Origin of the sequence: Erysipelatoclostridium sp. An173, from assembly GCF_002160495.1 — a bacterium.
GTDB classification, from domain to species: domain Bacteria; phylum Bacillota_I; class Bacilli_A; order Erysipelotrichales; family Coprobacillaceae; genus Thomasclavelia; species Thomasclavelia merdavium.
Window position 1 is genome coordinate 1 of sequence record NZ_NFKR01000002.1, and the last position, 115,343, is coordinate 115,343.

112 protein-coding genes, 1 pseudogene and 1 other annotated feature (1 of these 114 running past the window's edge) are annotated in these 115,343 nt (G+C 29.5%); of the genes and pseudogenes, 79 read left to right on the plus strand and 34 right to left on the minus strand.

The window, feature by feature from the left end:
- Together B5F09_RS14810 and B5F09_RS00945 are read left to right on the plus strand one after the other, a co-directional pair.
- Positions 1-437 (plus strand): hypothetical protein (locus tag B5F09_RS14810; RefSeq protein WP_204215159.1); only part of this gene is annotated, 437 nt, incomplete at its 5' end.
- A gap of 262 nt (positions 438-699) precedes the next feature.
- Positions 700-1,134 carry a DUF1810 domain-containing protein gene (locus B5F09_RS00945; protein WP_087370645.1) on the plus strand — a complete coding sequence of 145 codons (435 nt, stop codon included), beginning with the start codon at positions 700-702 and terminating at the stop codon, positions 1,132-1,134.
- Positions 1,135-1,148: 14 nt separating this feature from the next.
- On the opposite strand, the gene B5F09_RS00950 is transcribed toward B5F09_RS00945, so the two are convergent.
- From B5F09_RS00950 to B5F09_RS00980, 7 genes are all read right to left on the minus strand, one after another.
- Positions 1,149-1,670 (minus strand): DUF6431 domain-containing protein, encoded by a 522-nt coding sequence (locus B5F09_RS00950; protein ID WP_087303404.1) that lies wholly within the window; start codon positions 1,668-1,670, stop codon positions 1,149-1,151.
- A 274-nt stretch (positions 1,671-1,944) separates the two neighbouring features.
- On the minus strand, positions 1,945-3,585 hold the full coding sequence (treC, locus tag B5F09_RS00955; RefSeq protein WP_087370648.1) for an alpha,alpha-phosphotrehalase: 1,641 nt from the start codon (positions 3,583-3,585) through the stop codon (positions 1,945-1,947).
- Positions 3,586-3,592: 7 nt separating this feature from the next.
- Entirely contained in the window at positions 3,593-5,425 is a 1,833-nt protein-coding gene (gene treB / locus B5F09_RS00960) for a PTS trehalose transporter subunit IIBC (protein WP_087370652.1), read from the minus strand.
- Positions 5,426-5,563: 138 nt separating this feature from the next.
- Complete coding sequence (gene rbr, locus B5F09_RS00965) at positions 5,564-6,148, minus strand: rubrerythrin (RefSeq protein ID WP_087301319.1); 585 nt, start codon at positions 6,146-6,148, stop codon at positions 5,564-5,566.
- 21 nt (positions 6,149-6,169) lie between these two features.
- Positions 6,170-6,559 (minus strand): transcriptional repressor, encoded by a 390-nt coding sequence (locus B5F09_RS00970; RefSeq protein ID WP_087301317.1) that lies wholly within the window; start codon positions 6,557-6,559, stop codon positions 6,170-6,172.
- 317 nt (positions 6,560-6,876) lie between these two features.
- Positions 6,877-7,734: a Cof-type HAD-IIB family hydrolase gene (locus B5F09_RS00975; protein ID WP_087301315.1), complete on the minus strand. Its 858-nt coding sequence runs from the start codon at positions 7,732-7,734 to the stop codon at positions 6,877-6,879.
- Positions 7,735-7,853: 119 nt separating this feature from the next.
- The gene (locus B5F09_RS00980) at positions 7,854-8,762 is read right to left on the minus strand and encodes a nucleoside recognition domain-containing protein (protein ID WP_087301313.1); all 909 of its coding nucleotides are present in this window, start codon (positions 8,760-8,762) and stop codon (positions 7,854-7,856) included.
- A gap of 49 nt (positions 8,763-8,811) precedes the next feature.
- Here B5F09_RS00980 and hflX point away from each other — a divergent pair, with 49 nt between their 5' ends.
- The 3 genes from hflX (at position 8,812) to argF (ending at position 11,290) form a co-directional block, all read left to right on the plus strand.
- The gene (gene hflX / locus B5F09_RS00985; protein ID WP_204215161.1) at positions 8,812-10,038 is read left to right on the plus strand and encodes a GTPase HflX; all 1,227 of its coding nucleotides are present in this window, start codon (positions 8,812-8,814) and stop codon (positions 10,036-10,038) included.
- A 13-nt stretch (positions 10,039-10,051) separates the two neighbouring features.
- On the plus strand, positions 10,052-10,240 hold the full coding sequence (locus B5F09_RS00990; protein ID WP_087301309.1) for a hypothetical protein: 189 nt from the start codon (positions 10,052-10,054) through the stop codon (positions 10,238-10,240).
- Between the two features lie 63 nt (positions 10,241-10,303).
- On the plus strand, positions 10,304-11,290 hold the full coding sequence (gene argF, locus B5F09_RS00995; protein ID WP_087370658.1) for an ornithine carbamoyltransferase: 987 nt from the start codon (positions 10,304-10,306) through the stop codon (positions 11,288-11,290).
- An 86-nt stretch (positions 11,291-11,376) separates the two neighbouring features.
- Here argF and B5F09_RS01000 read toward each other — a convergent pair whose 3' ends face one another.
- Positions 11,377-12,000, minus strand: coding sequence for a hypothetical protein (locus B5F09_RS01000; RefSeq protein ID WP_087370661.1), 624 nt, complete (start codon positions 11,998-12,000; stop codon positions 11,377-11,379).
- Positions 12,001-12,161: 161 nt separating this feature from the next.
- Between B5F09_RS01000 and B5F09_RS01005 the strand changes: the two genes are divergently transcribed.
- Positions 12,162-12,935 (plus strand): metallophosphoesterase, encoded by a 774-nt coding sequence (locus B5F09_RS01005; RefSeq protein ID WP_087301303.1) that lies wholly within the window; start codon positions 12,162-12,164, stop codon positions 12,933-12,935.
- The gene (locus B5F09_RS01010) at positions 12,913-13,737 is read left to right on the plus strand and encodes a MurR/RpiR family transcriptional regulator (RefSeq protein WP_239404202.1); all 825 of its coding nucleotides are present in this window, start codon (positions 12,913-12,915) and stop codon (positions 13,735-13,737) included. Before B5F09_RS01005 ends, B5F09_RS01010 begins: the two co-directional genes overlap by 23 nt.
- 65 nt (positions 13,738-13,802) lie before the next feature.
- Here B5F09_RS01010 and B5F09_RS01015 read toward each other — a convergent pair whose 3' ends face one another.
- The 4 genes from B5F09_RS01015 to vanR all read right to left on the minus strand — a co-directional run bounded on the left by B5F09_RS01015 (position 13,803) and on the right by vanR (position 17,016).
- Positions 13,803-14,519: a C39 family peptidase gene (locus B5F09_RS01015; RefSeq protein WP_087301301.1), complete on the minus strand. Its 717-nt coding sequence runs from the start codon at positions 14,517-14,519 to the stop codon at positions 13,803-13,805.
- Between the two features lie 113 nt (positions 14,520-14,632).
- Complete coding sequence (locus B5F09_RS01020; protein ID WP_087370664.1) at positions 14,633-15,145, minus strand: VanZ family protein; 513 nt, start codon at positions 15,143-15,145, stop codon at positions 14,633-14,635.
- 88 nt (positions 15,146-15,233) lie between these two features.
- On the minus strand, positions 15,234-16,331 hold the full coding sequence (locus B5F09_RS01025; RefSeq protein WP_087370667.1) for a cell wall metabolism sensor histidine kinase WalK: 1,098 nt from the start codon (positions 16,329-16,331) through the stop codon (positions 15,234-15,236).
- A complete protein-coding gene (vanR, locus tag B5F09_RS01030) occupies positions 16,324-17,016 on the minus strand; it encodes a VanR-ABDEGLN family response regulator transcription factor (protein ID WP_087301295.1) in 693 nt (230 codons plus the stop codon). The genes B5F09_RS01025 and vanR overlap by 8 nt, the downstream gene beginning before the upstream one ends.
- A 156-nt stretch (positions 17,017-17,172) precedes the next feature.
- On the opposite strand from vanR, the gene B5F09_RS01035 reads away from it, so the two are divergent.
- From B5F09_RS01035 to B5F09_RS01065, 7 genes are all read left to right on the plus strand, one after another.
- A complete protein-coding gene (locus B5F09_RS01035) occupies positions 17,173-17,946 on the plus strand; it encodes a MerR family transcriptional regulator (RefSeq protein WP_158095793.1) in 774 nt (257 codons plus the stop codon).
- 108 nt (positions 17,947-18,054) lie between these two features.
- A complete protein-coding gene (locus B5F09_RS01040) occupies positions 18,055-18,678 on the plus strand; it encodes a hypothetical protein (RefSeq protein ID WP_087370673.1) in 624 nt (207 codons plus the stop codon).
- Positions 18,672-19,292: a LytTR family DNA-binding domain-containing protein gene (locus tag B5F09_RS01045; protein ID WP_087370676.1), complete on the plus strand. Its 621-nt coding sequence runs from the start codon at positions 18,672-18,674 to the stop codon at positions 19,290-19,292. The genes B5F09_RS01040 and B5F09_RS01045 overlap by 7 nt, the downstream gene beginning before the upstream one ends.
- Before the next feature lie 316 nt (positions 19,293-19,608).
- A complete protein-coding gene (locus B5F09_RS01050) occupies positions 19,609-22,419 on the plus strand; it encodes a cation-transporting P-type ATPase (RefSeq protein WP_087370679.1) in 2,811 nt (936 codons plus the stop codon).
- An 11-nt stretch (positions 22,420-22,430) separates the two neighbouring features.
- Positions 22,431-23,078: a TrkA family potassium uptake protein gene (locus B5F09_RS01055; RefSeq protein ID WP_087301286.1), complete on the plus strand. Its 648-nt coding sequence runs from the start codon at positions 22,431-22,433 to the stop codon at positions 23,076-23,078.
- 14 nt (positions 23,079-23,092) lie between these two features.
- Positions 23,093-23,755, plus strand: a complete 663-nt coding sequence (locus tag B5F09_RS01060; protein ID WP_087370682.1) for a TrkA family potassium uptake protein — start codon at positions 23,093-23,095, stop codon at positions 23,753-23,755.
- 57 nt (positions 23,756-23,812) lie between these two features.
- Positions 23,813-24,661 carry a S66 peptidase family protein gene (locus B5F09_RS01065; RefSeq protein ID WP_087370686.1) on the plus strand — a complete coding sequence of 283 codons (849 nt, stop codon included), beginning with the start codon at positions 23,813-23,815 and terminating at the stop codon, positions 24,659-24,661.
- A gap of 20 nt (positions 24,662-24,681) precedes the next feature.
- Here B5F09_RS01065 and argH read toward each other — a convergent pair whose 3' ends face one another.
- Positions 24,682-26,067 carry an argininosuccinate lyase gene (gene argH, locus B5F09_RS01070; RefSeq protein WP_087370689.1) on the minus strand — a complete coding sequence of 462 codons (1,386 nt, stop codon included), beginning with the start codon at positions 26,065-26,067 and terminating at the stop codon, positions 24,682-24,684.
- A gap of 37 nt (positions 26,068-26,104) precedes the next feature.
- Entirely contained in the window at positions 26,105-27,316 is a 1,212-nt protein-coding gene (locus B5F09_RS01075) for an argininosuccinate synthase (protein ID WP_087301278.1), read from the minus strand.
- Between the two features lie 155 nt (positions 27,317-27,471).
- Between B5F09_RS01075 and B5F09_RS01080 the strand changes: the two genes are divergently transcribed.
- The 6 genes from B5F09_RS01080 to argB all read left to right on the plus strand — a co-directional run bounded on the left by B5F09_RS01080 (position 27,472) and on the right by argB (position 34,552).
- Positions 27,472-28,623: an AI-2E family transporter gene (locus B5F09_RS01080; RefSeq protein ID WP_087370692.1), complete on the plus strand. Its 1,152-nt coding sequence runs from the start codon at positions 27,472-27,474 to the stop codon at positions 28,621-28,623.
- A gap of 131 nt (positions 28,624-28,754) precedes the next feature.
- Entirely contained in the window at positions 28,755-29,468 is a 714-nt protein-coding gene (locus B5F09_RS01085; protein WP_087301274.1) for an ABC transporter ATP-binding protein, read from the plus strand.
- Positions 29,461-31,071 carry a hypothetical protein gene (locus B5F09_RS01090; RefSeq protein WP_087370695.1) on the plus strand — a complete coding sequence of 537 codons (1,611 nt, stop codon included), beginning with the start codon at positions 29,461-29,463 and terminating at the stop codon, positions 31,069-31,071. Before B5F09_RS01085 ends, B5F09_RS01090 begins: the two co-directional genes overlap by 8 nt.
- 62 nt (positions 31,072-31,133) lie before the next feature.
- Positions 31,134-31,346: a binding site (T-box leader), on the plus strand.
- A gap of 48 nt (positions 31,347-31,394) precedes the next feature.
- Positions 31,395-32,432: an N-acetyl-gamma-glutamyl-phosphate reductase gene (gene argC, locus B5F09_RS01095; protein WP_087301271.1), complete on the plus strand. Its 1,038-nt coding sequence runs from the start codon at positions 31,395-31,397 to the stop codon at positions 32,430-32,432.
- 11 nt (positions 32,433-32,443) lie between these two features.
- A complete protein-coding gene (gene argJ, locus B5F09_RS01100; protein WP_087370698.1) occupies positions 32,444-33,661 on the plus strand; it encodes a bifunctional glutamate N-acetyltransferase/amino-acid acetyltransferase ArgJ in 1,218 nt (405 codons plus the stop codon).
- An 18-nt stretch (positions 33,662-33,679) separates the two neighbouring features.
- Positions 33,680-34,552 carry an acetylglutamate kinase gene (gene argB, locus B5F09_RS01105; protein WP_087301267.1) on the plus strand — a complete coding sequence of 291 codons (873 nt, stop codon included), beginning with the start codon at positions 33,680-33,682 and terminating at the stop codon, positions 34,550-34,552.
- 22 nt (positions 34,553-34,574) lie between these two features.
- Here argB and B5F09_RS01110 read toward each other — a convergent pair whose 3' ends face one another.
- The 3 genes from B5F09_RS01110 to B5F09_RS01120 form a co-directional block, all read right to left on the minus strand.
- The gene (locus B5F09_RS01110; protein ID WP_087301265.1) at positions 34,575-35,393 is read right to left on the minus strand and encodes a metallophosphoesterase; all 819 of its coding nucleotides are present in this window, start codon (positions 35,391-35,393) and stop codon (positions 34,575-34,577) included.
- On the minus strand, positions 35,393-37,153 hold the full coding sequence (gene rnjA, locus B5F09_RS01115) for a ribonuclease J1 (RefSeq protein WP_087370701.1): 1,761 nt from the start codon (positions 37,151-37,153) through the stop codon (positions 35,393-35,395). The genes B5F09_RS01110 and rnjA overlap by 1 nt, the downstream gene beginning before the upstream one ends.
- Positions 37,154-37,234: 81 nt before the next feature.
- Positions 37,235-38,101 (minus strand): DegV family protein, encoded by an 867-nt coding sequence (locus B5F09_RS01120; RefSeq protein ID WP_087370704.1) that lies wholly within the window; start codon positions 38,099-38,101, stop codon positions 37,235-37,237.
- A gap of 178 nt (positions 38,102-38,279) precedes the next feature.
- On the opposite strand from B5F09_RS01120, the gene B5F09_RS01125 reads away from it, so the two are divergent.
- The 6 genes from B5F09_RS01125 to B5F09_RS01150 all read left to right on the plus strand — a co-directional run bounded on the left by B5F09_RS01125 (position 38,280) and on the right by B5F09_RS01150 (position 44,162).
- On the plus strand, positions 38,280-38,642 hold the full coding sequence (locus tag B5F09_RS01125; RefSeq protein WP_087301259.1) for a GntR family transcriptional regulator: 363 nt from the start codon (positions 38,280-38,282) through the stop codon (positions 38,640-38,642).
- 2 nt (positions 38,643-38,644) lie between these two features.
- Complete coding sequence (locus B5F09_RS01130) at positions 38,645-39,547, plus strand: ABC transporter ATP-binding protein (RefSeq protein ID WP_087370708.1); 903 nt, start codon at positions 38,645-38,647, stop codon at positions 39,545-39,547.
- Positions 39,522-41,411, plus strand: coding sequence for a hypothetical protein (locus B5F09_RS01135; protein ID WP_087370710.1), 1,890 nt, complete (start codon positions 39,522-39,524; stop codon positions 41,409-41,411). Before B5F09_RS01130 ends, B5F09_RS01135 begins: the two co-directional genes overlap by 26 nt.
- Positions 41,404-42,966 (plus strand): hypothetical protein, encoded by a 1,563-nt coding sequence (locus tag B5F09_RS01140; protein ID WP_087370713.1) that lies wholly within the window; start codon positions 41,404-41,406, stop codon positions 42,964-42,966. Before B5F09_RS01135 ends, B5F09_RS01140 begins: the two co-directional genes overlap by 8 nt.
- A 47-nt stretch (positions 42,967-43,013) precedes the next feature.
- The gene (gene trxA / locus B5F09_RS01145) at positions 43,014-43,319 is read left to right on the plus strand and encodes a thioredoxin (protein ID WP_087301911.1); all 306 of its coding nucleotides are present in this window, start codon (positions 43,014-43,016) and stop codon (positions 43,317-43,319) included.
- Positions 43,320-43,544: 225 nt separating this feature from the next.
- On the plus strand, positions 43,545-44,162 hold the full coding sequence (locus B5F09_RS01150) for a hypothetical protein (RefSeq protein ID WP_087301909.1): 618 nt from the start codon (positions 43,545-43,547) through the stop codon (positions 44,160-44,162).
- A gap of 38 nt (positions 44,163-44,200) precedes the next feature.
- On the opposite strand, the gene B5F09_RS01155 is transcribed toward B5F09_RS01150, so the two are convergent.
- A complete protein-coding gene (locus B5F09_RS01155; protein WP_087370715.1) occupies positions 44,201-44,536 on the minus strand; it encodes a hypothetical protein in 336 nt (111 codons plus the stop codon).
- Between the two features lie 102 nt (positions 44,537-44,638).
- On the opposite strand from B5F09_RS01155, the gene B5F09_RS01160 reads away from it, so the two are divergent.
- The 13 genes and pseudogenes from B5F09_RS01160 to B5F09_RS01220 all read left to right on the plus strand — a co-directional run bounded on the left by B5F09_RS01160 (position 44,639) and on the right by B5F09_RS01220 (position 61,968).
- A complete protein-coding gene (locus tag B5F09_RS01160) occupies positions 44,639-45,820 on the plus strand; it encodes a PLP-dependent aminotransferase family protein (protein ID WP_087370719.1) in 1,182 nt (393 codons plus the stop codon).
- Positions 45,813-46,412: an HAD family phosphatase gene (locus B5F09_RS01165; protein ID WP_087370722.1), complete on the plus strand. Its 600-nt coding sequence runs from the start codon at positions 45,813-45,815 to the stop codon at positions 46,410-46,412. Before B5F09_RS01160 ends, B5F09_RS01165 begins: the two co-directional genes overlap by 8 nt.
- A gap of 170 nt (positions 46,413-46,582) precedes the next feature.
- Positions 46,583-46,790, plus strand: a pseudogene (locus B5F09_RS01170) (transposase); the annotation flags it as partial.
- Between the two features lie 404 nt (positions 46,791-47,194).
- The gene (locus tag B5F09_RS01175; protein WP_158095794.1) at positions 47,195-47,752 is read left to right on the plus strand and encodes an RDD family protein; all 558 of its coding nucleotides are present in this window, start codon (positions 47,195-47,197) and stop codon (positions 47,750-47,752) included.
- 39 nt (positions 47,753-47,791) lie between these two features.
- On the plus strand, positions 47,792-49,123 hold the full coding sequence (locus B5F09_RS01180; RefSeq protein ID WP_087370729.1) for a PTS sugar transporter subunit IIC: 1,332 nt from the start codon (positions 47,792-47,794) through the stop codon (positions 49,121-49,123).
- A gap of 785 nt (positions 49,124-49,908) precedes the next feature.
- The gene (locus B5F09_RS01185; RefSeq protein WP_087370732.1) at positions 49,909-52,926 is read left to right on the plus strand and encodes a glycoside hydrolase family 2 TIM barrel-domain containing protein; all 3,018 of its coding nucleotides are present in this window, start codon (positions 49,909-49,911) and stop codon (positions 52,924-52,926) included.
- An 849-nt stretch (positions 52,927-53,775) separates the two neighbouring features.
- Complete coding sequence (locus B5F09_RS01190) at positions 53,776-54,879, plus strand: 5-methyltetrahydropteroyltriglutamate--homocysteine S-methyltransferase (RefSeq protein WP_087370735.1); 1,104 nt, start codon at positions 53,776-53,778, stop codon at positions 54,877-54,879.
- A gap of 189 nt (positions 54,880-55,068) precedes the next feature.
- Complete coding sequence (locus B5F09_RS01195) at positions 55,069-55,983, plus strand: alpha/beta fold hydrolase (RefSeq protein ID WP_087370738.1); 915 nt, start codon at positions 55,069-55,071, stop codon at positions 55,981-55,983.
- Between the two features lie 144 nt (positions 55,984-56,127).
- On the plus strand, positions 56,128-57,501 hold the full coding sequence (locus B5F09_RS01200; RefSeq protein ID WP_087301895.1) for a glycine--tRNA ligase: 1,374 nt from the start codon (positions 56,128-56,130) through the stop codon (positions 57,499-57,501).
- Between the two features lie 15 nt (positions 57,502-57,516).
- A complete protein-coding gene (gene dnaG, locus B5F09_RS01205; protein WP_087301893.1) occupies positions 57,517-59,274 on the plus strand; it encodes a DNA primase in 1,758 nt (585 codons plus the stop codon).
- Between the two features lie 4 nt (positions 59,275-59,278).
- A complete protein-coding gene (rpoD, locus tag B5F09_RS01210; protein ID WP_087301891.1) occupies positions 59,279-60,535 on the plus strand; it encodes an RNA polymerase sigma factor RpoD in 1,257 nt (418 codons plus the stop codon).
- A gap of 1 nt (position 60,536) precedes the next feature.
- On the plus strand, positions 60,537-61,229 hold the full coding sequence (locus B5F09_RS01215) for a class I SAM-dependent methyltransferase (RefSeq protein WP_087370742.1): 693 nt from the start codon (positions 60,537-60,539) through the stop codon (positions 61,227-61,229).
- Positions 61,216-61,968 carry a Nif3-like dinuclear metal center hexameric protein gene (locus B5F09_RS01220; RefSeq protein WP_087301887.1) on the plus strand — a complete coding sequence of 251 codons (753 nt, stop codon included), beginning with the start codon at positions 61,216-61,218 and terminating at the stop codon, positions 61,966-61,968. The genes B5F09_RS01215 and B5F09_RS01220 overlap by 14 nt, the downstream gene beginning before the upstream one ends.
- A gap of 36 nt (positions 61,969-62,004) precedes the next feature.
- Here the strand turns inward: B5F09_RS01220 and B5F09_RS01225 are convergent, their stop codons facing one another.
- The 3 genes from B5F09_RS01225 to B5F09_RS01235 all read right to left on the minus strand — a co-directional run bounded on the left by B5F09_RS01225 (position 62,005) and on the right by B5F09_RS01235 (position 64,220).
- Positions 62,005-62,856, minus strand: coding sequence for a Cof-type HAD-IIB family hydrolase (locus B5F09_RS01225; RefSeq protein WP_087301885.1), 852 nt, complete (start codon positions 62,854-62,856; stop codon positions 62,005-62,007).
- Positions 62,857-62,937: 81 nt separating this feature from the next.
- Positions 62,938-63,849 carry a 4-hydroxy-3-methylbut-2-enyl diphosphate reductase gene (locus B5F09_RS01230; protein WP_087370746.1) on the minus strand — a complete coding sequence of 304 codons (912 nt, stop codon included), beginning with the start codon at positions 63,847-63,849 and terminating at the stop codon, positions 62,938-62,940.
- A gap of 17 nt (positions 63,850-63,866) precedes the next feature.
- Positions 63,867-64,220, minus strand: a complete 354-nt coding sequence (locus tag B5F09_RS01235) for a hypothetical protein (protein WP_087301881.1) — start codon at positions 64,218-64,220, stop codon at positions 63,867-63,869.
- Between the two features lie 136 nt (positions 64,221-64,356).
- On the opposite strand from B5F09_RS01235, the gene B5F09_RS01240 reads away from it, so the two are divergent.
- A complete protein-coding gene (locus B5F09_RS01240; protein ID WP_087370750.1) occupies positions 64,357-65,727 on the plus strand; it encodes a DEAD/DEAH box helicase in 1,371 nt (456 codons plus the stop codon).
- On the plus strand, positions 65,727-66,587 hold the full coding sequence (locus B5F09_RS01245) for a deoxyribonuclease IV (RefSeq protein ID WP_087301877.1): 861 nt from the start codon (positions 65,727-65,729) through the stop codon (positions 66,585-66,587). Before B5F09_RS01240 ends, B5F09_RS01245 begins: the two co-directional genes overlap by 1 nt.
- Here the strand turns inward: B5F09_RS01245 and B5F09_RS01250 are convergent.
- Together B5F09_RS01250 and ispG are read right to left on the minus strand one after the other, a co-directional pair.
- Positions 66,560-66,826 (minus strand): hypothetical protein, encoded by a 267-nt coding sequence (locus B5F09_RS01250; RefSeq protein ID WP_239404203.1) that lies wholly within the window; start codon positions 66,824-66,826, stop codon positions 66,560-66,562. The two genes, B5F09_RS01245 and B5F09_RS01250, sit on opposite strands and share 28 nt — an antisense overlap.
- Positions 66,827-66,885: 59 nt before the next feature.
- On the minus strand, positions 66,886-67,941 hold the full coding sequence (ispG, locus tag B5F09_RS01255; RefSeq protein WP_087370753.1) for a flavodoxin-dependent (E)-4-hydroxy-3-methylbut-2-enyl-diphosphate synthase: 1,056 nt from the start codon (positions 67,939-67,941) through the stop codon (positions 66,886-66,888).
- A 222-nt stretch (positions 67,942-68,163) separates the two neighbouring features.
- Between ispG and B5F09_RS01260 the strand changes: the two genes are divergently transcribed.
- The gene (locus B5F09_RS01260) at positions 68,164-69,585 is read left to right on the plus strand and encodes a uracil-xanthine permease family protein (protein ID WP_087370756.1); all 1,422 of its coding nucleotides are present in this window, start codon (positions 68,164-68,166) and stop codon (positions 69,583-69,585) included.
- 115 nt (positions 69,586-69,700) lie between these two features.
- On the opposite strand, the gene pepF is transcribed toward B5F09_RS01260, so the two are convergent.
- Complete coding sequence (gene pepF / locus B5F09_RS01265) at positions 69,701-71,473, minus strand: oligoendopeptidase F (protein WP_087301870.1); 1,773 nt, start codon at positions 71,471-71,473, stop codon at positions 69,701-69,703.
- Positions 71,474-71,512: 39 nt separating this feature from the next.
- A complete protein-coding gene (rpsT, locus tag B5F09_RS01270; RefSeq protein WP_087301868.1) occupies positions 71,513-71,773 on the minus strand; it encodes a 30S ribosomal protein S20 in 261 nt (86 codons plus the stop codon).
- 125 nt (positions 71,774-71,898) lie between these two features.
- On the opposite strand from rpsT, the gene gpr reads away from it, so the two are divergent.
- The 6 genes from gpr (at position 71,899) to B5F09_RS01300 (ending at position 76,286) form a co-directional block, all read left to right on the plus strand.
- Positions 71,899-72,858, plus strand: coding sequence for a GPR endopeptidase (gene gpr, locus B5F09_RS01275; protein WP_087301866.1), 960 nt, complete (start codon positions 71,899-71,901; stop codon positions 72,856-72,858).
- A 46-nt stretch (positions 72,859-72,904) separates the two neighbouring features.
- Positions 72,905-73,645, plus strand: a complete 741-nt coding sequence (locus tag B5F09_RS01280) for a stage II sporulation protein P (RefSeq protein WP_087370759.1) — start codon at positions 72,905-72,907, stop codon at positions 73,643-73,645.
- Complete coding sequence (locus B5F09_RS01285) at positions 73,642-73,926, plus strand: hypothetical protein (RefSeq protein ID WP_087301861.1); 285 nt, start codon at positions 73,642-73,644, stop codon at positions 73,924-73,926. The genes B5F09_RS01280 and B5F09_RS01285 overlap by 4 nt, the downstream gene beginning before the upstream one ends.
- An 87-nt stretch (positions 73,927-74,013) precedes the next feature.
- The gene (fmt, locus tag B5F09_RS01290; protein ID WP_087301859.1) at positions 74,014-74,967 is read left to right on the plus strand and encodes a methionyl-tRNA formyltransferase; all 954 of its coding nucleotides are present in this window, start codon (positions 74,014-74,016) and stop codon (positions 74,965-74,967) included.
- Positions 74,968-75,084: 117 nt separating this feature from the next.
- Complete coding sequence (locus B5F09_RS01295) at positions 75,085-75,924, plus strand: Cof-type HAD-IIB family hydrolase (protein ID WP_087301857.1); 840 nt, start codon at positions 75,085-75,087, stop codon at positions 75,922-75,924.
- Between the two features lie 23 nt (positions 75,925-75,947).
- Positions 75,948-76,286, plus strand: coding sequence for a helix-turn-helix domain-containing protein (locus B5F09_RS01300; protein WP_087370762.1), 339 nt, complete (start codon positions 75,948-75,950; stop codon positions 76,284-76,286).
- Between the two features lie 67 nt (positions 76,287-76,353).
- Here the strand turns inward: B5F09_RS01300 and B5F09_RS01305 are convergent, their stop codons facing one another.
- From B5F09_RS01305 to B5F09_RS01320, 4 genes are read right to left on the minus strand one after another with little or no spacing between them, the layout of a single operon-like run.
- On the minus strand, positions 76,354-77,313 hold the full coding sequence (locus tag B5F09_RS01305) for a hypothetical protein (protein ID WP_087370765.1): 960 nt from the start codon (positions 77,311-77,313) through the stop codon (positions 76,354-76,356).
- 2 nt (positions 77,314-77,315) lie between these two features.
- The gene (locus tag B5F09_RS01310; protein ID WP_087301851.1) at positions 77,316-78,041 is read right to left on the minus strand and encodes a CpsD/CapB family tyrosine-protein kinase; all 726 of its coding nucleotides are present in this window, start codon (positions 78,039-78,041) and stop codon (positions 77,316-77,318) included.
- On the minus strand, positions 78,042-78,812 hold the full coding sequence (locus B5F09_RS01315) for a tyrosine-protein phosphatase (protein ID WP_087370768.1): 771 nt from the start codon (positions 78,810-78,812) through the stop codon (positions 78,042-78,044).
- A 2-nt stretch (positions 78,813-78,814) separates the two neighbouring features.
- Complete coding sequence (locus B5F09_RS01320) at positions 78,815-79,498, minus strand: YveK family protein (protein WP_087370771.1); 684 nt, start codon at positions 79,496-79,498, stop codon at positions 78,815-78,817.
- Positions 79,499-79,900: 402 nt separating this feature from the next.
- Here B5F09_RS01320 and B5F09_RS01325 point away from each other — a divergent pair, with 402 nt between their 5' ends.
- Together B5F09_RS01325 and loaP are read left to right on the plus strand one after the other, a co-directional pair.
- The gene (locus B5F09_RS01325) at positions 79,901-81,805 is read left to right on the plus strand and encodes a nucleoside-diphosphate sugar epimerase/dehydratase (protein WP_087370773.1); all 1,905 of its coding nucleotides are present in this window, start codon (positions 79,901-79,903) and stop codon (positions 81,803-81,805) included.
- A 120-nt stretch (positions 81,806-81,925) separates the two neighbouring features.
- The gene (loaP, locus tag B5F09_RS01330; protein ID WP_087299353.1) at positions 81,926-82,444 is read left to right on the plus strand and encodes an antiterminator LoaP; all 519 of its coding nucleotides are present in this window, start codon (positions 81,926-81,928) and stop codon (positions 82,442-82,444) included.
- A gap of 59 nt (positions 82,445-82,503) precedes the next feature.
- On the opposite strand, the gene B5F09_RS01335 is transcribed toward loaP, so the two are convergent.
- Positions 82,504-82,764 carry a zf-TFIIB domain-containing protein gene (locus tag B5F09_RS01335; RefSeq protein ID WP_087299355.1) on the minus strand — a complete coding sequence of 87 codons (261 nt, stop codon included), beginning with the start codon at positions 82,762-82,764 and terminating at the stop codon, positions 82,504-82,506.
- A 113-nt stretch (positions 82,765-82,877) separates the two neighbouring features.
- Here B5F09_RS01335 and B5F09_RS01340 point away from each other — a divergent pair, with 113 nt between their 5' ends.
- Positions 82,878-83,780, plus strand: a complete 903-nt coding sequence (locus B5F09_RS01340) for an RluA family pseudouridine synthase (protein WP_087370776.1) — start codon at positions 82,878-82,880, stop codon at positions 83,778-83,780.
- Between the two features lie 101 nt (positions 83,781-83,881).
- Complete coding sequence (locus tag B5F09_RS01345) at positions 83,882-84,403, plus strand: hypothetical protein (RefSeq protein WP_087370779.1); 522 nt, start codon at positions 83,882-83,884, stop codon at positions 84,401-84,403.
- A gap of 43 nt (positions 84,404-84,446) precedes the next feature.
- Here B5F09_RS01345 and B5F09_RS01350 read toward each other — a convergent pair whose 3' ends face one another.
- The gene (locus tag B5F09_RS01350; RefSeq protein WP_087370781.1) at positions 84,447-85,586 is read right to left on the minus strand and encodes a D-alanyl-D-alanine carboxypeptidase family protein; all 1,140 of its coding nucleotides are present in this window, start codon (positions 85,584-85,586) and stop codon (positions 84,447-84,449) included.
- A 152-nt stretch (positions 85,587-85,738) separates the two neighbouring features.
- Here B5F09_RS01350 and B5F09_RS01355 point away from each other — a divergent pair, with 152 nt between their 5' ends.
- From B5F09_RS01355 to B5F09_RS01405, 11 genes are all read left to right on the plus strand, one after another.
- A complete protein-coding gene (locus tag B5F09_RS01355; protein WP_087299363.1) occupies positions 85,739-86,062 on the plus strand; it encodes an STAS domain-containing protein in 324 nt (107 codons plus the stop codon).
- Complete coding sequence (spoIIAB, locus tag B5F09_RS01360; protein ID WP_087299365.1) at positions 86,062-86,499, plus strand: anti-sigma F factor; 438 nt, start codon at positions 86,062-86,064, stop codon at positions 86,497-86,499. The genes B5F09_RS01355 and spoIIAB overlap by 1 nt, the downstream gene beginning before the upstream one ends.
- On the plus strand, positions 86,492-87,208 hold the full coding sequence (locus B5F09_RS01365; protein ID WP_087299367.1) for a SigB/SigF/SigG family RNA polymerase sigma factor: 717 nt from the start codon (positions 86,492-86,494) through the stop codon (positions 87,206-87,208). The genes spoIIAB and B5F09_RS01365 overlap by 8 nt, the downstream gene beginning before the upstream one ends.
- Before the next feature lie 32 nt (positions 87,209-87,240).
- Entirely contained in the window at positions 87,241-87,756 is a 516-nt protein-coding gene (gene lepB, locus B5F09_RS01370) for a signal peptidase I (protein ID WP_087299369.1), read from the plus strand.
- 148 nt (positions 87,757-87,904) lie between these two features.
- Positions 87,905-89,659 (plus strand): phosphoenolpyruvate carboxykinase, encoded by a 1,755-nt coding sequence (locus B5F09_RS01375; protein WP_087299504.1) that lies wholly within the window; start codon positions 87,905-87,907, stop codon positions 89,657-89,659.
- A gap of 74 nt (positions 89,660-89,733) precedes the next feature.
- The gene (locus B5F09_RS01380) at positions 89,734-91,131 is read left to right on the plus strand and encodes a polysaccharide deacetylase family protein (protein WP_239404204.1); all 1,398 of its coding nucleotides are present in this window, start codon (positions 89,734-89,736) and stop codon (positions 91,129-91,131) included.
- Between the two features lie 51 nt (positions 91,132-91,182).
- Complete coding sequence (locus tag B5F09_RS01385; RefSeq protein WP_087299373.1) at positions 91,183-92,187, plus strand: AI-2E family transporter; 1,005 nt, start codon at positions 91,183-91,185, stop codon at positions 92,185-92,187.
- A gap of 49 nt (positions 92,188-92,236) precedes the next feature.
- A complete protein-coding gene (locus B5F09_RS01390) occupies positions 92,237-93,793 on the plus strand; it encodes a DUF975 family protein (protein WP_087370786.1) in 1,557 nt (518 codons plus the stop codon).
- Positions 93,794-93,893: 100 nt separating this feature from the next.
- Entirely contained in the window at positions 93,894-94,796 is a 903-nt protein-coding gene (locus B5F09_RS01395; protein ID WP_087370789.1) for a LysR family transcriptional regulator, read from the plus strand.
- A gap of 113 nt (positions 94,797-94,909) precedes the next feature.
- Positions 94,910-95,728, plus strand: coding sequence for a hypothetical protein (locus tag B5F09_RS01400; RefSeq protein WP_087370793.1), 819 nt, complete (start codon positions 94,910-94,912; stop codon positions 95,726-95,728).
- 9 nt (positions 95,729-95,737) lie between these two features.
- On the plus strand, positions 95,738-96,454 hold the full coding sequence (locus B5F09_RS01405; protein WP_087299381.1) for a phosphatase: 717 nt from the start codon (positions 95,738-95,740) through the stop codon (positions 96,452-96,454).
- Between the two features lie 142 nt (positions 96,455-96,596).
- Here the strand turns inward: B5F09_RS01405 and B5F09_RS01410 are convergent, their stop codons facing one another.
- The gene (locus B5F09_RS01410; RefSeq protein WP_087299383.1) at positions 96,597-96,848 is read right to left on the minus strand and encodes a hypothetical protein; all 252 of its coding nucleotides are present in this window, start codon (positions 96,846-96,848) and stop codon (positions 96,597-96,599) included.
- A gap of 519 nt (positions 96,849-97,367) precedes the next feature.
- Between B5F09_RS01410 and B5F09_RS01415 the strand changes: the two genes are divergently transcribed.
- From B5F09_RS01415 to B5F09_RS01465, 11 genes are all read left to right on the plus strand, one after another.
- A complete protein-coding gene (locus B5F09_RS01415) occupies positions 97,368-98,825 on the plus strand; it encodes an anthranilate synthase component I family protein (protein ID WP_087370796.1) in 1,458 nt (485 codons plus the stop codon).
- A 1-nt stretch (position 98,826) separates the two neighbouring features.
- Positions 98,827-99,396 carry an aminodeoxychorismate/anthranilate synthase component II gene (locus B5F09_RS01420; protein ID WP_087370799.1) on the plus strand — a complete coding sequence of 190 codons (570 nt, stop codon included), beginning with the start codon at positions 98,827-98,829 and terminating at the stop codon, positions 99,394-99,396.
- The gene (gene trpD / locus B5F09_RS01425) at positions 99,393-100,400 is read left to right on the plus strand and encodes an anthranilate phosphoribosyltransferase (RefSeq protein ID WP_087370803.1); all 1,008 of its coding nucleotides are present in this window, start codon (positions 99,393-99,395) and stop codon (positions 100,398-100,400) included. Before B5F09_RS01420 ends, trpD begins: the two co-directional genes overlap by 4 nt.
- A gap of 13 nt (positions 100,401-100,413) precedes the next feature.
- Positions 100,414-101,211, plus strand: coding sequence for an indole-3-glycerol phosphate synthase TrpC (gene trpC / locus B5F09_RS01430; protein WP_087370807.1), 798 nt, complete (start codon positions 100,414-100,416; stop codon positions 101,209-101,211).
- Complete coding sequence (locus B5F09_RS01435; protein ID WP_087370810.1) at positions 101,201-101,797, plus strand: phosphoribosylanthranilate isomerase; 597 nt, start codon at positions 101,201-101,203, stop codon at positions 101,795-101,797. The genes trpC and B5F09_RS01435 overlap by 11 nt, the downstream gene beginning before the upstream one ends.
- Positions 101,784-102,968, plus strand: coding sequence for a tryptophan synthase subunit beta (trpB, locus tag B5F09_RS01440; protein WP_087299395.1), 1,185 nt, complete (start codon positions 101,784-101,786; stop codon positions 102,966-102,968). Before B5F09_RS01435 ends, trpB begins: the two co-directional genes overlap by 14 nt.
- On the plus strand, positions 102,961-103,728 hold the full coding sequence (gene trpA, locus B5F09_RS01445; RefSeq protein ID WP_087299397.1) for a tryptophan synthase subunit alpha: 768 nt from the start codon (positions 102,961-102,963) through the stop codon (positions 103,726-103,728). Before trpB ends, trpA begins: the two co-directional genes overlap by 8 nt.
- A 344-nt stretch (positions 103,729-104,072) precedes the next feature.
- On the plus strand, positions 104,073-105,392 hold the full coding sequence (locus tag B5F09_RS01450) for a TrkH family potassium uptake protein (RefSeq protein ID WP_239404205.1): 1,320 nt from the start codon (positions 104,073-104,075) through the stop codon (positions 105,390-105,392).
- Positions 105,393-105,404: 12 nt separating this feature from the next.
- A complete protein-coding gene (locus B5F09_RS01455; RefSeq protein WP_087370813.1) occupies positions 105,405-106,049 on the plus strand; it encodes a TrkA family potassium uptake protein in 645 nt (214 codons plus the stop codon).
- Positions 106,050-106,089: 40 nt separating this feature from the next.
- Complete coding sequence (locus B5F09_RS01460) at positions 106,090-108,009, plus strand: DUF4118 domain-containing protein (RefSeq protein ID WP_087370816.1); 1,920 nt, start codon at positions 106,090-106,092, stop codon at positions 108,007-108,009.
- Positions 108,002-108,700 carry a response regulator gene (locus tag B5F09_RS01465; protein WP_087299403.1) on the plus strand — a complete coding sequence of 233 codons (699 nt, stop codon included), beginning with the start codon at positions 108,002-108,004 and terminating at the stop codon, positions 108,698-108,700. The genes B5F09_RS01460 and B5F09_RS01465 overlap by 8 nt, the downstream gene beginning before the upstream one ends.
- A gap of 228 nt (positions 108,701-108,928) precedes the next feature.
- Here B5F09_RS01465 and B5F09_RS01470 read toward each other — a convergent pair whose 3' ends face one another.
- Positions 108,929-110,275, minus strand: a complete 1,347-nt coding sequence (locus B5F09_RS01470; RefSeq protein ID WP_087370819.1) for an ATP-binding protein — start codon at positions 110,273-110,275, stop codon at positions 108,929-108,931.
- 377 nt (positions 110,276-110,652) lie between these two features.
- Positions 110,653-110,910 (minus strand): hypothetical protein, encoded by a 258-nt coding sequence (locus tag B5F09_RS01475; RefSeq protein ID WP_087299407.1) that lies wholly within the window; start codon positions 110,908-110,910, stop codon positions 110,653-110,655.
- 93 nt (positions 110,911-111,003) lie between these two features.
- Here B5F09_RS01475 and B5F09_RS01480 point away from each other — a divergent pair, with 93 nt between their 5' ends.
- The 5 genes from B5F09_RS01480 to B5F09_RS01500 all read left to right on the plus strand — a co-directional run.
- Positions 111,004-111,483: a DNA-deoxyinosine glycosylase gene (locus tag B5F09_RS01480; protein ID WP_087299409.1), complete on the plus strand. Its 480-nt coding sequence runs from the start codon at positions 111,004-111,006 to the stop codon at positions 111,481-111,483.
- 47 nt (positions 111,484-111,530) lie between these two features.
- On the plus strand, positions 111,531-112,862 hold the full coding sequence (locus B5F09_RS01485) for an MATE family efflux transporter (protein ID WP_087370822.1): 1,332 nt from the start codon (positions 111,531-111,533) through the stop codon (positions 112,860-112,862).
- A 1-nt stretch (position 112,863) separates the two neighbouring features.
- Positions 112,864-114,354, plus strand: a complete 1,491-nt coding sequence (locus B5F09_RS01490; protein WP_087370824.1) for a carboxypeptidase M32 — start codon at positions 112,864-112,866, stop codon at positions 114,352-114,354.
- A 394-nt stretch (positions 114,355-114,748) separates the two neighbouring features.
- Positions 114,749-115,114: a PqqD family protein gene (locus B5F09_RS01495; RefSeq protein WP_087370827.1), complete on the plus strand. Its 366-nt coding sequence runs from the start codon at positions 114,749-114,751 to the stop codon at positions 115,112-115,114.
- A 1-nt stretch (position 115,115) separates the two neighbouring features.
- Positions 115,116-115,343, plus strand: the 5' portion of a protein-coding gene (locus tag B5F09_RS01500; protein WP_087370830.1) for a hypothetical protein. Its footprint extends 210 nt past the window's final position; the window shows 228 of its 438 coding nt (coding positions 1-228); its start codon is at positions 115,116-115,118; its stop codon lies off the right edge, out of view.

The following is a 115,343-nucleotide window of genomic DNA, read 5'->3' on the forward strand; positions in this document are numbered from 1 at the left end:
AGAATGATGAATTATTAAGAGTGGTGATGTTACTGTTTGGAATGAGTGGAAGAAGTGTTCAAGAGATAAGGGGAATTTTAGAAAAAGAATATGGTTTTAAAATGAGTGAAGAGTTAAAGAAAGGAGTTGAAAATATGTGTAACTTAGCGCAAGGATTAATAATTGAAAATCAAGCATTAGGACGACAAATAGGAAAAAAAGAAGGAATATTAGAAGGACGCGCTAAAGAAAAATATGAAATATTAATAAGTCTATTAGAACAAACAGATATTTCATTGAAAAAAGCAATGGAGATAGTTGGATTAGTAAAAAAAGATGAAATCAAGGAAACTATTGATAAACTGATTGAAGATTTAACTTTAAAAGAAGGCTATATAAATGGAAAACCAACTACTATAACAATAGAAAGAATAATTAATGAAGCAAAGAGGAATTAGTTTAATGTTATAACTAATTCCTCTTTGTTAATCTATATTAATAAGAAAAACAATTTATAAAATGTTTTCTTTTATCATAAATTTGTAAGAATATTATCATTAAATACAGTGATATAACTAGATATAATGCGCTAGAATTTTATCAGGAGGTGGCAATATGAAAAGAATTAAAGATTTTTTTGCTATTGTAGTATTTAGTTTTAAGCTCTATTTTAATAAATAAATTAAAATTTATGATATGATGAATATAGGTGGTGATTAAATGGCTGATTTACAACGTTTTATTGATGCTCAAAAAAATAGCTATGATCAAGCTTTAAAAGAAATAAAAAATGGCTGCAAGGTTAGTCATTGGATGTGGTATATTTTCCCACAGATTAAAGGATTGGGGCATAGTTCAACTGCAGTTTATTATGCTATTGATTCTTTAGATGAGGCTAAAGAATATCTCCAAAATCCTATTTTAAATAAAAGATTGTTCGAAATTAGTAATGCATTATTAGAATTAAAAAATAATAATCCAGTTATAATTTTAGGTTATCCTGATAATTTAAAGTTACAATCATCAATGACATTATTTTATGTGGCAAGTAAAAACAAAGTTTTTAAACAAGTTATTGATAAATTTTATGATGGGCAATTTGATAAAAATACGTTAAGAATTATTGGTATTGAAACTAATAGTGATCTGCAATAAAGCAAATCACTATTTTAATATTTGATGATATTAATATTTCTTTTCATTTGCATAAATTGACTATGATGATGATCAAGAAAATAATTTACAATATTAGATTCATTACTTTCTAAAGATAAATTTGCACTTTCTAAATAGATTTTCCATTTCTTTTCATAATTCTTGACTACATAATAGATATTTGATAAATCAATGGCACTATGCTGATCTAAAAAATCAACTAATGAATGATTATAATATGATTTCAATATTTCGATTTGTGTAGCTACTAAAAGCATTGAAGAAGGAACCATATTTTGAACAAGAACTGCATGAGTTCTACCGCAATGTTTACACATTACTCTTTGAATTTGAATACAGATTTTTCGATCGGGAATTTTATAATGACGAGGATATGTACCAATTTTAACTAAAGTGCCTTTTTGACCACAAGTACACCTTATCTTTTTAAAATTGATTAATTTAATTATTGAGTCGTATAATTCTTGGGTTATTTCAACATTAAAATATTCGCTATTATCGGTGATGGCAATCATATTATCCCTCCATTTATAACTAAAAATTTATCTAGATGTAATAGTTAAATTATTTAATTATAAAAAGGGTAATCGAAGATCAATAAAGTATAGTGGGTTATAATAGTTAATAGGTCGTTAGGGTAATACTGTATCTTCTATTATTATATCAGTTAAATTTGTTAATCGGTAGCAACAGTTTTGAATAATTATTAAAATTAAACTACTAATTTTAAATTATAATAAAAAAGAGATTTCTTATTTCACTAAAAAATCTCTTGATAATCGATATATATTATTTTTTGATTAAAACTAACGATTCATATGGTTTTAAAATTATTGTATCTTCTAATGTGTTTCTTTGAACATTAGAAAGTAAAATATCATATTGACTAGCATCAACAGTAATTGTTGATTGATTATCATCATAGAAATGATTATAGACAATTATTTCATCATTTTGATCAATTCGTTTATAAGCAAAAATAGTAGGATGATCAAGTAATAATGGCTCATACGCACCTTGTAGGATAACTGAATATTGTTTACGTAATTTAATAAGTTTTTGATAGTAATAGAACACTGAATCTAAATCTTTTAAATTGTTTTCAACATTTATATCATGGTAATTTTCATTGACAGCAATCCATGGTTCTACATTAGAAAATCCAGCGTAACGGTGATTATTCCATTGCATTGGTGTTCGTGCGTTATCTCTAGATTTACTTTGTAAGATTTGATAAATTTCATCTTCTGACATGCCATTTTGTTTTAAGATTTTAAAAGCATTTAAACTTTCAACATCTTGGTATTGTTCAATGTTATCAAAGTAGGCATTGGTCATTCCAATTTCTTCTCCTTGATAGATATAAGGAGTTCCTCTTAGTAAATGAATTGTTGTTGCAAGCATTTTAGCTGATTCTTTAGGGTAGTTTTTATCATCCCCAAATCGTGAAAGAACTCGGGGCTGATCATGACAGCACCAAAAAAGTGCGTTCCAGCCATGACCCTCTTGCATGCCTAGTTGCCAATCATTTAATAATTGTTTTAATTCTTGAAAATCAAAAGGCATTAAAGTCCATTTTTCTTTATTTTTATAGTCTACTTTTAGATGATGGAAGCTAAATACCATTGATAATTCATGATTATTAGGATTGGTATAACCAACGCAATTATCTATTGATGTTGCTGACATTTCCCCAACCGTAATAATATCATCATATTTTCCAAAAGAATTTTGAGCTAATTCTTGAAGATATGTATGAACTAAAGGACGATCTGTATAGAATCTTTTTCCAACTCCTTCATAATCATCTTCAAATGATTCTTTATCGATTAAATTAATGACATCAAATCGAAATCCTTTTATTCCTTTTTCAATCCAGAAATTAACGATATTAGCCATTTCTTTTCTAACTTCAGGATTTTTCCAGTTCAAATCTGCCTGAGTTTCATCAAATAAATGTAAGTAATATTCATCAAATTTTTCGACATATTTCCAGGCATTACCACCAAATTTAGATTGCCAGTTAGTTGGCGGATTACCATTTTTCCCTTTTTTGAAAATATAATAATCTTTGTATTTTTGTTCGCCATTTAATGCTTTTTTAAACCATTGATGATTAGTAGAAGTATGATTAAAGACCATATCGAACATTAAGTAGATATTATGTTTTTTAGCTTCACTGATCAACTTTTCTAAATCAGCCATTGTGCCATAGCTAGGATCAATAGCGTAATAATCTTCAATATCATAACCATTATCATTTTGCGGTGAAACAAAAATAGGATTTAACCAAATATAATCAACACCTAGTTTTTCTAAATAATCTAGATGTTTAATAATTCCATTAATGTCACCAAAACCATCATTATTACTATCTTGAAATGATTTGGGATAAATTTGATATACAACTTTATCTTGAAAATTTGCCATTTTATTATTATCCTTTCCATTTAAAAATATTTTCTTGTTTTAATTGTACAAATTGCTCATTACATTCAATATGCTCGCCACTAGTAAATACAACCGGAGAAACAACCGATTTTTTTTGTGATAAAACATATTCAAGATCTACTTTAGCGATAGTTTGTCCTTGTTTAATACAATCTCCTTGATTAACGAAAGATTCAAAACCCTTACCATTTAACTGGACGGTATCCATACCAATATGAATTAAAACTTCTAATCCATCATCACGTTTCAATCCATAAGCATGTTTGGTAGGAAAAGTCATTATCACTTCACCACTAAATGGTGCAATAATTTCACCGTTTTTTAATTCTACTGCAAAGCCATCACCCATTAAGCCTTGTGAAAATACCTGATCTTCTACTTTAGATAATGGTATTAGATTGCCAGCCATTGGGCAAATAAAATCTTTTTCTTTATTTGATTTTGCAGGGGTAGCTAATTTTTTTCTACCAGATACATAAGTTAAAATAAAGGGGATACCAATAGCAACAGCCACCGCTAATAAATAATAACCCCAGAATTCTGGTTTGATTGAAATAATTGCTGGTAGTCCACCAATTCCAATACTGAAAGCCTGGATACCAAACCCAACTGAGATTGCAGCTGCAATCGCTGAACCAATCATACCACTAATTAATGGAAAATGATGTTTAATATTTACATCGAATAAAGCTGGTTCACTAACACCTAAATAACAGGAAATACAGGCAGGGGCATTTATTTTACGAGCATTTTTGTCATTTCTTTGTAATACAAACATCGCTAATACACTAGAAGCCTGAGCTATATTAGACAAAGCAATCATTGGCCAAAGAATAGTACCACCAAAAGTAGTAGTTAAAATAGTATCAATGATGATTGTTAAATGATGCAATCCCGTCATGACAAAAGGAACATAAATAAAACTAATTATAGCAGCTATAATTATTGCCAGGTTTGAAGTAAAAGCGCTATTAACAACATTTGCGATAATACTTTCAATGATTAAACCAATAGGACCTAAAATTACATAAGTAACAAATACAGTCAATATTAAAGAACAAAAGGGAACAATAATCATTTTAATAGCATTTGGAATAATTTTATTAAATGATTTTTCTATAAATACCAGCATAAAACCTGCTAGCATAGCCGTAACGATTTGTCCTTGATAATCGGTTATTGAAATTTGAACAACTCCTAATTCCAAGCTAGAAATTGACTGTGGTATAACTAAAGTTAGACCTAATATAATTCCTAATATTTGTGTGGTTTCCATTTTTTTAGTTATTGACCAGACAATTCCTACTGGAAGTAATGGGAATATTGCTTCACTAATTAACCATAGAAAATGATCAAAGCTAGCTAAAAATGGATAAATATCTGTTAAGCTTTGAGTGCCATTATTAAAAAAATTAATTTCACTAATAATGTTTCTAAAACCTAAAATTAAACCACCACAAATTAAAGCCGGAATTAATGGGGCAAAGATTTCACCTAGTATCGCAACTATTCTTTGAACATGGTTTTGTTTAGAATCATTATTTTTTATTGTTTCTTGGTCATTTTTTTCAATATTACTTATTTTAATAAAATCATTATAGAAATTAGCTACTTCATTACCAATAATTACTTGAAATTGTCCAGATTGATTAAATGTCCCCTTAACAGATGGAATAGATTCAATTTTAGAGATATCAGCAACACTTGAATCAATCAAGACAAAACGCATCCTAGTTACACAATGGGTTACAGCACGAATATTTGCTGTTCCACCAATATATTTTAATAATTCTTGAGCGTCATTTTCAAACTTACTCATTTTTCCTCCTAATAAAAATGAATTTCTTCACTAATATTATACATAATTTTAGTAAAGAAAAAAGGTCCTGTAAAATAGGACAATCATTATTAATGATAGCTTATTTTACAAAGACCGTTTATTTAGCCATTATAGTTATTACCCTAAAAAGAAAGTATTAACTTCAAAATGTGCTTGAGGATGATCACAAGCTGGACATCTTTCAGGTGCTTCTAAACCTTCATAGATGAATCCACAGTTATTACATTTCCATACTACTGGTGCTTCACGTTTGAAAGTAGTACCATTTTCTAAAGCTTCTAATAATTTTAAATATCTAGCTTCATGATGTTTTTCAGCAATTGCAATACTATCTAAAACAGAAGCGATTTCTTCAAATCCTTCTTCACGAGCAGTTTTAGCAAAGCTTGGATACATTTCGCTATATTCTTCGTTTTCACCAGCAGCAGCTGCTTTTAAATTTTCAGCAGTGTTTCCAAGTAATACTGGGAAATTTCCTTCAGTATATACTGTTTCACCAGCTAAATCTTTATTTAAGAATTTCATTAATCTTTTAGCATGTTCTTTTTCTTGATTTGCTGTTTCTAAGAAGATATTTTGAATTTGTACATATCCTTCTTTTTTAGCGATTGAAGCATAGTAAGTGTAACGATTACGAGCTTGGCTTTCTCCTGCAAAAGCATGCATTAAATTATTTGCAGTTTTTGTTCCTTTAAGTGTCATAAGTAAATTTTCCTCCATATCCTAATTTTCTTTTTTTAAACAACATTCACATGTACCGCTGAAAACAATTTCTATTTTTTCAATTCGATGGTTTGTTTGTTGTTTTACAACATTACTAATTTTTTCATCCTGGTAATTAATATCAAAAACTTTTTTACAATTATTGCAGATAAAATGATAATGGTCACTTAAGTCCCCGTCGAAATGGACTATGTTTTGGCCAACATCAAGTTTTCTGATCATTTGGGCATCCGCTAAAAAGTTAAGGTTTCTATATACGGTACCTAAACTTAATTCAGGGTGATCCTTTTTTAAATCACTATAAATTGCTTCAGCAGTTGGGTGGTCATGTCTTGCAATTAAATTGTTGTAGATAAGTTCACGTTGCTTGGAATATCTAGTTTTTGGCATTGTTACCTCCTTTACATAAATAGTAATGGTTACTATTATAATATATTCTTTTGTTGGTTTAGTCAACTGTTTTGCATAAGTTAGAAACTTTAATCAATTTTAAAAAAGATATTAATATTAATGTTTATTTTATTAAATTTATAAATAACCCATTTGAAAAATAGTAATGTCTAAGAAAAGATACTTATTTTGCTCCTTTCGTTCGTTTATATTTTACATAAATAAGCATTATAATACAACTTTATGTATATAATAATGCTTTTAAAAATAAAAACAGATCAAAAACTATATCAAATAGTCTTTAATCCTGCTTTATTTTAATCATTTAATTCTGGGATAAATTTATATAATGCATCAGCAATACCATCTTCATCATTTGAACCAGTGATATATTGACTGATTTCTTTTAATTCATCAACAGCGTTAGCCATTGCAACACCTAAACCAGCATATTTAACCATAGAGGCATCGTTTTGACCATCACCAAAAGCAATCATTTCTTCTTGTTTATAACCCATTGGTTTTAAAACTGCATCTAATGCTTTAGCTTTATCAATTCCTTGAGCAGTAAATTCAAAATAGAAAGGACCAGTAAACATACAGCTTAGAGTATCTTTAAATGGCGCCATCATTTCTTGATAATTAGCTTGTAAATATTCAGGGTCGCTTGTAGTTAAAATTTTATTAATTTCAAAATCAGCGAACTTAGCTAAATCATCTACTTCACATAATTTATATTTACCACCACGTGATTCATATTCAAAAACATTGAATGGTTTACCATTAAAATTGATATAATTGTCATATACATTTGTTACATACATATATTCACCTTTATCAATCATTGGACGAACTCGATCAAATTTTTTCATATGTTCTAAGACTGCTTTACCTTCAGCAACTGATAATGGCTGATTAAACAATGTTTCCATTGTCTGACAATCAACGACCTTACTTCCGTTATAACAAACAAATAAACCATGATAACGATCCATTTCTAGTTCTTTTCCTAAATCAACTAATCCTGAAGTTGGCCGTCCTGAAGCCAAAATCAATTTAATTCCTTTTTCTTCTGCTTTAATTAATGCTTCTTTTGTTTTTGGCGTAACAATTTTTTCACTATTTGTTAAAGTGCCATCAACATCCATAATAATTACTTTATAACTATTTTCCATAATTCCACCTCGCTGTATCCATTATACTAAATTTCACAAATAAAATAATTGCTTTTATCAAAAATGAAAATATAAGTCAATTTTTCTGATATATAATAAAGTAATTTGATAAAATTATATCAAATACTCAAATATAAATAACAAAGTATAAACGAAAAAATACCATGGTATAAACGAGCTAGGAAATATTTTTTAAAACTATAATCGATTTCATCTAATAAATTATCAGTTTGCATCATTACACTTAACCCGCTAAATGATAAATTAAAACAAATCAAACTATAGACTAATGGCGTATGTTCAAACTGTAATAAACCAAGACTGCCGGAGCTAAATTCTAAAATTCCTAAAATAACAGCATTGATAAAGGAATCATTGATAAAGTGACTAATTGCATAACCTATAAATTGAAATACTAACATGTATCCTAAAATAAAAATAAATGCATAACATGATGATAAGATACTTTTTTTTAGGGCATCAACGAAATTTAAATGCGGTTGTTTTATTTTAGCGATTGCTTCTTGTAAACTTAAAAAAGAATAATGTTGACGATAGCATAGGGCTTTTATTATACTAGGTATTAAATGACAGATATAAATAACTAGTGGTATTTCTAAATTTAAAGATACAAAGATAAAAGAAATAGAGGCAAAAGAAGCAATGGATAATAAATGCTGCAGTTCTTGAAGGTTAATGTATTTTAGTTCATAGGCTTCTTTGATCATTTTTACATTGGTTGGATAACCACAAAAAAAAGAAATAAAGTATATTGAAGACATGATTGGTGATAATTTAAATAATGGTTTAAAAAACCATTGAATTATATAACTAAAGAAGTTCAATAAGCCAAGTAAAAGGCATAAGGAAATAAGAATCATAAATGGTAATAATGAAGGTAGTAGATTATTGATAACAATTTTAATTACGTTATTTGATAGTGCGACAATTTGAAACATATTAAAAAAAGAAAATAAAGTAATAAAAGCAACTAAAATCAAAGTAAAATAGTAATTAATTTTTTTCATAAGCTTTCCTTCTTGATTTTGATAATGTAAAATATAGTAGGGTGAAATAATGAAGGCATTAATTGTAGGTGTAAAATATTATAATATGAGCTATGATATCGATAAGTCTTTAGACGAGCTAGTCGAATTATGTAAAGCTTGTAATATCGAGGTAGCTAAAAAAGTTGTTCAAAATTTAGATAAAATTAATCCTTCTTTATATCTTGGAACTGGAAAAGTCCAAGAAATCAAAAATGATCTAGATGATATTGATATAGTTATTTTTGATGAGGAGCTTTCACCACTTCAAGTAAAAAATTTAACGGATATTTTAGATATTGAAGTAACTGATCGAACTGATTTGATTTTAAGGATCTTTGAAGTTCGGGCTCAAAGTAAAGAAGCTAAACTTCAAGTTGAAATTGCGAAAGGACAATATTTATTACCACGACTTGCGGGAATGAAAGAACATTTATATAGTCAACAAGGTGGTTTTGGATTTCGAGGTAGTGGTGAAAAGCAGATTGAATTAGATCGCCGTTTGATTGCCAATCAGATTACACAAGCTAAACGACAATTAGCTAAAATTGTCAAACAGCGTCAAACTCAAAGACGAAAAAGAAAAGATAATGAACTACCAGTAATTGCATTAGTTGGTTATACAAATAGTGGTAAAAGTACATTATTGAATGCTTTTTGTAATAATTCATCAAAACATGTTTTACAGAAAAATATGTTATTTGCAACTTTACAGACTGCTACTAGATATATTGAAATAAATAAATGTCCTTGTTTAATGAGTGATACAGTTGGTTTTATAAATCGTTTACCGCATCAATTGATTGATGCATTTCGTTCAACATTAGAAGAAGTATTAGAAGCTGATTTATTGATCCATGTTGTTGATGCTTCTAATGAAAATTATGACCAATGTATTGAAACTACTAATCAGGTATTAAAGGAATTAGGAATTAAGGATACGCCGATGATTTATGCTTATAATAAAATTGATTTAAATAAATATGGTTTAGTTATTCCTAAGGAGCCATACGTATTTATTTCGGCTAAGGAGCATATTGGATTAGATCAGCTAGAAAAAAACATCAGCGCTATCCTCTTTAAAGATTATGCTATTTATCAATTAAATATTCCATATCAAGATGGTGAAGTATTTAAGTATTTACATCAGCATTGTTTAGTGTTAGAATCTGAGTATTTAGAAAATAGTATTTATATGAAAATATCTGCTCATCCTGGTTTTATTGTTAGATATAAACAGTATTTATTAGAAAATTAAAGGAGGTCTTATCATGGATGATAAAAAACTCTTTCGTCTAGATTTATCAATTGCAGTGGAAGCTTCATCGGCTCAAGAAGCATTTGATATTCTAGTTACTGATGAAACATTGCATCAAATTAGAGAATTGGTAATTAAATCTAAAGATAACATTAAGGAAATGTTCGAAAAAGAAGAAGATAAACCGGCAATAATCAATTAGTTGATTATTGCTTATTTTTTTGCTAGAATTAAAAATATTATTAATGCCAAGGGAGGTTTTAAAGTGAATTTACACGGAAGAAGTTTTTTAACCTTAAAAGATTATAGTAAAGAAGAAATTAGATATTTACTAGACTTAGCTCATCAGCTAAAAAAAGAAAAAAAAGAAGGACGCTTAGGGGATCGTTTAAAAGGAAAAAATATTGTTTTATTGTTTGAAAAAACATCAACTAGAACAAGATGTGCCTTTGAAGTAGCTGGTCATGATGAAGGAGCTAATGTAACATTTTTAAGTAATTCACAAATGGGGAAAAAAGAATCAATTGAAGATACAGCTAAAGTATTAGGAAGAATGTATGATGGAATTGAATTTAGAGGTTTTGAACAAAGTACTGTTGAAGCTTTAGCTAAACATTCAAAGATTCCAGTATGGAATGGTTTAACTGATGTTGATCATCCAACACAGACATTAGCTGACTTTTTAACAATCGAAGAACATTTAGACAAACCATTAAATGAAGTAAAATTTGTTTTTACTGGTGATATTCGTAATAATGTATGTTATGGATTAATGTATGGTGCTGCTAAAATGGGAATGCATTTTGTGGCATTAGGTCCAAAAGAATTAGAAATGGATCCTGAAGTAGTAGCATATTGTCAAAATGAAGCTAAAAAATCAGGTGGATCTTTTACAGTTAGTGATAATGTCGATGAGGCTGTTAAAGATGCTGATGTTATTTATACAGATATTTGGGTATCAATGGGGGAACCTGAAGAATTATATCCAAAACGAGTTAAAATGTTAACGCCATATAAAGTAACTAGAGAAATGATGGCTAAGACAGGTAATCCTAATACTTTATTTATGCATTGTTTACCATCTTTCCATGATTTTGAAACAACATTAGCTAAAGAAAAATATGGACAAGGTATCGATATTCGTGAAGTTGAAGACGAAGTCTTTAGAAGTGAAAATTCGGTAGTATTTGATGAAGCTGAAAACCGGATGCATACTATCAAAGCAGTTATGGTAGCAACTTTAGGAAAATAAAAGCGGGACATTGAAATGAACCCTGTTATTTGGACATACAAATAATGGAGGTTTATTTCGTTCCGCTTTTTTAGAGGAGTCAATTATTATTTAGAGAAGTCTTCTTTTGTAATCATATCTAATAAACCACGATAATTATACGTTGCATAGATACTAGCTGAAATAGTGCGGACAGGAACTTTATTTTTGACAATATTCATTGCTTTAGGTTCTAAAAATGAAATCTGTGGTGCTAAATATAAGGCATCACAGTCTAAATAACTGCTGTCTAACTGATAGAAACCAATCGGAATGATTTCATAATTTAGATGTTTCAAGGAGATTAATTCAGCAAGTTTAGTTGCAAAGAATGTTGATGATAGACCACCAGAACAACAAAGAACAATTTTTACCGGAAATTGTTTTTGATGTTTTGTTAAGGCTTCATAGAAATCATAAAATAATTTTTGTCCTTGTGAGAGATTTACTAGTTGATAATGGAGATAAAATAACATATTTTCATCTTCATCGACTATTTGTTCTTCAACAATTCCGCTAGTCCAAATGACGATGGCACCTTTAATGTTATGGTAAATGAAATTAATTTTTTTACCACGATCATCAATATCAGTAGTAAAACATTCCATTTTCTGATCATATTTATTTTGATTACCAACTATCCATTGAAAAAACAATTCTAAATTGATATCTGAGTAAAATTCATCAACCATATTAACCCCTCCTTTAAAAATAAGTATAAACAAAAATTAAGAAAAAATGTGATTTTTTCCAAAATAGAAACCGCTTTCATTAAAAACCATAAACTAAAACCAATGACAGTTACTATAATTAGTTGTATAATTTTAAATATCAATTATAGTTAGGTGAGAAAATGTCAAAAAGAATCTATGTAGTAAGTGATATCCATGGATATTATGATTTATTTATTAAATTATTAGAAAAAATTAACTTTAATCAAGATGATTTATTATATATAATCGGTGATATTTGTGATCGTGGGCCAGATACATTAAAACTTATATTTTATATTCAAAAACATGATAATATAATTTTATTAAAAGGAAACCATGAATACATGATGCAAGAAGCTTTGTATTATGGTATTTATTATAATGATTTCGATTATCCTAGTAAAGCTTTAAAAATATGGATGGCAAATGGCGGTAATACGACAATGCAAAGTATTCGCAGCTATTTACAAAAAGATAAGTTAACCCACGATGATTATCGAGTAGTTAGAGATGCTTTTTTAAAACAGCTTTATGAATATTTAGTCAATTTACCAAATTATTTAGAAATAACGGTAAATAAAAAAAGATTTATTTTAGTACATGCCGGAATTAATCCACGTTATCCTCTAGAAAAACAGCGGGTTCAGGATTTATTATGGATTAGAAATGATTTCTATTATGCTCGTGGTGATTTAACCAAAGTATATATTTTTGGTCATACACCAACAGTTTTATTAAATGAAGATCGTAGTTTTAATATCTGGTTTGATACAGTTAATCAAAATAAAATCGGAATTGATGGTGGATTGGCTTGTGGCAGTATTTATGGCCAGTTAAATTGTTTATGTTTAAATGATGGTAAGATTACAGTTATTAAAAAGGAGGGAGCGAATGATGAGGGGAGCTTTTTATAATTTAATTAATTTTATAAATACAACTAATGTAAATGATGTTTATGCTAATGCAGCTAGAAAGATCTTACAAAATATTTATTTAATACCTGAATGTACAATTACAGATGTTGCGGATTTATGTTTTGTTTCAACTGCTACGATATCCAGGTTATGTCGAAAATTGAATTATGAGTCTTTTGCAGATTTTAAAATGGATGTTACGATGAATTTAAATTATTTTAATCGTGATACTTTAAGATTACAATTTGATCATCAGTTACCAAAAAGGGAATATTTACATAAAGGGAAAGAAGTTTTTAAAGCTCATTTTGATAATATTTTAGATAATCTACAAAAAACATATGATAGTGTTTCATATGATGACTTAGATTTTATTGTTGATAAAATTCATGAAGCTAATAATGTGTGTTTCGCTGGTAATTTTTTTACCCAATCAGTATCAATGCAGCTGCAAATTGAATTATCATATTTAGGAAAAGAATGTAGCGGAATGTATCCATTAGAACAGCAGGTTGTAATAATTGAAAGCTTAGATGAAAACGATGTTATTATTGTTTCTAGTATTGCCGGAGGATTTATGATTGATCATCCGGATGTTATGAGAGTTATTTCTAAAAGTCCAGCTTATAAAATTGTTATTTCACAATTAGATGATTTTGTCTATAGTGATAAAGTGGATATGATCTTAAAAGTAGGCACTGATCATCACTCATTGATTGGGAAGTTTTCAATAACTTATATTTTTGAAGTATTGGAAGCATTATATCATTTAAAATATGGAACTGAAGCAAAAGGAAAGTAAACTAAAATACAGCATTAATACATACCTTGTCAAGTAGATAAGATATGTATTACATGCTGTATTTTTTATAATAAAGAATAAGACCACATAGCTTTGATTTGCCATGATAATCGTTCATAACTCCATTGTCGCTGGCTGTTTTCACGACTATTTGGATCATTGACGATAAAATTATTATCTTTAACTTTAGTAATAACGATAAAATGACCAGTATCGGTAAAATCTCCCGGACGAACACTACAAATAATTGGGTGTCCCTGATTAAGTTCGTTGATCATAGCAGCTTTATTTAAAGTAACTGGAGTTGCTTTTAAACCAAAATCACGACAACCTTCCTGCATTAAAGACCATGATGTCTTACTGCCTTCAAGATAATTATTATTTTGTGCATAGTTAGCAATATAACGGGGATTATATTCGATGTTGCCAGTCAAACCAACACTAACCATAGCTAGACAAGTAGGTCCACATCCGGCAGTACCGATTATTTCATCACCATATTTGTTAAAAGCCCAGCGTGAATCCCATTGGATATATAAAGGAATTCCATCAGGACTTGCCAGTTCGATAGGTTCATTATTTTGTTTGGTAGTATAATTATCTTTTAATTCGCTAGCTTGTGGATTTTTAGCGACAAAATCTATTATGTATTGGGGACAATCAGTTGTTTGGGTTATATCATTATCATTTTGATAAAGTAGTGGTGGGATTATTTGAAGAAATAAATAGCCAATCAATAATATAGCGATAAACCCAATAAACGCTGGAATTTTTTTGATCATAGATTCATTGAGAAATATTTTGTGATAATTGAATAAATGATGATTGTCCCCAAAGCTAAAATAATTAGTAAGATATTTTTATAATTTGTTTTCTCTGTCATAATAAAGCTCCTTTACATCATGATAAAACGTGGATAATACGTGTAAACAGATAAGATACTCATTGTAGTAAAACTAGATAAAAATAAAGTTGTAACTAAATTAGAACTTTTTAATTTTTTAATTACTATATAAATCAAGATACCGATGATACAGCCAATAGCATTTAAAATAATATCATTGATATCAAAAATACCCCATCTAGTTGCTAACTGGATTAGTTCAAACGATAAACTAGTACATGTTCCAATAAAAATAATATGCCCATTACTTAAAAAACTAAAATAATATTTTAGAATAATACTTAAAGGGATAAATAGAACAATGTTACCTATAACATTAACAATTAAATTAAATGTCAATCCTAAATGCTGGTATTCACGAAGAAAAGAAAATAATTGTAAATTAATATTATTATGATAAATAGCTCCGTTTTTTAAAATTATAATTTTTATCAATAAAGCTAGATAAAGGATTGAACATAGAAATATAAGTATTTGATATAGTTTATTCTTTTTATTTTCCAAATTATTCCCTCCTAACAAAAAAACTATTCGACATGATTATAATATCAAAGTCGAATAGTTAATGTTTTTTTATTCTCTAAAGAAATTCTTACAAAAATCTTACAGTAGGCAATTTGATAGTAAAAGTAATTCTACCATCATCAATAGCAGCGCTTATAGTACCATGATGTAATTCAACAATTTTTTTTGTTATTGCTAAACCTAGTCCAGAACCACCAGTTTTACTATTACGAGACTCATCAAGCCGTACAAATGGTTCGAAAATGTGGTCAATGTTATAGGTTTTATTTTTATCAATTGCATTGGAAACAGTGATGATGATATCATCATTTTCCTGTCTAGCACTGATTATAATATCAGAATTTTCAATGCTATAATTTATGGCATTTCGAATTAGATTATCAAAAACTCGTTCAAATTGATTAATATCAATTTGGACTTTTAAATTTTCAGTAATTTGAGTAAGGCAATTCAAATTTTTTTCTTGATATAAAGGCATAAATTCATATGAAATCTGTGCCAACATAATTGATAAATTAACGGTTTCTGTTTCAATTACCGTATCACTAAGATTATATTTAGCGATTGAAAAGAATTCTTCAATTAATTCTTCTAAGCGAATTGCTTTATCATAAGCAATTTTAGTATAATCAGCTCGTTCTTTAGCTGATAACTCTGGTTGATTAACTAATAAGTTAAGATAACCAATGATTGATGTTAGTGGTGTTTTTAAATCATGGGCTAAATATAATAACAAATCATTTTTTTGTTGTTCAGCTTGTTTAATAGCGTGTTTGTTTTGTAAAGATTCGCGCTTGATTTGATTCATTTGATCTTCAATTTCTTTTAATTCATATGGTAGTTTGATCATAGTATCATTATCAGCAACTAATATTTTACCAGCTTCAAGCATTTTTTCAATATATTGCATTGATTCACGATAACGAAATGAAAAGATAATGATGGCATCAACAGCAATCATAGTAATAAAAATAGTGACTAAATTATCTTTAATTATTTGAGCTAATTGATAGACTAAATCATATTCCTGCCAAATATATAAGTGATATACTTCATAAGAATATAATAATAAAATAATAAAAGCGATGGATGTAATACTTACAGTAATAGCTATTTTTTTGATTAGACTAGTAGTTAAACTTTGTTTAAAATGAGAATTATTCAATTGTGTATCCAACACCCCATACAGTTTTTACAAACTTTGGTTTACGAGCATTCTCGTGCATTTTTTCGCGTAGTCTTGCAACATGAGCCATTACAGTATTATTGTTATCTAAATATTTCTCTTGCCAAACAGCTTCAAATAACTCTTCAGAACTTACTACAGTGCCACGTTTTGAACATAAATACCATAAAATAGAAAATTCAATTGGTGTTAAATTTAACGGTTGATCATAAAGGGTACATTTATGAGTATCATTATTGATCATCAACCCATTAAAATCATATACTTGCTGATTAGTAGATATATCATTTGTATTATAGCGCGTATAACGACGAATTTGAGTTTTGATACGGGCAACTAATTCTAATGGATTAAATGGTTTAGTTAGATAATCATCAGCACCTAATGTTAAACCGTTGATTTTATCCATATCATTACTCTTAGCCGTTAACATAATAACTGGGAAAAAATATTTTTGTCGTATTTCTTTTAATAAACTAAACCCATCTAAATCAGGCATCATCACATCAAGAATAGCTAAATCATAGTGATTTTTATCTAAACTATCTAATGCCTTTTTACCATGATAATATTTATACACCTGATAACCTTCGTTTTGTAAATATAATTCAATTAAGTCAGCAATAGACTGTTCATCATCAACAACTAAAATATTATAAGCCATAATACCACCTCGATTTCATCTTAGCTTAATTTACTAAAAAATACAAATAATTAAAAACTATTTAAGAAAATTGTAAGAAATAAAAAAATAACATGAAAAACTATTGACGATATAGTTACTATATAGTGTTAAATATGGTTAAAGGAGATGAATATTATGAAAGCACATGATGTAGAATTAATGGTAGGAATTCCTAAACAGACTTTATTGTATTATGAAAAAGAGGGATTTATTACAGTAGCAAGGGATGATAATAATTATCGTAATTATAGTCAAAATAATATTGAAATTTTAAAGTTAATTAAGCTGTTACGAGAAATGGAGATATCAATTGATGAAATAAAGTTAATATTGGATAACAAACTTTCAATTAGAGAGGCTTTAGAAAAGAAAAAAGAATTTATTGAACATAATAAAATAGAATTAGATAATATTGATCAAAAGATCAATGATTATATAAAAAGAAATCGGGTTAAAGTTAGTTTTAATAATCAATCAATTACTAATTGGGTTGATAAAGAAACATTATTTTGTAATCTACGTAGTATCGATTATAACGGTATAAAGATCATGATTGATGAAATAAAAGAAATTGATTTATCAATGTGTAGTGAATTAAGACCGTTAGATATTATTCGGGTTTATTTAAATTATTATGTTGATATTGATATTCGTACTAGTTATGATACCTATTCATTTCAAATATTGAATAATGATAGTATAGTTATGTTATTCAAATATTTTAAAAAGAATAATTTAAAAATAAATGATCCATTAGATTTAGTAACTCTTTATCAAAATAAAGATGCAGTAGCGTTAAATAAGTATTTAGATATTCATTTTAAAAAGTGGGCTAAAAAATATCATTTAGATAATCCAAGAAATACCGATTCTCTTTTTTCTAGGTTTAAAAAAGATGATGAAAATTAATGTATTTAATTTTTTATAACGTTGATGTCATCAAAATCGCCGTTTATGCCTAAGTCATTTTCTTTAGTTTTTTAATGAATATAATGAAGGTGTAAGGAGGGATTTAGGATGAAAGAAAAAGTTATTATTGGTGAAAGGATTGGAATCAAAACTATTTTAGCGGGATATGTAGAATGGAGCATATTTGGCTTGATGGGAGCTGTTGGATTTTATAATTTGGTTGGACGTTATTTCATTAGTGATTCTAGAGTTAATTTGTTAGTATCATTGATTATTTTTATAGTAGTTGTGTTATTAGTAACTCCACTTTTTGGAGCAAATGAGTATTTAGAGTTTTCTAATGAAAAGGTATGTCATTATCGAGCTGGTAGTTATTTACAAAAGTGGTATCGAGCTATTATGATAATAATGAAAAAACCTGATTTGTGTAATTTGGAAATAAAAACTAGTGAAATTTATAGTGTACAATTATCTTATGTACGTTTTACGATGCTTTATGGACAAGCTGGTTATCAGTTAAAAATGACATTTTTATTAAAAGATGGTAGTTTGTTTTCTGTTTTACCAGCAGGTATTGATGATATGAAAAAAGGAAGATTCGAACAGGCATTTTCATTATTAGAGGAAAATGGGGTAACAATTGTTGATAAATTTAATTTAAGAAGTGTTTTAAATGATAAAAACAGTTTCTATTTGCATATTAAAGAAATTGAGGATTTGGAAAAATGTTAAAGGTATTGTTAGTTTGTCAAAAGGAAAGTAATGAAATGTTGAAATCATTACTTAAAAATAGTTTAGAAACTGTTGAGTTTATCGATGAAGAAATGGTAGATAATAATTGTATTATAATAAAAGAAATAGATGATAATATTGATGGGATTTCTAATTTAGTTAATTATCAGGGGCTTGTTTTTATGGTTAGTGATGGTAAGTATATGTTTGAATTATTAGAATATAAACCACTAGCATTTATTCGTAAGGATCATTTGCAAGAAGATATTGATTTTATTAGAGGTCAGTTAGAATATTTTAAGCAAGGATTAGAGTCATATATTGATTTTAAATCAAGCTATCAAACGGTAAGAATGAAAATTAATAATATTGTATATATTGAATCTTTTGCTCATTATTTAATTATTCATAGTAAAAGTGCTAATGTGCGGGTAAGAGAAAAGCTCTCTACAACGTTAGATAAGTTAAAACCATATGGTTTTATTCAGGCTCATAAGTCATATATAGTTAATAAGCATTATTTAAAACAAAAAAATAATCGTGAATTGAAATTAGAAAATGGGATAACTATTCCTGTTGGGAAGAAATTTCAACAAGTAATTAAAGATCTTTAGTACTAACAAAATGTTAGTACTTTTTTAATATTAAAGTTTCAATCTTTATACATTCTTAATATCTTGCGTGCTAAGATATGGTTCGTTGAATAAGTGGTGGAGTCTGTCATAAAGCGATTGCTTTATTTATTCAATGTAAGATTACTTAAATAACGGTATTTAAAGTTACAGGTAAATTACTATTAGTAAAAGAATTTATGTTAAATCTTTTATCTTTGACAGACCTTGAAAGGGGGAAGAATTTTATTTAGTGGTAATTTAAGTTAGAAATTTTTAAATATTTATTTAGTTATTATAGTAATTAGGAGAGTTTTATATGGTTTTAAATAAAAAAGACGAATTAGTTGAAAGCCAAATTATTTACATGACACCGGTCGAAGCATACAAGTCAATGGAGACTAGTATGGAAGGATTGTCAGATATTCAAGTAAGTCAACGATTAGAAAAATATGGTAAAAACGTAATCACCAAGAAAAAGCAGGATTCATTATTTAAAAAGTTTATATCGAACTTTACAAGTTTGATGGCACTGCTTTTATGGTGTGGTGGAATCATTGCAATTATATCTGGTAGTGTTGAACTTGGGATATCTATTTTCTGTGTCAATTTAATAAACGGCTTTTTTTCATTTTTCCAAGAATTTAAAGCAGAAAAGGCTACTGGTGCTTTGCAAAAAATGATGCCTTCATATGCAAGGGTAGTTAGAAATAATCAAGAAGTAAAAATATTAGCGGAGGATATTGTCCCTGGCGATATTATGATTTTAGAAGAAGGGGATCGGATTAGTGGTGACGCTAGAATTTTACGTTGTAGTGATTTTAAAGTTGACCAATCAACTTTAACCGGTGAAAGTAATCCGATTCGAAAAAATTATGAAGCTTTAAAAGAAGAGACTAGTTATCTTGAAGCTGCAAATATGATTTTTACAGGGACGACTGTTTCTTCAGGAACTTGTCATTGTGTTGTAGTTAAAACTGGTATGGCAACTGAATTTGGTAAGATTGCCGATTTAACACAAAATACTAAAAAGACATTGTCCCCATTACAAAAAGAACTTAATATTTTAACTAAACAGATTGCTGCAATTGCTTTAAGTGTTGGGATTGCATTTATGTTGATTGCTGTTTTCATTATCCAAGATCCAATCATGGAATCATTTATTTTTGCTTTAGGAATGGTCGTAGCTTTTATTCCTGAAGGTCTTTTACCAGCGGTAACTTTATCACTAGCACTTTCAGTTCAAAGAATGGCTAAAGAAAATGCTTTAGTTAAAAAATTATCAGCAGTAGAAACTTTAGGTTGTACCAATGTGATTTGTTCAGATAAGACCGGTACTTTAACTCAAAATGAAATGACGGTTAATCATTTATGGACGTTTGAAAGCAAATTAGATGTTAGTGGTGAAGGATATAGTAGTGAAGGTAATATTCATGATGGTGATAATATCATCACAGTTAATAAAAGTAACACTTTAAGATTATTATTAAGTGGAGCTGCATTATGTTCAAATGCTAAGTTGGTACCACCAAGTAAAAACAGTGCTAATGCTCGTTATACTGTTTTAGGTGATCCTACAGAAGCATGTTTGGGTGTTGTCGCTAAAAAAGGTGGCATTGACTATAAAAAGTTAAATCAAGAGTATCCTCGAATTTTAGAGTTGCCATTTGAGTCAAATCGTAAGAGAATGACAACAATTCATCAATTAAAGGAACCATTTGAAGGAAGTAACCGGATTGCTTTTATTAAAGGGTCTCCAAAAGAAGTGATGGAACTTTGTAATAAATATTATAGTGGTGGTAAAGCTAATCAAATAAGTGAAGATGATCGTCAAAAAATTATGGCAGCTAATGATTTATACGCTAAACAAGGTTTAAGGGTATTAGCGGTTGCCTATCGATCTTTATCACACAATGATCCAAGTTTGCCAAGTGCAATTAGGGAATATACCCCAGAAAATATTGAACGTGATTTAACATTTCTTGGTTTAGTTGCGATGCAAGATCCACCTCGCAAAGAGGTTAAAGAAGCAGTTGCTTTATGCCGTAGCGCTGGAATCAAGATTATTATGATAACTGGTGACTATGGATTAACAGCAGAAAGTATTGCTCGTAAAATTGGGATTATTCAAAGTGAAGACGCTAAAATTATTTCTGGTGTTGAACTTGCAAAAATGGATGATGACCAGTTAAAAGAAGTATTAAAAGGTGAAGTTGTATTTGCACGTATGGCTCCAGATCAAAAATATCGAATTGTTTGTGCCTTACAGGAATTAGGAAATATTGTTGCGGTAACTGGTGATGGAGTTAACGATTCACCAGCATTAAAGAAAGCTGATATTGGTGTTGCAATGGGTATTTCTGGTACAGATGTAGCTAAAGAAGCAGCTGATATGATTTTAACAGATGATAACTTTGCTTCAATTGTTAGTGCTATTAAAGAAGGACGGACGGTATATAATAATATTAGAAAATTCTTACGTTATATTTTCGATAGTAACACGCCAGAAGCTGCTGCTCCTGCGTTATATCTATTTTCTGGTGGTTTAGTTCCTTTACCATTAACGATCATGCAGATTTTAACGATTGATATTGGTACTGACATGGTTCCTGCTTTAGGACTAGGTGCAGAGCATGGTGAAGATAATATCATGAATCAGCCACCACGTTCATTAGATGAGCGGTTATTAAATAAATCAGTAATTATTAGAGGATTTCTTTGGTATGGATTATTGCTTACTGTATTTGCTTTAGGTGGTTATTTCTTAGTCAATTACTTATATGGCTGGCCAAATGTTTCATTGGCTCCTGAAGGAACTTTTGTTTATCAAAAAGCAACGACAATGATGTTAGCAGGTGTTGTTTTTGGACAAATTGCAATGGCTTTAAACAATCGTACTGAAACAGAGTCAGTTTTAAAGCGTGGTATTTTTTCTAACCATTATATAAATCTTGGTTTTGTAGTTGAAATAGTAATTTTACTATTAATTGTTTATGTGCCTTTTTTTAATGGTGTTTTTGGTACAGCACCACTAGGAATTTATGAATGGTTATATTTAATCCCAATTCCATTTATTCTATTTGGAATTGAAGAATTAAGAAAGAAAATTGTGAAAAAAAGAAAAAAATAAAGGAGAAGAATATGAAAATAATAATTGTTGGCTGTGGGAATTTTGGAACCCGTTTAGCGAAATATTTAAATGGATTAAATCATGATGTTGTTATTATTGATAACCGTCAGGAAACGTTTAATAATTTAGATGATAACTTTACTGGGAAAACTATTTTAGGTATTGGTTATGACAAAGATATTTTAGAAAAAGCGGGTATTAAAACAGCAGATACTTTAGTTAGCTGTTCAAGCAGTGATGCAGTAAATGCAGTAGTAAGTCATATTGCTCATAATATTTATCATGTTCCTAATGTAATTGCCCGTATGTATGATAATAAAAAAGCTCGAATTTTTAGATCAATGGGAATCCACATTATTTCAGTAACAGGATTAGGTGTTGAAAGAATTATGGATTATATTGATACTAGTCGTTTGCAGGTAATTAAAAAAATCGGTGATGATAGTGAAATTAGAGTTGTAAAAATCAAAGCTGGTTTATCAATGATTGGTAAAACAGTTTTAGAAATTACTAGTCATGGCGAATTTGAAGTAATTGCTATTGAACGCTATGGAACAACTATGATTCCTTTAAAAGATACTAAAATTATGGAAAATGATGTTGTCTATTTTACTGTATTAGAAGAATCAATTAATGAATTTAAACAAGCTATTTTATAATTATGGAGGATAATATGAGAGTAATTATTATAGGTGGTGGCCAGGTAGGAACTTATATTGCTGGTTTGCTATATGAAAATCATGATGTTAAAGTAATTGAAAATCGTCCTAAATCAATTGAAAATTTTAAAAACTATAATCTACCAGAAGAATTACTAGTTATTGGTGATGGTACCGATGTTGATGTTTTAGAAAAAGCTGGTATTAGAGAATGTGATGCTTTGGTCTGTGTTACTGGTCTTGATGAAATAAACTTAACAGCAGCAATGGTTTCTAAATTTGAATACGATGTACCACGAGTAATTGGACGTGTTAATAATCCTAAAAATGTCTGGTTATTTAACTCAGGAATGGGAATTGATACTAAGATTAATCAAGCAGATATTATTGGTCATATGATTGCTGATGAAATGAATTATCAATCTTTAATGACTTTATTAAAATTATCAAAAGGTGATTATTCAATTGTACGTATTCGAGTAGATTATCATTCTAGTTATGTTGGAAAAACAGTATCTCAACTTGATATGCCTAATAACGCTTTATTGATCGCTATCTACCAAGACGATGAATTATTAATTCCTCATGGTGATACAGTAATTGAAGCGGGACAGAATATTTTAGCTTTTGGTGATGATCAGGCAATTGAAAAATTGAATCAGATTTTTACTAGCTAATATAATCTTAAAAATTAGTTTTTATGCTATAATAAAGGTTCAAGGCAGGTGGATAAAATGTTACAACAAGGTGATAAAATAAGTATAATTGCCTGTTCTAATGGCCTTTTAGATAGCCAAAGCAAGCAGATTGAAAACTTATATATGATTTTAAAAAAAGCTGGATTAATACCGGTGTTAAGTCCATATCTTTACCGGCAAGAATCAGTGTTTGCCACTGATGCTAAAAATCGTGCTAAAGTGCTTATGGATAGTTATAATGATAATGAAATCAAAGCGATATTTGATGTTTCTGGGGGAAATATTGCAAATGAAATACTGGATTTACTTGACTATGATTTGATTAAAAGAAACCCGAAACCATTCTGGGGTTATAGTGATTTGACAACTGTTATTAATGCTTTATATCATCAAACTGGTCAATGTGAATATTTGTATCAAATTAGAAATATTCTTTTAAAACAGCAATATGATGATTTTAATAATAGTGTATTTTTAAATCAAAATGATTTATATGATTTTTCATATTGCTTTATTCAACAGACCCAGATGTCAGGAGTTGTAATTGGTGGTAATATTCGCTGTTTTTTAAAGCTGGCTGGAACTAAGTATTTACCGGATTTTTCTAATCGAATTTTATTTTTAGAAAGTTATAGTGGAGATGTTGCGTTAATGACTACTTATTTAACCCAGCTAAAACAAATGGGAGTTTTTCAAAAAATTTCAGGATTGTTATTAGGAACCTTTACTGAGATGGAAAAGAATAATGAATATCCTGATATTGTAGCTTTAGCAACTAGAATTATTAATGATAAAAATCTAGCGATTGCTAAAACGGATGATATTGGACATAGTCGAAATTCAAAGTGTTTAATTATTGGTAAAGAATATCGATTAAAAAAATAGGTCAAGAAATATTTCTTGACCTATTTGCTTGCAAATTCAGCTAAAAATTGTTCATTTAAAGCAATTACTTTTTTCATAGCCTCAATTCCTGGGGCACCGATTGTATTTCGTTTATTAACACAAGTTTCAACACTTATTGCTTCATAAATATCTTCATCAAATACATCGCAAATAGCTTTAAATTCATCAATAGTTAAATCATCTAAATCTTTATTTTGTTCAATGGCATATAAAACTAATTTACCAATAATACCATGAGCATCTCTAAATGGAACGCCTTTATTAACTAAATAATCAGCGGCATCAGTAGCATTAGTGAAACCACCAGTAGCTGATTTACGCATTTTTGTTTTATTAAATGTAGTTGTTTTTAACATATCATTTAATAATTGTAAACATCCTTTAGTAGTTGTTAGGGCGTCGAAAAATAACTCTTTATCTTCTTGCATATCTTTATTATATGCAAGTGGTAGACCCTTCATTGTTGTAAGTAAGCTAGTTAAAGCACCATAAACACGTCCAGTTTTTCCTCTGATTAATTCAGCAATATCAGGATTTTTTTTCTGTGGCATGATTGAAGATCCAGTTGAAAAAGTATCATCTAGTTCAACAAATTGATATTCATTAGTATTCCAGATAATTATTTCTTCACTAATTCTTGACATGTGCATCATCATTGTCGCCATGGCACTTAATAATTCGATTAAATAATCACGATCACTTACGCCATCAATACTATTTAAACATGGACCGTCAAATCCTAATAATTCAGCAGTATATTCGCGATCTAGAGGATAAGTTGTTCCCGCTAAGGCTCCAGATCCTAATGGACAGACATTCATACGTTTATATATATCTTCTAAACGACTGCTATCACGTTTAAACATTTCAAAATATGCGCCCATATGATGAGCTAAAGTAATTGGCTGGGCTTTTTGTAAATGAGTAAAGCCAGGCATTATTGTATCGATATGTTCTTTCATGATGTCATTAATAGTAGTTAATAAATCATGAATTAAAGTATTTAACATCAAAATTTGATCGCGGGTATATAAACGCATATCCAAAGCAACCTGGTCGTTACGACTACGACCAGTATGTATTTTTTTACCAGTATCACCAATACGATCAATTAAAGTTGATTCTACAAAACTGTGAATATCTTCTTGAGTATTGTCGATTTTTAATGTGCCATTTTCAATATCAGCTAAAATCTGTTGTAATGCTGTTTCAATTTGTTGACCTTCTTCTTTAGTTAAAATCCCTTGTTTGGCAAGCATCTTAACATGAGCGATACTACCTTGAATATCTTGACGATAGAATGTTTGATCAAAACTGATTGATGCATTAAAGTCATAGACTAATTGATTGGTAGGTTTAGTAAAACGTCCACCCCATAGATTCATAAATTTCCTCCTTATAATAAAAGGGCATTAGCCCTTTTTATTTTTTATTATTTAATTTCATTGCTCTAACTTTAGTTGAAAGTCCATATAAAGTAATGAATCCTTCAGCATCATGATGATCATATAAATCACCAGTAGCAAAGCTTGCGATATCTTCATCATATAATGAATATGGTGAAGTAGTACCTTCTTTAATAATATTACCTTTATATAATCTAAATTTAGTTGTTCCGCTAACAACTTCTTGAGTTTTATCAACAAAAGCAGTTAAAGCTTCTCTAAGTGGTGAAAACCATTTAGCACCATAAACTAATTCTGCAAACTCTACAGATACCAAGCGTTTATATTTTAAAGTTTCACGATCAAGAACTAATTCTTCTAATTGGCGATGAGCTTCCATTAAAATAGTTCCCCCTGGAGTTTCATAAACACCACGAGATTTCATACCAACAACACGGTTTTCAACGATATCTACAATACCAATTCCATGTTTTCCACCTAATTCATTTAATTCTTCTAAAATAGCAGTTAGTGATTTAGCTTTACCGTTAATTTTAACTGGGACCCCTTTTTCCCATTCAAGTACGACATGTTCTGCTTCATCAGGTGCTTTTTCTGGTGAATTAGATAAAACTAATAAATGGTCATAATTTGGTGTATTTTCAGGATTTTCAAGTTCTAACCCTTCATGAGAAATATGCCAAATATTACGATCACGTGAATAACTTGAATCAGCTGAGAATGGTAAATCAATACCATGTTCTTTACAATATTCAATTTCAGATTCTCTAGAATCCATTGTCCATTTTGGATCACGCCAAGCAGCAATGATTTTTAAATCAGGTGCTAAGGCTTTAATACCAAGCTCAAAACGAATCTGGTCATTTCCTTTACCAGTAGCCCCATGACAAATTGCAGTAGCCCCTTCTTGTCTAGCTACATCTACTAATACTTTAGCAATTAAAGGTCTTGCAGTAGCAGTTCCTAATAAGTATTTATATTCGAAGACAGCATCAGCTTGAACAGTAGGCATAATATAGTCTTTAACATATTCATCAACTACATGTTTTACATATAATTTAGTTGCGCCACAAGCTTTTGCTCGTTCTTCAAGGCCGTCTAATTCATCGCCTTGTCCAACGTCGATACAACAGCAGATTACTTCATAGTCATAATTTTCTTTTAACCAAGGAATAATTGCAGTTGTGTCTAATCCGCCAGAGTAAGCAAGAATAACTTTTTCTTTCATCTAAAATTCCCCCTTAAAGTAACATTAAATTATCATTATAATAAACTAAAGTGTTTAAAATTGCAATGCTTTATCGTAATAATAACCATTTTATTAATTGTTCATATTATAGTAATAATGATAAAATAAAATTATCTAAAAATCGGGAGGGCTTTATGAATAAAATAGAAATAGATTATAAAAAAACATTAAAACTTGTCATAATTGCCATTATTGCATATTGGATTTTGAATCATTATCAAATAGTATTATCTTTGTTAAGTAAATTACTATCAGTTTTAATGCCATTTATTATTGGGTGCATGATTGCTTTTGTTTTAAATGTTTTAATGATAAGAATTGAAAAACAATTATCAAAAGTTATTGTAAATCCTAAGCTTAAAATCCTTAAGCGGGTTTTAAGTATTCTTGGTTCAATTGCTCTGGTTGTCGGAGTAGTGGCCATTATCATTATTTTAATTATTCCAGAACTTGTTAGCGCTATTAAAGTGATTGCTCTTTCTTTACCGGAAGTAATTGATAATTTACAAAACTGGACGGATAGTCATAGCATCTATTTACCACAACTAGAAAATCTGATTAATCAAATAGATGTTGAAAGTCTAGGAAATGAGTTATCAAAATTTGCTAAAACAGAATTTAGTGGTGTGCTTGATTCGACCATTGATATATTAGCTGTTATCGTAAATGGGATTGTAAATTTTGTTTTAGGACTAGTTTTTGCAATATATATCTTAATGTCTAAAGAAACATTAAAGGATCAGACTAAAAGATTAATTAATGCTTATCTACCAAGCAAAGTAGCTGATAATATATTTGAAGTAGCACGACTTTCTAGAACTACTTTTTCTAATTTTATTATTGGACAAACAGTAGAAGCTTTTATCTTAGGAGCGCTATGTACAATTGGAATGATTATTTTAGGATTGCCATATGCTCCAATGGTGGGTTCTTTAGTAGGAATTACAGCCTTTATTCCAATTATCGGTGCTTTTATTGGTGGGGCAATTGGAGCATTTATGATTTTTACGGTTGATTATATGCAAGCTTTTATCTTTATTATTTTCCTAGTTATTTTACAACAATTAGAAGGTGATTTGATTTATCCACGAGTAGTTGGGTCTACAATTGGCTTACCTTCAATTTGGGTTTTATTTGCAGTAACGGTTGGTGGTAGTTTATGGAGGATTACCGGAGTTTTATTAGGAGTACCAATAGTATCTGTAATTTATTCTTTAGTTAAAATACAAGTAAAAAATAGAGAGAAGCGACTGAAAGTTAAGGAGAATGTAGAGGTTATCGAATGATAACCTCATTTTTATTAAGATTCTATTAAAGTATATATTGGGGTGTTCTAAATGATATTTTAATGTGCTATAATCTATTTAGAAAATAATCTAAATAGATTTTTAGATTTGATAATTTGAGGGGGACTTATATGTTAAAAATTGAAAATTTAAGTAAGACTTTTGGTAGTAAAAAAGCAGTTGATAATTTATCACTGCATATAAAAAAGGGGCAAATATATGGTTTCATTGGTCATAATGGGGCTGGGAAAACTACAACATTAAAAGCAATTGCCGGAATACTACAATTTGATCAGGGTGATATTTTTATTGATGGTAAATCAATAAAAAACCAGCCGCTTGAATGTAAAAAAATCATGGCTTATATTCCTGATAATCCTGATTTATATGAGTATTTAACAGGGATTAAGTATTTAAATTTTATTGCGGATGTTTATGGTGTTAGCCAGCAAGATCGTCAAGAAAGAATAAAAAAATATAGTGAGATGTTTGAAATTGCTGATTCATTAAAAGAACCTATTAGTGCTTATTCACATGGGATGAAACAAAAATTAGCAGTTATTTCAGCATTGATTCATGATCCTAAATTGATTATTATGGATGAACCGTTTGTTGGTCTTGATCCTAAAGCTTCTCATTTGTTAAAAGAATTGATGCATGATTTATGTCAAGCAGGTGGCGCAATCTTTTTTTCAACCCATGTATTGGAAGTTGCTGAAAAACTATGTGATCAAATTGCAATCATAAAAAAGGGAAAATTAATTGTTTCTGGAAATACTCAAGAAGTCATTGGTGATGATTCGTTAGAAGAAGTATTTTTAGAGTTGGAGGATGACCATGCTTAAAACATTAGTGAAAATTCGTTTTCAGGGCTTGTTTTTAAAGTCAATGATGGGAAGTAAAAAGAAAAAACTTAGTATTGGAAAGATGATTTTATTTTCGTTGCTTTTTATCTATTTAGGAATTGTCCTGGTAGCTGTTTTTGGATATTTTTTTGATTTAATAATCGAACCATTTATTGCAAGTGGTTATGAGTGGTTGTATTTTGGATTAATGGCTTTGGTTGTTATTTTGTTTTGTTTTTTGGGGAGTATTTTTTATACTCAACAGGAAATATATGGGGCTAAAGATAATGATTTGTTGTTATCGATGCCAATTAAAACAAGAGATATTTTATTAAGTAGAATTTTAGTAGTTTTACTTTTGAATTATGTTTATGAAGCTTTAATTGCTTTACCGGCAATTATTGTTTATTATTTACATCAGCCTTTTAATGGTTTGCAAATGCTTATTTTTATAATTGTTTTTGTAACTTTGCCATTATTTGTTTTAGCATTAAGTTGTGTTTTTGGCTGGTTAATAACAATGATTTTAAAGAAGATACCTAGTAAAACTTTTATTACGATGGTTTTATCATTAGGAGTATTGGTAGCGTATTTTTATTTAGTAAATAAAATGCCTGAATATCTAGCTTCTTTAATAACAAATGGTGAAACGATCGGTGAAATTGTAGAAAGTAAATTATATCCAATTTATCACTTAGCTAAAGCTATTAGTGATATGAATTTATTTAGTCTGATTGTTTATTTATCAACGGCTTTAATACCGTTTGTACTTGTGATTTATTTATTGTCATTAAATTTTATTAAATTAACGACTTCAAAATCAGGAGTAAAGAAAGGAAAATTAAAACAAACAGATATTAAAACTAATGGTTTGAAAAAATCATTATTTATGCGTGAGTTAAGACATTTTACCTCTAATCCAATGGTAATGATGAATTCAGCTATTGGAATTGCTTTTACAATTTTTTTAGCTGGGGCTTTAATTGTAAAAAGCAATGATGTAAAAATTATTGTTCAATCAATATCTCCTTTATTGCAAGGAACATTAAGTGAGTGGCTCGTTGCTGGTTTGTGTTTAGTAATTATAGGGGTTAGTTCTTTTAACTATATTAGTGCTAGCTTGATTTCCTTAGAGGGAAATCGATTATGGATCATTAAATCATTACCACTTAAAACTAAAGATATATTAGATAGTAAATTGTTATTGCATATCGTACTTTGTATACCACCAGCTATTATCTTCTCTTTAGCGGGAATATATGTTTTTTCGCTTGATATTGTTGATGCATTAATAGTGATTTTGGTACCAGTGATCTTTATCGTTTTTGAAGCAATTTTTGGTTTATTGATAAATTTATGGAAACCAAAATTTGATTGGGTAAATGAGACAATTGTTGTTAAACAAAGTATGGCTGTAATGATTGCAATGCTTGGAACAATGGCTTTTGTTGTCTTGGTTGCCGGTGGTTATATTCTGTTATTTAATGAGTTTATTAGTGCTATTAATTATACGTATTTAATTGCAGTAATTCTAATTGTTTTGGATATCTTTGGCTATTATTTATTGAATACCTGGGGTGCTAAACAATTCGCTAAATTTTAAGCTTGTAAATAAGAAATGTTAAAATTTGTTTGACAAAATCATTTTCCGTATTATAATATTAGTCAAACTCGATGACTAAAAGAGTAGTCTTAATGATGGTTTTAGCGAGCTAGCGTTGGTGGAAGGTTAGTAATCTAGTTAAGATAAAGCGCATTTACGAGAGGAAAGTGGGAAATAATAGTATCACTTTCGGGTTATCGCCCTTATCGATGAAAGTGGTCATAAGGTCAACTTATGATAATTAGAGTGGTAACGCGGTTAATTTCGTCTCTTGGTTCAAGAGACGTTTTTTATTTATATTAAAGAAATGGGGGACTAACAAAATGATTAGAGTAGGTATAGTAGGGGCAACTGGATATGGTGGTTGTGAACTAGTACGATTTTTATTAACACATAAAGACGTTGAGATTAAATGGGTTTCATCAAGGACATACACTGATCAAGAGTATAGTTCTGTTTATTCAAGTTATTTTAAATTATTAGATCAAAAATGTGTTGATGAAAATATTGAAGATTATTTAGATGATGTTGATGTTGTATTTTTTGCAACACCACAAGGGGTATGTGCTAAAACAGTTAATGAAAATGTCTTGAATAAGGTCAAGGTGATTGACTTGAGTGCTGATTATCGTATCAAAGATGTTGCAACATATGAAGCCTGGTATGGAATTAAGCATGCTTCACCACAATTTATTGATGAGGCTGTTTATGGATTATGTGAGATTAATCGTGAAAAAATAAAAGCAGCTCGTTTAATTGCTAATCCAGGATGTTATCCAACTTGTTCAATTTTATCAATATATCCACTTGTAAAAGCAAATTTAATTGAAACAGATACGTTGATAATTGATGCTAAAAGCGGAGTTAGCGGTGCTGGTAGATCTGCTAAAGTTGCTAATTTATATTGTGAAGTTAATGAAAGTATCAAAGCTTATGGGGTAACAACACATCGCCATACACCAGAAATTGAAGAACAGCTAGGCTATGTAGCTAATAAAACTGTTTTATTGAATTTTACACCACATTTAGTACCGATGAATCGTGGCATTTTAGTAACGGCTTATGCTAAATTGAAACCAGGTGTTAGTAAAGAAGATGTTGAAAAAGCTTATCAATGTTATGATGATGAATATTTTGTTAGGGTATTAAAACCAGGAGTTGTTCCTGAAGTAAGAAGTGTTAAGGCAAGCAATTTTGTTGATGTAAATTATCAAATTGACCCACGTACTAATCGAGTTATTATGATGGGCGCTATGGATAATTTAGTTAAAGGTGCTGCTGGGCAGGCTATTCAAAATATGAATATTATGTTTGGTCTTGATGAAAAAGAAGGTTTAATGTTAGCACCAGCAATTTTATAGGGGGAATAGAAATGAAAATAATTGAAACAGGAACTGTTACTTCACCAAAAGGGTTTCTTGGTGTTGGTGAACATGTTGGTATAAAGAAAGAAAAGAAAGATTTAGCTTTAATCTATAGTACTGTAGCTGCTAAAGCTGTGGGGACATTTACTCAAAACGTTGTTAAAGCGGCACCAGTATTATGGGATAAAATGATCGTTGAAAATTATGACCATGCTCGAGTAATTGCAATCAATAGTGGGGTTGCTAATGCTTGTACTGGTCAAGAAGGAATCGAAAATAATGAAGAGTTTGCTAAAATAGTAGCTGATAATTTTTCAATTAATAAAGAAGAAGTATTAATTTGTTCGACAGGAGTAATTGGTAAACAATTACCAATGGAAGTTATTAAAAATGGGGTTGAACAAGTTAAACCGTTATTAAAAGAAGATGGTGGGATGGATGTAGCAACAGCTATTTTAACTACAGATACTAAAGCTAAACATCTTGCTGTGGAAATTGAATTAGGTGGTAAAACAGTAACTATTGGGGCTTGCTGTAAAGGTTCAGGAATGATTCATCCTAATATGGCAACAATGCTTGGTTTTATTACTACTGATTGTAATATCTCTAAAACTTTATTAAATAAGGCTTTAAAAGAAATTATTCCTGATACATTTAATATGATTTCAGTTGATAGAGATACTTCAACTAATGATACGGTATTATTATTAGCTAATGGATTGGCTAATAATCCAGAAATTAATGAAGAAAATACTGATTATCAAGTATTTAAAGAGGCTTTATATTATGTTAATGAATTTTTAGCTAAAGCAATTGCTGGTGATGGAGAAGGGGCTACTAAATTATTAGAAGTACAGGTACATGGCGCTAATAGTATTAATCAGGCTAAAGTGATTGCTAAAAGCGTTTGTACATCACCATTAGTTAAAACAGCAATCTATGGTAATGATGCCAATTGGGGAAGATTGCTATGTGCAATGGGTTATTCAGGGGAACAATTTGACCCATATAATGTTGATTTAAAAATTGCTAGTGAGTTTGGAATATTACAATTAGTAGCTAAGGGGATGGCAACTGATTATAGTGAAGAATTAGCAACAAAAATCTTGTCGAGCAGTGAAGTAAAAGCAATTATTGATATTCATAATGGAAATTATCAAGCGACAGCATGGGGTTGTGATTTAACATATGATTATGTAAAAATCAATGCTGATTATCGCTCATAGTTAATAAGGGGGAAATATATGGTACAAACAAGAACGATTGAACAAAGTAAAGCCCAAGTATTGGTTGATGCTTTAAGTTATATTCAAAAATTTAATGGGAACATTGTTGTTATCAAATATGGTGGCAGTGCCATGACTAATGAAGTAATAAAACATAGTGTTTTAAAAGATATCGCGGTATTAAAATCAGTAGGGATCAAACCGGTTATCGTTCATGGTGGTGGTAATGATATTAATAAATGGTTAACAAAAGTAGGAATTAAAAGTAATTTTAAAAATGGTTTACGGGTTACTGATAAAGAAACTTTAGAAGTTGCTGAAATGGTTTTATCAGGCAAAATTAATAAAGGGTTAGTTCAGCATATGGAACGAATTGGAACACATGCTGTTGGTTTGTCAGGGAAAGATGGTAATTTAATTACAGTAAAAAAAGCATTGCCTAAAGGTGAAGATATAGGTTATGTTGGTGAAATTATTAATGTTGATATTAATTTAATTGAAACATTATTAGAAAAAGATTATACGCCAATAATTTCAACTATAGGTTTAGATAGTAAATATAATGCTTATAATATTAATGCTGATGATGTAGCGACAGCTGTTGCTCGCGGCTTGAAAGCAAGTAAATTAGTATTTTTGACAGATATTGAAGGAGTTTTAAAAGATCCAAATGATCCAAGTACTTTGATATCGGTTATTGATACTAAGTCAGCTAAAGAGTTGTTTGAACAAGGGGTAATTACTGGGGGAATGATTCCTAAATTGAAGAATTGTCTAGATGCTGTTCAAGAAGATGTAAAAAAGGTTCATATTTTAGATGGTCGTCTTGAACATAGTTTATTGATAGAAATTTTTACAACTAATGGTGTTGGAACAGAAATTAAAAAATAACGAAGTGATTTTCATCATTTCGTTATTTTTTTAATGTAACAATATTAATTTGATTAGGACAAAATAAACGATATTCATAACCATTTTCCATTCCTAAACCATTAGAAATAATTAGTTCACTATCATCGATAGTATGTCGACCACTTACATAAGTAGATCCATTTGTTTTGGTAAACAAACCACCAATTATTGGTAATCGAATATAACCGCCCATAGTATGTCCTGATAGCTGCAATGCAATAGCGCTTTTAGCAGTTGTTGTAAAATAATCTGGTTCATGAACGACAGCTAGTTTATAGCTATCTTTGTTGTTATCGTTTAATAGACCACTAATATCACCATTGCTTTCTAAACCAAATAAGCTAATCGAAGCATTTTTGTAATAGATTGGTCGATATTCATTGTGAAGAACTTCAAAACCACCTTCATTTAATATGGCGGTAACATCAGTAGCAATTGTTAAATCTTTTTCACCTAAAACCGCAAATTTACCGAATTTAGAATTAATGTTTGATAAAGTACTGATTACTTTTTCAGTTTCAAAAGCACTACTTTGGAATAAATCACCACCAAATATCACCATATCAACATTTTGATCATTAAGCGAAGCCACAATTTCTCCTAATCGTTCAATATCACTACTATCTTCAAGATTAATATCACTTATAAAACCAATTTTAAAATTATTAAATTCTTCAGGTAAACTATCATTAGTAATAGTTGATTCTTGAATTTCATAGCCCTCTGGGGCAATAGAATGACTGTAATAATATGTAAATCCAGCCAAGAGAATAATAATTACTAAAATTAATACTTTAATTATTCTAATCTTTTTTTTCATCATACCTTTTTATTCATGATTACTGGAATAATCATTGGATTACGTTTGGTTTTACGATAAAAATAAGAAGATAAAATATCACGGGTAGTATTTTTAATTTCTCCAAAAGTAGTTTTGCCTTGTAATAATTTTGATAAATTGACTTCAACTAGGTGTTCAGCTTCCCTGATCATTTTAAAACTATCTTTCATATAAACAAAACCACGAGAAATAATAACTGGTCGACTTAATAATTTGCCACTACGAGAATCCATGCTAATCAAGATTGAAACCATACCATCTTCAGATAAAATCTGACGATCTCGTAATACAGCAGTTGATAAACCGCTAATATCATTACCATCAACATAAATATCTTCAACATGAATTCTTGGACCTAAACGTGCTGTTCCATTGTTTAATAATATAGTATCCCCGTTTGATAAAACAAAAGTATTTTCTGGTGGAATACCAACATCTTGTGATAATTCAGCATGAATTTTTAACATTCGATATTCACCATGAACTGGGAAAAAGTATTTTGGTTTTGTAAGTAGCATCATCAATTTCTGTTCTTCTTGTGAAGCATGCCCTGAAGTATGTAAATTATTAAAAGCCGTATTAGTTAAAACTCGAGCACCAGCTCTAAATAGTTTATTAACAACGACATTTACGCTATAGGCATTACCAGGGATCGGATTTGATGAAAATACTACAGTATCACCAGGTTTGATTTTAACAAATTTATGAGTTCCATTGGCAATTCGACTTAAGGCAGCCAAGGCTTCACCTTGGGAACCAGTACATAATATTAAAATTTCATTATCAGGTAATTTTTTAGCTTGATCATTTTTAATGAAAAAACGATCAGGACATTTAATGTATCCCATTGCTCTAGATACTTGAATATTATTTTCCATAGAACGTCCGTAAACTAAAATTTTACGATTAAATTTTACAGCTGCTTCAACAATTTGTTGAACTCGATGAACGTTAGAGGCAAAAGTTGCTACAATCAAACGCCCCTCAGTTTTTCTAAATTCTTCTTGAACACTGTTAGCAACTATTTTTTCACTGATCGAAAAAGTTGGTACTTCAGCATTTGTCGAATCACTCATTAATAAGGTTACACCTGTTTCTCCTAAAAATGACATTTTTTGATAATCAGCAGGATCACCTACAGGTGATAAGTCAAATTTAAAATCACCAGTTTCAATAATTCGTCCATTTGGTGTATTAATAATAATTCCTAATGATTCAGGAATTGAGTGATTGGTTTTGAAAAAACCAATATTAAAATAACGTGAATGAATTTGATATTCATCATCAATTTCAATTATCTTAGTTGCATTAGTTAAACGTCGTTCTTCAAGTTTTCTTTTTATCATTGCACTAGCTAAAGGAGTTGCATAGATAAATGGTATTTTTACTATTTGTAGTAAAAAAGGAATACCACCAATATGATCTTCGTGACCATGAGTTATTAATAAACCACGAATTTTCTTTTCATTTCTTTTTAAATAAGTGTAGTCAGGAATAACATAATCGATTCCTGGTAAGCCTTCTTCTGCAAATTTAACCCCAGCATCAACAATAAAAATTTCATTATCATGTTCAAAGCAGTAGGTGTTTTTTCCAATTTCATTTAAGCCACCTAACGCAAATACTTTAGTATCGATGTTATTATTTGTTTTTTGATTATTGCTTTTTTTAGAATAGTTCTTTTTTCTTATCTGTGATTTGCCAGTTTGTTTATTATATGTCTTTGGCCTTTCTTGCATAAATTTCCTCCTTGTTTTATTTTGTCTTCTTTATTAAATAATTATAACATAAAATAAAAGACAAGAAACAAAGTTTCTTGTCTAAATAATCTTTTTACATGCAGCAATTGCTAATGCATGTGGTCCAATGTGACATGAAACACTTAATGATAACGGATCGCAAAAAATTATTGAATCATGATAGAGAGCTTCTAATTCTTGTTTTAATTCTAATCCTTGTTGACGGTCAAAAGTATAAGCTACACATAAATGAACATTTTTACCATGACCTTCAGGATCGATTCGTTCTTCAATGTCTTTTTTAATAGCATCAATCATGATCTTAGTTGCTTTTGACATTGTTCTACTTTTTGAAAAAGTATCTAATTTTTCGCCTTGGATTTGAAGAATTGGTTTGATTTTCATCATTCCACCTAAAATTGCTACAGCAGGTGTAATTCGCCCACCTTTACGAAGATACTCTAATGTATTTACAGTAATATAAATAGAAGCATTAAATTTATTAGCTTCGAGAATTTCTTTAATTTCTTTGGCTGATTTACCATTTTTAGCCATTTCAATAGCATCTAAAACATCCCATTTTTGAGTTACAGATATTCTTTGAGAATCAACTACTTGAACCTTACCGTCATATTCATTAGCTAACATGATTGCTGTTTGACAAGAACCGCTTAAACCACTAGACATTGGAATATGAACAATTTCATCATATTCTTGTAGTACTTCATCCCATAGTTTACTAACATCACCAACTAATGGCTGACTTGTAAATACTTCAGCACCATTCATCAGCTTTTCATAAAATTCATCTTGGGTTAAGTTGATATCTTCATAATATGTTTTGCCATCAATAGTAAAGGGCATTGGTAAAACTTTAATGCCTAATTTTTTACCTTCATCTTGGCTTATTCCAGAATTACTATCGGTAATAATTGCAACTTTACTCATAAAAAGCCTCCTATCTATAAACCATATTTTACTTAAAATCATAAAAAATGCAAACTATTTAATAGATTTATGAAAATTAATAGACATATTATTGAATATGTCTATACTGTTCTATTTCTTGTAATACAGTTGTAACTTTGTTATACTACAATTAGAATCATAAAGAAAGGGGCTTTTTATGCAAATTGATCATAATAGTAATATTCCAATTTATGAACAGCTTTATCATCAATTATTAAAATATATTACAACTGGATTGTTACGCCCTGATGATAAGTTACCTTCTGTAAGAGAACTTTCATCATCATTACATATAAATCCTAATACTGTTGTTAAAGCATATCGTTTATTAGAAGAGCAGGGATTTATCCACTCTTTACCTGGTAAAGGGAGTTTTGTTAGTCGTAAGCAGACATTACAAACGGAGCTTTTTAAAAATCAGATTGATGAACTTATTAAGGAAATCGTTGTAAAAAGCAAATATGTTGATCTTTCTTTTGAACAATTATGTCAGCTTTTAGAGCGAGCATGGGAGGAATAGCAATGTTAGTTGTAAAAGAGTTATCGAAAAAAATTGGTCATAAACAAATTTTAAATAATATTAATTTAAATATACCTAAAGGTTCTATTTATGGCATTATTGGTGAAAATGGTGCTGGTAAGACTACTTTGATTCGTCACTTAGTAGGTGTTTATCAAGGTGATACTGGTTTTGTAGAATTAGATGGGATGCGTGTATATGAAAATCCAGAAGCTAAAGCTAGGATGGTATATATTCCTGATGAGTTTTTTGATGTCTTTGGAAGAAATATTAATGATATAAAAACTTTGTATCAAGGAATTTATCCTAATTTTGATGAAATTCGATATTTAACATTAATGAAGATGTTTAAGTATACAGGACGGGAAAATTTCAGTAAGTTTTCAAAAGGAATGAAAAAGCAAGTAATGTTTATTTTAGCACTATCTATTACTCCTGATTATTTGATTATGGATGAACCATTTGATGGTTTAGATCCTCACATTCGTAAAGTTATTTGGGATATATTGATAAAAGATGTTAGTGAACGTGAGATGACAATTTTTATTTCTTCACATCATTTAGATGAGTTAGATAGTATGTGTGATCATATTGCTTTAATAAGTAAAGGGAAAATAGTTTTTGGAGAATCATTGGAAAAATTAAAAGAAGGGTATCATAAATTACAGGTTGTTTTAGAAAATGGTGATGAAATGTATGCTTTGGAACAAGAATTAAATGTTTTGTCACATCAAATGATGGGAAGAGTTCATACATTGATCATAGTTGGAAATATTGAAAAAATTAATAAGACGGTCGCTAAATATCATCCAATTATTAGTGAAGTTTTACCTTTATCATTAGAATATATCTTCTTGTATACTTTAGGAGGAAAGTATGATGAACTTAAGGAAGTCATGGGTTAATGTTTCATTACTAAAACTAATCATCAAAAACAATCTTTTCCCAGCTAAAATATCATTAATTATTTTTACCGCTGTTTATTTATTATCGCTGTTAGTGATCAACAGTGATTTTAATGTGATTTGTTTAATAGTTTTTGCTTTTAGTGCTGTAATCTTGACATTTATCTACCCTTGCTATTTACAAAGCTATCTGGTCGATAAAAATAAATCAGCATTGATTGTTTCATTACCATTAGATACTAAAACAGTCTGGCTAACAAATTATTTAGCAGGTTATTTAATAGCTTTAGTTACCTTATTATTAGAAGGAATAATGTTAGTTATAATGATGTTTGTTTTAAAACTTGATTATATTCCTAATAATCTTTATTTACGTTTTTTACTAACAATAATTATTTTATTATTTATTTACTATACCATTACCTTTTTAGTTTGTTGTATGTCTGGAAAAAGATTAGGGCAGGTTGCTTTTAGTATTATGTTTTATTGTATGCCGTTAATTTTAATTGCTGGTTTTACTTATATTAGCCCTAGATTAGTACCGATGACTATCGAAAGTGTTGATTCCTGGTATTATTTTATGATGATACCTTTAGCTGCAGGAATTGGTTTTATTCAAAATGGCAGCCATTACCTTTTAATACATTTTTTAACAGCTGTTTTGTTATTAATACTTAGTTATTATGTTTATAAACATCGTGAAAATGAATATGTTGGTGAACCGCTAGTATTCTTTAAAATTAGTATCTTTTTAAAAATGGGATTGATTATTGTTGGAACGATATTGTTTTTTTGTTTGATTCTAATAGCGACTAAATTTGATCTTAACTATGGAATATCTGGAATATTGATGATGTTTTTAATCTATATGATTATTGGTATTCTAGTATCTTTAATAGTAGAGGTTATTTTTAAAGGAAATCATATTTATCGTAATTTAGCGATCTATATCCCGGTTATTGCAATGGTATTTGGATTAAATTACTTGATTGTTAATGAAAGATATCTTAATTTTTATAAAAATGAAGAAAATCTTTTAGGCAGTATTAATAATATTTATCTTAGCGATTATAATTACTCATTGGAATTAGATACTGAAATGGTTAGAGACGTTCAAGATTATTTAAGTAAACATCGTAATAAGGTATATGTTGATGAGTATTTTGAAAAACAAAAAGAACGAATGTATTTGCATATTTATAATGATAATGTAAGTTATGATCTATTTACTGATAGTGATTTAATCGTTGATTTTTTTGAAAATGAAGGAAACAAGTATTTTGATGAGCTTTTTGAATATGATGATCTTGTGGATGAAAAATATGTATCAACGTATATAAATTTTGATGAATATCATGGGATAAATTTTTATTTTAATCAAGATGATATCAATAAATTAATGGCTTCTATCAATAATCAAAAAATTGTACCAAAAGATTTAATAGAAAAAGACTTTATTGAATTTTATGGTAGTCATGATAAGTGGATTATTCCATTAGATGATCAGCTTTTTGATATTATTAAAGATGAGGCATTTTTAAAACGTAGTATTTTTGTCGGTGAAGCTAATACATATTTATACGATTTGACATCAGAAATTGCTAGTACTAGTTATGCTCCGCAGTTCCAAGCAGTTTTAGAAAATGTTGTTGGTGAAAAAATTAGTTTATATTATTTAAATACAGAAACTGAATATGATTTTGGTTTAGAGGAATTTTCTGATACTCAGGTAATTTATAGTAGTTTATACAACGTTGTTACTCGAAGTGATGAAGAACACTCTATAGTTGTAAAATATACAGCAGAAAAAAATGGAGATACCTTTGTCGTAACTTCAATCGAGGCAGGTGAATTGGGTGAATAACTTATATAAAAATGATTTGAAGCAATTAAAAAATGTCTTTATTATTTATAGTGGTTTTATTTTACTCGATTTGGTTTTATACTTTACTTCTTATCAAGACGATTTTCCAGTTACGATGTTAAAAGCAATAGTATTTATTGCTTCAATCATAGTTCCAGCTTTTAATTTACGTTATTTATTTGATTCAGGAAATTATTCACAGTATTTATCATTACCAATTACTAAAAAACAATCATTTATAATCAAATATCTTAGTGGATTAACCGTTCTTTTATTGCCACTTGTATTTTATAGTCTAATTGCTCTTATATTTGATTTACATAATTTTGGTAATGTTTTGATTATTTTACTTATGATTATTGGGATATATTATTCACTTGGTAATTTAACAGCTTATTTAACCACTTCAATAATCATGAATATTTGTCTCCAGGTCATTGTTTTTGTAGCACCAATTATTATCTTTATTTGTATCTTTGCGGTTTATCAAACATTTATCAGGGGCATTATTATTACAGCGTTACCAGATACGGTCTTGGATTTGTTGATTCCTATTTATTCATTGATGAAAGCTGGCATTGAAAGTGTGGCTATAAATGAAATATTGATCTGTATTTTCTATAGTCTTGCTTTTACTATTTGTGGTTTTCTTGCTTGTTTAAAAAGAAATTCGTTAACTAATTATCATGGTTTTACTAATAATGTAATTGCTCAAATTATTAAAATGGTAATAATTGTTGTTATTTCCTGGATGTTCACGGGATTAACAGATGTTCCCTCTATGTCGATAAGTGTGTTATTTGCAATTAGTATAATTGCTACTTTCATGACTGTCTTTTTAATACAATATATTTATACAAAGAAAATAAAATATAAAGCAAATATATTACAGGCTAGTATTATTTCTATTATAACTTTGGGATTATTTCTTGGGGGTAAAAGTTTTATTGAAGATTATATTCCAGGTAATATTGAATCGGTTACGATCAATCATGATATACAGTTTGCTTTAAGTAAGAATCTTTTAAATAAAAATGCTTATTTAAAAGATAAAAATATGATTGATACTGTCGTTGAAATTCATCAGGAAATTTTAGATACCAAATGCAGTTATGGTGATTATGAGATTGGAATTGTTTATCAGTTAAAAAATGGAAGACAAATAGTGCGTAATTATTGGCTTAATTATAATGATTACCAAGCAATCGTTGAAAAGTTTAATCAGGAAATGATTCGTGTCTGGTATTATGATTATTATCAATTAGTAGATATGCTTGATGTTATTTATCAAATTGATTTTGCTGATGAATCTGAAAATATTGATGAACAAATTATTAATAGTGAAGATATTGAGTTATTCAAAAATATTTTAATTCAACAGCTACAGGCTTTTGAAAATGACCATAGTTTATTAAATGAAGTAGAAAAGAGTAGTCCTAGTAGTATATATTTTGGATATGATCCTGAAGATAAGGCAATTGACTTGATTTCATACAGTTATAACGATCCATTAGATCGAACAATTCAGGAATATAATAAAATTAAAGCAAATTAGTTGTAATTATTTTATAAATAGGGATAATGTAAGTGAGGTGATAATAAATGAAAATATTAGAAAGTAATGAATTTGATAATGCAATTGCTAGTGGAGTTGTTCTAGTTGATTTTTATGCTGACTGGTGTGGACCATGTAAAATGTTAGCCCCTGTAATTGAAGGGTTAGCCGATAAAATGACAAATGTTTCTTTTTATAAGCTAAATGTTGATAATTCTAGTGATATTGCTAGAAGATATGGAGTGCAAGCTATTCCTAACTTAATTATTTTTAAAGATGGAAAAGCTGTTGATCAAATTACAGGTTTTGTTCCTGAAGGTGAAATTGTTAATCATCTAGAAAAAGTTTTATAATTTGAAAAATTTAAATATTTCAAGTAGATAAGGGGACATTACATGATGTTCCTTTTCTATTTTTTATAAAAAAGAAAAAGCATGTATACAGTTAATATTGTGCAATCGTAGTTTGTTTTAAAATATTAATTTTTTGAGTAAATATATTCTTTTTAATTATGACTAATTATTAAACAATAAGAAAAACGTCAATTATTATGTTATAATTTAATCGAGGTGAATGTCATGGCTAGAAAAACACTTAGATTAACAAAACGGGGCTTTTTTGCAATTGTAATAGCTGTTTTGGTTGTAGCTTTATTATTACTTGTTATTTTTAATCAAGATAGCAGTGAGAATACTATAAAAAAAGAAGAAACGAATGTTGAAATTAGTAATGTTGTAGCTGAAAATCAGGTTTTAAAAGTTGAACTGTTAGAACTGGTAAATGAAAGAAATTACCTAGAGAGTTATCAGGAAGTAATTATGAGAATTGAAAAGGGTGAAAAAGTTCTTGGTTATAAAATAGCAAGAAATCAAAGTTTCAATAAAGTAATGCAGTTATTGCCACCTGGTGAAGATGCTCCTTTACTTAATCATAGTAGTCAAAAGCCTAGTCATGAAGCATATATTTTAGTTTTAACAGGTGATATAGTTGAATATCAAAATCAAGATGGTAAAAAAACATATCAGATTGTAAATGGCCAATTGAGTTATTATCAACAATCTCTATTACTAGAAAGTGAATATAATAGTGTATATATTGCTTCTATTGACGGTAAAAAAGAAAAGATGGTAAATTTAGATGACTATCAAAAAGCTTTAGCTTCAACAGAAAGTTATATGACAATGTTACAGTGGTAAAAAAAGATTCGAATTATTCGAATCTTTTTTAAATAATATTATTTGCCATTTAAACCATCGACAAAAGTTAAATCGATGCCAAACATAATACCAGTATTTGGATTATTAATACCACCTAAAGTTTCATCGATAACTTTACGGGCTTTTTCGACATCTTTTTTATCTAAAATGAAAAAAAGAGTTTTGCTGCTTTCACGAGGATCTTCTAAAAAGATCCGTAAAGATTCAATAATAAAGCTATCATTACTTTTTAATGTGTTTAACATCCCTTTACTATCAATAATTGTTCCCCCGCTAATACCATTATCTTGTAGTACGCATAGTAAGTCATCAAGCTTTTCGACTTTATGAAGAACTAAAAAAAGTGCTTGCAAACAGATCCCCTCCTTTTTAAATATTATAAACTAATTTCTTGTTCTTTGCATTAACAAATATTTAGTTTATAATAAACAATATATTAAAGGGGGCCAAATTATATGAAGTTTGAATTTTCAAATCGAATCAGTGGGGTTAAAGCTTCGGCAGTAAGAGAAATACTAAAACTAATGAATGATCCAGAAATTATTAGTTTTGGTGGTGGTAATCCAGCTAGCGAAACTTTTCCGGTAAGTAAATTAAAAGAGATTAGTGATGATATTTTTGATAAACAGCCTAATTCAATTTTAGAGTACGGTATTACTGAAGGAAATCAAAGTTTTAAAGATGCTGCAATCAAGTTTTTGTCACGAAATGAAAAAATTGTTAATGACTATGATGAAGTTATGGTTACTTCTGGTTCACAACAAATTATGGATTTTGTGACAAAATGTTTGTGTAACGAAGGTGACTTAGTAGTTTGTGAAAATCCTAGTTTTTTAGGTGCTTTAAATTCTTTTAAAAGCAATGGTGCTAAATTAGTAGGAATTGAAATGGAAGATGATGGAATTAATCTTGAAAAATTAGAAGCAGTTTTAAGCGGTGAAAAGAAACCAAAATTAATTTATTTAATTCCTAATTTTCAAAACCCAACAGGAATTACTACTTCATTAGCTAAAAGAAAAGCTATTTATGCTTTAGCCAAAAAATATCAAGTAGCAATATTAGAAGATAATCCTTATGGTGATTTACGATTTAAAAATGAAGCGATTCCTTCAATTAAATCTTTAGATGATGAAGGATTAGTTATTTATGCAGCAAGTTTTTCTAAAATTATTTCACCAGGAATGCGTGTAGCTATCATGGTTGGACATAAAGATTTACTAGCTAAGTGTACTATCGCTAAACAGACTAATGATGTTCATACAAATGCCTGGGCGCAAAGTGTAATGGCACGCTTTTTACAAGAAACTGATATGGATGCCCATTTAAAACAATTACAAGCAGTGTATGATCGAAAATGTCATTTGATGCTCGATGAAATTGAAAAGCATTTTAGTAAGGATTGTAAATGGACTAAACCAGATGGTGGGATGTTTATTTGGGTTACTTTACCTGAAAGAATTGATATGCTTGAATTTGTTCAAAAAGCAATTGAACGTAAAGTAGCTGTTGTACCAGGTAATGCTTTTTATGATGATGATAGTAAACCATGTCAATCTTTTAGAATGAATTTTTCAATGCCAAGTGATGAAGATATTGTTAAAGGAGTGGCAATATTAGGAGAATTGATGCATGATTAAAAATGTTGTTTTTGATATGGGGAATGTAATATTGCGCTGGGATCCTCAATATATTGCTGAAAAACTAAGTAATAATGAAAAGGAAAAAGAAATTATTATTAATGAATTATTTGCTTCTAAACAATGGGCTTTACTTGATGAAGGTAAAATTAGTCTTGAAGAAACGGTTGCTAGTTTTAGCTCAAAGCATCGTGAATTATTAAAATATGCTTTATATCATTGGCATGATTACTTTGAACCATTTACAGAAATAATACCATTGATAAAAAGATTGAAGACTAACAATTATCGAATTTACTTGTTGTCTAACTGCAGTAAGCAGTTTGATGAATATAGTTATAAAGTTGAGGCTTTTAAATATTTTGATGGATTTTATATTTCAGCAAAACATCAATTAATGAAGCCAGATGTTAAAATTTATCAGGATTTTTTAAATGATTTTTATTTGCAGGCTGAAGAATCAATTTTTATTGATGATGTCATGGCTAATGTTGATGGTGCTAAACAAGCAGGAATGGCTGGATATTGTTACAATGGTAATGTTTGTAAACTAGAAAAGTATTTAATTGATGAAATAAAGTTAGATTTTTAATTATAATTGAGAAATCGTTTTCGATTTCTCTTTTTATATTACAATAAAAACCACAGATAGTCTGTAGGTCATAGAAAAGCTTTAGCGTAGTGATAATGTAAAAATCCACCTATATAATAGAGTTGCGGCCTGGAAAACTGCAAAACTAAAAAACAGTAGGAGAGAGTCAGATGAATGAAAAAAATCAAACAAATGACTTACATAGTCTATCACATACAAAGTGGAATTATAAATATCATGTAGTATTTACACCAAAATATTGTAGAATGGTATTTTATGGGAACATAAGTATGCAAAGATCATGTGCATATGTTGGTAGAAATACCGCTGAAAATAAGTGTATCAGGATTTATTGGATTTTCAAAAGAAAAGAGCAGCTAGATGATATATATGTTTAAAAATGTTTTGAGCGATGGTGAGAAAATCGACAATGATATAATAATGACAATAATAAATAGGAATCAAAGAAGGTATCTCAATGAGAAAATAATAGTTAGATTTATCATTTCGTATTTGATGGGGTATTTATTACAAATATAATCTAGTGAACTGTGTTTGATATCTAGATTTTTAAAAAGTCAGGTAGTAATTGCCTATTGAATTAAGTATGAAATTTTGGTCATTTTTTAAATAGTATAGATAAAATCATCTATTTATTTAGTGTAAACGGATTCATAATTGTACAAATAATAAATATATATTAAAGTGATAAAAAATTATTGACATGAATATTTTGCTGTATTAAGATAATGACATGCCAAGGATAAAAAGGGGTGAGTTTTTTGAATAAGTTAGTGAAATTAATTGGCAGACGTTTTATTGCCTATGTAATAGATTGGTATATCGGGGGAATATTTATAAATATACCAATCGTATTGATTTATGGGTGCGTTTTTAACCAAACACAGATGCAGACAAATTTACTGGAAATAAGTAAAGAAAGTTTATTAGTAGCTTATTTGGCTGGAATTGCAGGAGTTGTTTTTGGTATATTCTATTTTTTTATTATACCATTTTTCATTTGGCCAGGACAAACATTAGGAAAACGAATTTTAAAAATAAAAATTATTAATAATAATGGTCAAGATATTTCTTTTTTCAGCCTATTTTTAAGGCAAATTATAGGACTTACTGTATTAGAAGGTGTAATCATTTCTTTAACAGGAACAATAAGACAATTATTTGATTTACTTTTTCATACAAGTATTTTTACTTCAAGTAATCTGATGATATTTGCATATGTACTTTCATTTATTTCTTGTCTATTTGTGTTGATAAAAGGACGTGCTTTACATGATTTCATTGCATCGACAAGAATCGAGTATTTAAAATCATCATGATTATTTATCTTTGGTAAATTAATAAAAGGGGGAAATTATATGAATTTTATGGAGAAGTTTGAAGACAAGCTGTTACCTATTGCTGCGATGATCGGACAAAATAAATATCTTGTATCACTGCGTGATGGAATGACACTTGCGATGCCGTTATTAATTGTTGGTTCGTTTTTTACATTGATTACCAATTTTCCAATCACTGCCTGGACCGATTGGTTAGCAGCAACAACGATTAATGGTCAATCATTATCGTCTTTACTTTCTATTCCATCAACAGTTACTGTTTCTATTATGGCTATATTCATTATTTATGGAATCGGGATGAACTTTGCCAAACAGGAAGGAATCAGTCCATCTTCTGGTGGAATTACTGCTATTTTAACCTGGTTTATTTTAATGCCATTTACAACTTTGTTTACACCAGATGATAGTATTGTTTCTTTGTTACCAAAAGATAGTGTTCCTTTTTCTGTTTCTAGTATTCCGCTTGATTGGGTAGGAGCTAAAGGAATTTTTATTGGTATTATCTGTGCCTTTACATCTATTTTACTATATAAATATATTTTTAATAAAGGATGGGTAATCAAAATGCCAGATGGTGTTCCACCAACTGTCAGTCAGTCATTTTCCGATTTAATTCCTATTTCCATGGTTGTTATTATTTTTTTAATGGTCCGCGTCTTATTTGTATTGACACCTTGGAATGATCCTTTTACTTTTGTTTATACAATATTACAAACACCGCTTCAAAATGTTGGAGATTCTTTAGGAGCTATGATAATCGTCTATTTGGTTGCTCATGTATTATGGCTGTTCGGTATTCATGGAACAAATGTTACTGGATCTGTGTTTAATCCAATTTTGATTGTATTGTCTTCAGAAAACCAGGCTGCGGTAGCTGCTGGTCAAGCTCCTATACATATCATTAATCAGCAATTTCAGGATTTATTTGCCACATACGGTGGTGGCGGTTCAACTTTGTCATTACTGCTTGCAATGTTCTTTTTCTGTAAATCAAAAAGAATTAAGCAATTAGGGAAGTTAGCCATCTTACCTGGCTTTTTTGGTATTAATGAACCGGTAATTTTTGGATTGCCGATTGTTTTGAATCCAACATTAGCTATTCCGTTTATTTTGATACCATTAATTAATATAGTAATTAGTTATATAACGATGTTTATTGGGCTGGTTCCTATTACAAATGGTGTTATTTTACCTTGGACAACCCCACCTATCATCTCTGGTTTTTTAGCCAGTGGTTGGCAGGGTTCAATCTTACAAGTTGTATTGATTATTTTGGGTGTGTTTATTTATTTGCCATTTATTAAAGCAATTGATAAAGAGTATCTTTTAGAACAAGAAGAAAATGTATAATAGATATTCTTTAAAGCTTTTACGAAATAAATAGATTTTGATTGTTTCATTGGACAATTATAAAAATTAATATATACCTCTTGATTGCAAAATTATCTTTGGTAAATAGTTTATCTTGTCAAATTTGCTGTCGAGAGGTATTTTTGTCTATAGTTATACATGATGTAGAATCATTGTTAAGACTGATAATTTTTGAAATAGTAAGTTTTCATAGAATGTTGGGTACCTATAAATTGTAAAAATTAACAGGGATTTGCATACGATGTTGAAAGTGGTTCACTAACTATAGTTATCGACCAATTTGACTGCTTTTTAGATGGGATATTTATTCAGAAATCAAAAACAAAAATATTGAAAAAGATAAAGGTCATGTTGACTATTCAGATAAATCTATATCTTGCTTTAGAACACAAAACTCTCTGTGTTTCATAGTTGCTTTGAAGATGGAGAAAGTGTAAAATCAGTATTAGAGGAAACCGGTTACTTATAAACGAATATCTATCTTTGAAAAAGAAAATATGTTGATGAAAGTGAAACTGGGTGGATAGGTCAAAGAAATTGTATGTTAAGATGGCAATTCAATATTGAAAGGTCAGATCATGATTTAAAACCAATTGTATTTGTATCAAAAATTAAGGGACTGGCAAATAACATATTCGAAGAAACAATTAAAGATTAAGTTTAAATAATAGAGTTACTAATGATTTAGGATTTTTTCATTTTGAAATAAATCTGTAAAGATAGCCAGTAATCTTTATAAAATATATTATATAAGGAGGGTAAAAATGAAAGAAAAAAATATAATGCCTACGTTAGATTGGTTAGAAAATCCGGAAATATTTGCAGTAAATAGATTAGATGCAACAAGCAATCATAAATATTATCAAAATCTTGATGATGCTTTGAATAGTAAATCGATGGAATTAAAACAATCATTAAATGGAATATGGAAATTTAAATATGCAAAAAATTCTCAAGAAAGAGATGTAGATTTTTATAAAGAGGAAAGAGATTGTCGTGATTTTGATGAAATTACTGTTCCTGGTCATATTCAAATGCAGGGTTATGATCAAATGCAGTATATAAATACCTTATATCCATGGGATGGACACGAAGAACTTAGACCGCCATTTATTTCTAAAGAATATAATCCAGTAGGAAGCTATGTTCGTTATTTTGAACTGAATAGTGCACTTCAAAACAAAAAAGTTAATTTGGTTTTTGATGGTGTTGAAACAGCTTTTTATGTTTGGTTAAATGGAAAATTTGTTGGATATAGTGAAGATTCATTTACACCATCTGCTTTTGATGTTTCTGATGTATTAAAAGAAGGAAAAAATAAACTAGCCGTTGAAGTTTACAAACGTTCAAGCGCAAGTTGGTTAGAAGATCAAGATTTTTGGCGTTTTTCTGGTATTTTTAGAGATGTAAATTTGTATGCTTATGACGATTTACATATAAGAGATTTATTTATATATACTGATTTAAAAAATAATTATCAAAATGCTCAAGTTAGAGTAGAATATGATGTTGTTGGAGCGGAATATGGAAGTTTAAGCCTGGATATTTTAGATAGAGATAATCACACTGTTTATCAAATGAAGCAGGATAACTTTCAGAATCTTAATTTCGAATTAAATAATGTTCATTTATGGTCTGCTGAAGATCCATATTTATATACATTTGTATTTAGTTTATTTGATTCAAATAGTCGTTTAATTGAAGTAGTACCTCAAAAATTTGGTTTTAGAGAATTTCAAATGGACAATGGTATTATGAAAATAAATGGCAAAAGAATTGTTTTTAGAGGTATTAATCGCCATGAGTTTTCTGCGGATAGAGGAAGGGCTATTACTAAAGAGGACATGTTGTTTGATATCCAGTTTATGAAAAAGAATAACATTAATGCAGTACGTACATCACACTATCCAAATCAATCATTGTGGTATGATTTATGTGATGAGTATGGTATCTATTTAATTGATGAAACTAATTTAGAAACGCATGGATCATGGCAAAAACTAGGAAAATGTGATCCATCTTGGAATATTCCTGGAAATCTGCCGGAATGGAAAGATGTTGTTATTGATCGTGCTCAATCTATGTTTGAAAGAGATAAGAATCATCCGTCTATTCTTATTTGGTCATGTGGAAATGAATCATACGCTGGGACAAACATTGTAGCCATGGCGCAATTTTTTAGAGAACATGACCCGCGTCGACTAGTTCATTATGAAGGTTGTTTTTGGAATAGAGATTATAATGATGCTACTGATATGGAATCACGTATGTATGCAAAAGTTGCTGATATTGAAGAATATTTGGGAACAAATCCTGAAAAACCATATATTAGCTGTGAATATATGCATGCCATGGGAAATTCACTTGGTGGAATGAAGCATTATGTTGACTTAGAAGATCAGTATGACCAATATCAAGGTGGGTTTATTTGGGATTATATAGATCAGGCTGTTTATTATGTTAATGAGCAAGGAAATAAAGTTTTAGGGTATGGTGGTGATTTTAAAGATCGCTTTACTGATTATAATTTTTGTGGTGATGGTATCATTTTTGCTGATAGAACTCTTTCACCAAAGGTTCAGGAAGTTAAATATTTATATCAGGATATTGTCATTTCACCTACACAAAAGGGTGTGGTGATAAAAAATAAAATGTTATTTACCAATACAAATCAATATGATTTTGTTTACGTGTTAAAACAAGGTGATCATATTTTACAAAAAGGAACAGTAAAAACTGATATTGCACCTGGGCAGACAAAAGAAATTGAAATTCCTTGGTTAAGCGTCGAAAATCAAGAAGCTGTTAAAATTGTCAGTGCAATCTTAAAGAAAGATACTTTATGGGAAAAGGCCGGATATGAAGTTGCTTATGGGCAGTCGGTAGTTGGTTCATATCATAACCAAATTCATCATGAAGATGAGTTGAAAATTGTTGTTGGAGATGGCAATATTGGAGTGCGATGTGGAAAACTTAAGGCGCTATTTGCTAATAGTGAGGGCTTGATTTCATTAAAAAATGATGGGATTGAATATATCGCAAGAGCACCTAGACCAGTTTTCTGGCGTGCAACAACTGATAATGAGAAGGGTTATAAACATGATGTTCATTCTATTGCTTGGTATGGGGCTTCAATTGCTTTTGATTGTACGAAGTTTGAATATCAAATTGGTGAAGATGGAAAAAGTGTTTGTATTTTGTATCGTTATGAATTGCCAGTATTACCAAAGACAAAAGTCGATGTTATTTATACAGTAAGCGCTCATCAGTTTATTAAAGTAAATATGAAATATTATGGCCAAGAAGGACTACCTGAAATCCCATTAATTGGAATGCGTTTTAAATTGTATAAGACAACAGATTACTTTAAATATTACGGTTTAGGACCACAAGAAAATTATATTGACAGAAAGAATGGAACAAAACTAGATATATATAAACAGAACATTTTAGAAAATGTGACTCCATATCTTAAACCACAAGAATGCGGGAATAGATGTGGTGTTCGATATTTAGACTTGATTGATGATAATCAAAAAGGGATAAGGTTTGAAATGTTAAAGCAACCATTTGAAGCTACAGTATTACCTTATAGTTTTGAGGAACTTCAGCAGTCACTGCATCAAGAGGAGTTGAGTCCTTCTTATTATACATATGTTACCATTGCTTCTAAACAAATGGGAGTTGGTGGTGATGATAGTTGGGGAGCACCAATTTTACCACAATATTGTATAAGTGGAGCGGACTCTGACGAATATGAATTTATGATTTCTTTAATTTAATCATAATTTATATTATGAAGGATATGTATAAATTGGTATTTTATTATAGGAATTTTAAATTTAATGATGATTTTTAAAATATTATTGGTTATTTTATATAAAAGATTAGTTATGATTAATTTTTAGAAAATTAATCAAGGACAAGAAATATTTAAAAAGATTATCATGATAATATTGCTTTCTTTTTAAAATTATTTAGGATAAATAATCAATTCTTTTTAAAGATGGAAAAATTTTTTCAATAATTAATATATAAAGAACAGATGTTAGAAAATAACAGATGTTCTTTTTTTAATCGTTATATGAGGCAACTCTCCTCAAAATAAATGGTAAGCAAAATTAGTGAAAATGCATTGGAACAATCGTGAAATTTAAAAATTGTTCCTCATTCAAAGAATGTCTTGTGATTGATGGATTGAATGTTTGATTGTCATGCATCAATTTATGTAGTCGTTGCTACATGAATTATTTATAAAAATGATTAAATGGACAGATCATTGATAGGGCTAAATAATGATAATTACTTTGTTAACACAGAACTTGAAAATTTAAATGATTTAAAAATAGATTAACTATTTTTAATTAGATGTGTATTAACGCTTTTTTAGTTTATTTTTTGAGTAGTTTATTAGTTAGAAAAAAGGCTTATCCTTTTTTGTATATTTCCATGATATAAACAACGTTTAATATATCCTTGCATTACTGTTTTATTGAGTTTTAATGGTAATATATCGAAATTGATTTTAGAAAATGGCTATAGTTTAAAACTATAGCAAAGCTCATATTTTTAATATTTTACAATTTTCTAAAAAAACGATACCATTTTTTTAGAAAAAAGGTGGTAGAAAAATGTTAAAGATCAAATATGATATTGTTGGGTCTTTTTTAAGACCACAAGAGATAAAAGAAGCACGTAAAAAATACTTTGATGGTAAAATTAGTATTGAAGAGTTAAGAGAAGTTGAAGATCAAGAAATTGAAAAATTAGTAGCAAAAGAAGTAGAACATGGATTAAAAATCGTTACTGATGGTGAATTTAGACGTCGCTGGTGGCATTTAGACTGGTTAAAAGAATTTGATGGTTTTACGACTAAACATTTAGAAAAAGAGCGTAATGGTCAAGTAAATAAGATTGAATTAGGAATGGTTTGTGGAAAAATAAGTTATGATCGTAGTGCTAACCATCCAGAAATACAGGCGTGGGATTTTTTATATAATTTAGTTAAAAAATATCCTGGGGTTGAAGCTAAAAAATGTATCTCAGGTCCTAATATGATTTTAGTAGATCATTTTTTACAACTTGGGTTAAAAGAAATTCCTTATTATGGAACAGATTTAAATGCTTTGATCGATGATATTGCTCTTGCTTATCAAGAAGCGATCAAGGATTTCTATGATCATGGTTGTCGTTATTTACAAATTGATGATACATCATGGACTTATATGATCGATGCAGATTTTTGTAAAAAAGTTAGTGATTTAGGTTATCAAAAAGAAGAAGTTTTACAATGGTTTAAAACTGTTTCTACTAAAGCGTTAGAAAATAAACCTAAGGATATGATTATCGCTAATCATTTTTGTAAAGGTAATTTTAAGGGTTATCCATTGTTTGCCGGATTATATGATTCGATAGCACCAATTATTTGTCAAATCCCTTATGATGGCTTTTTTGTTGAATATGATGATGAACGTTCTGGCTCTTTTGAACCATGGTCAATATTAAAAGGTAGTGATAAAACATTTGTAGCTGGTTTAATATCTACTAAAAATCCTGTTTTAGAAAGCCATGATGAAATTAAAAAACGTTATTTACAAGCAAAAGAAGTAGTTGGTGATAATATTGCTTTATCGCCACAATGCGGTTTTGCTTCAGTAGAAGAGGGAAACTGTATTGATGAAGAAGTTCAATGGCAAAAAATAGATTTACTAGTTTCTTGTAAAGATTTTTTATAAAAAGCTTTTGGAAATCCAAGAGCTTTTTTGGTTTATAAATACTAAATTTGAAGGTTTATTAAAAAAATATGGTTAAATCATCATTTTTTAGCAGTTATTTTGTTAAGTTTTGTGGATTTTGTTTATTTTTTTACAAATTATGTATATAATATAACAATATAGTAAAATAAATGAGGGGGAAATATTGGCATGAAATCTACAGAACGATATTCTTCATCGACGGCAACACATGTAAAATTTGATGTTTATTTGCCAACTGTAATGATTCGCTATAAAGCTGTGGTCCAGATTCATCATGCCATGTCTGAGCATTCGGGACGATATGAGCGCTTTGCTGAATATTTGGCACATGAAGGTTTTGTGGTAGTTGTAAGTGATTTTCCAGGGCATGGAACTTCATTGTTTAATTATGAACAAGGTTATTTTGGAATTGGCGATGCTACCAAGACATTAGTAGAAGATATGCATCGGTTACGAAATATTATGGCAGCTAGATATCCGGATTTACCATATTTTATGATTGGTAATCAATTGGGATCGCTGGTTTTAAGACAATATCTAGCTAATTATGGGGATTTTGTTCAAGGGGCTATATTGTTAGGAACTTGTGGTAAACAGCATTTTATTAAATTAAAAAAATTGATTATTAAAGGTGATATATTATTTAAAGGACCAATGCATCGCTCAAAAACAGTTCGTAAAAATGTTATCAATAAGCTGTTTTCACATGATAAAGATAGTTATTATCAAACTGGGGATAACCGGGAAATGGCTCAGTATGTAGAAGATCCATTTACAGATTTTACATATACAAATAATGCTTATAATGAAGTGTTAGAATTGATACGTGAAGTATCACTTAATCAAAATATAAAAAAAATACCTAACTATGTTTCTATTTTAATTCTTTCTGGAGCTAAAGATCCTTTCGGTGATTTTGGGATTGGACCTAAATGGTTATATGATAATTTAAAGGCTCAAGGACAAAAAGATATAACTTTAAAACTTTATAATGATAGTCATAATGATTTGTTACATGATAAACAACGTCTAGAAATATACCAGGATATTTTAGACTGGTTGAATAATCGGACCTTCATTTAGAACCCTTATAGTTGGTTGACAAATAACCACTATAAGGGTATTTTATATGTGCACGAAAAAAAGATATTAAACAGCTTATTGCCTTTATTTGACTTGACTGTGTTCAAGTCATTCATTGTTTATATCAAGAAAAAGGAGTAATTTATGGCAGCTAAAGATATGGAAAAATTAGTAAATCACGCAAAAACAATGGGATTTGTTTACCAAGGTTCACAAATCTATGATGGTCTTGCAAATACTTGGGATTATGGTCCTGTTGGTGTGGAAATGAAAAACAATATTAAACAATTATGGTGGAAACGTTTTATTCAACAATCACCTTATAATGTTGGATTAGATTCTGCAATTTTTATGAACCCTAAAGTATGGGAAGCAAGTGGACATGTAAGCAGCTTTTCAGATCCTTTAATCGACTGTAAAGAATGTAAAACAAGACACCGTGCTGATAAATTAATTGAAGCTTATGATCCAAACGTTCATAGTGAAGGATGGACAAGTGAACAAACAGTTCAATATATTAAAGATCACAACATCGTTTGTCCTAATTGTGGTAAAAGTAATTTTACTGACGTTCGTCAATTTAAATTAATGTTTGAAACAAGAATGGGTGTTGTTGAAGATGATAAATCAGTAGTTTACTTAAGACCAGAAACTGCTCAAGGGATTTTTGTAAACTTCAAAAATATTCAAAGAACAACACGTAAAAAAGTTCCTTTTGGAATTGGACAAATTGGAAAAGCATTTAGAAATGAAATTACACCAGGTAACTTTATTTTTAGAACTCGTGAATTTGAACAAATGGAATTGGAATTTTTCTGTAAACCAGATACTGACTTAGAATGGTTTGAATATTGGAAAGAATATTGTCAAAAATTCTTATTTGATTTAGGATTAAAAGAAGAAAATTTACGTTTTAGAGATCATGAAAAGGAAGAATTATCTTTCTATTCAAAAGCAACTTGCGATGTTGAATATAATTTCCCATTTGGTTGGGGTGAATTATGGGGAATCGCTGATCGTACTGATTACGATTTAACACAACATCAAAATTATTCAAATAAATCAATGGAATATTTAGATCCAACAACAAATGAAAAATATGTTCCATATGTAATTGAACCTTCTGTTGGTGCTGATCGTTTATTCTTATCAGTACTTTGTGATAGTTATGAAGAAGAAGAGTTAGAAGGTGGCGATACAAGAACAGTAATGCATTTACATCCTTGTGTAGCACCATTTAAAGCAGCAATTTTACCACTGACTAAAAAACAAAGTGATAAAGCAACAGAAGTATATAATTTATTATCAAAATATTTTAATTGTGAATTTGATGTCGCTGGACAAATTGGAAAACGTTATCGTCGTCAAGACGCTATTGGTACACCTTATTGTATTACTGTTGACTTTGATTCAGTAAATGATAATACTGTAACAGTTCGTGATCGTGATACAATGGAACAAATTCGTTTACCAATTGATGAATTAGTTGATTATTTAAATAAAAAATTAATCTTTTAATAAGGAGCTGATTAGATGCCAAGACTATCACCGGAAAAGATCACGGAAATTAGACAAAGTGTTGATATAGTTGATGTGATTGGTACATATTTGCCACTGCAAAAAAAGGGGCGTAATTATCTTGCTTTATGTCCTTTTCATGATGATTCTAATCCTTCAATGTCAATTTCACCAGAACGTCAGATTTATAAGTGTTTTGTTTGTGATCATGCTGGTAATGTCTTTACTTTTTTAAAAGATTATCTAAAAATCCCCTACATTGAAGCTGTCAAGATGGTAGCTCAAATGGGTAATGTTGATATTAGTCAATATAACCTAGAAAATCGGGTTAAACATGTTGATGAAAAATTAGAACCATTATTTTTAATGCATGAAGAGGCCAATAAGATTTATCGTCACTATTTGACGACAAAACTTGCTTTAACAGCTAAAGAGTATTTAGATAAACGACAAATGGATGATGAAATAATTGAAACATTTGAAATTGGCTATGCACCTTCTAACCAGATTTTATTAAAAGCTTTTGAAAAAATGAATTTTGATAAAGTAAAAATGTATGAATCTGGTTTGATCATCGAAGCTGGTAATGGCTATGATCGCTTTGTTGATCGAATCATGTTCCCGCTTCACGATGCCCTTGGAAGAGTCGTTGGTTTTAGTGGGCGAATTTATCAGCCTAGTCAAAATGAATCTAAATATATGAATTCCCCAGAATCAGCCATATTTATTAAAGGGAATACTTTATATAATTATCACCGAGTAGGTGAAGCAACACGTCAGGCTGGATATGTAATTATTACTGAAGGGTTCATGGATGTTATTGCCTTTTATAAAGCTGGAATAAAAAATGTTTTAGCTATTATGGGGACTGCTTTAACTAATGGTCATATTCAGTTATTAAAACGATTGACACGAACTATCTATCTTTGTTTAGATGGCGATCGGGCTGGACGTAATGCAACAATAAAGAGTATGGAAATATTGTTACAAGCTGGTTTTAAAGTTAAGGTTATTGCTTTGCCAGATGGTTTGGATCCTGATGAGTTTTTAAATCAGCAAGGACAAGCAGCACTTCAAGTATTAGTAAATAATCCGTTATCAGCTTTAGATTTTAAAATGGATTATTATTATGAAATGACTAATATGAATAATTATGAAAATCGTAAACAGTATTTAGAGATGATTGCTCGAGATATTAGCAATCTTGATGATATTGTTGATCAAGATTATTATGTCCAGAAACTAGAGAAAAAATCCGGATTTTCTAAAAATATTATTGAACAATTAATTTATAAAAATACGATGCAGATAGTTAATCAGGTTAAACAGGTTAATTATCCAGTTAAAAAGCAATCGACAAAATTGCTTGATAAATATACTCAAGCTCAACAAGATTTATTATATTATATGATGCTTGATAAAAATGTCGCATTAAAGTATGAAGCGAAGATTGGATTTATGATTGAAGATAATTATCGAATTATCGCTTCATACATTGTTGATTATTATCGCCAAAATCCAGTTTTAGAAATTGCAGATTTTATTGATAGTATTGAAGATGAGAATTTAGTCCAAAATATTATTGAAATTTCGCAATTAGAATTACCAGAATTGAAGGATTATCAAGCAATTGATGATTATATAAAAGTAATTAAAGAAAAAACTGTAATTATGCGTAAAAAGGAATTAACAGATGCTTTGGCTAATACGTTTGATCCTAAACAAAAAGCCCAGATTTTAAAAGAAATCATAGCATTGAAAGATAAGGAGTAATTGTATGAAGAAAAAAAGTGTAACTGCACTATCGTTTGATGATTTGAAAAATATTGTTTTAAATGATGCCAAAAAAGGAAATGGTATTTTGACACAAGATCAAATAGATAATTATTTATCTACTTATGATCTAAGTGATGAAATGGCTGAAGATTTACTAGAATTCATCGGTCAAAATGATATTGTTATTTCTGACGATGGATTAGATGATTTAGATGTTGAAGATGATGTTTTATTAGCTGGTGTTCCTGATGATTTAGGATTAGATGATGATTTAGGTCTTGATGATGACTTAGGATTGGATGATGATACACCTGATTTAGATTTTGCTGGTGATTTTGATATGATGACTGGTGATACAATTCATATGTATCAAGTTGCTGAATCTGATGCTGAAATGGATCAAAATCAATTAGGAAGCAATGTTAAAATCAACGATCCAGTTAAAATGTATTTAAAAGAAATTGGACGTGTTGAACTGTTAACGCATGATGAAGAAATCTCTTTAGCAAAAAGAATTTTAGAAGGTGACGAGGAAGCTAAAAAACAATTAGCAGCTGCCAATTTACGTTTAGTTGTTTCTATTGCTAAAAGATATGTGGGACGTGGAATGTTATTTTTGGATTTGATTCAAGAAGGAAATATGGGGCTTATTAAAGCTGTTGAAAAATTTGATTATACTAAAGGATTCAAATTTTCAACTTATGCAACATGGTGGATTCGTCAGGCAATTACTAGAGCAATTGCTGATCAAGCTAGAACAATTCGTATTCCTGTTCATATGGTAGAAACAATTAATAAATTAACTAGAATTCAAAGACAATTAATTCAAGAGTTAGGTCGTGAACCAACAGCAGAAGAAATTGCTGAAAGAGTTGATGGTATGTCACCAGAAAAAGTTCGTGAAATTCAAAAGATTTCTTTAGAACCAGTATCATTAGAAACACCTATTGGTGAAGAAGATGATTCACATTTAGGCGATTTCATTGAAGATGAAGGGGCAATGTCTCCTGATGATTATGCAGCTAACGAACTTTTAAAAGATGAATTAAATGAAGTTTTATTAGAGTTAACTGATCGTGAAGAAAAAGTTTTACGATTAAGATTTGGTCTTGATGATGGTCGTACTAGAACATTAGAAGAAGTTGGAAAAGAATTCAGTGTTACTAGAGAAAGAATTCGTCAAATTGAAGCTAAAGCTTTAAGAAAATTAAAACATCCATCACGTTCAAAACGATTAAAGGATTTCTTAGATCGCTAAAATGAAACTATCAAAAAGATTACAGCTAATTGCTGATGTAATTAGTGAATATAAACAAGGAAGCACTTTAGCAGATATTGGCAGTGATCATGGTTATTTGCCTTGTTATTTAGTAAAAAATCAAATAATTACATGTGCTTATGCTTGTGATGTGGCTAAAGGGCCATTAGAGTCAGCTAAAGAAACGATTAAAATGCATGGTTTAGAAGATCAGGTCTTTGCCCTGTTAGGAAATGGGTTAGATCCACTTATTAATCGCCAGGTTGATATGATAAGTATTAGTGGCATGGGTTCTTATTTGATTAGTGAAATCTTAGATGCTCATCGTGAGTATTTAAGAGGAGTTAAAGTAATGTTTTTACAAGCTAATGCTAATAATGATCACTTACGCAAGTATCTCTTTGCCAATGACTGGATCATTGTTGATGAAAGAATGGTTAAAGATGCTGGACATATATATGAAGTGATGGTTGTTACTAGTCGAAAAAATAAAGCAATTACTTATACGCGAAAAGATGAAGAATTTGGACCGATTCTGATTAATAATCAAGGCTCTTTATTTAAAGAAAAATGGGAAAAACAATATCGTGTTTATCAAAAAATTCAAACTACTTTACCACACGATCATCCCCGTTATCATGAAATTAGTGATAAAATGAAAATGATAGAGGAGGTATTACATGAACGGAGCTAATATCATTGCCCATTTAGAAAAATATTTTCCTTTACATTTACAAATGTCCTGGGATAAATGTGGGGTTCAATGTGGTAATGTTGATAAAGAAATTAATAAAGTTATGGTAGCTTTAAATGCTGATATTATCAGTTTACAAAAAGCAATTGATAACGATTGTCAAATGTTAGTTACTCATCATCCATTCTGGTTAGAAGAAGTTAATAACTTAAATACTAATAATCATCATGGTAAGTTTATGGAATTAGCATTTAAAAATGATATCTTAGTTTATAGTTTACATACTTGTTTAGACCGTGGTCAAAATGGAATTTCAATGAATGACTGGTTAATTAATGCTTTGGATGTAACTGATGTTAAATGTTATGATGAACTTGAAGTTGGAAAAATGGCAACATTAAAACAACCATGTCTGACTAGTGAACTTGTTGATCGAGTTAAAAAAGTTTATAACGTGCCAGTACGTTTAGCGGGAAAAGAAAAGTTAATTAAAACAGTAGCTATTTGTGGTGGTAGTGGTAGTGATGATTTGCAACAATTAGTTAATCGTGTTGATGCCTATATTACTGGTGATAGTAAACATCGTCATGCCAAGTATGCTTTAGATCATGACATTGTATTAATTGATGTTCCTCATCATTTAGAAGTTATCATGGAAGATAAATTAGTTGAAATTTTAAACGAATTGGATATTGAAGCAATTAGTGCAAAAAGCCAGGATTATTTTAAATATTATTAAAACAGTGTTTAGTTAAATTCTAAACACTGTTTTTCATTAAATTAAATTATGGCGTTTCATGGCATTGTAGATACCATCATTAGTAATATCATCAGTTACTTCATCGGCAACCGCTTTTAAACCTTCTTTAGCGTTACCAACGGCAATACCAACATTTACATATTCAAGCATTTCTTTATCATTCATGCCATCACCAAAAGCATAAGTATTTTTACGATCAATTCCTAAATGATTAATTAAAGTTTCAATAGCATTAGCCTTATGAATATTAGGAACTGATAATTCACCACTGTCATCACCAAACATAGGTACTGTACAATGAATAACATTAAATTCATTTTTGAATTCATTAATAATATCATCAAAAGGAATATTTGGATTTTCTAAAAAACAAGCTTTATTAATATCATCACGGCGTAATTCTTCACCTTCAATCAAAGCATTAATAAAGTGATTTTCTTTACGTTGCCAGCGTTTTCTAGCTTCTAAATCATTTTCGATATCACCATAAATAATACGCTCCAATCTTTTTACAAGATTTTTACTAGCAAATAAACCACCATTACTTTCAACATAGTAATCAAAATTATTAGCTTCAAAATAATCAACCATATGATTTACAGCCTCTTTAGTAACTTTTTTGTGATAAAGCATGGTATCACCGATTTCAACATAACCGCCACCAGCACCAATAACACCATCAATACCACAATCAAGGATAAAATCATAGATTTCAGCTTTACTTCTACCAGTACATAAATATACTAGATTTCCTTTAGCTCTAGTTAAAGCAATTGCTTTTTTAGTTGATTCAGGGACATATTCAACCCCATCAACTCCGGCAACTAAAGTACCGTCAACATCAAAAAATATAATCTTTTTTTCCATATTCTTTCTCCATTATTTATTATTAACATCCTGCATTATATCATCGTTGTAATTAGAACATTATTATTTTCAAATTATGAATTAAATTATTTTGCTCATATCAAGTTCTGGTTTTTGATAAGTATTATGATCTTGATAATCAAATTGTTTTAAATATTCAATCACCTGATTAGTTAAATATGTTGGTGTTGAAGCCCCAGAACTAACAGCAGCGATTTTTTTGTTTTTAAGCAATTCAATATCAATATCATGAACACTTTCAATCATATATGTCTCTTTTAAAGATTTTTCTTTAGCTATATTAGCTAATTTTTTAGTGTTATTGGAATGAGGATCACCAACAATAAAGACAATATCAACTTCTTGAGGAATTTTTGCAATAGCTTCCTGACGAATAGTTGTCGCTTGACAGGTTTCTTTAGCGATTGTTAAATTAGGAAGTTTTTCTTTGGCGTAATTACAAATTTGATAAACATCATATAATGACATTGTAGTCTGGTTAGTAATTACATAATTTTTATTAGGATCTAATTTATCAATATCGAGATTTTGTTCGATTAAATGAATATGTTTAGGATCAATACCTAATGAACCTTCAGATTCAGGATGACCATTTTTACCAATATATAATACTTCATAATCTTTAGCTAAATATTCTTTAATTAAATCATGAGTTTTGATTACATCAAGACATGTTGCATCAATAACTTCTAGTTTTTTTTCTTTAGCTTTTTTTATTACTTTTTCATCAACACCATGAGCAGTGATGATTATCGTACCATGATCAACCTGGTCTAGTAATTCTAATCGTGATGCTCCTTTTTTATCGAGGGTTTTAATACCAAGATTTTTAAGGGCATCAACAATATACTGGTTATGGACGATCATACCTAAAATATAAACATCTTTTTTATTTGCTTGTTGCTTAGCTATTTGAATAGCTCTAACAACGCCTTTACAATAGCCTCTTGGACTAATTGGATATACTTTCATTTAAGTCACCTCGAAATTTATTGTATCATATTTTCAAAGGTGACGTCATTATTGTCCTGGTTATTTTCGGTTTTTTGTTTTTCAATCGGAGTAATACTGTTTTCTACTTCATCAAAATCAATATCATTAATATGACTAACTGCATTTATGACTCTAAAAGCGTTTTTAGTATTATTGATGATGGGACGAATTTGATATATTAATGGAATAATCTGGTTGATAGTATAGATTGTTCTAGTGGCATAGTGAATGGTTTTTCTTAGGTTTTCTTTATTCCTCATTTTTTTGTTGATTGGAAATTGTGGATTCATAGGATACATTTGAGGGTTAAAGTTATTGTAGTAATAATTTTCATCATAAAATGGATTCATTTTATCCCTCCTTCTATAATAAGTTATGCATGAGAAAATCTTTTGTGATTGATTTTATTAATAAGTAATTATAGTTGCTTTTTTATTTTGTTATGATAAAATTAATTGACTTTAAGAAAAGGAGGAATGTTTAAAAATGTGTACATTTAATCAGTTTAAATTAGCGGACTTTTGTAATCAAGTAATTAATGAACTTGGGTTTAAAAAGCCGACAGCAATTCAAGAAAAAGTAATTCCTTTGATTAAAAAGAATAAAGATGTCATTGGTATTTCACAAACAGGTACTGGAAAAACTCATGCGTTTTTATTACCGATTATGGATAAAATAGATCCTGAAAAAGATATGGTGCAAGCTGTTATTACTGCACCTACTAGAGAACTTGCACAACAAATTTTTGATAATGCTAGATTATTTGAAAAATATAATCCTAAATTACGAGTATCTTTAATTATAGGTGGTAACGATCGTCAAAAGACTATTCAAAAATTAACCACGCAACCACATGTTGTAATTGGAACACCAGGAAGAATTAAAGATTTATCATTAGATGAACAAGCATTAAAAATAACTACAGCAGATATTATGGTTATTGATGAAGCTGATATGACGTTTGAATTTGGTTATTTAGAAGATATTGATGCTGTTGCTTCTAAAATGAAAGAAGATTTACAAATGCTGGTCTTTTCAGCTACTATTCCACAAATTATGCGTCCGTTTTTAAAGAAATATTTAAAAGCACCGGTATTAGTAGAAATAGAAAACCAGACTATTACTAATCAAAATGTTGAAAATATTTTATTAGCAACTAAACATCATGACCGCTATGATGTTTTAAAGAAAATTATATCATTAATTGATCCTTATATTTGTTTGATTTTTGCAAATACTCGTGAAGAAGTTGCTGGTATTGCTAAAAGATTACGTGAAGATGGTTTAAAAGTTGGTGAGATTCATGGGGATTTAGAACCACGTGAAAGAAGACAAATGATGCGTCGAATCAATAATAACGAATTCCAATATATCGTGGCAACTGATATTGCTGCTAGAGGAATCGATATTGATGGGGCCTCACATGTAATTAATTATCAGTTACCTAAAGAACCGGATTTCTATATTCATCGTAGTGGTCGCTGTGGACGTGGTAAATATACTGGTATTTGTTATAGTTTATATGATTCTACTGATGAAAATAATTTAAAGATCTTAGAGCGTCGTGGTATTGAATTTAAAAATATGGGGATCAAAAATAACAAGTTTGTTGACCTTGGTGAACGTTTAAAAAGAACTAAACGTGTTAAACAACAAACAGAATTAGAAAAAGAAGTTCAAAAAATTATTCGTCGTCCTCAAAAAGTTAAACCAGGATATAAGAAAAAAAGAAAAAGAGAAATTGAAAAACTAGTTCGTAAACAAAAACGAGCAATTATTCAAAACGATATTCGTCGTCAGAAAAAAGAACGAGCTAGAGCTGCTCAAATCGCTAAAAGAAAGGAAGAAGAAATTTAATGTTAATTGGTAGCCATGTATCAATGTCTGGTAAAGAAATGTTATTAGGCTCAGTTAAAGAGGCTTTATCATATGGTGCTAATACTTTTATGTTTTATACTGGAGCACCACAAAATACAGTTAGAAAACCGATTGAACAGCTAAAAATTGCTGAGGCTAAAGCATTGATGGAAGAAAATAATATTGATATTAATAATATTGTTGTTCATGCGCCATATATTATTAATTTAGCTAATACTATTAAACCTGAAACTTATGAATTAGCGGTAACTTTCTTAAAAAAAGAAATCGAACGCTGTAAAGTAATTGGAGCTAAAATATTAGTTTTACATCCTGGTTCTCATGTTAAAGCGGGAGTAGAAGCTGGATTAAATCAAATTGTAAAAGGTCTAAATGAAGCTACTAAAGATTGTGGAGATGTTAAAATTGCTCTAGAAACAATGGCTGGTAAGGGTAGTGAATGTGGACGTACATTTGATGAATTAGAATATATTTTTAATCATGTAGAAGATAATTCATGTCTTGGTTTTTGCTTAGATACTTGTCATATTCATGATGCTGGATATGATTTAACAAAATTTGATGATATTTTAAGTGAATTGGATCAAAAAATTGGATTAAATAGATTATTGGTTGTTCATGTAAATGATTCTAAAAATGAACGTGGGGCTCATAAAGATCGTCATGAAAATATTGGTTATGGTAAAATTGGTTTTGAAACTTTAAATAAAATTGTTCATCATCCTAAATTAAAAAGTGTTCCTAAGATTTTAGAAACACCATATAATAATAAAATTGCACCATATAAAGAAGAAATAGAAATGTTTAAGACTCAAACATTTAATCCTAATTTAAAGTAAGCAGGACAGTTATCTAAAAAGTTTTTAATTTTAAGACAAGTCGCAGTACTTGTCTTTTCGCTTATATAATTATAAAGCACTTCATTATAATGACTATCAATTAAAGCATAACGGTTATTTTGAATTAAATTATAAATAATTAGTAGCTGATCTTCGTCAATATCAATATCCTGACTATAAACTAACTGTTTAAAATTTTTAAAATCTAATGCAAATAAATCACTATAACAATTATTCACCAATAGTTACCTCCTTTATATAATATATGCACCAAATAAAAAAGTAGTACTAAAAAGCACTACTTAATCATCAATAAAATTTCTTTTTTCAATTCTTCAACCATATCACTTTGTTTAACTTTACGAATAATTTCACCTTTTTTAATTAATAACCCTTCATTAACACCACCGGCAATACCAATATCAGCATGTTTAGCTTCACCAGGGCCATTTACAGCACAACCCATGATGGCTACTGTAATATCGGCATTGATAGTATTTAAAAAATCTTCAATTTCTTTAGCGACAGGAATTAAATCATATTGAATTCGGCCGCAAGTTGGACAAGATACTAAAGTAGGAACGTTTTTAATTAATCCTAATTCTTTTAAAAGTGTTTTTGCAACCTTGATTTCTTCAACTGGGCTATCACTTAAAGAAACTCTGATTGTATTACCAATTCCTTGATATAACAATGTTCCAATTCCTAAACTTGACTTAATTGTACCACTTAACTTTGTTCCAGCTTCAGTAACTCCTAAATGTAGTGGATAGTCAAATGTTTCGCTGGCAAGTTTATAGGCTTCGATAGTTAGTAAAGTGCTTGATGATTTTAATGAAATGCAAATATCGTGGAAATCAAGACTTTCTAAAATTTCAACGTGTTTTTTAGCGCTTTCAATCATTCCTTCGGCGGTTGGTTTACCGTATTTGGTTAAGATGTCTTTTTCTAAAGAACCGCCATTAACACCAATTCTAATGGGAATATGGTGTTCTTTACATGCGGTAACTACTTGTTTTACTTTATCGATTGAACCAATGTTACCAGGATTGATTCTAATTTTGTCGATACCTGATTCAATCGCTTGTAAGGCTAGACGATAATCAAAATGAATATCAGCAACTAGAGGGACATCGACTCTATTTTTAATATCTTTGATTGCCAGGGCATCACGTTGATCTAATACAGCTAGGCGGACTAATTGACAGCCAGCAGCTGTTAAATCCTGGATTTGTTTTACCGTTGCTTCTACATCGTGAGTTTTAGTATTGGTCATTGATTGAATGATGACATCATTATTACCACCGATTGTAAGATTACCAACTTTAATTGATCTTGTTTCTTCTCTTTTCATAATTCCTCCAATTTATATAAATCTAAATGATAATTTTTTACCGATTTAGCTTAATTTTTTTGATTTTGCTTAAATTTATTATATCATATCCTTTTAGGTTATAAAATATTTGTTTATTTAGTTAATTAAAGAAAAAAAGATAATGAAATTTTACAATAATTATGTTAAAATCTTTTCGTTTTATAAAAATTAAGTAAAAATATGGTTGAAAAGAGGTTCGAAATGGAAATTAATAAGGAAGAGAAAGTTACGTCTGTAAGTACAGAAAATATTTACAAACTAAATGGTCGAGTACCTTTAAAAAAGGCTATTCCTTTTGGGTTACAACACGTTCTAGCAATGTTTGTTGCTAATCTGGCACCAGTAATGATCGTTTGTGGTGCGGCCGTTGTAAGAGGAACTGGAGAGCATTTAACTTCAGCAGAGATTACTTCGCTATTACAATGTGCGATGTTTGCAGCCGGGATAGGAACTTGCATGCAATTATATCCAATTTGGAAAATTGGTTCTAAATTACCAATTGTTATGGGTGTTAGCTTCACGTTTTTAGGAAGTTTATTAGTAATTTGTACAAATCCACAACTTGGATATGAAGGTATGATTGGAGCTGTTATTTTAGGTGGTATCTTTGAAGGTTTAGTAGGGCTTAGTGCTAAGTACTGGAAACGCTTTTTAACACCGGTAGTATCAGCCTGCGTAGTAATTGCTATTGGGCTTTCATTATTATCTGTTGGTATGGATTCATGGGGTGGTGGAACAAACGCTCAGGATTTTGGGGCCTGGTATCATTTATTTGTAGGGGCTTTTACTTTAATTGTCTGTCTTGTTTCACGTTATTTATTAAAAGGTGTTTACAAAAACTTAAATATTCTAGTTGGATTGGTTTTTGGTTATTTATTATCAATTGTTTTTACAGTAGCTGATATTGCACCAATGGTTGATTTTTCAGGGATTTCCAAAACAATTCAGGAAGTAGGGTATTTTAGTATTCCTAAACTAGTTTTCTTTACAAGCCATCAGCCGGTTTTTGATTTAGGAGCATTTTTTACGATTGCTATTGTCTTTTTAGTATCAGCAGCAGAAACAACAGGGGCAACTACTGCTGTTTGTAAAGGGGCTTTAGATCGTGACATAAAGATGGAAGAATTACAAGGTTCACTTGCTGTTGATGGTTTTTCAAGTGCAATTTCTGGATGCTTTGGATGTTTACCATTAACATCTTTCAGTCAAAATGTTGGTTTGGTTACAATGACTAGAGTAATTAATCGTTTTACAATTTTTGTTGGGGCGGTAATTTTAATTCTAGCTTCATTATTCCCACCACTAGGAGCTTTCTTTAATTCGTTACCACAAGCTGTTCTAGGCGGGTGTACAGTAATGATGTTTGGTTCAATTATGTATGAAGGAATTAAGATGCTTAAAGATAACGAATTTGATGATCGTACGATGATCATAGTATCTTTATCTTTTTGTATCGGAGTTGGATTAACTCAAACTTCAGGAAATTTCTTTGCTGCTTTCCCATCAGTTGTTGGTGATATCTTTAATGGTAATGCTGTAGCAGGGGTATTTGTTGTATCATTGCTTTTAAGCTTATTTTTACCAAAAGAGAAAAAAGAAAAGCAAGAAAATAAAAAAGCTTAAAAATGATATGATCCCACTAAAGTAGATAATATCTATGATGGTGGGATTTTTTGATAAAATAGTTTAAAAATAATAAAATTAATCCCCAATTAGTATGATCTAATTGGGGAATTTTCTAAGCTTTTTTTAATGTTTCAAATTGATTTAATAAACTTTCAAAATAAGCAAAAGCATCTTCATAGATTTGATCATCTAGAGGATCAACACCAGCTGTTTTTAATAAGTCAACTGGAGCTTTGCTGCCACCTGATCTTAAGAAATTTAGATAGTCATCAACTTGCTTTTGATCACCGTTTAAAATTCTTTTAACGATTGCTAGAGCAACAGTCATTCCTAATGTATATTTATAAACGTAATAATCATAGTAGAAATGAGGAACATAATAACAAGACCAGCCTGTTAATTCATCTAATGTAACATCAGGACCGTAATATTCTTGATTTAATTTAGCATATAAATCAGTAATTACTTTTGAAGATAATGGTTCATTATTTTCAGCCATAGTATGAAGTTTATATTCAAAATCAGCGAACATTGGCTGTCTAAAGATTAAACCAACACAGTTTTCTAATTGCTCATAGATAAAATAAGCTTTTTCATCATCGGTTTTGGCATTATTGATCATATAATTGATCAATAAAGTTTCATTTACTGTTGATGCTACTTCAGCAACAAAGATGCGATAATTAGCATTTACAAACTCTTGATTATGGTTTGACAAATAACTATGAGCACTATGACCTAATTCATGAATTAAAGTTGAAAGTGAATTATAATCACCGATAAAATTCATTAAAATAAAAGGATTAGAATCATAGCAGCCACTAGAGTAAGCACCTATTCTTTTACCAGTTGTTGGATAGAAATCAATCCAGCGTTCTTGACGGGCTTTATCAATTATTTCTAAGTATTCTTTACCAAATGGTTTTAAACATTCCTTGATGATCGTAAAGCATTGATCAATAGTATATTTTTTATTGATTGAAGAAACTAAAGGAATATTTAAATCATAATTGTATATTGTATCCATCTGTAAGATTTCTTTTTTTAGACGATTATAACGATGGAATAGATGACGATATTTTACATTAGCACTTTCAAGTACTTTAAAGAATAAATCACTTGGAACATCATCATCAAAAACACTAGCTTCCAATGAATTAGCGAATTTTCTTACATCAGCATAAAAAGCATCTTTTTTCATAACGCCTGAAAGAGTTTGGGCAAAAACGTTTTCAAAGCGGCGATATTCTTTAAAGAAATTTGTATAAGCCTGCTTACGAACTTCAGGATTTTTACTTTTTAAAAATTTATTTAAAGTAGCATTATTTAATGTTTTCTTTTTACCGTTTTCTTCAACATCTTCAAATTCCAATCTTAAAGCATCGAAGACCTGACTTGAAGTATCTGAAATACTATCGACTTTAGCTAGTAGTTCTTCTTGTTCTTTTGGTAATATATGTTGTTTATATGAAAGTAAAGAATGAATCTTATAGCTATATTTTTGTAACTTTGGATCTTTTATATAGGTTAAGACTTTTTCTTCGTTTTCAATAATTTCATTATCGACAAAAGAAATTTGTACTGAAGAGGCTTCTAAAATACCCATAATACTAGCCATCATGGTTTGATAAGTTTGATTGTTTGGTTCAACATCACAGTTTAAATGAGCAAAACAGTATAATTTATTGATAATGCGTTCGACTTGATCTTTTAAAGTCATAAAATTATAAAAACTATCAATACTATTAGTGATTTTATTTTTGAAGCTAACAAGATCATTTATTAATGATTTAGCTTTTTCTAGATCTTGGTAAAAAGCTTGATCACTAGAATAGATGGTACTTAAATCCCAGGTATCTTTAATATCGATATCTTTTCGTTCCATTTAATTTTCTCCTTTTTTAATAAAATAAAAACCCTATCATTAGATAGAGTTTACCAGCTTAGCTAGTCTTGATTTTTGTCTTCTTGCATAATTCTTGTGATGAATTCCTTTAGATACAGAAGCATCTAATTTTGATGCAGCAACATTGTATGCAGCAACTGCACCTTCTTTATTTCCAGCTTCAACTTCTGCTAATACTTTTTTGATTGCAGTTTTTAAAGCTGATTTATATGAATGATTTTTTGCTCTTTTTAGATTATCGTTTTTATAACGTTTAATTTGTTGTTTCATATTTGCCATGATCTTTCACCTCGCTTTTTTTCTTGCCCATTCATTATATATAAATAATTGGATAAATGCAACTTTTTTTTGATTTTGAGCGATTAAAATTTAGTGATTAGGCAATATTTAAAACAGGTGATATGATGAGTTTTCAAAATATGCGTAGTGATTTAGCCACAGAATCGTTAGAACAGTTAGAAATAGACAATCATTACCAGCGTGAGGAGTATGTAAATAATGGTGTTCGAATCGAAAAAATTAATATTTTAAAAGAACATCATAGTATTAATCAAGGAATTGGCACTTATATTGAAATAAGTTTTCCTGATTATAAACAACAAGGAGTAATTGTTGAAGAGTTAACTAAAAATTTAAAACCACTGATTGATAAAATTGATTATCCTAAAATTTTAATGGTTGGATTAGGAAATCAGTTTTTAACCAACGATGCCATTGGACCGCGTACTTTAAGAGATTTAAGAATAACTCATTTTTTAGATGATGAAGAAAAATTAAGTAATCGTTTTTATGACATTTTAGGGATCGTACCAGGAGTTATGGTACAAACCGGTATGGAAAGTGCTGCAATCGTAAAAGCGTTAGTAGAAAAAGAAAATATCGATTTAGTAATCGTTGTAGATGCTTTATGTGCCCGTAATTATCATAAATTAGCTCATGTAATCCAAATTAATGATGTTGGGATCAATCCTGGTAGTGGAATTGGCAATTATCGTCAGGCTATTAATGAAAAGACAATTGGTGCTAAAGTAATTGCTATTGGGGTACCAACAGTAATATATGCAAGCAGTCTTGTTAGTGATGTTTTAAATTATACACTGGATTATTTTGGTGATAGTTTAAATCCAGTTAATAAGTTGAAAGTAGGCAAAAGGGATAAATACCAGGGAGATTTATCACCTAAACAAAAGGAGATGATGCTAGGGCAGATTGGTAAGTTAAATGATAGTGAATTGGAATTGTTGTTTAGTGAGGTATTAGATCCAATTGATTGTAATTTTGTCTTAAGTGATAAACAGATTGATGAACAATGTGAGATCATGGCAAAAATAATTAGTAAAAGTATTAATAGTTTAAGGTACTAAATAGTTATATTCGTGCATACAATTAATTGTATGGCGGGTGATGGAAATGAGGCTAAAAAACAGTATCTTGATTGTTGGTAAACTGACATTGATAGCAGGATTAATTGTATATTTACCGACAAAAGTAACTAATTATAATGCTCAAGTAATTAATGCGATTGATTCTACTGATAGTCAAACAGTAGCTCTTAATACTGATAATAGTGATTTTGTGGCAACTAAGGATAAAAAAATTCATATTTATAATACTCATCAAAGCGAAGAATATGATGGTTATGATGTGGTTTTGGGAGCTGGCTATTTAAAAGAGTGTTTAAATACAATGGGGTATCAATGCGATGTTGAAGCTAATGATTTTGAAAATTATAAGGCGGTTCATAATATTGCTTACAACAAGTCGTATACGGTATCTAAAATGTATTTAGAGGAGAGTTTGAAGCTAACGGGTGGTTATGATCTTGTAATTGATTTTCATCGTGATTCGATTTCTAAAGAGCTATCAACGATAACTCATGAAAATAAGAATTATGCCAAAATAATGTTTGTAGTAGGGAAAAGCAGTGGGAAGTTTGATGCTGTAAATCAATTGTCTCAAAGTTTATCAGATATTGCTAATGGCATGGTTCCTAAAATAAGTCGTGGTGTTTATGTTAAAAGTTCTCATTATAATCAAGGAACAACTGATAATATGGTATTAATTGAAGTAGGGGCTCAAAGTAATACAAAAGAAGAAGTACAAGCAACAGTTGATGTAATTGCAAGAACAATAGGAGAGTATTTAGGATGAAAAATTTTTTGATTGATTTATGTTTGGTGGGAATGTTGATTTTTATGATTAATGGTTTGTTTAATGATTATGGAATTCAAAAAGAAGTTTTTAACCAGAATCTTGAACAGTTTGAAGAGACGATTGAAAATAATCAAATAATCTCTAGTGATTATGGAGCTGTTAGTGATAATGAGGAAAATACATTATCGCTAGTAGTTAAAGAAATTAGTGATGGCTGTATTAAGGTAATTGAGACTTTTGTTTTAATTATTTCTAATATTATCAGTAGTTTGTTTTAAAATAAGTGCCTATGGGCACTTTTATGTTTAAATAAAAATTAAAACAAGGTATAATTGAGGCAAATAGAAGAAAGTGATGGTGTTTAAATGGAAAAAACAAAAATAGTATTCATGGGAACGGCAAGCTTTTCTAAAGAAGTTTTAGTTAACTTATTAGAAAATGATTATAATATTATCGGTGTTGTAACTCAGCCTGATCGTTATGTTGGTAGAAAGAAAGTATTAACGATGCCTGAAGTTAAAGAAGTAGCTTTAGAGTATAATATTCCTGTTTTTCAACCAGCAAATATTAAAAATGATTATCAGTCAATTATTGATTTACAGCCTGATTTGATCATTACGGCAGCATATGGTCAATTAGTACCAGCAGCTCTTTTAGAGGCGCCAAAACTAGGTTGTATCAATGTTCATGCCTCTTTGTTACCTAAATATCGAGGTGGGGCACCAGTTCATTATGCAATCATTAATGGTGAAACAACAACTGGTGTTACTATTATGTATATGGTTAAAAAGATGGATGCCGGTAATATTATTAGTCAGCAGGAAATTGCTATTGGTGATAAAGAAACAACTGGCCAGTTATATGATCGCTTAAGTGTTGCGGGAGCAAAATTACTTTTAGAAACATTACCAGATATTATTGCAGGTACTAATCAATCAATTGTTCAGGATGAAAGTCTAGTAACTTATGCTCCAACGATTTCAAGGGAAGAAGAGAAACTGGATTTTAACTTAAGTGCAAAACAGGTTTATAATAAAGTTCGAGGATTAAATCCATGGCCAGGAGCTTTTACAACTTATCAAGGTAAAAACGTTAAAATCTGGGCCGGTGATATTCATGATTGTCCAAACGCTAAAAAACATCATGAACATCAAGAAAATGGAACGATCGTAAAAATCTTTAAAGATGCCATTGGTGTTAAAACTGGTGATGGAATATACTTAATTACTGAATTACAAATTGCTGGTAAAAAACGAATGCTAGTTAAAGATTATTTAAATGGAAATAATATATTTGCCGTTGATAGCAAATTTGAATAGAAGCGCTATTGCTTCTATTTTTTACTAAATAAGAAAATATAAATCATTTTATGAAAAAATAATGTCAAATCAAAAAAATTAGGTATAATATTGCCATATCATAATGGAGGGTACAAAATGGGTAAATATTTATTTTTTGATATTGATGGAACTTTGATGGGACCTAGTAAACAGGTTACGCCAAAGACTGCTAATGGAATTAAGCAGGCACGTGAAAATGGACATAAGTGCTTTTTATGTACGGGACGAGCACCGGTGTCAATTATGAAATCAATTAGAAAAATTGGTTTTGATGGGATTATTTCTTCTGCTGGTGGTTTTGTAAACATTGGTGGGAAATACATATTTGAAAATTTTATTAATCAATATGTTTTATCTGAAGTAATGCTGTTATTTACTAATAAGAAAATTTTATTTAGTTTAGAGACAAAAGATGCTTTGTATCAAACTCCTGGTGTTAAGGATTTTTTTGATAAAAAGAATAGTAAAATTATGGAAAACAACTTAGAATTGGCTCGTTTTTTAGAGGAAAGAAAAAACGAGGAAGTTCGTTTACCAATTAGTGAATTTGATATTTTAAAACATAAAGTTACTAAGGTTTGCTTTATTTCTGAAGATAAAATTGCATTTTATGATTGTGTAAAATATTTAAGTGAATTTTTTAATATTGTTATCTTTTCTAAAGAAAGTGATGATTTTATTAATGGTGAAATTATTTTAAAGAATTGTACTAAAGGTGATGCTATTAAAAAGGCAGTTGATTATTTGGGTGGTAAGATTGAAGACACAATTGCTTTTGGTGATAGTATGAATGATTATGAAATGATAAAAGATGCGGGATATGGTGTTGTTTCTTATTTGGCTCCGGAAAAATTAAAAGCTATTGCTGATGATACTTTTGATGATCCTGATAATGATGGTATTTATAAGAGCATGAAAAAATTAGAGTTGATTTAATATATAATTTGTGGGGAATTATATTGCATATAGGACAGGTTTTAAAGTGGATCAGAAGGACCAGACAGGTTTCTCAAGATGAAATGGCTAAAGCGATCAAAGTTAGTAGAAGTAGTATTTATCGCTTTGAAAATGATGGTGATTTTAGTATTCAAAATTATTTAAATTATTGTAAATATTTGCAGATTGAAGCTTATCTACCGTTATTGATTTGTTGTAATGGAAGCTGTAAAAAGATGTTTAACAGGTTACAAAAAACAAATTTAGATTTTGAAGCTTTTGAAATGCTAGTGGCTAGAATTATGATTGAAGGAACTGTCAAAGAAACAGAAATGATGATAAAAATGTTTGATATAAATTAAAAAAACAGGTTTTGAAATGAAGTCGTTATTTTAGTGTTCAAATAACAACTTCATTTGTACCTGTTTTTTAGTTTATATAGCCTAATTCGTGCATTTTATTAATCAATTGATTAGCTAATAATTGATGATAATAATTATTACCGTTGATATCATCAATTAATAAACTTGAAGGAACACTATTGTTTGCAAGTGCCATTTGATCTTCACTAGTAGCAGTGATCTTAGCATCATTCAATCCATTAGTAAGTAAATAATTTTTAAAATCTAAGTAGTGTTCACCATATGTATTAGCTAGTAAATTATTTGTAGCATCATGATTATCCATCGTTAGTGATACGACGATGTATTTATCGGTATTGAAACTATCGATTATTTGTTTTTGATAATTTACTAAGCTGCCTTGAATGCTTTCTTCATAGGAACCAGTAAAAAGAATTAAAATATTGTCATTAAGAATTTCTGGTTTTGTAATTTCTATTTTAGTTAATGTAGTAATCATTGATGAATCACCAGCTTCTAAACGCTTAAATAATAATTGATTAGAGTTACTGTCATAACTAATAGTTCCAGCGATATTGTTGATAATACATGATTCAATACCGGTTTGACTATTGATAAGAGCATCGATAACTTCACCATTTTCATTTAATAATGTAATACTAACGGCATTAGTATCGCTTGGAATAGTGAAGTTGTTTACATATACGTCTTGATTACCAAGTTTTATAGCTAAGGCTTGAGAATTAATATGATTATCACCGATTATTTCGATATCATTTTTAAGACTTTCTTTTAAATAATCTGGGTAACTAGTAACATCATTAGTGCCAAGAGTTAGACTGTCACCGACACAATAAATCGTCGCTAAATCATTATTTGATGATACTTGTGTGGTTTGATTATTTGTATCGTTATATTTTTTTGCTAGCTGACTAGTCTGGTAACGATCATAAAATATCATCGCTAAAATTAAAATAATGCATATTGGAACAATAATTATAAAAAACTTATTATTATGCTTTTTCATCTTTAGTAATAGTGATAATAACCGTTTTTACTGTTATCTTGTTCAACTTGGGTTAATACTGTTCCAATAATATTGACATTGTTTTTCTTTAATATTTCAATTGATGCTTTAGCATCTTTACGATTTGTAATACTTGATGAGCAAACAAAGATAGTTCCATCAACAACATTACCAATTGGAATGGCATCACTAACTGACATGATTGGTGGACAATCAATAATAATAAAGTCATACAATTCTTTTAAATCATTAATAAAATCTTTAAAAACAGTACTACCGATTAATTCGGTAGGGTTAGGAACCTTAACACCAGAAGTTAAAACTGATAATTTTCCTACAAAAGAATCATCTTCATAAAATTGAAAATATTTAGAACTGATTTTTTTACTTTCATCATATTCCATTAAAGCATTAGTTAAACCACGTGAATTTGATAATTTAAGATAACGATGGATCGTTGATTTTCTTAAATCACAGTCAATCAATAAAACGTTATCATATTTAGTTGCATAAATCATAGCTAAATTAATTGAAGTAGTACTTTTTGATTCACCTGGAATTGATGAGGTCACATTTATCGCTTTTACATTTTGTCCGACCGTTGAATATTCAATTCCGGTTCTAATATGACGATATACTTCTTTAAAATCAATTTTACTATGCTTGTTTTCTGGTTGTGTGATTAAAAAAGTTTGTTTTTCTACACTGTTTCTTTTATTTTTTAACATTTACTTTCTCCTTTTAAACCATGGTATTTTCGATACTTTACGAATTTTTATTAATTCTATAGGTTGACCGTTGATAATCGCTAAGGGATTATCATACATTAACTTAATAATATCTTCACTATTAAATTTTTTAGTTAAAACATCATATGTCTCTTTTAAATTAGGGCTTCGTAATCCGCTGCTACGATGTACATCATTAGCAATAACATGAACCATTCCTAATTCTAATAATCTAATAGCAAAATCATGGCTAGTACCTTGATTTAAGATGCTTGAACTATTGATTTGAATAATATAGCCACGATCAATCCATTCTTTAATGATATTTTCGTTTAAGTGATGATGAAAATATCTTTCAACATGAGCTATTACCAGCTTGTTTTTCAAACTATATTCATAAAGACGTTCATCATAGTCTTCAGGTAATTTTTGAGTTACATTAAATTCTACAAGTAAATAAGGACCATTATTAATAGTCAAATAATGGTTGTTTTCTAGTAGTGTTAAATAATCGCTATTTAACATTACTTCACAACCTTCATATATTTCGATATCTAAACTTTTAGCTAATGTCTTTAATTTACCAATTTGCAGAATAATTTTATTAAATTCTTGGATGGTCGTTGTTCCTGGGGTGATGTGTGGTGTTGCAACAATCTTAGTAATATTTTGAGCTTTAGCAGCTTTTAAGGCCGCTAAGGCTTCATCAAGATCTTGAATGCCATCATCAACATGCCAGGTATAGTGACTATGGATATCAATAAATTCCATTGTTACTGTTCAAAATAAGGAATTGTTCCTAATAATGGTACTCCAAGAATTTGTTCAGCTTGTTCGCCGCTTTTGATTTTTGTATCTAATAAATATGTCAACAAAATGTATGCTAAAGAAATCACGATCCCAATGATGCCACCAATTAAAATATTTTTAGTCATGCTTGGTGAAACTGGGTTAGCGTTTATTTCTGGCTGATCGACAATTGTCAAGTTAGTAACATTAAGTTTTTCTTGAACTAATGTTGTAAATACTGTGATTGTTTCTTCGACGATATTTTTAGATAGTTCTGGATTAGTTGTTGTTGCACTAATTTCAATAATTTGTGTTTCAGCAGTATTGGTAACAGTTAAAGCTTTATTAACTTCATCACCAGTAATATTTAGATTACTAGCAACTTGATTTTGGATTGCATTTCCTTGTAATAATTCAATATAGTTATTTACCATCATGTTATTAGCGTTTAATTGTGATGAGTCGATTGAACCATCAACTACTTCTGCTTTTAATAAAATACTTCCTTGAGAAGCATATTTTTTATCAATAAAAAAGGTAGTTAAAGATACAGCAATGACTATCCCGACTAACGCTAGAATTATGATTAATTTGATATTTTTTTTGAATAATTTAAATAATTCTGATAAGTCAATTTCAACTTCATCATTTAATTCTGTTTTTTCCATATTTCCTCCCAACAATATACTTTTATTTTATATATTATTAACATAAATAAAATAACTATTCGCATAGTATTATCCTTTATAAGTTAAAAAAAAGCAATAATTTATTAGGAAAAATCTTAAAAAAATCATATTTAAATAACAAAAAAATTAGAAAATAATTAAAATGGTTATATTAGGTACAATTATTTGTTATTATTGCTTTATATCTAAATGTAATAAATGTTAAATTTTTTGTTATTTATTGTAAAAATAATTTATAAAGTGTATAAAGTATTTGAAATTACTTGACTTTTTAATCATTATTTAAAATAATATATTTTGTATATGATATTGACCAGAAATGTAAATTTATGAAATAAAATTGTGATTTATTTTTTTAGCATTTTAGGGGGAGGAAGAGATATGGGAGAAAAGACCAAATTAAATGCTCGAAGATTTCTGTTAGTAGGTTTAGATATCATTAGTATTTTAATTGCAGCATATGGATCATTGTTTTTAAGATTTAATGGACCGATTGATCCAATGTTTTTATCAAGACTTAACAATATAATCATTTTGCTAGTTTTAATTGATATTTCAATTTTTGTTTGTTTTCGTTTATATCATAGTTTGTGGCAGTTTGCTTCAATTACAGAATTAAAAAATATTATTATTGCCGCATTTACAAATTGCATAATAAATACAGTCGTTTGTGAATTGACTGGGAATGGGCAACCTAAAAGCTGTTATATAATCTTTTTTTTAATGTTAGTATTGATGGTCGGTGGGACTCGCTTTTTATATCGGTTTATAAGAATGTATAAACAACATGTAATAGCCGAAAAAGAAAGACGACCACTAGAAAAAGTTTTAATCGTTGGAGCTGGAGTAGCTGGTGAAAAAGTATTAAGAGAAATCAATAACTCTAATCATATCTATAAAGAAGTTGTCTGCTTTATCGATGATGAACCTAGCAAATGGAAAAGACAGATCCATGGTGTTGATATCTATGGCGGTCGTAACAAGATCATTGAAGCTGTTGAAAAATACGGTGTCAGTGAGATCCTCGTTGCGATGCCTTCAATCAGTAAAAAGGAATTAGCTAATATTTTAAATATCTGTAAGGAAACAAGATGCCAGATCAAAAGACTTCCTGGTATCTATCAGTTTATCAATGATGATATCCATATCAGTGATTTTAAGGATGTTGAAGTTCAGGATTTACTTGGCAGAGAACCGATTAAAGTCAATCTTGATGACATCATGGGTTATGTAACCGGTAAGGTAGTAATGGTTACTGGTGGCGGTGGTTCAATTGGAAGTGAATTATGCCGTCAGATTGCTGCCAATAAGCCAGAGACTTTGATAATCGTTGATATCTATGAAAACAATGCCTATGATATTCAGCTGGAATTAAGACGTAAATATCCTGATTTGCATCTGGAAACAATGATAGCATCAGTTAGAAATTCAGTAAAAGTAGATAAGCTGTTTGAAACATATCATCCGGATATTGTTTACCATGCAGCAGCACATAAGCATGTACCGTTGATGGAAGATAGTCCTAATGAAGCAGTAAAGAACAATGTTTTTGGAACACTGAATGTAGTAAAAGCAGCTGATAAATATAAAACAAAGAGATTCATATTGATATCAACAGATAAAGCAGTAAATCCAACGAACATCATGGGAGCAACGAAACGGTTATGTGAAATGATCGTACAGACATATAATAAAAAATCAAAAACGGAATATGTAGCAGTAAGATTTGGAAATGTCTTAGGATCAAATGGATCAGTAATTCCGTTATTTAAAAAACAGATCAAAGAAGGAGGACCGGTAACGGTAACGCATCCAGATATCATCAGATACTTTATGACGATACCTGAAGCAGTAAGTCTGGTACTGCAGGCCGGAGCATATGCCAAAGGTGGCGAGATCTTTGTATTAGACATGGGAGAACCAGTCAAGATAGCAGATATGGCAAGAAACCTGATCAAGCTATCAGGATATGAACCAGATGTAGATATTGATATAGTTTATACCGGATTAAGACCGGGAGAAAAGCTGTATGAAGAGCTATTGATGGAAGAAGAGGGATTACAGGATACCCCAAATCATATGATTCATATTGGAAAGCCAATTGAGTTGGATGAAGAGAGTTTTTTTGAAGATTTAAAAGAGTTAAAAGAAGAGGCCTATGAAGAAGTAGACGATATTCGCATATTAGTTAAAAAAATGGTTCCAACTTATCACTATAATGTTAAAACTAATAAAACACCAATAGTTAAAGAAGTTGAAAGGCCTAAAGAAACAGTAGAAGTATAAAACATAATTATTAAAGGTAATTGTCGCAAAGTCGCATTATTAAAGATAATTTGTAATAATGAAGCGTTAGTCGGCATGTATTTGCTGACTAATTGCGCATACCCAAATGGAGGAATGAGTATGTGTGAAAACTGGTATGTAATTCAGGTACGAAGTGGAAAAGAAGACGAGATAAAAAATACTTGCGAAAGATCGATTCCAAAGGATATTTTGCAAGAATGTTTTATTCCTCGTAGTGTTCGTTTACGCAAAAAACAGGGAACCTGGAGGGAAATAGAAGAGATATTGTTTAAGGGTTACGTTTTTATGATTACAGATCATATTGAAGAATTGTTCAATAAGTTAAAACTGGTACCCGATCTTACTAAAGTGTTGGGAAATGATGGCGAGTTTATTTGTCCAATTTTAAAAGAAGAAGCTAGGTTTTTAATGAAATTTGGTAAAGAAAATCACTTAGTAGAAATGTCTCAGGGCTATATTGTTGGTGATAAAGTTAATATAATTAGTGGTCCTTTAGTTGGATATGAAGGAAAAATAAAAAAGATTGATCGTCATAAGCGAATTGCTTATATTGAAGTTAGTTTATTCGATCAAGTGGTGGTAGTTCAAGTAGGTTTAGAAATAATTAGTAAAAGTTAGAAGACAGTTGAAAACAACTGTCTTTTTAGTGATAAAAAAAAGCGGTTAAACCGCTTTAATTACTCGCCTTCAAATATTTCTAAAATATCTGTAAGATTAAATCCTTTTTTCTTTTTGCGTTTATTGTCAGAAGAATCTTTGTGTGAATCATAATGATCAGAATCAGATTTTGATTTTTTATAACTACCTGAACGTTCAATAATTTTTTCTAATTCACCACGATCTAACCAAATACCACGACACTCGGGACAATAGTCAATTTCAACACCATGTTTTTCTGACATTAATAAAGTAACATCTTTACATACAGGACACTTCATATTCTTGGCCTCCTTTGAAACATTATATCATATTATTAAGTTGTATTACAATATCGATATTAATTGGTCTTTTGGGAAATTATGTTATAATACGCTTTGAAAGAGGGAACATTATGAAGTATCAAATTAAAGGTGATTATCTTATTATTGAAATTAATGATGATTTTGTAGGAATGTCGGTTGAACAATTTTTCAATTATTTTCATTTATCAAGAAAAACGATTCATTTATTAAAACAAAATAAACAATATGCTTTAAATAACAATTTTGTAACTAGTAATACTCTTTTAAAACAAGGTGATTCATTAAAGGTTTTAGCATTTGATCAGGGAATCGACTATCAGTTTCAATCATATCCTTTAACGGTTGTTTATGAAGATGATTTTATTTTAATCGTCAATAAACCAATAAATACTGCTATTTATCCAGAAGATAAAAATGGTTTAAATACGCTTTGTAATTACGTTGCTAATTATTATCTAGAAACTAATCAATATATTCCAGTTAGACATATTCATCGTTTAGATAAAGATACTACTGGTTTGGTTATGTTTTGTAAATGTGCCTTTTTACAGCCTAAGTTAGATATAATGATGGCAAATAAAGAAATTAAACGAACTTATTTAGCAATTGTTGATGGCATAGTAAAAAAGGATCTAATAATTAATAAACCAATTAGTCGAGATCGTCATCAAAATAGAATGCGTACTAGTAATAATGGTAAAAAAGCGGTGACTAAAGTTCATGTTTTAAAAAGAAGTTTTCCAAGTAATTATACGGTTGTAAAATGTGATCTACAAACTGGCCGTAAACACCAGATTAGAGTTCATTTAAGTTCTATTAATCATCCGCTTTTAAGTGATCCTTTATATGGAACTAACAGTAAATTGATTAATAGAGTAGCGTTGCATGGCTATAAATTAGAATTTAATCATCCTTTTTTTAATCAGAAAATAACTGTTTTTGCAGATATACCTGATGATATGAAATTTATTGGAAAAATCGATTTACAATAATATAACTAATTAATTCTTTACATTCTTTTTACTTATTTCTACTAGTTTCTATTACTAATATCAGTAATATTTAGTTAGGGTATAAAAGAAGGGTGATAAAAATGGATAGTAAAGCAATTAATCGGTTTTCGTTAGTTAAATTTTTTCAGTATTTTATTATTCCACAATTATTAATTGTTTTGATGTTAACGGTTGTGATATTTTTAATAGAAAAAGACAATCCAATCATTTATTTATTGTTTGTTGGGATCGTTTTTCTAGTTGTTTGTTTATGGCAAATAGTAATTATGCAGCCAACTTTTATTGATATTGAATCTGACAAGATGATCTATCGTCATAAAAATAATTTGATCAAGATCGTAGGCCAAAAATTAGGAATCTTTAATCGTGATGAACATAATTATAGTGATTATCAATTTAATAAAATTACAGATATTAGTTTTAGATTTAATTATTTGGTTATAAAAGGACAAATTGTAAAAAGAAGCTATACAGTTTATATGGATGATGATGAAGAGGTTGTTGAAAAACTATATCAGGAAATTAAGATTCCTCGTGTTTATTGTCATTTAGAACAACTGGTTGATAGTAATTTTTTATTGTCGCTTAATGCAGGATTATAAATCCTGTTTTTTTGTGAAACAACCTATAATTATTATAGGCTGTTTAAAATAAATATTTAAATGTTTTAATTGCCTTTGATAAAAAAGTAGCTTTGCTTACATCATTGCCACTATATAATTCATAATTAGCAATTGTTTTACCGTTAACGATAACTTCAAGATTACCCACCGGATCACCTTGCTTTACTGGTAATAAATCTTTTTGATAAGTTATTTTTGTTGTTGCTTTTTCATTGCTGTTTTTAGCCTTAGTATAAACAATATTCTGTTTACATTTTACATCAATACTAAGATTATCCATTTTATCAACTAGATGCTGTTCAATAACACTATCTTTTTTAAATAAAGTAATCTGTTGATAGTTATTAAAACCATAATCTAATAAATTACACATTTCTTCGTTTCGAGTTTTTGGTGCACTTTCATTCATTAACACCCCAATAATTCTTTGATCATCTCTTTTAGCAGTAGTTACTAAACAATAACCAGCTTCTTTAGTATATCCCGTTTTTAAACCATCAACACCATCATATAGTTTTAGTAGCTTATTAGTATTAACAAGCCAAAAGCTTTGTTTGGTGTCTTCACGAATATAACTGTCATATAGCGAAGTTACATTTAATAAATCTTCACCACCGATTTTAATTAAATAGGCTGCCATAATAGCTAAATCATATGCACATGTATAATGATCTGGGTCGTGAAGACCGGTAGCATTTTTAAAATGAGTATTTTTTAAGTTTAATTCTTTAGCTTTTTCATTCATCATAGTAACGAATTTTTCAATGCTTCCGGCAATATATTCCCCAACAGCAACACTGGCATCATTAGCACTGGCAATAGCAATTGATTTAAACATATCTTGAAGGCTCATTTTTTCGCCTACTTCTAAATAAACTTGAGAACCACCCATGCTGGCAGCATATTTAGAGGTTGTTATTTCATCATCGAAAGAGATTTTTTGATCATTTATAGCTTCAAACATTAAAATCATAGTCATAATTTTAGTTGTTGATGCCGGATACAGTTTTTCTTGAGCGTTTTTTTGATATAAGATTTGTTTAGAATTTGCTTCTATCAAGATGGCACTTTTAGCATTAGGAGTTATATCATCATCAACAGCATTGACTTTCTGGATTGGTAAGATACAAAAGATTAATAAAATAATTAAGATTTTTTTCATCAATTTTATCGCCTCAGTAAATAATATGTCCAAGTTTGATAAAAATACATCATTTAGTTATAAGACTTTTTTTGTTTACTTTCTTCTACTTTTGTCGAAAGCATTTAATCATGTTTTTAAAAGATGTAAGATAGGTTCGAGGAGATGAGATAATGGAAAATAAGATAGAATATAAGATTATCGATGATAAAATTGTAGTATATTTTTATGGTGAACTTAGCTGTAGTTACATAACTAAATATCGCAGTTTATTAAATAGTATTTTAGATAAAGTAAATGGTCCGGTCTATTTTGATTTTGGTAATACTAGCTTTATTGATAGTTCGGGGATCGGCTTGGTTTTAGGACGTTATAATCAATTAAAGTTAGATGATCGTAAATTATACTTAGCTAATTTATCTAAAACGGCGTATAAAGTGTTTGAATTATCAGGAATGTTTGAATTAATGGAGTATGTTGAGGAGGTAAAGGGGTAATGAATCAAATGGAATTAAGTTTTAGTGCTAAAATAGAAAATGAACCATTTGCAAGAACAAGTGTAGCTTCATTTATTACAGCATTAAATCCAACGATTGACGAACTGGTTGAAATAAAAACAATCATTAGCGAAGGGGTAAGTAATGCTATTATTCATGGTTATCAAAATAACGCTAAGTGTAATGTTGTTATTAAGGTTACAATCGAAAATAACCGCCAAATCAAAATCATTATTCAAGATTATGGTAAGGGGATCGAGGATATCGATCAAGCTAGAAAACCAATGTATTCTTCATTAAAAGAACTTGAACATGCAGGTATGGGGTTAACAATTATTGAAGCTCTTTGTGATGATTTAGAAATTCATTCAACTGTTGATTTAGGAACTAAACTAACAATTAAAAAGAATTTGAAAGATAATAATTTCAATGACTAATAATACAATTGAACTAATTAAACAGGCTCATGGCGGGGATGAACAAGCTAAAGAATTAGTTGTTTCTCAAAATTTAGGATTAGTCTGGTCAATTGTCCATCGATTTAAAAATAACTATTATGATAAAGAAGATTTATTTCAAATTGGCTGTATCGGTTTAATGAAAGCAATTAATAATTTTGATACTAGTTATGGAGTGCAATTTTCAACCTATGCAGTACCAATTATTATGGGTGAAATTAAACGATATTTTCGTGACGATGGGACTATTAAAGTAAGTCGTTCTTTAAAAGAACTGAATTTGAAAATAAACAAGGCTCGTGAACAGCTTACTAATCAAACTGGTCATGATCCAACGATTGAACAATTAGCTAACTATTTACAAGTTGATCAACAGGATATTGTTGAGGCAATTGATTCATCATATTATCCAACTTCATTAAGTGAACCGATTTATGAAAAAGATGGTTCTTCGATTTCAATGGAAGAAAGAATTGAAAACAAAAATAATAAAATGTGGTTTGAAAAAATTGCATTAGAGATGGAAATTGATAAGCTTGATGAAAAAGAAAAACTTATTTTATATATGCGCTATCATCTTGATTTTAATCAAGAACGGGTAGCTAGAAGGTTGAATATTTCGCAAGTTCAAGTATCGCGTTTGGAAAAGAAAATTATTGCAAAGCTTCGTAGTCACTTGAATGAATAGTAAAAAATGATATAATGTCCTCAGGTGATAATATGGAAGAAACAGTGAAGAGTAAAAAGAGAGTCTTATTAGAATATTTAAGGGTTATTGTTATTACTTTAATCGTTACTTATGGGGTTTTATATTTTGTTCAGATTTCTAGAGTGTATGGAACATCAATGGTACCAACTTTTCACGAAGGTAATATTGTTTTAGTTGATAAGGTTTTTTATAAACGTGGTGAACCTGAGCGTAATGATATTGTAGTTGTTGATTACCGTGATGCTAATCAAAATGAAACTTTTATTATTAAAAGGGTCGTTGCTGTTGGTGGTGATCATCTAGAAATCAAAGATAATCAGGTATATTTAAATGGTGAATTATTACAAGAGGATTATATTAATGGAACGATGACCAATAATGAAGATATGTCAATTGATATTCCTGAAGGCAAGGTTTTTGTAATGGGAGATAATCGAAATAATAGTCTTGATTCGAGAAGATTAGGTTATTTTGATTTTGAAGATGATGTTATTGGTAAGGTTTTCTTTACGGTTCCTTTCTTTTAAATTAATAAAGGTCTAAAGCGACCTTTTTTTGTTTGAAAAAATAATTTTTTTATAAATAAGTGTTGTATACAATGTACTTTTTATGTTAAAATGACACAAATCAATAAGTGGGGGTATGATGCTTATTGATAAAAGAAAGGGTGATAAAATGTCATATAAATTTAAAATCGTACGCGGAAATGCAATTTTAAACTTTTCTGAAGAATATTGTCAATCACGTTGTCAATTGATTGAAAGTGAATCTTTTGCACGAGTTTTACGTGGTTTTGTCAACGAAGGAAAGAGAAAAGAAAATACTACTTATACTTATTTAAGAGAAGTTAAAAGCGAAAGTATTGATATAGTAAATGATTTAAGAACGATTTTTAAATTGTTATTAGTAATGTCAGTTGAAGAAGTTTTATCTTCATATCCTCATTTTGAAGGATATTTTAGAGATCGTGATGAATTTGTTAAAGTAATTGAAGAAGTATATTTATTCTGGCGTAAATTACAACGTTACAGTGTAGTATATAACGAAACAACTAGTAGAGGGTATCAAAATGTACAATTTGCGGATGCTCAAGCAAAATTCGAAGAATTAGTATTATCAGTATATCGAACAATTGAAGAAACAGCATTAGGATATCGTCATCAAGTATATCGTCAAATTACAGCTGGTGTTAATGCTGGTTTAAGAGTAACAAATATGCGTTCTTTTTTACCATATGAATACCGTAATTTAGATGATATTCCTTTTATTGAAACAGTGATTATTCATCCACCATTTATTACTTATTCAAAACGTAATAAACGTGATGGAATTTTCCCTGAAATTAAACATAATCCAATTGAAGATTTAAAATTTGATTCTGAACAATGGTTCTGTTATCCAGCTAAAGTTGGTAACTTATTAGCATTTGTATATTTCAATGTTGCTTTCATGGCTCAAGGGGTTGCATTATGTAACTTATTTGAATTAGCTAGTGAAGAAGAATATCGTAATCGTAAACCAGATATTATCTATGTATATGGTTATGAAGATGGTGAAAAGAACCAGGCTTTCTATCAAGATGATGAAAATGATATGATGGTAGCTTTATTATCTGCAAGTGATGATTTCGATTACTTTGGATATATGAAGAAAATGATGTTAACTTTACACAATGTTCGTAAAATTAATCAACGTCAATTACCAATTCATGGGGCAATGGTTAAAGTTACATTACATTCTGGTGAAGTTAAAAATATCGTTGTTATGGGTGATAGTGGTGCTGGTAAATCGGAAACAATTGAACAAATTAAAGTATTTGGTGCCGCTTATATCCGTGATTTAGTAACTGTATATGATGATATGGGTGTTCTATACTTAGATGATAAAGGACAAATTAAATCATCAGGTACAGAAATTGGGGCTTTCGTGCGTTTAGATGATTTAGATGCTGGTTATAGTTTCAAAGAATTAGACCGCTCTGTATTTATGAATCCTGATAAAGTAAATGCTCGAATTGTAATTCCAATTACAGATTATAAAGATGTTGTTGCTCCTCATGAAGTTGATTTATTCTTATATGCAAACAACTATGAAGAAGGTGGCGAAGCATTAAGTTTCTTTGATGATGTTGATAGTGCTTTAAAAGTATTTAGAGCTGGAAATCGTATGTCAAAAGGAACAACTACTGAATATGGATTAGTTGGAAGTTTCTTTGCAAATCCATTTGGTCCAGTACAACGTCAAGAACAAACAGAAATCTTATTACATGATTATTTTAATCGTATGTTTAAACAAGGTATTAAAGTTGGTCAATTAAGAACTCGTTTGGGTATTAAAGGTTACGAACATCGCGGGCCACAAGAAGCAGCAACAGAAATTTTAAAATATATTACTGGTGAAACTGAATTAAAACAATTAGAAGAAGAATAATATTTTAAAAGAATCCATTTTATTATGGGTTCTTTTTTTATTTAGGATGAATATGTTTTGATGAGGGGATGAAAGTGAATAAAAGTTTAAAAATACTATTGATTATAATTGTTTTGATCTTTTCAATAGTTATTTTATTAATTTATCCAACTAACCCAATTGTTTTATATAGTTATCATCCAGTTGCAGAAATTTCACAAAAGTTTGATCCTTATGAAAACATAAAAAGAGTAATAGGTGGTAAAGTTAGTGATGTAAATGTTGATACTAGTAAAATAGATTTTACTAAGACTGGTAAATATCCGATTACTTATCGTTATAATAACATTGAAACTACAGTAACTTTAGAGTTACAAGATACAATTATTCCTGATCTTGAAGTTCAAGAGTTAACAATTGATTTAAATATGGAAGTTAAGGCTAGTGATTTGATTAAAAACTATTATGATAGTAAAAGAACTGAAGTATCTTTTAAAGAAGACTATCAATTTGATAAACCTGGAGATTATGAAGTTGCAATTCGGATTTGTCGTAATAATAATTGTGTAACCAAAAAAAGTGTTATTCATGTTTTGCCAGAAGATAATGTATCACCAGTAATTAATGGAGTACGTAATTTAACAGTTTTAAAAGATAGTGATATTGATTTATTATCAAGTGTTAGTGTTAGTGATAATCAAGATGATAATCCAATTTTAACAATCGATAGTTCTAATCTGGATATTTCTAAAATCGGTAATTATCAAATAACTTATTATGCTAAAGATCGTTCTTTAAATGTTACTAAAGAAACATGTATAGTTACAGTAGTTGAAAATAAAAAAATAGGAACAACAGTTCCTAGTGATGAAAAAGTAGTGTATTTAACTTTTGACGATGGACCTTCAGAAAATACGCAGCAGGTTTTAGATATCTTAGATGTTTATGATGTTAAAGCTACTTTTTTTGTAACCGGAACAAATAAGGAATATTTTGATTTGATAAAAACAGCTTATGAAGCTGGACATACAATTGGTTTGCATACTTATGTTCATGAATATGATCAGATTTATTGTTCTACATCTGCTTATTTTGCGGATTTAAAGAAAATCGAGGATTTGGTTTATAATCAAATAGGTAGCATCCCTAAATATATTCGCTTTCCTGGTGGGAGCAGTAATCAAATTTCTAAGCAGTATTGTAATAGGATAATGAGTAAGTTGACTAAAGAAGTATTAAATCGTGGTTATCAATATTATGATTGGAATGAAGATAGTGAAGATGGTTCTGGACAATTGTCGGTAAAACAGTTAATCAAAAATGCTACGGCAGCAGATGAAAATAATATTATTTTATTATTTCATGATGCTAATGGAAAAGAAAATACAATTAAAGCTTTAGGACCAGTTATTGAATATTATCAAAATAAAGGATATGTTTTTAAAGCTATTGATGATAGTTCTTATGTAGTCCACCATAGTGTAGTAAATTAACGATAATAGTCATTGTTTTTCTAGTAATTCATATAATTTAATGGTGATTGGATGAAAGATAAACTAATTAAGTATGCTTATTATTTGTTGCTTGTAATAATATTTGTTTTGCTTGCATATGCATTAGTTAACTGGCTAGTTCCTTTATTTTTTAGCTTTTTAATTGTTTTGGTTTTGCAGCCTTTATTAGCTAAAGAGATTGAACTACTTAAAATAAAGAATTCTTTTTTAACTAAGTTAGTTATTGTTTTGAATTATTTATTTTTTATTACAGTCATCATTGTTATTGTAGTTTTTACAGTAATTCAAATTTATAAAATACTAGAAATTATGCCTGAGTATTTAAATGATTTATATCAAAAATTAAGTAATAATCATTATATAATTGATGCTGGTAAGTATTTAGATATTATTTATAGTGGCTCAATGAGTTTAGTTGAAAATATTTCGACTAGTTTTATTACTAGTTTAATAACTTTTATAATGAAAATACCTAGTTTTCTTTTTGATTTAATGTTTGTGGTAATTACTTCTTTGTTTATCTTATTAGATTATGATTTAATTGAAAAATATGTTTTAAATAAATATCCGGTGACTTCTTTGGTAGTTGATACAGTAAAAAATGTTTTAAGTAATATTTTTAAAGCTTCTGTTATCATCATGATCGTAACATTTGTAGAATTATACTTAGGCTTTGTTTTAATTGGATTATCGCAAAGTGCCATGCTTGCTTGTATTATTGCAGTAATTGATTTTTTGCCTGTTTTAGGATTAGATATGATCATGGTGCCTTGGATCATAATTAATGCGTTAACTAATAATATTTATTTAGCGATAGCTTTACTGATAATTTATTTGATCGTTGTTGTTACTAAAAATATATTAGAGCCTCGACTATTAGCGAAAAACCTTGGTCTTAGTCCAATTGTTTCATTAATAGGAATGTATTTGGGGATGCAATGGTTTGGAATAATCGGTTTATTTATTGCCCCAACTTTAATTATGATCATTATTCAAGTTTTTAAAGTAAAACATCAGTTAAAAAATAATGAATAGTTAGTTAGAATCATGTATAATATAGGCGTTGAAGTAAAGAGGAGTATTTATGGAACGGAAAGATTTGAAATTATGGGCTCGTAAAGAAGCTAATAATCATCGTTGGCAAATTTGGAAATGTTTATTGATAATATTGTTAGTTACATTAGGATTAATTGTTTCTTTGATTCTTATTTTTAATTGGCTATTGAGTTTAAAGACAACATCTATTATTGGTGTATTGGATTTTGTAATTGTCTTAGCTATTTTACTGGCATATTTATTTAGTGCTGGTTTTTCAACACAGTTTTATTGTTATATCAAGGAAATTATTAATAATGGTAATAGTGATTTAAACTTACTAAAAACATCGTTTATAACGTATATTAGAAATGGTTTTATTTGCTGGTTAATCTTTTTTATCGATCTTTTAGGAATGTTTTTGTTTATATTACCTGGAATCTTTTTGTTGATAAAGTTTTTGCCAGTTCCGTATTTGCTTGCAAATCATCAGGAAATGAATGTTATTGATATTTTAAAAACAAGCTGGCAGATGATGTCTTTAAATAAAATGAAGGATTTGTTACTTTTAATTTTAAGTTTTGCTGGCTGGTTTATTTTAGGTATCTTTACATTTTTGATTGGTTTTATTTGGGCATTACCATATTTTTTATTAGCTCTTAGTAGATTTTTTATCATACTGGAAAATGAGTATTTTGGTTTAGAAGAAATACAAAATGAAGATAATAGTAAAGAAATCCAAGAATTTGCCTTATTAAATAATTTAGATGTTATGGGTAACAATATATACGGATTATTTAATGACTTTCCGGTTGTAATTAAGGTCTTACCAGAAAATACAATTATAAAAATTAGTATTGCTGGTAATAAACGTTCAAGAATTGATAATTACTTTGCTAAGTTAGAGCGCTTAGGATTTTTAAAAACAATAAATTATAGTAATGATATAATTACTATTTCTATAATAAGTCAAAACTTAAATAATGTTTATGAAACATTAAAGAATATAACAATGATCATTCGTAAGATTGGATATCAGCCAGCGTGCTGTCATTGCCATTGCAATAAGCCGGTTTCATTTTGTCTTTATCATGGTGAAATTGTTTATGTCTGTAAAGATTGTTTCAATGAATTAAAGAATAAACAATCAGTTCCTAAAGAAAAATATAGTATTGGTTTTTTAGGGGCTGTTTTAGGGGCACTGTTTGGTGGTTTGATCTGGATATTAATTTATCAATTTACAGCCTTTGGTCGTATAACTGGTTATATAATTGCTTTACTTGCAATTTTAGGCTATCAAAAATTTGCAGGACGATTATCTTTATCAGGACTAATAATTAGTGGGTTATGTAGTGTTGTTAGTTTATTAGTGGCTGAGTTCTTTGGCTTGAGCTTACAAATCTTTTTAGCGACAAGAATTGATAGTTTGATCCAGTCAATTATATTAACACCGAATTTTATCATGCATAGTGATATTATTTATCTAGTTGTAAAAGATATTTTATTTGGACTTTGTTTTATGGCGATTGCTTTTATACAGTATAGTTATTCTTTAATGCACACGGAAAAGAAACCAAATATAGTTAAATTAGACAAAACAGCTTAGGCTGTTTTTTTATAGTTAGAAGCTATATCAAATATTAGAATTAGATATTTTTCAAACTTGTTTTAGTATGTTACAATAGTAACATTGTGGAGGTGAGACTATGACATTGCAACAATTAAGATATGTTATTACCGTAGCTAAAAATGGTTCTATTTCCGAAGCAGCTAAAGAATTGTTTATCTCACAGCCAAGTTTATCTAACGCTATTAAAGAATTAGAAAAAGAAATGCAAATTGTTATTTTTTCACGGACTAATAAAGGGATAGTTGTAAGTGAAGAAGGACGTGAATTTTTAGGATATGCCCGCCAAGTCGTTGAACAGGCTGATTTGCTTAAAGAGCGTTACTTGGAAACAAAGACAGTAAAAAAACGTTTTAGTATTTCAACACAGCATTATTCTTTTGCGGTTGATGCTTTTGTTGATCTAGTAAAAAAATATCGTGATAGTGAATATGAATTTACGCTTAGAGAAACACGAACTTATGAGATAATTGAAGATGTTAAAACATTAAAAAGTGAAATTGGAATATTATATTTAAATGATTTTAATGAAAAAGTAATTACTAAATTATTAAAAGAAAATAATCTTGTTTTTAAGGAATTATTTCAGGCAAAACCCCATATATTTGTAAGTAATACTAATCCACTTGCTGTTAAGAAAATTGTGACTTTAGAAGATATTGAACCATATCCTTATTTGTGTTTTGAACAAGGAGAGTATAATTCATTTTATTTTTCAGAAGAAATTTTAAGTACTTTAACTCACCGTAAAATTATTAGAGTTAGTGATCGAGCTACTTTATTTAATTTATTGATAGGATTAAATGGTTATACAATATCTACCGGTATTATTAGTGAGGAATTAAATGGGAAAAACATAATTGCAATTCCTTTAGCTGTTGATGAAATAATTAAAGTTGGATATATTGTTCATAGAGATATTAACCGAAGTTTTTTAGGATCCTTGTTTATAGAATCGCTTCAAAATAATATTGAATTTTAGGTGCTTTTTTAGCATCTTTTTTTATTTAATAATCTTTTTTTGTCTATAAATGAACAATAATCAATGATATAATTATATAATATAAAGCAAATTTAAAGGAGGGGAGATGGGCTATGATTAATTATCTAATAGCTTTTGTTTCTGGAAGTCTTGGGACAATGATTGGTGGAACAGCTTCATTTGTCATTACTGGTTTAGTAGGTCTTATTGTAATTATCTTAGATGGGTTAGGAGCTAACACTCATCTATTAACAAATCAGGTCTTGAATTTATTATTTATGCCTTGTGTTTGTTTTAATGGTGCGGTAGCAGGATTGGCATATGCAGCTAATGTTAAACATTATGATATAAATGGTGCTGATGGGAATCGTTCATTATATTTTACTGGTGATCCTTTAGTTTTAATTATTGGTGGAATTTTTGGCTTATTAGGCTATGGATTATTTTCATTGTTTACATATTGGAATTTTCCTATTGATATTGGTGCACTAGTTGTACTATCACTAAATATGTTGATTAGAGTATTGTTTGGGACTAATAAATATATCCATCATCCCAGCCAACCGTTATTTAGCTATAAACAGGCTAATTACTGGTGTTTTCAAATAATATTTGCCGCAGTATTATCATTAATAACAGCTTATTTTGTAGGAATTACTGGTGTTGCTAGTCTAGGGTTTTCATTAAGTGCTTTAAGTCTGGTTTTTGCTTTTTCGACTCCGGATTTTCCAGCTACTCATCATACTACTTTAATTGCTGGTTATGCAATGGTAGCAACAAATTCATTAGCTATTAGTACAATTTTTGGGGTTTTAGCACAGTTATTTTTTATTGTTTTTAATACCTATTTTAATACTGATTTAGATAGTCATGTAGATGCCCCAGCTGCTTCAATCGCTCTATTTAGTTTGCTTATTTTTACATTATTTTAGGAGGTCTATATGGGAAAAATAGAATTAGATGTTCATACACATACTATTGCAAGCGGTCATAGTTATTCATCGATGAATGAAATGGTAAATGAGGCTAAAGCTAAAGGTTTGCAGTTATTAGGGATGGTTGAACATGATGTGGGAATACCAGGTACTTGTGATCCAATATATTTTAAAAATTATCATGTGATTCCAAGAGTTTTTAATGGTTTAAAAATAATTTTAGGAATTGAGGTTAATATTTTAGATTATGATGGTAAATTAAGTATTAGTGATGATCTTTACCAATGTGTTGATTATTGCATGGCTGGAATTCATTTTCATTGTTACAAACCGGGATCAATTGAACAAAATACAAATGCAGTAATTGAAACAATCAAAAATCCGCATATTAGCGTTATTGTTCATCCTGATGATGGTTATTGCCCGCTAGATTATGAAAAAGTTGTTTTGGCAGCTAAAAAATATCATACATTATTAGAAGTCAACAATAATGCCTTAAGAAGTTCATCACGATTAAATTCACGTGAAAATGTAATTGAAATGTTGCAGTTATGTAAAAAACATCAAGTGAAGATTATTTTAGGTAGTGATGCTCATATTCATTTTGACATCATGAATTTTGATCATATTGAAGGAATTTTAGAAGAAATTGATTTTCCTAAAGAACTGATTGTTAATTATGATGTGGATGAATTTTTAAAGTATATTGATAAGAAAGTTTAATAAGATTGATAAATTAAAAACCGTATGTTTTTAACATACGGCTTTATTATCAACTTTATAGAAATTTTTATGTGAAACCACATCTAATTTATATTCAAACTTTACAATCTATATTCTAAAACCACTCTATTTTGACTCAACCTTAGTGAGCCACTGATATAATTGGGGGTCTACGTTTCATATTTAGGCGATAGTCTTTTTTCCAATTAATTCTTAGACTCATTGAAGTGATCTTACTAGAAATGTATGCGATTAATTTTGGTTTGACAGATAAAATTGTTTCTCTATCTTCTACTAGACCAGTTCCAAATAGTTGATACGCTTGTAATAATACATCTACTAATACAATTAATGTATAAAGCATTAATACTGAAATAATATACATTTCGTTCATATTATCAACTCCTTTCGTCTAATCCTTTCCTCACCATTATAATAGCACATATCCGCTAAAAATGGAAGCCCTTTCATTGAAAAAATAATTTTTTTTTGCTGATTTAATCAATGTTTTTTTAATTTTATAATAATGATAAAAATTGTTTTTGGATAAAAACATTTATTAAAATGTAAATATTTTATTGACAGTTATAATTATCCAGTATATCATAATAAACAAGAAAACCGTTGAAGTGGAGATAAAAATAGATCGTGCACTTATAGAGAGCTTGGATGGTGGAAGCAAGCAGAACGCAGCCTATTAAATGGACCACGGAGGGCAAAGTGAAAAGCTGAGGCTGAGTATTCTTTGACGTAAGACTTACGTAAGTAGTCATAGATGTGATAGCATCTAGTAAGGGCACGAGTGTATCGTGAAGCAAGGTGGCACCGCGGAATAAGTGTAGTTTATTATCCGTCCTTGACAGAATTATTTTCTGTCGGGACGGTTTTTTATTTATCAAGGAGGAAAAATTTTATGTATTATCCAACATTAAAACAAGCTAAACAAATTATTGCTAATGGGGATTATGACATTGTTCCAGTTAGTAAAGAAATCTATGGAGATGGAATTACTCCAATTGAAGTAATGCGAATTTTAAAAAACTATAGTGAGCATTGCTTCATGTTAGAAAGTGTGGATGATACAAAACGATGGAGCCGCTATACCTTTTTGGGGTTTGAGCCCATAAGTGAAATTACCTGTTTAAATAATGTTGTAACAATAGATGGTCAGATTTATAAAACTAAGCATCCGCAAGATTATATTAAACAGATCTTAAAAAAATATAAAAGTCCTAAAATACCTAAGTTACCAGCATTTACTGGTGGTTTAGTAGGGTATTTTGCATATGATTATTTTAAATATAATGAATCGACATTAAATTTAATGGTAGAAAGTGATGGTTTTAATGATGTTGATTTAATGTTATTTGATCAAGTGATTTGTTTTGATAACTATCGTCAAAAGATAATTTTAATTGCAAATGCTAAGTGTAATGATCTAAAGACTGGTTATCAAAAAGCGGTTGATAAAATAGAGCGATTGGAAGAATTGATTTTTAATGGCAGCAAAGCTGAAATTGAACCATTGCGTTTAACAAGTGATTTTAAAGCGTTATTTACCAAAGAACAATATTGCAATATGGTAAAAAAAGCTAAAGATTACATTAAAGAAGGTGATATTTTTCAAGTAGTTCTAGCTAACAGATTGAAAGCTAAAGCTACCGGGAGTTTGTTTGATAGCTATCGAGTTTTAAGAACAACTAACCCATCGCCTTATATGTTTTACTTTTCAAGTCCAAGCCAGGAAATTGCAGGAGCTTCGCCAGAAACGTTAGTTAAAATGGAAGATGGGAATTTATATACTTATCCCTTAGCTGGAACACGAAGACGGGGACAAGATGAAAATGAAGATCAAAAACTAGAAAAAGAATTATTAGCTGATCCAAAAGAATTAGCAGAACACAATATGCTAGTAGATTTAGGGCGTAATGATTTAGGAAGGGTTGCTAAATTTAATAGTGTTAAAGTAGAAAAATATTTAGAAATCTTGAAGTTTTCTCATGTCATGCACATTGGTTCAACAGTAGTTGCTAAGGCATTAGAAAATAAAGATGCTATTGATGTAATTGGAGCAATGCTACCAGCTGGGACATTATCAGGAGCTCCTAAAATCAGGGCTTGTCAAATTATAAATGAGTTAGAAAAGTCTCGTCGTGGTATTTATGGTGGTGCAATTGGATATATTGATTTTACTGGTAATTTAGATACTTGTATTGCAATTAGAATTGCTTATAAAAAAGGTGAAGATGTTTATGTTTGCTCGGGGGCTGGAATTGTTCATGACAGTATTCCAGTTAATGAATATCGAGAGTGTTTAAATAAAGCTAAAGCAGTGATCAATGCCATTTATGAAGCTGATGGAGGAATTTAAGATGATTTTATTAATTGATAATTATGATAGTTTTGCTTATAACTTATACCAGTTAATTGGTTCAATCACTGATGATATTAAAGTTATTCGTAATGATGAATTGACAGTAGAACAAATTACTGCTTTAAATCCAGCAGCAATTGTAATTTCACCAGGACCAGGGCGACCTAAAGATGCTGGAGTAATTGAAGATGTGATTAGATATTTTTATGATAAAAAACCACTTTTAGGTATTTGTTTAGGTCATCAGGCTTTATGTGAGGTATTTAATGGTAAGATAACGTATGCTAAAAAGTTAATGCATGGTAAAAGTTCTTTGATAAAAACAGTTGATGATAAATTATTCAAGGGGATTATTCAACCATTTTCAGTAGCTCGTTATCATTCACTTGTAGTAGCAAAAGAAACGATAGCTAGTGAATTGAAAATTTTGGCTATTAGTGATGATGGTGAAATTATGGCTGTTAAACATCGTGATTATCCAGTATATGGATTACAGTTTCATCCTGAATCAATACTAACAAGTGATGGCAAAAAGATAATTGAAAATTTTTTGGGGGTAATAAAATGATTAAAGAAGCGATTTTAAAATTAGCTAAAAAACAGGATCTAACAGCTAGTGAGGCTAGAGCTTGTATGAATGAAATTATGGATGGTCAAGCTAGTGATGTGCAAATGAGCAGTTATTTAACAGCATTAAGTTTAAAAGGGGAAACAATAGAAGAAATAACTGGTAGTGCTGCGGGGATGAGAGAACATTGTATTAAATTATTAAACGATGAAGATGTTTTAGAAATCGTAGGAACAGGCGGTGATGGTTCAAATTCATTTAATATTTCGACGACTTCATCAATCGTAATAGCAGCTAGTGGCGTTAAAGTAGCTAAACATGGTAATCGTGCTGCAAGTTCTAAATGTGGGGCAGCTGATGTTTTAGAATCTTTAGGAATAAAAATTGATGTATCTCCTCAAAAAAGTGCTACAATATTAAACAAGATTAACATATGTTTCTTATTTGCTCAAAATTATCATATTGCTATGAAATATGTAGCACCGGTAAGGCGCGAGCTAGGAATTAGAACGGTCTTTAATATTTTAGGACCATTAACTAATCCTGCTGGTGCTAATATGCAGGTAATGGGCGTATATGAAGAAGCGTTAGTCGAACCATTAGCTGAGGTTTTATCAAATTTAGGGGTAAAAAGAGCAATGGTTGTCTATGGACAAGATGGTTTAGATGAGATTTCATTATCGGCACCAACTACTGTTTGTGAAGTAAAAGATGGCAGCTATATTAGCTATACAATAACACCAGAGCAATTTGGGATGACTCGCTGTCAAAAAGAAGATCTAATTGGCGGTAGTCCTGAGTTTAATGCTAAAATCACTCGTGATATTTTACGTGGTGTTAAAGGACCAAAACGTGATGCAGTATTATTGAATGCTGGAGCAGCGATTTATATTGCCGGAAGGACTGAAACAATGCAAGAGGGAATTGACTTGGCTACACAGTTAATTGATGAAGGGAAAGCTTTAACTAAACTAGAGGAGTTCATAAAGGAAACTAATATGTAGAAGGAGTTAAAGTATGATTATTGATGATATTATTGAAAAAACAAAAGAACGGGTAGAAGAAAATAAAAAGAGAAATTCAATTGATAAATTAGCAAAACTAGCTTTTGCAAAACCAATATATAATGACTTTCCATTTGAAAAAGCGTTAAGAAAACCAGGTTTATCTTATATTATGGAAGTTAAACGAGCATCACCATCAAAAGGGGTTATTACTCAAAACTTTGATTATAAAACGATTGCTAAAGAATATGAAGATATTGGAGCAGCAGCTATTTCTGTTGTTACGGAACCGGATTTCTTTAAAGGGGATGATGATTTCTTAGCAGAAATTAAAAAAATCGTAAAAATACCAGTCTTAAGAAAAGATTTTGTAATCGATGAATACATGATTTATGAAGCTAAATTATTAGGAGCTGATGCTGTTTTATTAATTTGTAGTGTATTAGATGAAATTACGTTAATGCGTTGTTTAAATCTAGCGGAACAATTAGGAATAAGTGGTTTAGTTGAAGCTCATAGTTCAATGCAAATTAAAAAAGCGCTTCGAGTTGGTGCTAAAATAATTGGGGTTAATAATCGTGATTTAAGAAATTTTGAAGTGGATTTAAATAACAGTGTTGAACTTCGTTCAATGGTACCTGAGGATGTAATTTTTGTTTCTGAAAGCGGCATTACAACTTATGATGATATTAAGTTAATGGAAGAAAATAAAGTTGATGCTGTTTTAGTTGGAGAAATATTGATGCGTTCTCATGATAAACGGAAGACTTTTGAAATTCTTCAAGGGCTTCGTCAGCCAAATGAAAATTAAGATCTGTGGTCTATTTCAAAATGGGGATATTGATTATGTAAATGAAACCTTACCTGATTATATTGGTTTTGTCTTTGCTAAAAGTAAACGACAAGTAAGTTATGATCAGGCTAAGGTAATGTCTAGTAAGTTAGATAAAAGAATTAAGACAGTTGGGGTATTTGTCGATGCTTCAATCGATGAAATCGTTAAATTAGTAAATGATCAAATTATTGATTTAGTACAATTACATGGTGATGAAGGTATTGATTATATTAAACAGTTGAAAGCTAAAATAAATGTACCAATAATTAAAGCTATTAAAATGACACCAGAAACGGATTTAAGAACAATTAGTTTTCCCGTAGATTATTATTTACTAGATAGCGTTATTAGTGGTAGTGGTAAAACTTTTGACTGGTCATTAATTAAAAAATTAGATAAACCGTTCTTTTTAGCAGGTGGAATTAATTCAGGTAATCTTGACGATGCCATTAAAATTAATGCTTATGCTATTGATGTTAGTTCTGGGGTAGAAACTAACGGTATTAAAGATCCAAACAAAATAAAAGAAATAGTAAGGAGAATCAAAAATGACAGCAGGTAGATATGGAATTCACGGGGGGCAATATATTCCAGAAACATTAATGAATGAAATTCATAATGTTGAAAAAGCATATGAATATTACAAAAACGACCCTGAATTTAATCAAGAATTAGATCGGTTATTAAAAGAATATGCTAATAGACCTTCATTATTATATTATGCTAAAAAAATGACCGAAGATTTAGGAGGGGCTAAGGTATATTTAAAAAGAGAAGATTTAAATCATACTGGTTCCCATAAAATAAACAATGTTTTAGGTCAAGTATTAATGGCTAAAAAAATGGGAAAAAAACGAGTAATAGCAGAAACAGGAGCAGGTCAGCATGGCGTAGCTACAGCAACTGCTGCTGCATTACTTGGGTTAGAATGTGAAATCTTTATGGGTAAAGAAGATACAGATCGACAAGCCTTAAATGTTTATCGAATGGAACTTTTAGGAGCTAAGGTTCATAGTGTTACTACTGGCACAATGACTTTAAAAGATGCTGTAAACGAAACTATGCGGGAATGGACTAAAAGAATCGATGATACTTTATATGTTTTAGGTTCAGTTATGGGACCACACCCATTTCCAATGATCGTTAGAGATTTTCAAAGTGTTATTTCTAAAGAAGCAAGAGAGCAGATTTTAGAATACGAAGGTAAACTGCCAACTGCAGTCATGGCTTGTGTTGGTGGTGGCAGCAATGCTATGGGGATGTTTTATAATTTTATAAATGATAAAGATGTTCAGTTAATTGGCTTAGAAGCAGCAGGTAAAGGTGTGGATACAGCTTTTAATGCAGCAACGATTGCAACAGGGACTTTAGGCGTATTCCATGGCATGAAATCATATTTTTGTCAGGATGAATATGGTCAGATTGCCCCAGTATATTCAATTTCAGCGGGACTTGATTATCCTGGTATTGGTCCAGAACATGCTTATCTTCATGATATTGGTCGGGCTCAATATATTCCAGTAACTGATGATGAAGCGGTAGCAGCATTTGAATATTTAGCTAAAACTGAAGGAATTATCTGTGCTATTGAAAGTGCTCATGCTGTTGCCTATGCTCGTAAATTAGTACCAACAATGAAAAAAGATGACGTTGTAATTATCTGTTTGTCAGGTCGTGGTGATAAAGATGTTGCTGCGATTGCTAGATACCGGGGGGTGGATCTTCATGAATAGAATTAAAAATGCTTTTAATAATAAAAAGGCTTTTATTCCTTTTATCACTGCAGGTGATCCAAGTAAAGAAGCGACGATAGAATATATTTTAGAAATGGAAAAAGCTGGGGCTTCGTTAATTGAAATTGGGATTCCTTTTAGTGATCCAATTGCTGAAGGTCCAGTCATTCAGGAAGCTAATATTCGTGCTTTATCTAAGAAAATGACAACTGATCAGGTTTTTGAAATTGTCTTAGAAGTTCGTAAAAGTTCTAATATTCCAATTTGTCTAATGACTTATTTAAATCCTGTTTTTCATTATGGTTATGAAAAATTCTTTAAAAAATGTCAGGAAGTCGGTGTTGATGGAATTATCATTCCTGATTGTCCTTTTGAAGAAAGTAAGGAAGTTACTGAAGTATGTTATAAATATGATGTTGATTTTATTTCCATGATTGCACCAACATCTAAAAAAAGAACGATCCAGATTGCCAGTCAGGCTAAAGGATTTATTTATCTGGTTTCTTCAATGGGAGTAACTGGTATGCGTAAAAGAATTGATGGTGATATTGCTGGAATTGTAGAAACTATTAAAACAGTAACCGATACGCCAATAGCACTGGGATTTGGAATAAATAATGTAGAACAAGTTGAATATTTTAGCCAGTTTGTTGATGGTATTATTGTTGGTAGTGCTATTGTTAATATTATTAAAGAAAATAAAAATCATGCCCATCAACCTTTGCATGATTATGTAAGTTCACTAACTAGTGTATTATAATAAGTTATTATTAGGCTAATTAACAGGGAAGACCTGTTAATTAGCTTTTTTAAAACTTTGAAAATTTAAATAAGAAATAACCACCACTAAAAATTAACACCAATAATCCAATAAGAGCAACATTTTCCATATATAACACCTCTATTTCTACTTATAAAATAGCAAAAAAAGTATAAAAATGATGTTAGGTATTTAGTTGAAGAATTAAGATTATATAAAAATTTTTTCATCTTTATACAATCTTAATATTAACCAGATAATCTTTATTTTATATTTATAATTAATCAAGTATATTAGTTATAAAGAATAAGGATAATAGGGGGGGATGTCTAATTAAGGAGAAATTGACAGAAAAGCTGTTGCATAGTTATTCACCGATGAAGATAATATTTTTAGGTTTTTGTTTAATTATTTTTATTGGAACAGTTTTACTTAGTTTACCAGTTTCTTTAAAGGAAGGTAAAGAAATTTCAGTTTTGACATCTTTTTTTACGGCTACTTCAGCAACTTGTGTTACTGGTTTGATTAGAGTAGATACTTATAGTCATTGGAGCTGGTTTGGTCAGTTTGTAATTATTTCTTTGATACAAATTGGTGGGATTGGTTTTATGACCTTATGTATTTATATTTTAACTTTAGCAAAAAAGAAAATCGGAATTATTTCACGTTCAATCATGCAAAATTCTATTTCTTCACCACAAGTTGGTGGGATAGTTAAAATAACTAAATTCATTATTGGGGGCACTTTTATAATTGAAGCAATTGGGGCTTTTTTATTATCATTAGTATTTTGCCCACGATTTGGATTTTTAAAAGGAATCTGGTTTTCAATTTTCCATAGTATTTCGGCATTTTGTAATGCTGGATTTGATCTTATGGGAACTATTGAACCCTTTAATTCACTTATTTCGTATCAAGATAGCTGGTATGTAAATTTGATTATTATGTCATTAATTGTAATTGGTGGTTTAGGTTTTTTAGTATGGCGTGATATTGTTGATAGTCACTTTAACTTTAAAAAAATGCGCTTGCATACTAAATTAGTAATCACTGTTACTTTAATTTTGATTTTTGGTGGAACTTTTGTTATTTATTTGTGTGAACAAGGAAATGCAACAGTATTAGAATCAATGTTCCAGTCAGTTACCGCTCGTACAGCTGGATTTAATAGTATTGATTTATCAAAAATTAGAGAAAGTACACAAATGATTTTAGTAATTTTAATGTTTATCGGTGGTTCATCTGGATCAACTGCAGGTGGGATTAAAACAACAACTATTGCAGTATTATTAGTTAATATCTTTAATTTATTTAAACAAAGAAAAGCAGTCGAAGTATTTCATCGTCGCATTGGTGATGAAATAATTAGAACTGCTAGCTGTGTATTAATGGCATATTTAGTTTTTACAGTAACAGTTGGTTTGATTATTTGTCAAATTGACAATGTTCCATTTGTTTCCGCATTGTTTGAAAGTGTTTCAGCAATGGCAACAGTTGGATTAACAGTTGGAATAACTACGCAGTTAAGTGCTTTTTCACAGATACTATTAGCAATATTGATGATTATTGGTCGCGTTGGTTCGGTAACTTTTTTACTTGCTTTTGCTTCTAATCGAACTTTACCAATTGCCAAAGCACCAGCCGAAAAAATTCAAATAGGATAATATGGAGGAATTATGAAATCAGTTTTAGTAATTGGATTAGGACGTTTTGGACGTCATTTATCAAGAAAGTTTATTGATGAAGGTAATGCAGTATTAGCGATTGAAAAGGATGAAACAAGAGCTGATAATGCAGTTAATATTGTAAATGAAATTCAAATAGGTGATGCAACTAATGAAGATTTTATAGAATCTTTAGGTGTTAATAATTTTGATATTTGTGTTGTAGCAATTGGTGATAATTTCCAAACAGCATTAGAAATTACAGTATTATTAAAAGATTATGGAGCTCAGTTTGTTATTGCACGTGCTAATCGTGAAGTTCATCGTAAGTTATTATTACGTAATGGTGCTGATTATGTTGTTTATGCTGAAAAAGAGATTGCTGAACGAATTGCAATCAAATATGGTTCTAAAAATATTTTTGATTATGTGGAATTATCTTCTGATATTGCAATTTATGAAATTAGGATTCCAAACAGCTGGCTAGGTAAAACAATCGTTGAAAAAGCAGTTCGAACTCGCTATCATGTTAGTATTTTAGCAACTAAAAAAGATGGTAAGATTTATCCATTGCCGCAACCAACTCATGTTTTTAAACCCGATGAAACACTAATTGTTATGGGAACAGCAAAATCAATTAAAGAAATTACGCGCTAGTAAAAATGTGTTATAATATTAACCATAAAGGGGTTAATTTATGGATGTACAACAAGAACATGTTTTAATTTGTTTATCACCATCGATATATAATCGTGATGTGATAAAAATGGCCGCAGCTGTCGCTAGAGATAATAAAGCAGTATTTACTGCTTTATTTGTTGAAACGCCTGATAATTCAAAAATAAGTAAAGAAGATCGTGAACAATTGCAGGCTAATATTGACTTAGCTAGACAATTAGGGGCTAATATCGAAACGGCATTTGGTGAAGATATTGTTTATCAAATTAATGAATTTTGTCATAACTCACAAGTTACCAAAGTATTTATTGGTTATAGTCAAAGAAAAAAATGGCGAATCTCATATAATGCTTTAGATAAACAAATATTAGAAACATTATGTGACTTAGATGTCAATGTTGTTTATCACCAAAGTGGCGAATCAAAAAAAAGTAATAAAAAGAAAAAAGAATTTATTTATAAAACTAGTGACTTTTTAATTTCAATTCTAGTTCTTTTACTGGCAACAGCAATTGGAATGTTATTTCACTGGTTAGGTTTTAGTGAAGCTAATACTATTACTATTTATATTTTAGGAGTTTTGATTATTGCTGTATCAACTTCTAATCGAATATTTAGTTTAGTATCATCAATTTTAAGTGTTTTGATTTTTAATTTTATGTTTACTAATCCCCGCTTTACTTTTGCAGCTTATGGTTCTGGTTATCCGGTTACTTTTGCAATTATGCTTATTGCTGCTTTTATTACTAGTACTCTAGCGATTAGAATTAAAAAGCAGGCTAAACAATCAGCGCAATATGCTTATAGAACCAAAGTTTTATTAGAAACTAATCGTTTATTACAAAAAGAAAAAAGTATTGCCGGGATTAAACAGACAACGGCTAAACAAATAATTAAATTATTAGAAATGCCGGTAATTATTTGTCAGGTTAATCAAGATAATCAAATTGAATATGAAAATTATGGAAATGATAATATTGATGTTACTAATGATAAGCAGGTTTGTAAAAACGTTTTAGATGTATATCATAGTAAAAAAGCATATCAGGATGATAACTATTATTTACCAATAGTTAGTGCTAATGATATATATGGTGTTATTATTATTGTATTAAATGATAAGATCATTGATGCTTTTGAAAACAATCTTGTTTTATCAATAGTAGGTGAGTGCGCTCAGGCTTTAGAAAAAGAATTATTTAATAAAAAACGTGAAGAAGCTGCAATTGAAGCTAAAAATGAGCGATTACGAGCCAATTTATTACGTTCAATTTCTCATGATTTAAGAACACCGTTAACTAGTATTTCTGGTAATGCCAGTGTTTTAATAAATGAATCTAAAAATCTTGATGATGAAAAAAAGCAGCAACTTTATGAAGTGATTTATGATGATTCATTATGGTTGATCAATCTAGTTGAAAATCTTTTAAGTGTAACCAGATTAGAAGATAGTACCGTTAGTTTACATTTAGAAACTGAATTGATTGAAGAAGTTATTAATGAAGCATTAAATCATATTAGTCGAAGAATTGAACAGCATCATCTAGTATTTATTAATAACGATGAATTTATATTAGCTAAAATTGATGCTAGATTAATAATTCAGGTAATTATTAATATTATTGATAATGCGATTAAATATACACCGGTTGGATCGACGATTGAAATTGAAGCGATAAAAAAAGATCATTTTGTTGAAATTCAGATTCGTGATAATGGACCGGGAATTAGTGACAGTGATAAAGAAAAACTATTTGAAATGTTCTATACGGTAAAACATAATACAAGTGATGCTAGACGTGGTTTAGGACTAGGTCTAGCCCTGTGTAAAACAATTATTATTGCCCATAATGGAACTATTACAGTAACTGACAATCATCCAAAAGGAACTATCTTTAGTTTTACGTTACCAATTGAGGAGGTTGAAATTCATGAATAAACCAGTAATTTTAGTTGTTGAAGATGATAATGCAGTAAGAAATCTAATTGTTACAACATTAGAAACTCATGATTACAAATATCATACTTCCCAAACAGGGAAACAAGCGATTATTGAAACTGCTTCAAAAAAACCTGATATTATGTTATTAGATTTAGGTTTGCCTGATATTGATGGAGTAGAAATAATTAAAAAAGTAAGAACCTGGACTAATATGCCAATCATCGTAATTAGTGCTCGTAGTGAAGATCATGATAAAATTGAAGCGCTAGATGCAGGAGCTGATGATTATTTAACCAAACCATTTTCAGTTGAGGAGCTATTGGCGCGATTAAGAGTTGTTTTAAGACGACTAAGTTATAATCAAAATCAGCCAGTTGAAAGCAGTGAGTTTGTTAATGGTGATTTAAGAATTGATTATGCTAGTGGTTGTGCTTATTTAAAAGATAAAGAACTGCATTTAACACCAATTGAATATAAGTTATTATGCTTGCTTTCTAAAAATGTTGGAAAAGTATTGACTCATACTTTTATTACTAAAGAAATATGGGGGAATACTTTGGAAAGTGATGTTGCTTCCCTGCGGGTATTTATGGCAACACTTCGGAAAAAAATTGAAGCTAATCCTGCTAAGCCAAAATATATCCAGACTCATGTTGGAGTAGGATATCGAATGCTTAGAATTGAATAATAAGTATATTATTTTTAATATCATATAAAAAACGCCATTTTGGCGTTTTTCGTTATCTGATTGAAAATTGATTTAGGTGAAAATAATAAGTATATCAGTCGGACGTTTTTTATTCATAGTACCATTATATTTTAGATAGATATTTATATTTGTGATTTTCTTCGCCGGAGTATAGTTGTTTTTTGCTTGACAATTTAATCATTTTGATGATATTTGTTTTTTAATTTTTTATTTAATATTATTTTTATCTCTTAAGAATCTTTTTAAAAAGAATGCTAAAAAATAAGGAAAAGTATAGAAATAATCATTAAATCCAATATTTTTATTAGCAAACTTGATTCCGTAATGAATATCTGAATATTTCTGGTCTTTAATTAATTTATTAAGTGATGTTGTAGCTTGATCATTTGCTTTTACTTCGACAGGAATAAGAGAGTTTCTATCTCGTATCATGAAATCCATCTCAATGGTACTTTTTTCATTTTTATAAAAATAAAGCTTATATCCCTGTTTAACAAGAATTTCTGATATGATATTTTCATATATTGCCCCTTTATAGGTATTAAAGTTTTTATTGTAACGAAGATCTTCTTGAACTTCTTCATCGAGGGATCCAATCAATAATCCTGTATCGCCAAAGTATAATTTATAATTGTCGGGATTGTAGTTTCCTTTTAATGGCAGTTCTGGAAGTCCCATGCAATAACAAACATTTACGATACCCGCATTGGATAGCCAATCTACAACTCCTACATAATCTCTATTTCTAGCATTTTTCTTTATCTTAGAGATTTTAAATTTTTTGTTGTCACTACCTAAAAATATAGGGAATTTTCTGTATATATCTAGGATTCTTCCTTTGTCTAGGCCGCCTGCATATTTAGTAATATCTTCTTCATAATCTAATAATAATTGTTTTTGTAATTGAAGCGTCCCACTATAATTTTTTTGGGTCACAAAAGTAAAAACAACTTTTGGCATGCCGCCTAATACCATGTATTCTCTAAAATTATCTAGAAGAATATTATATTCTAATGTTGATAATGGTTGAATATTCAGCATTTTTTTATAGAAACTTTCAATCTGCTCATCTTTATAACCTTTTGCCCATAAATATTCTTCAAAATCTAAGGAATACATTTCATAGTCTTGTTTATATCCAACACTGTTTGATTCTATTTCTTGATAATTAATTCCCATCAGTGAACCAGAACAAATAACATCATATCGTCCATCTATTTGAAAAGATTTTAAGCTTGTCGCACAGTTGATGCAGTCTTGTATTTCGTCAAAGAAAAACAATGTTTCGTTTTCGATGAATTGAAATTCAGGATTAATAAGAGAAATATTTCTTATTATCGTATCTACATCAAAACCATCATCAAATATAGTTTTATATTGTTTTTGAAGAACAAAATTGATTTCAATAATTGATTTATAATGATTTTTAGCAAAATGTTCTATAGCTTCAGTTTTACCTATTTGCCTAGCACCTTTTATAATTAAAGGATATCTATTATCTGTTTTTTTCCAATTTTCTAGAATCTTATCAACTTTACGTCTTAATCGCTCCATATTATCACCTCTTGTTTGTTACAAATTTCTCTTATCACAAAATTCCGAAAGATTATAGTGTTATTAAACACATTTTTCTCTATATTTAAAGTGTTATTTTCACATTTTTCTATAATTTTATAGATTATTCTACACATTTTTCCAATTTTTAATATTTTAGTCAAGAAATGTATTTATATAAATATTGAAATTTAAAACAATAGAGGGATAATGGTTATCCCTCTATTCTATTAGATATAATTTTTCTTGATAAAGCATTTTTTCATTATTGCTGTAACTACCAGTTAGAACATGTTTACCATTTATATAGTCACCATTAAAGCTAAATGATAAATCTCTATCTTTGTCAAAGCCAATTAAAGTTGCATTAATGGTACTTAGTGGTGAACATTAGCACAAGTGATTTTTTCTAAAACTTTTAAAACGTTTAAAAAATTATTATCTGGATTATCAATATCTGTCCATTTATCAAGGTTAATAGGTAAACACATTTGATCATCAATGATTATTAGTTCTTCAGGTGTTAATTTGTAAATAGATTTACATTGGTAAAAGACATCTAATATTTTTTGTTTTGATTTAGTTTTAAAAATTATTTTAGCATTTTCAATGTTATTAAGAGAATATTCTTTCATAATTAAATTAACTCCTTTTAATATTAATTAATAATTGATATGATAATTATATCATTTATTGGTAGTTTTTAAAAATGAAAGAGGGATTAAATTATGAAGGAGTATCATTTGATTGAACCGATATATGATAAAGATTCAAAAATACTAATTTTAGGTTCTTTTCCATCGGTTAAATCACGCGAAGCTAACTTTTTTTATCATCATCCCCAAAATCGTTTTTGGCGTGTTTTAGCAGCTGTTTATCAAGATACTGTACCTGAGGAAATTGCTGATAAAAAGGCTTTTTTAAAACGCCATCAAATTGCTTTATGGGATGTTATAGCTAGCTGTAATATTAAAGGCTCTAGTGATAGCAGTATTAGTGATGTTGAGGTTAATGATTTGAATATGATTATCGCTAATAGTTCAGTTAAACATATTTATACTAATGGTAATTTAGCTGATAAGTTATATCACCGTTATTTTGATGCGATTATTGATTTGCCGGTAACTAAATTACCATCAACTTCACCAGCTAATGCTGCTTATTCGTTAGATAAGTTATTAATATACTGGCGTGTAATAAATGAATAAGTTTGACTTTATTTTAACAAATAGCTATGATATTGGAAGGTGATGTTATGACAGAGGGGAATATTGCAACAGCATTATTAAAATTTTCAATTCCGATGATTTTAGGAAATTTATTACAGCAGTTATATAATGTTGTTGATACTTTTATTGTGGGACATTATATTGGAACTGATGCCTTAGCAGCAGTTGGTTCTTCGTTTACGTTAATGACGTTTTTAACTTCGATGATTTTAGGTTTATGTATGGGTAGTGGCGTCTTGTTTTCGATGTTTTATGGTGCTAAAGAGCATGATAAAATGAAAGTTTCTTTTTTTGTCTCATTTGTAGGAATTGCAATATTTTCAATTATCCTGCAAATAATATGTTTACTGCTGATAAATCAAATCTTAGTATTTATGAATATACCAGGTGATATATATAAAGCTACGTATGATTATTTATTCATTATTTTTATGGGAATCATCTTTACGTTTTTATACAATTATTTTGCTTCTTTACTTAGAGCACTTGGTAATTCTAAAACTCCATTAGTGTTTTTAGCTATAGCAGCGATTATTAATATAGTTTTAGATATCTTTTTTATCACTAGTCTTAATTTAAATGTCGCTGGAGCAGCACTTGCAACAACTATTGCTCAAGCCTTTAGCGGGATTGGAATAATGATTTATTGTGTGATTGTCAAAAAAGAATTGCTGCCAGAAAAGAAACATCGTCATTTTGATAGAGCGATATTTAAAAAGATTAAAGATTATTCATTATTAACTTGTGTCCAGCAATCAGTTATGAATTTTGGAATCTTATTGATTCAAGGATTAGTTAATAGTTTTGGATTAGTTACGATGGCTGCTTTTGTAGCAGCAGTTAAAATTGATTCGTTTGCTTATATGCCGGTTCAAGATTTTGGTAATGCTTTTTCAACTTATATTGCTCAAAATAAGGGTGCTAATTTAGAAGGAAGAATAAAAGCTGGTTTGAAAGTAGCTATTACAATATCAACAATTTTTTGTTTAATTATTTCAGCTATTGTCTTTATATTTGCAGATAAATTAATGTTGATCTTTATAGAACCATCAAAAATAGAGATAATTCGTCAAGGAGCTCAATATTTACAAATTGAAGGAATATGCTATGTAGGAATTGGATGTTTGTTTTTATTATACGGTTACTACCGTGGGGTTGGAAAACCAGGTATTTCTGTAGTTTTAACAATCATTTCTTTAGGAACAAGGGTTGTTCTTGCTTACGCGTTTGCTCCATTTTTTGGAACTCTAGCTATCTGGTGGGCAATACCGATAGGATGGTTTTTAGCTGATGCAACTGGTATAATATTTGGTATTAAAAAAGAAAAATGGTTAAGTAATAAATTTAAGGAGGCATGACATGAATTTTCAAGATTTACAAACATATATTGATAAACGACAAGCATTAAATCAAGCACTAACACTATTTTCCTGGGATCAAGAAACTGAAGCACCAGAAAAATCAATGGCGCTAACAGCTAAATCCGTTGGATTATTATCAGGAGAATTGTTTAAAACAATTACTGATCCTAAAGTAAAAGAAATTTTATCAGATTTAGAAAAACAAGAGCTTACTATATCACAAAAAGCAATTGTAAAAAAATGGCTAAAAGATATACGCGACTTAGAAAAAATTCCAGCTCAAAAATATCAAGAGCATCAAGAACGTCTAATGATTGCTCAAAGAGTCTGGCAAAAAGCTAAGTTAGAAAACAATTATCAGTTATTTATGCCATATTTAAAAGAGATTGTTGCAACCGAAAAAGAATTTGCTCAATATCGAAAAACTAATGAAGCTTGTTTATATGATGTTGTATTAGAAGATTATGAACCAGGTTTCCATGTAGAACAATTAGATGAATTTTTTAATCAGTTAAAAGAACACATCGTTCCATTATTAAAAGAAATCCAAGCTTCACCAATAAAAATTGATAAAGAATATAATTATAAACATTATAGCTTAAATAAACAAAAAGAATTCAACCGCTGGTTAGCTGGTTATGTTGGTTTTGACTTTAAAAAAGGTGTTATTAAAGAAAGTGAACATCCATTTACTACTGAATTCCATAATCACGATGTTCGAATTACTACTCATTATTACAAAAATAATTTAGAAAGTGCTTTATTTTCAACAATTCATGAAAGTGGTCATGCTATCTATGAAATGAATATCGATGACGATATTACTATGACTCCAGTAGGATCAGGAGCTTCAATGGGAATGCACGAGTCACAATCACGTTTCTATGAAAATATTATTGGTCGCAGTGAAGAATTTTGGAAACCAGTTTATCCACGTTTACAAACATTTTTTGCTGATAACTTAGAAGAAGTTTCATTAGAACAATTTGTTCAAGGAATTAATAAAGTTGAAGCTAGTTTAATTAGAACAGAAGCAGACGAACTTACATATCCATTGCATATTATGATTCGTTACGAATTAGAAAAGAAAATGTTTGCAGGAGAAGTTGACTTTGAACAGCTGCCACAATTATGGAATCAGCTTTACCAAGAATATTTAGGAATCACCCCACAAAACGATAGCGAAGGAATATTACAAGATATTCACTGGGCTGGGGGTTCATTTGGATATTTCCCAAGTTATGCTTTAGGTAGTGCTATTGCTGCTCAAATCTATGCTCATATGCAAAAAACAACAGCTGTTGCTGATTGGGTTGAATCTGGAGATTTTCAAGTATTAAAAAAATATCTACAAGAATATATTCACCAATATGGGGCTATTTATCAAACTAATGAATTATTAGAAAAACTAACCGGTGAAAAATTCAATCCTAAATACTACATCGAATACTTAACAAACAAATTTACAAAACTCTATCATCTTCGATAGAGTTTTCTTTCCTATATTTAAAAAACATTATTTTTTGATGTTATTATCAAATTAACTTATTTTACCTTATTAAACCATATTTTTTTACATTGTGTTATTTTACATATAAAAACTATTTATAACTATAAATAATCATATCCAAAAATTAAAAAAATTCAATTCTATAAAAACAAGACAACTAGCTAATTTACAAAAATAAAATAATAAAAAAATCACAAATAACAAAAAGATTAACTATTAAATATTTTTCTGTAAATCATAAAAACATTTGATTCTATCAATGTTTTCTAGATTTGACGTAAAATTTAGAAGTATTATAATTAATGTTATAAGAATATATACAATAATTGTTAATGTTGTATAACATTCTTAATGCAGGAAGGAGAGGGGTCTTGTGAAAACATATACTAAACCAGTAGTAAATTTTAACAAAGATGGTAATACTAAAAATGTTAAAACACTGGAAGATATAGATACTAAAACTCTATTTCGAATCAATCCTAATTATTTACTTCGCCAAGTAGCTGATGATTATGTAATAATTCCGATTGATGATGAATTAGAACTTAGCAATGCAATCATGACTCCAAATCGTAGTGCTGTTTTTATCTGGAACGAGTTTTTAGATGCTAATACGATTGAAAATGTCGTAAAAAAAGCATTATCAAAATACGATGTTTCAGAAGAAACAATTAGAAGGGATGTTAGAAGATTCGTTTTTGAATCTCTTAACAAAAAGATTATTGAGGAGGTAAATTAATATGTTAGAAAAATGGGAAACACCAAGAGTAACAATTCAAGAATTTGAACCAAACGAATATGTAGCTGTTTGTTGGGGAGTTGCTTGTGATGTTAGCTGGGCTAATAATTACGAACAAAAATATGGATTTTGGGATGGTGGAGATGTATCGCATGCTAGTGATCATTGTGGTAATTCTTCTAATCAGGTAATTTATGATCATAATGACGATGGTGTAGGTGAAGCAATG

What these genes read in the sequence shown, in the direction of transcription:
- B5F09_RS01110 (WP_087301265.1), bottom strand. Translation starts at nt 35,393, where the DNA reads ATGAAAAAAAAGATTAGAATAATTAAAGTATTAATTTTAGTAATTATT.
- B5F09_RS01060 (WP_087370682.1), top strand. Translation starts at nt 23,093, where the DNA reads ATGAGAGTAATTATTATAGGTGGTGGCCAGGTAGGAACTTATATTGCT.
- B5F09_RS01045 (WP_087370676.1), top strand. Translation starts at nt 18,672, where the DNA reads ATGTTAAAGGTATTGTTAGTTTGTCAAAAGGAAAGTAATGAAATGTTG.
- treB (WP_087370652.1), bottom strand. Translation starts at nt 5,425, where the DNA reads ATGAGTAAGTTTGAAAATGACGCTCAAGAATTATTAAAATATATTGGT.
- B5F09_RS01390 (WP_087370786.1), top strand. Translation starts at nt 92,237, where the DNA reads ATGGAACGGAAAGATTTGAAATTATGGGCTCGTAAAGAAGCTAATAAT.
- rpsT (WP_087301868.1), bottom strand. Translation starts at nt 71,773, where the DNA reads ATGGCAAATATGAAACAACAAATTAAACGTTATAAAAACGATAATCTA.
- gpr (WP_087301866.1), top strand. Translation starts at nt 71,899, where the DNA reads ATGAGTTTTCAAAATATGCGTAGTGATTTAGCCACAGAATCGTTAGAA.
- B5F09_RS01195 (WP_087370738.1), top strand. Translation starts at nt 55,069, where the DNA reads ATGAAATCTACAGAACGATATTCTTCATCGACGGCAACACATGTAAAA.
- argC (WP_087301271.1), top strand. Translation starts at nt 31,395, where the DNA reads ATGATTAGAGTAGGTATAGTAGGGGCAACTGGATATGGTGGTTGTGAA.
- loaP (WP_087299353.1), top strand. Translation starts at nt 81,926, where the DNA reads ATGTGTGAAAACTGGTATGTAATTCAGGTACGAAGTGGAAAAGAAGAC.
- B5F09_RS01350 (WP_087370781.1), bottom strand. Translation starts at nt 85,586, where the DNA reads ATGAAAAAAATCTTAATTATTTTATTAATCTTTTGTATCTTACCAATC.
- B5F09_RS01305 (WP_087370765.1), bottom strand. Translation starts at nt 77,313, where the DNA reads ATGAAAAAGCATAATAATAAGTTTTTTATAATTATTGTTCCAATATGC.
- B5F09_RS01165 (WP_087370722.1), top strand. Translation starts at nt 45,813, where the DNA reads ATGATTAAAAATGTTGTTTTTGATATGGGGAATGTAATATTGCGCTGG.
- B5F09_RS01320 (WP_087370771.1), bottom strand. Translation starts at nt 79,498, where the DNA reads ATGGAAAAAACAGAATTAAATGATGAAGTTGAAATTGACTTATCAGAA.
- dnaG (WP_087301893.1), top strand. Translation starts at nt 57,517, where the DNA reads ATGCCAAGACTATCACCGGAAAAGATCACGGAAATTAGACAAAGTGTT.
- B5F09_RS01400 (WP_087370793.1), top strand. Translation starts at nt 94,910, where the DNA reads ATGATTAATTATCTAATAGCTTTTGTTTCTGGAAGTCTTGGGACAATG.
- B5F09_RS01015 (WP_087301301.1), bottom strand. Translation starts at nt 14,519, where the DNA reads ATGATCAAAAAAATTCCAGCGTTTATTGGGTTTATCGCTATATTATTG.
- spoIIAB (WP_087299365.1), top strand. Translation starts at nt 86,062, where the DNA reads ATGAATCAAATGGAATTAAGTTTTAGTGCTAAAATAGAAAATGAACCA.
- trpC (WP_087370807.1), top strand. Translation starts at nt 100,414, where the DNA reads ATGATTATTGATGATATTATTGAAAAAACAAAAGAACGGGTAGAAGAA.
- B5F09_RS01355 (WP_087299363.1), top strand. Translation starts at nt 85,739, where the DNA reads ATGGAAAATAAGATAGAATATAAGATTATCGATGATAAAATTGTAGTA.
- B5F09_RS01065 (WP_087370686.1), top strand. Translation starts at nt 23,813, where the DNA reads ATGTTACAACAAGGTGATAAAATAAGTATAATTGCCTGTTCTAATGGC.
- B5F09_RS01235 (WP_087301881.1), bottom strand. Translation starts at nt 64,220, where the DNA reads ATGAATCCATTTTATGATGAAAATTATTACTACAATAACTTTAACCCT.
- B5F09_RS00980 (WP_087301313.1), bottom strand. Translation starts at nt 8,762, where the DNA reads ATGAAAAAAATTAATTACTATTTTACTTTGATTTTAGTTGCTTTTATT.
- fmt (WP_087301859.1), top strand. Translation starts at nt 74,014, where the DNA reads ATGGAAAAAACAAAAATAGTATTCATGGGAACGGCAAGCTTTTCTAAA.
- B5F09_RS01465 (WP_087299403.1), top strand. Translation starts at nt 108,002, where the DNA reads ATGAATAAACCAGTAATTTTAGTTGTTGAAGATGATAATGCAGTAAGA.
- B5F09_RS01240 (WP_087370750.1), top strand. Translation starts at nt 64,357, where the DNA reads ATGTGTACATTTAATCAGTTTAAATTAGCGGACTTTTGTAATCAAGTA.
- B5F09_RS01035 (WP_158095793.1), top strand. Translation starts at nt 17,173, where the DNA reads ATGAAAGCACATGATGTAGAATTAATGGTAGGAATTCCTAAACAGACT.
- B5F09_RS01260 (WP_087370756.1), top strand. Translation starts at nt 68,164, where the DNA reads ATGGAAATTAATAAGGAAGAGAAAGTTACGTCTGTAAGTACAGAAAAT.
- argH (WP_087370689.1), bottom strand. Translation starts at nt 26,067, where the DNA reads ATGAATCTATGGGGTGGACGTTTTACTAAACCTACCAATCAATTAGTC.
- trpA (WP_087299397.1), top strand. Translation starts at nt 102,961, where the DNA reads ATGAATAGAATTAAAAATGCTTTTAATAATAAAAAGGCTTTTATTCCT.
- B5F09_RS01005 (WP_087301303.1), top strand. Translation starts at nt 12,162, where the DNA reads ATGTCAAAAAGAATCTATGTAGTAAGTGATATCCATGGATATTATGAT.
- B5F09_RS01200 (WP_087301895.1), top strand. Translation starts at nt 56,128, where the DNA reads ATGGCAGCTAAAGATATGGAAAAATTAGTAAATCACGCAAAAACAATG.
- B5F09_RS01125 (WP_087301259.1), top strand. Translation starts at nt 38,280, where the DNA reads ATGCAAATTGATCATAATAGTAATATTCCAATTTATGAACAGCTTTAT.
- trpD (WP_087370803.1), top strand. Translation starts at nt 99,393, where the DNA reads ATGATTAAAGAAGCGATTTTAAAATTAGCTAAAAAACAGGATCTAACA.
- B5F09_RS01480 (WP_087299409.1), top strand. Translation starts at nt 111,004, where the DNA reads ATGAAGGAGTATCATTTGATTGAACCGATATATGATAAAGATTCAAAA.
- B5F09_RS00975 (WP_087301315.1), bottom strand. Translation starts at nt 7,734, where the DNA reads ATGGAAAATAGTTATAAAGTAATTATTATGGATGTTGATGGCACTTTA.
- lepB (WP_087299369.1), top strand. Translation starts at nt 87,241, where the DNA reads ATGGAAGAAACAGTGAAGAGTAAAAAGAGAGTCTTATTAGAATATTTA.
- B5F09_RS01220 (WP_087301887.1), top strand. Translation starts at nt 61,216, where the DNA reads ATGAACGGAGCTAATATCATTGCCCATTTAGAAAAATATTTTCCTTTA.
- B5F09_RS01150 (WP_087301909.1), top strand. Translation starts at nt 43,545, where the DNA reads ATGGCTAGAAAAACACTTAGATTAACAAAACGGGGCTTTTTTGCAATT.
- rnjA (WP_087370701.1), bottom strand. Translation starts at nt 37,153, where the DNA reads ATGCAAGAAAGGCCAAAGACATATAATAAACAAACTGGCAAATCACAG.
- B5F09_RS01000 (WP_087370661.1), bottom strand. Translation starts at nt 12,000, where the DNA reads ATGGTTGATGAATTTTACTCAGATATCAATTTAGAATTGTTTTTTCAA.
- B5F09_RS01325 (WP_087370773.1), top strand. Translation starts at nt 79,901, where the DNA reads ATGGGAGAAAAGACCAAATTAAATGCTCGAAGATTTCTGTTAGTAGGT.
- B5F09_RS01385 (WP_087299373.1), top strand. Translation starts at nt 91,183, where the DNA reads ATGAAAGATAAACTAATTAAGTATGCTTATTATTTGTTGCTTGTAATA.
- ispG (WP_087370753.1), bottom strand. Translation starts at nt 67,941, where the DNA reads ATGAAAAGAGAAGAAACAAGATCAATTAAAGTTGGTAATCTTACAATC.
- B5F09_RS01345 (WP_087370779.1), top strand. Translation starts at nt 83,882, where the DNA reads ATGGATAGTAAAGCAATTAATCGGTTTTCGTTAGTTAAATTTTTTCAG.
- B5F09_RS00970 (WP_087301317.1), bottom strand. Translation starts at nt 6,559, where the DNA reads ATGCCAAAAACTAGATATTCCAAGCAACGTGAACTTATCTACAACAAT.
- B5F09_RS01395 (WP_087370789.1), top strand. Translation starts at nt 93,894, where the DNA reads ATGACATTGCAACAATTAAGATATGTTATTACCGTAGCTAAAAATGGT.
- B5F09_RS01010 (WP_239404202.1), top strand. Translation starts at nt 12,913, where the DNA reads ATGATGAGGGGAGCTTTTTATAATTTAATTAATTTTATAAATACAACT.
- B5F09_RS01080 (WP_087370692.1), top strand. Translation starts at nt 27,472, where the DNA reads ATGAATAAAATAGAAATAGATTATAAAAAAACATTAAAACTTGTCATA.
- B5F09_RS01415 (WP_087370796.1), top strand. Translation starts at nt 97,368, where the DNA reads ATGTATTATCCAACATTAAAACAAGCTAAACAAATTATTGCTAATGGG.
- B5F09_RS01295 (WP_087301857.1), top strand. Translation starts at nt 75,085, where the DNA reads ATGGGTAAATATTTATTTTTTGATATTGATGGAACTTTGATGGGACCT.
- B5F09_RS01310 (WP_087301851.1), bottom strand. Translation starts at nt 78,041, where the DNA reads ATGTTAAAAAATAAAAGAAACAGTGTAGAAAAACAAACTTTTTTAATC.
- B5F09_RS01075 (WP_087301278.1), bottom strand. Translation starts at nt 27,316, where the DNA reads ATGAAAGAAAAAGTTATTCTTGCTTACTCTGGCGGATTAGACACAACT.
- B5F09_RS00945 (WP_087370645.1), top strand. Translation starts at nt 700, where the DNA reads ATGGCTGATTTACAACGTTTTATTGATGCTCAAAAAAATAGCTATGAT.
- B5F09_RS01470 (WP_087370819.1), bottom strand. Translation starts at nt 110,275, where the DNA reads ATGGAGCGATTAAGACGTAAAGTTGATAAGATTCTAGAAAATTGGAAA.
- B5F09_RS01435 (WP_087370810.1), top strand. Translation starts at nt 101,201, where the DNA reads ATGAAAATTAAGATCTGTGGTCTATTTCAAAATGGGGATATTGATTAT.
- vanR (WP_087301295.1), bottom strand. Translation starts at nt 17,016, where the DNA reads ATGGCTTATAATATTTTAGTTGTTGATGATGAACAGTCTATTGCTGAC.
- trpB (WP_087299395.1), top strand. Translation starts at nt 101,784, where the DNA reads ATGACAGCAGGTAGATATGGAATTCACGGGGGGCAATATATTCCAGAA.
- treC (WP_087370648.1), bottom strand. Translation starts at nt 3,585, where the DNA reads ATGGCAAATTTTCAAGATAAAGTTGTATATCAAATTTATCCCAAATCA.
- argJ (WP_087370698.1), top strand. Translation starts at nt 32,444, where the DNA reads ATGAAAATAATTGAAACAGGAACTGTTACTTCACCAAAAGGGTTTCTT.
- B5F09_RS01180 (WP_087370729.1), top strand. Translation starts at nt 47,792, where the DNA reads ATGAATTTTATGGAGAAGTTTGAAGACAAGCTGTTACCTATTGCTGCG.
- B5F09_RS01050 (WP_087370679.1), top strand. Translation starts at nt 19,609, where the DNA reads ATGGTTTTAAATAAAAAAGACGAATTAGTTGAAAGCCAAATTATTTAC.
- rpoD (WP_087301891.1), top strand. Translation starts at nt 59,279, where the DNA reads ATGAAGAAAAAAAGTGTAACTGCACTATCGTTTGATGATTTGAAAAAT.
- B5F09_RS01485 (WP_087370822.1), top strand. Translation starts at nt 111,531, where the DNA reads ATGACAGAGGGGAATATTGCAACAGCATTATTAAAATTTTCAATTCCG.
- B5F09_RS01410 (WP_087299383.1), bottom strand. Translation starts at nt 96,848, where the DNA reads ATGAACGAAATGTATATTATTTCAGTATTAATGCTTTATACATTAATT.
- B5F09_RS01090 (WP_087370695.1), top strand. Translation starts at nt 29,461, where the DNA reads ATGCTTAAAACATTAGTGAAAATTCGTTTTCAGGGCTTGTTTTTAAAG.
- B5F09_RS01130 (WP_087370708.1), top strand. Translation starts at nt 38,645, where the DNA reads ATGTTAGTTGTAAAAGAGTTATCGAAAAAAATTGGTCATAAACAAATT.
- B5F09_RS01135 (WP_087370710.1), top strand. Translation starts at nt 39,522, where the DNA reads ATGAACTTAAGGAAGTCATGGGTTAATGTTTCATTACTAAAACTAATC.
- B5F09_RS01160 (WP_087370719.1), top strand. Translation starts at nt 44,639, where the DNA reads ATGAAGTTTGAATTTTCAAATCGAATCAGTGGGGTTAAAGCTTCGGCA.
- B5F09_RS01215 (WP_087370742.1), top strand. Translation starts at nt 60,537, where the DNA reads ATGAAACTATCAAAAAGATTACAGCTAATTGCTGATGTAATTAGTGAA.
- B5F09_RS01315 (WP_087370768.1), bottom strand. Translation starts at nt 78,812, where the DNA reads ATGGAATTTATTGATATCCATAGTCACTATACCTGGCATGTTGATGAT.
- B5F09_RS00990 (WP_087301309.1), top strand. Translation starts at nt 10,052, where the DNA reads ATGGATGATAAAAAACTCTTTCGTCTAGATTTATCAATTGCAGTGGAA.
- B5F09_RS01230 (WP_087370746.1), bottom strand. Translation starts at nt 63,849, where the DNA reads ATGAAAGTATATCCAATTAGTCCAAGAGGCTATTGTAAAGGCGTTGTT.
- B5F09_RS01040 (WP_087370673.1), top strand. Translation starts at nt 18,055, where the DNA reads ATGAAAGAAAAAGTTATTATTGGTGAAAGGATTGGAATCAAAACTATT.
- B5F09_RS01475 (WP_087299407.1), bottom strand. Translation starts at nt 110,910, where the DNA reads ATGAAAGAATATTCTCTTAATAACATTGAAAATGCTAAAATAATTTTT.
- hflX (WP_204215161.1), top strand. Translation starts at nt 8,812, where the DNA reads ATGAAGGCATTAATTGTAGGTGTAAAATATTATAATATGAGCTATGAT.
- B5F09_RS01455 (WP_087370813.1), top strand. Translation starts at nt 105,405, where the DNA reads ATGAAATCAGTTTTAGTAATTGGATTAGGACGTTTTGGACGTCATTTA.
- argB (WP_087301267.1), top strand. Translation starts at nt 33,680, where the DNA reads ATGGTACAAACAAGAACGATTGAACAAAGTAAAGCCCAAGTATTGGTT.
- B5F09_RS01245 (WP_087301877.1), top strand. Translation starts at nt 65,727, where the DNA reads ATGTTAATTGGTAGCCATGTATCAATGTCTGGTAAAGAAATGTTATTA.
- B5F09_RS01335 (WP_087299355.1), bottom strand. Translation starts at nt 82,764, where the DNA reads ATGAAGTGTCCTGTATGTAAAGATGTTACTTTATTAATGTCAGAAAAA.
- B5F09_RS01185 (WP_087370732.1), top strand. Translation starts at nt 49,909, where the DNA reads ATGAAAGAAAAAAATATAATGCCTACGTTAGATTGGTTAGAAAATCCG.
- B5F09_RS01340 (WP_087370776.1), top strand. Translation starts at nt 82,878, where the DNA reads ATGAAGTATCAAATTAAAGGTGATTATCTTATTATTGAAATTAATGAT.
- B5F09_RS01055 (WP_087301286.1), top strand. Translation starts at nt 22,431, where the DNA reads ATGAAAATAATAATTGTTGGCTGTGGGAATTTTGGAACCCGTTTAGCG.
- B5F09_RS01285 (WP_087301861.1), top strand. Translation starts at nt 73,642, where the DNA reads ATGAAAAATTTTTTGATTGATTTATGTTTGGTGGGAATGTTGATTTTT.
- pepF (WP_087301870.1), bottom strand. Translation starts at nt 71,473, where the DNA reads ATGGAACGAAAAGATATCGATATTAAAGATACCTGGGATTTAAGTACC.
- B5F09_RS01190 (WP_087370735.1), top strand. Translation starts at nt 53,776, where the DNA reads ATGTTAAAGATCAAATATGATATTGTTGGGTCTTTTTTAAGACCACAA.
- trxA (WP_087301911.1), top strand. Translation starts at nt 43,014, where the DNA reads ATGAAAATATTAGAAAGTAATGAATTTGATAATGCAATTGCTAGTGGA.
- B5F09_RS00950 (WP_087303404.1), bottom strand. Translation starts at nt 1,670, where the DNA reads ATGATTGCCATCACCGATAATAGCGAATATTTTAATGTTGAAATAACC.
- B5F09_RS01405 (WP_087299381.1), top strand. Translation starts at nt 95,738, where the DNA reads ATGGGAAAAATAGAATTAGATGTTCATACACATACTATTGCAAGCGGT.
- B5F09_RS01375 (WP_087299504.1), top strand. Translation starts at nt 87,905, where the DNA reads ATGTCATATAAATTTAAAATCGTACGCGGAAATGCAATTTTAAACTTT.
- B5F09_RS01365 (WP_087299367.1), top strand. Translation starts at nt 86,492, where the DNA reads ATGACTAATAATACAATTGAACTAATTAAACAGGCTCATGGCGGGGAT.
- B5F09_RS01460 (WP_087370816.1), top strand. Translation starts at nt 106,090, where the DNA reads ATGGATGTACAACAAGAACATGTTTTAATTTGTTTATCACCATCGATA.
- B5F09_RS01490 (WP_087370824.1), top strand. Translation starts at nt 112,864, where the DNA reads ATGAATTTTCAAGATTTACAAACATATATTGATAAACGACAAGCATTA.
- B5F09_RS01085 (WP_087301274.1), top strand. Translation starts at nt 28,755, where the DNA reads ATGTTAAAAATTGAAAATTTAAGTAAGACTTTTGGTAGTAAAAAAGCA.
- B5F09_RS01280 (WP_087370759.1), top strand. Translation starts at nt 72,905, where the DNA reads ATGAGGCTAAAAAACAGTATCTTGATTGTTGGTAAACTGACATTGATA.
- B5F09_RS01120 (WP_087370704.1), bottom strand. Translation starts at nt 38,101, where the DNA reads ATGAGTAAAGTTGCAATTATTACCGATAGTAATTCTGGAATAAGCCAA.
- B5F09_RS01420 (WP_087370799.1), top strand. Translation starts at nt 98,827, where the DNA reads ATGATTTTATTAATTGATAATTATGATAGTTTTGCTTATAACTTATAC.
- B5F09_RS01225 (WP_087301885.1), bottom strand. Translation starts at nt 62,856, where the DNA reads ATGGAAAAAAAGATTATATTTTTTGATGTTGACGGTACTTTAGTTGCC.
- rbr (WP_087301319.1), bottom strand. Translation starts at nt 6,148, where the DNA reads ATGACACTTAAAGGAACAAAAACTGCAAATAATTTAATGCATGCTTTT.